Below are 110,457 nucleotides of genomic sequence, written 5' to 3'. Positions count from 1 at the left end.
CGTCCTTGCGCACATAGGGGCGGTCGAGGCGCTGCGTGCGCAGGCCGTCCCAGATGAAGCGGGTCTTGTCGGAAATCCACTCCTCGTTCACCGCCTCGTTGACGCGCGGCAGGATGCGCATCACCTCGCGGCCGCGGCTATCGACGCGGATCGCCGAACCGACGGCGTCCATCACGTCGATGGATTCGGTCTTGGTCAGCTCCCACGGCCGCGCCTGGAAGGCGAAGGGTTTCGAGGTCAGCGCGCCGACCGGGCAGAGGTCGATGACATTGCCCTGCAGCTCCGAGGTCATGGCGCTTTCGAGATAGGTGGTGATCTCGGCATCCTCGCCGCGGCCGATCAGGCCAAGCTCGGAAATGCCGGCAACTTCGGTGGTGAAGCGGACGCAGCGCGTGCAGTGGATGCAGCGGTTCATCACCGTCTTCACCAGCGGGCCGATATACTTGTCTTCGACCGCGCGCTTGTTCTCGTGATAGCGCGAGGAATCGACACCGAAGGCCATCGCCTGGTCCTGCAGGTCGCACTCACCACCCTGATCGCAGATCGGGCAATCCAGCGGATGGTTGATCAGCAGGAACTCCATCACGCCTTCGCGGGCCTTCTTGACCATCGGCGTGTTGGTGAAGATTTCCGGCACCTCGCCATTCGGGCCCGGGCGCAGGTCGCGCACGCCCATGGCGCAGGAGGCCTGCGGCTTGGGCGGCCCGCCCTTCACCTCGATCAGGCACATGCGGCAATTGCCGGCGATCGACAGCCGCTCATGGAAGCAGAAGCGCGGCACTTCCGCGCCCGCGTCCTCGGCCGCCTGCAGCAGCGTGTAGTGGTCGGGTACAGTGATCTCTTTCCCGTCGACCTTGAGCTTTGCCATCAATTGCCCCCGGCGGTCTTCGCCGTCTCATATGCCTGAAACAGATCGCTCAGCCTGATGCCATTGATCATCATGCCGGCGACTTCAGCGTTTTCTATCTTCACGTTGCTCATATTCACATTGCTGAAAGACGCGTTCGAGAGGTTCGCGTCGTCCACCAGGGCTGCCGACAGGTTGACGTTGTGAAACTGCGTGTTCGCCAGGTTCACATCGTCAAATCTGGAGTTGCTGACGATGGCATTGCGCACATCGAGAACTTCGCTCCTGTCGTGAACCTCCATGCCTGCCCCCTACCTCTTCGCCTTGGCGGCCAGCGTCAGTGCCGCCGCCTGGCGGGTCCACTCGTCGCGGCCGATGCGGCCCTTGAGCGACAAATAATCCTCGACCCAGGCGATCTCCTCCGGAGTCCATGCGGCGATCTGGGCAAAGGTCCAGATGCCAAGGCCGTTCAGCACTTTTTCGAGCTTCGGCCCGACGCCCGTTATCGCCTTGAGATCCGACGGCTTGGACGGGCGCGCAATGGTCTTGGGCTGCCTGAAATCCTCCGGCATCAACCCGGTCGTCGCGTCTTCGGCGACCGGATCCGCCTTCTCAGGCTCGGCATCGACGGTGCGGGCGGCAATATCGGTCACGTCCTGCGCGAAATTTTGCGCCTCGGCGATCAGGGTTTTGGTCGCCGCGCGCGCCTTGGTGGCGGGGGCGGTCTCCGAATAACGCTCGGCGCGCTGCTCGTAATCGTCGATCATCGGCTGGAAAATCCGCTGCGAAGCCTCGGCGGCACCCGACCATGCGCCGAGCCACACGCCAAAGGCGTGGTTGGCAAGGCCGAGGCCCAGCGCTGACATGGCGGCGGCACCCGCGACAGGATGCGCGAGAAGGTTGACGGCGCTGGCCATCTCCTTCGGCATCATCCTGGTCAAATCCTGGTTCATCTTCTCAAGCTGGTCCAAATTGGGCATCAAAGGGTTCGAATACGGCGCCATAGATATCTCCTGGTCGTTTCTTCGTCTGCCCCGCCCCGATATGTCAGTCCCGGGCTTGCGCCCGTATTTCAAATCTATTCCGCCGCCACCATCACCGGTTCGGCCCGGTGCGCGTTGCGCGAAAACTCGTCGATGCGCCGCTCCACCTCGCCGCGGAAATGCCGCATCAGGCCCTGGATCGGCCATGCCGCGGCGTCGCCCAGCGCGCAGATCGTATGGCCTTCCACCTGCTTGGTGACGTCGAGCAGCATGTCGATCTCGCGCTTCTGCGCCTCGCCGCGCACCAGCCGCTCCATCACCCGCCACATCCAGCCGGTGCCTTCGCGGCACGGCGTGCACTGGCCGCAGCTCTCGTGCTTGTAGAAATAGGACAGCCTGGCAATCGCCTTCACGATATCGGTCGACTTGTCCATGACGATGACAGCCGCCGTGCCGAGACCGGATTTGAGATCGCGCAGTGCGTCGAAATCCATCGGCGCATCGATGATCTGCTCGGCCGGCACCAATGGCACCGAAGCGCCGCCCGGAATGACCGCAAGCAGATTGTCCCAGCCGCCGCGAATGCCGCCGCAATGCGTCTCGATCAGCTCGCGGAACGGGATCGACATCGCCTCTTCGACGGTGCACGGATTGTTGACGTGGCCGGAGATGCAAAACAGCTTGGTGCCGACATTGTTGGGTCGGCCGAAGGACGAGAACCAGGCAGCACCCCGGCGCAAAATAGTCGGCGCCACCGCGATCGACTCGACATTGTTGACCGTTGTCGGACATCCGTACAAGCCGACATTGGCCGGGAATGGCGGCTTCAGCCTGGGCTGGCCCTTCTTGCCTTCGAGGCTTTCGAGCAGTGCGGTTTCCTCGCCGCAGATGTAGGCCCCGGCGCCGTGATGCATGTAGATGTCGAAATCGTAGCCGGACGTGTTGTTCTTGCCGATCAGCTTGGCCTCATAGGCTTCGTCGATGGCGCGCTGCAGCGCCTCGCGCTCGCGGATGAACTCGCCGCGAACATAGATGTAGGCGGCGACCGCGCCCATGGCGAAGCCGGCAATGAACGAGCCCTCGACCAGCGTGTGCGGATCGTTGCGAAGGATGTCGCGGTCTTTACAGGTGCCGGGCTCGGATTCGTCAGCGTTGACAACGAGATAGCTCGGCCGGCCATCGCTCTGCTTGGGCATGAACGACCATTTCAGCCCGGTCGGGAAGCCGGCGCCGCCACGGCCGCGCAGGCCGGACGCCTTCATCTCGTTGACGATCCACTCGCGCCCCTTGGCGATGATGCCGGGCGTGTTGTCCCAGGCGCCGCGCGCCATCGCGCCGGCCAGCGACTTGTCGAAGAGGCCGTAGATGTTGTTGAAGATGCGGTCTTTATCCTGAAGCATTTTTCGTCCCTCAGACCGGCTTCTTGCCGAAGACGCGGATGTATTCGGCGACACCGCCCTTGGCGAGCGCCTTGGCTTGGCCGACCCAGTCGTCGCGGTCGATTCGGCCATGGAAGGCGAGATAGCCGTCCACCCAGTCGCGCTCGGCCTTCTTCCACGAAGCGACCTGCGCGAAGGTGAAGATGCCCAGCGTGTGCAGGATGCCTTCGATCTTCGGGCCGACGCCCGAGATCAGCTTGAGATCGTCGACCGCAGCCGGCCTGTCGATGCCGGCCGGACGGTTCTTGTCCTCGAGCGACGGTTTTGCCGGCTTGGCGGCTGGAATCTTGACTTCCGGCGCCTTGAAGGCAGTCGCCGGCTCGGCTTTGTTCCTGGGGCCGCTACGCTGTTTCGAGACCTCCTCGACTTCCGGCGCAGCCAGATTGGCATTGGCAGCCGAATGCAGCGGTGCGGCAACGCTCGCTGCTTTTTCCACCTCGGGCGCGACCTTGACCGGCGATGGCGACTTTAGAGCCGGACTGGTCTCTGGAGCATCGGTCTTTGGCTTGCCGGCCTTGGACGGCGCAACCGGCGCTGCGGCCGGCGCCTGCGAAACCGTAGCGGCCGGCGCAACTGCGGCTGGCGCCGCCTGGGCAGCCTTGGTCGCCGCCTTGGCTTCCTTGTCGCGCGTCGCCTTGAGGATGGCCTTTTCGCTCTTCAGCGTCGTCAGACCGGGGGCCGGCTCTGAGCCGGTGCGGCCATTCTGCGGTCCCGTTGGAACCGTGGCACCCTTGCCAGCATCATAGAGATCGATGATTTCAGCCAGCCGTTCCGGCGTCAGATCCTCGAACGTGTCCTTGAACACCATGACCATCGGCGCGTTGACGCAGGCGCCGAGGCATTCGACCTCTTCCCACGACAGCGTGCCCTTGTCGTTGGTGTGGAACTGGTCGTGATGGATTTTGGAGCGGCACACATCCATCAGCGCTTCCGAGCCGCGCAGCATGCAGGGCGTGGTGCCGCAGACCTGGATATGCGCACGCGTACCAACCGGGTTCAGCTGGTACTGCGTGTAGAAGGTCGCGACCTCAAGCCCGCGGATGCGCGGCATGCCGAGCATGTCCGAAATCGTCTCGATCGCCGCCTTGGTGACCCAGCCTTCCTGCTCCTGCGCGATCATCAGCAAGGGAATGATTGCCGACTGCTCGCGGCCCTTGGGATATTTCTTGATCCATTGCTTGGCCACCGCCGCATTCGCCCGGTTGAAGGCGAAGGAGGCTGGCTGGACGCTGGCTTCTGCGAGACGGCGGACTGACATGGAGTTTCGCTTTTTATGTTTCTTACTGAGCTGATTGATAGGCGCGGTAGCAGTCCTCGGCCTGCCCCAATACGCATACGAACTCTTCATTCCCACGCTTTAGGCGGACAAACTCATCGTAACGGTCATTCCACCAGATACTTCCGCAGCGAGGCCGCAGCTGGCTAGGCACTTCAGCAACGAATATCTCATTTCGCTCGCAAGCTTCGCGCGGCGGACCGAGAACAAATATCCCATCGTCCAAGAGCCGATAGCCACCAATTTCACGTACCGTCAACAGATCGCCTTCGGCGACGAGCTCGAACCCTTCTCTGAGAAGATCGCTGGACGAAAGTCCGCGAGCGGCCGCTGCAGATGTCACTTCCGCAGAAGCGGCAAGACATGCCACTGCGAGAAACGCCTTTGATGACCGGCCCATACTCATCATCTTGCGGCGGCCTCCTTGCAGACCTTCGCCGTTCCGTCAAAACACTGGAATGTCGGCGAATTTGTCATGACAGGCGGGCAGACGCCGGACTGACCAACCAAGCGGGTAACAAGCCGCTGCAGCCCCGTTTTGCTGCTAGCGGCCTCCGATATTTCCGCCTTAGAGAAATTCGCACCAACCGGCGCAACGACGCCGCACTCGCATGTATCTCTCTTGAAATAGAACGCATCGACATCAGCAGATGCAGCTGTCGCACTTTCTTGCATACCAAGCGTGACATAGCTCAATTTGAAGTGCTGCTTCACAAGATCGGAAGCACTGACGGCTGCCTTGCACTCGAATGCATATGCGGGGTGCAGCGCGACAGCAGTAAAGATTAATACTGGACCCAAAAAGCGTATCACCGATCGACCTCACCAAAGACGATATCGAGTGAACCCAACACGGCGGTGACGTCGGCCAGCATGTGGCCGCGGCAGAGAAAATCCATGGCTTGCAGATGCGCGAAGCCGGGTGCGCGCAGCTTGCAGCGGTACGGCTTGTTGGAGCCGTCGGAGACGAGATAGACGCCGAACTCGCCCTTCGGCGCCTCGACGGCGGCATAGACCTCGCCGGCCGGCACGCGATAGCCTTCGGTGTAGAGCTTGAAGTGGTGGATCAGCGCTTCCATCGAGCGCTTCATCGCCTGACGCTTCGGCGGCACCACCTTGCCGTCGAGGTTTGACACCGGGCCGGTGCTTTCCTTGCCGAGCAAAAGGTCGACGCACTGGCGCATGATCTTGGCCGATTGACGCATCTCTTCCATGCGCACGAGATAACGGTCATAGCAGTCACCGTTCTTGCCGATCGGGATATCGAAATCCATCTCGGAATAGCATTCATAGGGCTGCGACTTACGCAGGTCCCATGCGGCACCCGAGCCGCGCACCATGACGCCGGAAAAGCCCCAGGCCCAGGCGTCGGCCAGCGACACCGTGCCGATATCGACATTGCGCTGCTTGAAGATGCGGTTGCCGGTGAGCAGTCTGTCGAGATCGTCGAGCGACTTCAGGAACGGGTCGATCCACTTGCCGATGTCTTCGACCAGTTTTTGCGGCAGGTCCTGGTGCACGCCGCCGGGACGGAAATAGGCCGCATGCATGCGCGAGCCCGAGGCCCGTTCGTAAAACACCATCAGCTTTTCACGTTCGACGAAGCCCCACAGCGGCGGCGTCAGCGCGCCGATATCAAGCGCCTGCGTCGTCACATTGAGGATGTGCGACATGATGCGGCCGATCTCGCAATAGAGCACGCGGATCAGCTGGCCGCGCTTCGGCACCTCGATGCCGAGCAGCCGCTCGGCGGCAAGCGCAAAAGCATGCTCCTGGTTCATCGGCGCGCAATAGTCGAGCCGGTCGAGATAGGGCACCGCCTGCAGATAGGTCTTGTGCTCGATCAACTTTTCGGTGCCGCGATGCAGCAAGCCGATATGCGGATCGACGCGGTCGACCACTTCGCCGTCCAACTCAAGCACCAACCTCAAAACACCATGCGCGGCAGGGTGTTGAGGTCCAAAGTTGATGTTAAAATTGCGGACGGAGGTTTCGGCCATTCTGGCGCCTCAATTCGTCTTGGCTTTTTCATCGCCCGGCAGGACGTAATCCGTCCCTTCCCATGGCGAGAGAAAATCGAAATTGCGGAATTCCTGCTTGAGCTCGACCGGCTCGTAGATGACGCGCTTGGCTTCGTCGTCGTAGCGGACTTCGACGAAACCGGTCAGCGGGAAGTCCTTGCGCAGCGGGTGGCCCTCGAAACCGTAATCGGTGAGGATGCGGCGCAGGTCGGGATGACCTGAGAACAGCACGCCATAGAGATCGTAGGTTTCGCGCTCGAACCAGTCGGCGCCGGGATAAACAGCGGTGAGCGACGGCACCAGCGTCTCTTCGTCGGCCTGCACCTTGATGCGGATGCGCAAATTCCGCTTCGGCGACAACAGATGATAGACGACGTCGAAGCGCTTGGCCCGCGACGGATAGTCAGCGCCGCAGACATCGATGATCGAGATGAACTGGCAGCCCGCATCGTCGCGCAGGAAGGTCGCCACGTCGATCAGGTCGCCGGGTTCGACGGAAATGCCGAGCTCGCCATAGGCCAGCACGGCGTCTTTGACACGGCCCGGCAGCTTTTCGCCGAGATAGGTCGACAGTTCGCTCAGGGATGCAGCCATGGGTCTACCGTTCGATCGTGCCGGTGCGGCGGATTTTCTTCTGCAACAGAAGAATGCCGTAGAGCAGCGCTTCGGCGCTCGGCGGGCAGCCGGGCACATAGATGTCGACCGGCACGATGCGGTCGCAGCCGCGCACCACCGAATAGGAATAGTGGTAATAGCCGCCGCCATTGGCGCACGAGCCCATCGAGATGACGTAGCGCGGCTCCGGCATCTGGTCGTAGACCTTGCGCAAAGCCGGCGCCATCTTGTTGGTCAGCGTTCCGGCGACGATCATGATGTCGGACTGGCGCGGAGACGCACGCGGCGCAACACCGAAACGCTCCGAATCGTAGCGCGGCATCGAGGTGTGGATCATCTCGACGGCGCAGCAGGCCAGACCGAAGGTCATGAACATCAGCGAACCGCTGCGTGCCCAGGTGATCAGCGCCTCGGTCGAGGTGACCAGAAAGCCCTTGTCGGCGAGTTCGTTGTTGATCTCGAGGAAGAACGGATCGTCAGAACCGACCGGACGACCGGTATTGGGGTCGATCAGGCCCTTGGGCTTAGGCGCGACGAGCGTACCGGAACTGTCGTTCAATCCCATTCCAGCGCTCCTTTTTTCCATTCATAGGCAAAGCCGATGGTCAGCACCGCCAAAAACACCATCATCGACCAGAAACCGAGCATGCCGATCTTCGAGAACGACACCGCCCAGGGAAACAGGAAGGCCACTTCCAGATCGAAGATGATGAACAGGATCGACACCAGATAGAAGCGGATGTCGAATTTCATGCGGGCATCGTCGAAAGAGTTGAAGCCGCACTCATAGGCGGAAAGCTTTTCCGGATCGGGATTGCGGTAAGCCACCAGGAACGGCGCGATGATAAGCGCCAGGCCGACGACCGCCGCCACGGCGATGAAGAGAACGATGGGCAGGTACGAACTGAGCAATGCGTTCATGCTGCGGCTTTCCGTTGGCGGCCAATCCACTTTGATTACAGCAACCAATCCTAATGCGGAAGCGTGACAGTTTAACCGCTGAACCGTTTTAGGTGCCTATGCTGCAACGCGGCGAGGGTTAGCGCAGGGCTTTCGGCGAAGCAAGTCAAACCTTGTTCAAAACGCAGTGCTGGACGGCAGGTCGGGAAAAACTGGTCCGATCCGCTCCTGTTTGATTTCCTTCACATTTTACTCCACTTTTGTCTCCTGACATGTCTCCCGCCACAAGCCTGCTAGCATCGCCGGAATCACCGGCTAAAAATACGGCAACAGGACCAGGGCAAAGGCATCTTGATGAAGGACAAAATATCGCTCGCCATGGCCAGGCGGATCGCCCTTGGCGCGCAGGGTTTTACCGACCCGCGGCCGGGCGGCACACCGGACCGCCGCCACTTCGCCCGGGTGCTTTCGCGCACCGGCCTGCTGCAGATCGATTCCGTCAGCGCCGTGGTGCGCGCTCACTATATGCCGCTCTACTCCCGCCTTGGTCCCTACCCGTTCGCTTTGCTCGACAATGCCGCCGTCACCCGCAAGCGCACCGTGTTCGAATACTGGGCGCATGAGGCCTCCTTCCTGCCCGTCGAGACCTGGCCGCTGATGCGCTGGCGCATGCAGCGCGCCGAGAGCGGCGATGAGATGTATCTGGGCCTCGCCAAATGGGGCCGCGAGCACGCCGCCTATATCGAGGAGATCTACCGCGCAGTGGCCGAGCGTGGCCCGATCGCCGCTTCCGCGCTGGAAGGCCAGAAGGGCTCGGGCGGCTGGTGGGGCTGGAGCCACGCCAAGCATGCCTTCGAATGGCTGTTCTGGGCCGGCCGCATCACCACGGCGCACCGGCGCGGCTTCGAGCGCTTCTACGACCTGCCCGAGCGCGTGCTGCCGCAGGCGATCCTCGATCTGCCGGTGCCGGCCGCCGAGGACGCGCACCGCGAATTGCTGCGCATTTCCGCCCGCGCCCATGGCATCGCGACGTCAGGTGACTTGCGCGACTATTTCCGCCTGTCGCCGGCCGACATGAAGGGCCGGCTGGAGGAACTGGTCGAGTCGGGCGAGCTTTTGCCGGTGCGCGTCGAAGGCTGGGACAAGCCGGCTTACCTCCATAAGGACGCCCGTCTTCCGCGAAAAATCGAAGCCCGCGCCCTGCTGGCGCCGTTCGATCCCGTCGTCTTCGAGCGGTCGCGCAGCGAGCGGCTGTTCGATTTCCATTACCGCATCGAGATCTACACTCCGGCCGACAAGCGTCAGTATGGCTACTACGTCCTGCCCTTCCTGCTCGGCGACCGGATCGTGGGGCGCGTTGACCTCAAGGCCGACCGCCCCGCCAGTGTGCTGCGCGTCCATGCCGCCTATGCCGAGCCCGGCGCCCCGCCTGAGACCGCCGCTCAACTCTTCGAGGAATTGAAGCAGATGCAGGGCTGGCTTGGCCTCGAACGCATCGAAGTGATGCCGGCCGGCGATTTGGGACAGCCTTTGGCCGACATTGCCATGTCGTAGCCGTGCGTTGACTTCCCCTACCCGAACCGCCTAAATCCGCTCCAGACGGTCCCCTGCCCGCAACGGCAAGGGCCAAGAGGGAATGCGGTGCGGGAAAAAATCCCAAATCCGCGGCTGTCCCCGCAACTGTAAGCGAAGAGCCAAGGCCGAATGCCACTGGGTGACACCGGGAAGGCGGCTAACCAAGGCGATGACTCGCGAGCCAGGAGACCTGCCGTCTGAAGAAAGAATCCGATCGCCCGGCGGGTTTCCGGGCAAGGAGCCCGGTTTTTGGACCAGAACAGCAGTTTTTCGGCTGGCACAGCGGACAATGCGTCCGGGGATAACGACGTCCTGGCCGGCGTGACCGTCATCGTCTGCGCCTCGTGCCGCGATGAAACGGGCTCCGACGCCCATCCGCGCGCCGGCGAATTGCTGGCTGAGGACACGCGCCGCGCCGCTGCCGGCGATATCCGGGTCCGCACCGCCGAATGTCTCGGCAATTGCAAGCGCCGTCTGAGCGCCGCGATCCTGCGCGATGGCTGCTGGAGCTATGTCTTCGGCGACCTGACCCCAACCAGCGGCGCCGATCTCGTCACCGGCGCCAAACTCTTCGCCACCTCGACCGACGGCCTCATTCCCTGGCGCGGCCGCCCCGATAGCCTCAAGCGCGGCCTCGTTGCCCGCATCCCGCCCCTCGACATGCTGAAGGACTGACCATGACTGCATCTGTATCCCGTGTACCCTGCACCGTCGTCACCGGCTTCCTCGGCGCCGGCAAGACGACGCTGGTCCGCCATCTCCTGGAAAACGCCGGCGGCAAGCGCATTGCCATCATCGTCAACGAGTTCGGCGACATCGGCATTGACGGGGAAATCCTGAAAGGCTGCGGCATCGACACCTGCCCCGAGGAAAACATCGTCGAACTGGCCAATGGCTGCATCTGCTGCACAGTCGCCGACGATTTCGTACCCGCTCTCGACAAGATCCTGGCCCTGACGCCCAGGGTCGACCACATCCTGATCGAGACCTCGGGCCTCGCGCTGCCCAAGCCGCTGGTCCAGGCGTTCCAGTGGCCGAGCGTGAAAAGCCGGGTGACCGTCGATGGCGTTATCGCCGTGGTCGACGGGCCGGCGCTGGCCGAAGGCCGCGTCGCCAACGACATGGACGCCTTGCAGGCACAGCGCGCTCAGGACGAGACGCTCGACCACGACGATCCCGTCGAAGAAGTCTTCGAGGACCAGATCGCCTGCGCCGACCTGATCATCCTGTCGAAAAGCGACCTGATGGATTCAGCCGGTTCGGCCCGCGCCAATGCCATCATCAATGAGCACTCAGCCCGCGCCGTGAAGATCGTGCCGACGGCGCATGGCAAGGTCGATCCTTCCGTTCTGCTCGGCCTCGGCCTCGCCGTCGAGGACGACATCGAGAACCGCAAGTCGCATCATGACGGCGCCTTCGACCACGAGCACGACGACTTCGACACCTTCATCGTCGACATCCCCTCGATCGCCAATCCGGACGAACTGGCGAAGCGCGTCGCCACCGTCGCCGAAGAAGAGAATGTGTTGCGTGTGAAGGGCTTCGTCGATGTCGGTGGCAAGCCGATGCGGCTTTTGCTGCAGGCCGTCGGCCCGCGCGTCAACCATTACTATGACCGCGCCTGGACGGCCGGGGACGACCGCCGCTCGCGCCTGGTCGTCATCGGACTGAAGGGACTGAACCGCCCGGCGATCGAGCGTATACTCGCTGGCTGAGGCAAAACACGAACCACGATGCACATCCTCACCACCACATCCGCTTCGCTCGACGATCTCGCCGAGCCTGTCGATCTCAGGCAGACGCCAGCGGATATCGTGGCCCTGTCCTTCACCGACAGCGACCTCGCCGGACTGGCTGCAGCATGGAAGGCTGATGCCGCCCGCCTGCCCTCGATGCGGCTGGCGGCGCTACGCGACCTGCGCCATCCCATGTCCGTCGACCTCTGGGTCGACAGCGTCGCCCGCCACGCCAAGGTGATTTTGGTGCGCATCCTCGGCGGCTACGACTGGTGGCGCTACGGCTGTGACCAGCTGGCCGCGACTGCCCGCGCGCACGGCATCAAACTGGCGCTGCTGCCCGGCGAAAGCCACGACGAGGATCTCAGGCTGATCGAAGCCTCGACGCTGCCGCGCGCGGAACTGGACGGCTTGCTCGGGTATTTCCGCGAGGGCGGGCCAGAGAATATGACGACGCTGATGCAGCGGCTGGCTGGGTTGGCCGGGGCAGATGTTGCGGCGGCTGAGCCGGTGAGCGTTCCGAAGGCCGGGTTTTATGAGCCGGGGCGCGGCGTCGTGGGCAAGTTGGATTTTGGCGATGTCGGCGTTCCTTCACACCCCCCTCTGTCCTACCGGACATCTCCCCCGCAAGGGGGGAGATCGGCCGTCACAAATGCCGGCCCCCTTCCTGCTCCTTTGAAGATCTCTGCAACGTTTGCGATTGGCGAAAACATCCGTGAGAGCTCAATCTCCCCCCTTGCGGGGGAGATGTCCGGCAGGACAGAGGGGGGTGGGCGGGAACGCGACGCCGACAACACCTACATCAACGCCCCCATCATCCCCATCCTCTTCTACCGTTCGATGCTGCTGGCTGCCGATGTCGCCCCAATCGACGCCCTTTTCGAAGCACTCCGCCAGCGCGGCATGCGCCCGGCTCCCATCTTCGTCTCCAGCCTGAAAGACCCGACCTCCTTCGCCTTCGTGGAAACCGCGCTGGCCTCCCTGAACCCCGCCGCCATCATCACCGCCACCGCCTTCGCTTCCGGCGCCGAACCCGGTGTCGAAACCCTGTTCGACCGCGCCGGCGTGCCGGTCTTCCAGGTCATCGTCGCCACCACCCGCCGCGACGTCTGGGACAAGAACCAGCGCGGCCTGGCACCCGCCGACCTTGCCATGCATGTCGTGCTGCCCGAACTCGACGGCCGCATCCTCGCCGGCGCGATTTCCTTCAAGGGCGAAAGCGAGACCGACCCCGCACTCGGCCACCGCGCCTTCGCCAACCGGCCGGAACCGGATCGCGTGGCGCAAGTGGCGGATAGGGTAGCGGCCTTTATCCGTTTGCAGGAGACGGCTCGCGCGGAGCGCAAGCTGGCGATCCTGATCCCGGACTATCCGAGTGCGCCCGGCCGCACCGGCTATGCCGTAGGCCTCGATGTGCCGTCGAGCGTGCTGGCCATGCTGCATGACCTGAAGGATCAGGGCTACGGTGTTGAAGGGATTCCACAAACGCCGCGTGCACTGCTGGATGCGTTGGAGCGCAGCAGTGATGGGCTGGGACTCACAGACTACCAGGACTTCTTGAAGGACCTGCCGGTTGAGGCAATTGCGAAAGTAGAAGCCGCTTGGGGAAAGGCCGAAGAGGCAGGTTTGCGCGAGGCGCCCCCCTCTGTCCTGCCGGACATCTCCCCCACAGGTGGGGAGATTAGCAGCTCAGCCGCCGGATTTCCTCCTGCGACGGTTGAGATTGGCGAAAGCGCCGATGACGGCTCAATCTCCCCCCACGTGGGGGAGATGTCCGGCAGGACAGAGGGGGGCGCGACAGAACGCCGGCCTTCGCGGCACGTTGGCCAAAAACAATTCCTCTTCCGCGCCGCCACCTTCGGCAACGTCACCGTCGCCCTCGCCCCCGACCGTGGCCGCTCGGCCGACCGCCGCGCCGACTACCACGACCCGACACTCCCGCCGCGCCACGACCTGATCGCCTTCGGCCTGTGGCTGCGCAAATCCCTCGGCATCCACGCCCTCATCCATGTCGGCGCCCACGGCACGCTGGAATGGCTGCCCGGCAAAACGGTGGCGCTGTCGCAAGCCTGCTTTCCCGAAATCGTAACCGGCTCCTTGCCCGTCATCTATCCCTTCATCGTCTCAAACCCCGGCGAGGCGGCACAGGCCAAGCGCCGCATTGCCGCCGTCACACTCGGCCATCTGCCGCCGCCGCTGACCGGCGCCGGCCTGGACGAAGAGCAGCACAAACTCGAGCGGCTGGTCGACGAGTACGCCCAGGCCGACGGCCTCGACCGCCGCCGTCGCGATCGTCTGGCCAAGCTGATCGTCGACACGGCGCAGAAGACTGGCCTTGCCTCCGAAGCAGGCGTAGCCAAAACCGACGCACCCGACGAAGCGCTGCGCCGCATCGATGCCTGGCTCTGCGACCTCAAGGACTTCGCCATCAAAGATGGCCTGCACATCTATGGCCGCGCGCCCGAGGACGAACCCGACGCAATGCGGCTGCAAAGCGCCGAGGCCGAAAAGGCATCGCTGCTCGCCGCGCTCGATGGTCGCCATGTCAAGGCCGGTCCGGCCGGCGCGCCCGCACGCGGCCGCGCCGACGTGCTGCCCACCGGCCGCAACCTCTTCACCTCCGACCCGCGCACCATGCCGACGCCGACCGCCTATGATCTCGGCAAAGCTGCGGCGGAAGAAGTGGTACGCGGCTACATGCAATCGCATGGCGACTGGCCGCGCTCGCTGGTCATCGATCTCTGGGGCTCGGCCTCGCTGCGCACCGGCGGCGAGGAAATCGCGCAAGGCCTGGCGCTGATGGGCTGCCGGCCGCAATGGGATTCTGCCACCGGCCGCATCACCGGCATCGAGGTGCTGCCGCCGGCCACCCTCAGCCGGCCGCGCGTCGATGTCACCTGGCGCATTTCAGGCCTGTTCCGCGACATGTTCCCAACCCAGATCGCGCTGATCGACGCCGCCGCCAACGCGGTCGCGGCCCGCGACGAAGACGATTCGGAAAACCCGCTCGCGGCCCGGACCCGCGCCGATGGCAGGATCAGCCCGCGCATCTTCGGCACCTCGCCCGGCACTTATGGGGCCGGCGTCGAGGATCTTTTGTCGAGCGGCGACTGGGGTGCGCGCGAAGAGATCGGCCGCGCCTATCTCGATGCGACATCGCATGCTTATGGCGGCGCCGAGGGCGAAGGCACTGCCTCGCCCGGCGCGTTCGAGACCCGCATCGCCGAGGCCGATCTTCTGGTCCACACCGGCGACGATCCCGGCCGCGATATCCTCGAAGGCTCTGCCGATGTCGCTTTCATCGGCGGCTTTTCGGCCGCACTTGCAGCACTGGGCAGAAACGCCGACGTCATCGTGCTCGACACCACGGACCCGCAAAAGCCAAAACCGCGATCGGTCGGCGAGGCAGTATCGCGGGTGGTGCGCGCCCGCGCCGTCAATGCCCGTTTCATCGCCGGCCAGATGCGGCACGGCCCGCGCGGCGCCTCCGAATTCGCCGAAACGGTCGACCGTCTCATCGGCTTTGCCGAAACCACCCACGCCATTTCAGGCGCACTGATCGAGGCCGTGCACGATGCCTATGTCGGCGATCCCCTGGTTCGCGCCTTCATCCTGCGCGAAAACCCGGCCGCCGCGAAAGTCATCGCCGAGCGCTTCCTGTCGGCGCGCCGGCGCGGGCTCTGGCATCCCTTGCGCAATTCGATCGACGACGATCTTGCCGCGCTGATCGCCGAGGCCGAGGCGCTAGGGGTCGCGGCATGAACGCCTTTTCAAGGCGCGGCGCTTGTCCGGCCCTGTCGGCGCCGATGGAGACCGGCGACGGCCTGCTGGTGCGGCTCAACCCGGTCGCTGGAGGATTGTCGCCGAAGCTTCTGATCGGACTCGCTGAATCCGCCTTAAAGCACGGCAACGGCATCATGGAAGTCACCGCGCGCGGTAGTTTGCAGATACGCGGGCTGACGGCGGACAGTGCTGCGCTGCTGGCAGCGGAGGTCGATGCGCTGGGCATTGCCGTGCGCACCGGCGTGCAGGTCGAGACCGGGCCACTGGCCGGTATTGATCCGCAGGAGATCGCCGATCCGCGGGCTCTGGCTGAGCGGATCGGGGCGGCGGTTGAAGAAGCTGGGCTCACGCCAAGGCTGGGGCCGAAGGTTTCGGTGGTTGTCGACAGCGGCGGGCAGCTGACGATGGATGCGGTGACGGCGGATGTCAGGCTGAAGGCGGTGCGAGCCGACGCTGGCGTCCTGTGGGCTGTATCTGTTGCGGGTGACAGCCAGAGCGTGAGGCCGCTCGCAACCGTCAACGAGGATGCAGCGCGCCATATCGCCGTTGCGGTGCTTCGCATGGTTGCCGAGAAAGGGCGTGAGGCGCATGCGAGGGATCTGTCGGAGCGGCATTTGGCCTCTCTCGCCGGTTGGCGTTCTGTCGCGCCCCCCTCTGTCCTGCCGGACATCTCCCCCACAAGGGGGGAGATTGTGCCGTCATCGCCGGTTTCGCCAATTTTCAACGTCGATAGTGAAGAGCCGGCAGCGAAGCTGCTAATCTCCCCCCTTGTGGGGGAGATGTCCGGCAGGACAGAGGGGGGCGCGAAGGAACTCCCACCTATCGGAACGTTTAACCTCGCCAACGACACCACCGCCCTCGGCATAGCCCTCCCCTATGGCAGCATGCCGGCCGACAAGCTCATTGCCCTCACCCAACACGCCCTCACCCTCGGCGCCACCGAAATCCGCCTCGCCCCCGGCCGTGCCCTGTTCTTCCTCGGCCAGCCCGCCGCCGCAAACCACCCCCTCCAGGCCACCGCCGCCGCCCTCGGCTTCGTCACCTCCCCCTCCGATCCGCGCACCCGCATCGCCGCCTGCCCCGGCACCCCGGCCTGCGCCTCCGGCCGCATCGCCACCCGCGACATCGCCGAGACAATCGCCGCCGAAAACGCCGATAGTCTCGACTTCACCCTGCACATTTCCGGTTGCGCCAAGGGCTGCGCGCATCCCGGCCCAGCCGCGCTAACAATCGTCGGCGGCGAAAACGGAGCCGGACTTGTCGTGAACGCGACGGCAAAGGCCCTTCCTGCGGGCTACAGGCCGGGCTATGACGCCGCGCGCGGCGTCAGTCGCGTCGCCGCGATGGTCCACAGCGCACGATATCAAGGCGAAACCGCCGCCCACTGCCTGACAAGGCTTGGGCCGGCGACAATCGCCGAGGCTTACCGACAGGCCCAAACTGAAAAACGGAAATGAGCATGGCCGCCTACGACTATATTCATGACGGCAACGCGATCTACGAGCGCTCCTTCGCCATCATCCGCGCCGAGGCCGACCTGTCGCGCTTCTCCGAGGCGGAAGCCGATGTCGCGATCCGCATGATCCATGCCTGCGGCCAGGTCGAAGCATCAAGCCATTTTGTCTTCTCCAGCGATTTCGTCGCCGCCGCCCGCACCGCCTTGGCGGCCGGTGCGCCGATCTTCTGCGATGCCGAAATGGTCTCGCATGGCGTCACCCGCGCCCGGCTGCCGGCAGGCAACGAGGTGATCTGCACGCTGCGCGACCCGCGCACGCACGACATTGCCAGGGAGATCGGCAACACCCGCTCGGCCGCCGCGATCGACTTGTGGGGTGAGCGCATGGCCGGTTCCGTAGTCGCCATCGGCAATGCGCCGACGGCGCTCTTCTACCTCCTGGAAAAGCTGCGCGATGGCGCGCCGAAGCCTGCTGCAATCATCGGCATGCCGGTCGGCTTCGTAGGTGCTGCCGAATCCAAGGATGCGCTGGCCGAGAATTCCTACGGCGTGCCCTACGCCATCGTGCGCGGCCGTCTCGGCGGCAGCGCCATGACCGCAGCCGCCCTCAATTCGCTGGCGAGGCCCGGCCTGTGAACGCGCTTCCAAAAGGCCGGCTCGTCGGCGTCGGCACCGGTCCCGGCGATCCCGAACTGCTGACGCTGAAGGCCGCCCGCGTCCTGGCCGAGGCCGACGTCGTGGCCTATTTCGCCAAGCGCGGCAACAACAGCAATGCCCGTGCCATCGTCGAGGCGCGCTTCCGGCCGGACATGCTGGAACTGCCGCTGCTCTATCCCGTCACCACCGAGATCGACAAGGATCACGACGACTACCGCTCGCAGATCACGGATTTCTACGAAGAGTCGGCCGAGCAAGTCGCTGAACACCTCGAAGCCGGCCGCATGGTCGCCGTGCTGTCCGAAGGCGATCCGCTGTTCTATGGCTCCTACATGCACCTGCATGTGCGCTTAGCCCATCGCTTCCCGACCGAAGTCATCCCCGGCGTCACCGCCATGTCGGGCTGCTGGTCGCAGACCGGTGTGCCGATCGTCCAGGGCGACGATGTGCTGACGGTACTGCCCGGCACGATGAGCGAGTTCGAACTGACACGCCGGCTGGCCGACACCGATGCCGCCGTCATCATGAAGGTCGGCCGCAACCTGCCCAAGATCAGGCGGGCGCTGGAAGCGACAGGCAAGCTCACCCGCGCCGTCTATGTCGAGCGCGGCACCATGGCCGGCAGCGTCTCCATGCGGCTCGCCGACAAGCTCGACGACAAGGCGCCGTATTTCGCCATCGTGCTGGTTGCCGGCTGGTCCGGCCGTCCCGGAGCCAAGCCATGAGCGGCCGTCTGACAGTCATCGGCCTCGGACCTGGCAATGCCGATCAGGTGACGCCGGAAGCCAGCCGCGCCGTGGCGCAAGCAAAATTCTTCTTTGGCTACAAGCCCTATCTCGACCGGCTGGAATTGCGCGCGGACCAGACCCGCGTCGCCTCCGACAATCGCGAGGAACTCGCCCGCTCGAAGGACGCGCTGACAAAAGCCGCCGAGGGCCATGACGTTGCCGTTGTCTCCGGTGGCGATCCCGGCGTGTTCGCCATGGCGGCCGCCGTTTGCGAGGCGATCGAGGCCGGTCCGGCCGAATGGCGCGCGGTCGATGTCACTGTGGTGCCCGGCATCACCGCCATGCTGGCGGTCGCCGCCCGCATCGGCGCCCCACTTGGCCATGATTTTTGCGCCATCTCGCTGTCCGACAATCTGAAGCCGTGGGACCTGATCGAACTGCGCCTGTTGGCGGCCGCCGGCGCTGGCTTCGTCATCGCGCTCTACAACCCGATCAGCAAGGCGCGCCCCTGGCAGCTCGGCCGCGCCTTCGAATGCCTTACCGCCATTCTGCCGGGCACCACGCCGGTGATTTTCGGCCGCGCCGCCGGCCGACCGGACGAGCGCATCGAGGTGTTTCTGCTGGCCGATGTCGAAGCCGAAAAGGCCGACATGGCGACCTGCATCATCATCGGCTCGCCGGAAACCCGGATCATCAAGCGCGGCGACAAGCCGGCGCTGGTCTACACGCCGCGCTCCGCTACAGGGTCGAGCAAATGATCGGCCAGCGCGGCGAGTTCATCGACGGTTTCGGCGCAGCGCACGTCCGGCAGGGACGGCCTGCGAACCATGACCACCTCGATGCCGAGCGCTCGCGCTGCAGCGATCTTGCCACAGGTCGCCTCGCCGCCGCTGTTCTTCGACACGACGACATCGATGCGATGGCTTTCGAGCAGCGCGCGTTCATCCGCCTCGCGGAACGGCCCGCGTGCCAGCAGGTAAGCCGCATCCGGCACCGCCAGTTTCGGCTCGACCGGATCGACGCTGCGGATGAGATAATGGTGCTGGGGCGCCACCTCGAAGGCCGCAACCTCTTGCCGACCGAGCGCCAGGAAGGCCCGGCGCGACGCCTCTCCAAGCCCTTGCACGGCATCGCCAACCGTATCCACCATCATCCAGCGGTCGCCGTCGACAGGCTCCCAGCCGGGACGGCGCAGCGCCAGGATCGGTACTCCGGTCAGGTGCGCGGCTCGCGCCGCATTGGCGGAGATTTGCGCGGCATAGGGATGCGTGGCGTCGATCAGAAGATCGGTGCGCGTCTCCCTGAGATAGGCGGCCAGCCCCTCGGCGCCGCCAAATCCGCCACTGCGCACCGGCACCCCTTGCGCGACCGGGCTTTCGGTGCGACCGGCCAGCGACAGAGTGAGCGACAGATCGGCGCGCGCGGCGAGTTTTCCTGCCAGGTGCCGGGCTTCGCTGGTGCCGCCAAGGATCAGAATGCGGTGGGTCATCATGCCTGCTAAGGGTCAGCGCGACGCCAAATGGCTCACCATCGTCGGCATCGGCGAGGACGGTTTAGCGGGTCTCGGCGACCAGGCCAAGCGGCTGATCGCCGGGGCGGAATTCGTCTTCGGCGGCAAGCGGCATCTGGCGCTGGTCGCTTCGCTCGCCAAGGGTGAGCAGCGCTCCTGGCCGGTGCCCTTCGATGCCGGCATGGCGGATGTGCTGGCGCTGACCGGCCGGCGCGTCTGCGTGCTCGCCTCCGGTGATCCGTTCTTCCATGGCGTCGGCGCTACGCTGGCCCGCAAGGTCAAGCCGGAGCAGATGCAGGTCATCCCCACTCCGTCGGCGATTTCGCTGGCCGCTGCGCGGCTCGGCTGGGCACTGCAGGACATCGAGACCATCTCGCTGCATGGAAGACCGCTCGACCTGATCCGGCCGCTGCTGCAGCCCAAGACCCGCATCCTGGCGCTGACATCGGACGGCGACGCCCCAGCAGCAATCGCGCGCCTCCTCACCGAGCTCGATTTCGGCGCCTCGCGGCTGACCGTTTTGGAAGCACTGGGCGGACCGAACGAGAAGCAACGCTCGGCTCGCGCCGATGCCTTCGATCTTAGAGATATCAATCCGCTCAACGTGCTGGCGCTCGAACTTGAATCGACACCGGAAGCCCGCATCCTGCCGCTGACCGTTGGCCGCGCCGACCATCTGTTCGAGCATGACGGCCAGATCACCAAGCACGACATCCGCGCCATCACGCTTGCAGCGTTGGCGCCGAGGCGTGGCGAATTGCTGTGGGACATCGGCGCCGGCTCCGGCTCCATCGGCGTCGAATGGATGCTCGCTCACCCCTCGATGCGCGCCATCGCCATCGAGGCCAACAGCGACCGCGCCGCCCGCATCGCCCGCAACGCGGCGCATTGCGGCGTTCCCGGTCTCGTGGTGGCGGAAGGGTCGGCACCCAAGGCGCTTACCGGGCTGGCCACGCCGGACGCGATCTTCATCGGCGGCGGCGGCAGTGTTTCAGGCGTCTTGAACGCCGCCATCAAGGCGTTGCGGTCCGGCGGACGTCTGGTCGCCAATGCGGTGACGCTGGAGATGGAAACGATGCTGCTTGCCCAACACACCAAGCGCGGCGGCGATCTCACCCGCGTCGCCATCGCGCGGGCTTCGCCGGTCGGTTCGATGCAGGCCTGGCGCCCGGCCATGCCGGTCACCCAATGGAGCTGGGTAAAGCCATGATGGTCGCGGGCATCGGCAGCCGGAAGGGCGTGAGCGTTGAAGACGTTCTGGCGGCCATCGAAACCGCGCTCGAAGCGCATGGGCTGGCGATGACGGCGCTGTCCGCACTGGCCACTGCCGCGCTCAAGAAGGATGAAAAAGCGATCTCTGCCGCTGGCCGCGCGCTCAACCTTCCGGTCATCATCGTCGATGACGCAGCGCTTCAGTCCGTCCCGTCGGGGATGCTCAGCAAATCCGATCTCTCGCAAGAACTCGCCGGCACGCCATCCGTCTCCGAGGCATCCGCCCTTGCCGTCGCCGGCGCCGGTGCAAAGCTGCTCGGCCCCCGCACAGTGCTCGGCCCTGTCACCTGCGCCATCGCCATCAGCGGAGATGCGCCATGACCGTTCATTTTATAGGCGCCGGTCCCGGGGCCGCCGACCTGATCACCCTGCGCGGTGCGCGGCTGCTGGCAAGCTGCCCGGTTTGCCTGCATGCCGGCTCGATCGTCGCGCCCGAATTGCTGCAGCACTGCGGGCCTGGCACAAAACTGATCGATACGGCGCCGATGTCGCTTGACGAGATCGAGGCTGAATATGTCGAAGCCCACAAGGCCGGCCACGATGTCGCCCGCCTCCATTCCGGCGACCTGTCGGTGTGGAGCGCGGTTGCCGAGCAGATCCGCCGGCTGGAAAAGCACGGCATCCCTTACACGCTGACGCCGGGCGTTCCCTCCTTCGCCGCCGCTGCGGCAGCGCTTCGCCGCGAACTCACCATTCCCGAAGTCGCGCAAAGCCTGGTGCTGACTCGCGTCTCCGGCCGAGCTTCCAAAATGCCGCCGGGCGAAACGCTGGCCGGCTTCGGCCGCACCGGCGCTACGCTGGCCATTCATCTCGCCATCCACGCCATCGACCGCGTCGTCGCCGAATTGATGCCGCATTATGGCGGCGATTGCCCGGTGGCGATCGTCTTTCGCGCCTCATGGCCGGACGAGCGCGTGCTGACCGGCACGTTGGCCACCATCGAGGCACAGCTCGCCGCCGATCCGATGGAGCGCACGGCGATCATCTTCGTCGGCCGCTCGCTGGCAGCGGAAGGTTTTGGCGAGAGTTCATTATACGACGCCAACTACCAGCGGCGTTTTCGCGGACGGGACGGATTGTGAGCGGCAAAAGCGAAAACCCCACGCTCGAACAGGCTTTGTCCCGCCTGAACTTCAAGCCGCGTGCGCTTGAGCCCGGCCATGTCTGGCTGGCTGGCGCCGGGCCCGGCGATCCCGGCTGCCTGACGCTGGAAGTGCTGGCGGCATTGGCCGAGGCCGATGCTGTGGTCTACGACGCGCTGGTCTCGCCTGACGTCGTCGCCGTTGCCGAAAATGCCGAACTGTTCTTTGCGGGAAAACGCGGCGGCAAACCGTCGATGAAGCAGGACGACATCACCGCTCTGCTGGTGCGGCTGGCGCGCGACGGCCGCCGCGTCATCAGGCTGAAGGGCGGCGATCCCTATATTTTCGGCCGTGGCGGCGAAGAGGCATTGGCGCTGGTGCGGGAAAACATCCCGTTCCGCGTCCTGCCCGGCCTGACATCGGGTTTAAGCGCGCTGGCCGCCACCGGCATTCCCGCCACCATGCGCGGCATCAACAAGGCGGTGATCTTGGCGACCGGACACGCCGCCGGCACCGATGACGATCTCGACTGGGCGGCAATCGCCCGCACTGGCCAGCCGGTGGTCATCTACATGGGCATGGCCAACCTGCCCACCATCGCCGCGTCGCTGCTCGAAGGCGGGCTGGCGCCATCGACACCGGCGGCGGTTATCGTTTCGGCGACGACGCCGCAGGAGCGGACAGTCGTCGCCACGCTCGCCACTATTTCCGAAGCGGCCGCCGCGGCGGGGCTCGCCTCGCCTGCGCTCATTGTCGTCGGCGGCATCGTCGCCATGCGCGCGGCACTGGCGGGCGATCAATGACCCGCGCCATCATTATCGGCGCGCCGCGTTCCGGCTCCGGCAAGACCAGCGTCACCATCGGCATACTGCGCGCGCTGGCCCGGCGCGGCATCAAGGTGCGTGGCGCCAAATCCGGCCCCGACTATATCGATCCCGGTTTTCACACCGCTGCGACCGGCCGCTCCGGCGTCAACCTCGACAGCTGGGCGATGTCGCCCGACCTGCTCAATGCCCTGGCCGGCAACGCCACCGAGGACGCCGACTTCATTTTCCTCGAAAGCGCCATGGGCCTGTTCGATGGCATCCCTGCCGGGCAAGGCCGCACCGGCTCGGCCGCCGATCTGGCGCGGCTCTACCATCTGCCGGTGCTGCTGGTGCTCGACGTCTCCGGCCAGTCGACGACGGCGGCGGCCGTCGCCAAGGGTTTCGCCACTTACGACCCCGATGTGCGCATGGCCGGCGTCGTGCTCAACCGTCTCGGCAGCGAGCGCCACCGCAAGCTGTGCAGCGAGGCCATCGAAGCGCTTGGCCTGCCAGTCGTCGGCAGCATATTGCGCGATCCCTCGCTCAACCTGCCGGAACGCCATCTCGGTCTCGTCCAGGCCGGCGAGTACGACGATCTGATGGCACATCTCGACCGTCTCGCCGACATGGTCGAAAAATCCCTCGACCTCGATGCCATCATGGCGCTGGCCGCGCCGTTTTCGCCAGCACAAGGCAGTTTCGGCGACGCCTTGCCGCCGCCCGGCCAGCGCATTGCGCTTGCTGAAGACGCCGCCTTCACCTTCCTCTATCCGCATGTCGCCGCGCACTGGCGCAAGGCGGGCGCGGAGATCGTGCCGTTCTCGCCGCTCGCCGACGAAGCACCGGCGCAGGACTGCGATGTCTGCTGGCTGCCTGGCGGCTATCCCGAGCTTCATCCCGGCCGTCTCGCCGCGGCAATGCATTTCCGCGCAGGCATGGCAACGTTTGCCGAGACCAAGCCCGTCCATGGCGAGTGCGGCGGCTTCATGGTACTGGGCGAAGCGCTGGAGGATGCGGCTGGCGAGACACACGCTATGCTCGGCCTGCTCGGCCATTCCACCAGCTTCGCCAAGCGCAAGATGAACCTCGGCTACCGCGAGGCGCGGCTGCGCGCCGCCTGTCCACTGGGGACGCAAGGCGCATTGATCCGCGGCCACGAATTCCACTATGCGCAGATGATTGCGACCGGCAATGACGAGCCGCTGGCCGACCTCGCCGACGGCCAGGGCAATCCGCTCGGCGCGTCCGGCTATCGGCGCGGCCATGTCAGCGGCACCTTCTTCCACGCCATTGCGAGGGGTGGATGAGCACAGTTCCCTCGCCCCGGCAGGCCCTCGACGACATCGCGCTCTGCCTCGTCTTCTTCACAAGGCTACCGTTGCCTGTGTTCGACTTTCGCGGCCGTAGCCTTGCCGATGCGATCTGGGCGGCACCCATCGCCGGCCTCGCGGTGGCGCTGGTTGGCGCCGTCGTCTACGCCATCGGGGTAAAGCTCGGCCTAGCCGCCGGTCCGGCGGCGGCCCTTGCGCTTGCCGCAACCCTGCTCTCCACCGGCTGCCTGCACGAGGACGGACTGTCGGATGTCGCCGACGGTTTTGGCGGCGGCAAGACGCGCGACAAAAAACTGGAGATCATGCGCGACAGCCGCATCGGCGCCTATGGCGCCGCAGCCCTTTGCCTGTCGCTGCTCATCCGCTGGAGCGCGCTGTCGCAACTGGCCAATCCGACCAGCGTTCTCTTCGCGCTCATTGCGGCCCATGCCGCCTCGCGCGGCCTGCTCGGAGCCTTCATGCATCTGGCGCCGCCGGCGCGCAGTGACGGCCTGTCTGCCGGCGCCGGCACTGTCTCAGCGCAAACCGCTATTCTCGGCGCCGCGCTCGGTGCGGTTGCGCTGCTGGCGCTGGGGCTAGGCGGCGCTTTCGCCGCGCTCATCCTGCTTGCCCTGGTGTTCAGCGCCCTACGCGCGCTCTGCCTCAACCAGATCGGCGGCCAGACCGGTGATACGATCGGCGCCCTGCAGCAAATCGGCGAGGTCACTGTTCTGCTCGTCGCTTCCGTTTCCCTCACCTGAATCACTTCTGGAGATCGTTCCCCCATGCCCTTCAAATCGCTTGATGAATTGCGCGCCGCCTGTCTCGACCTGCCCACCGGCAGCGATAGCGCGGCCAATGCCGTCGCCCGCCGCCAGGACACACTGACCAAGCCGCAAGGCAGCCTTGGCCGGCTCGAAACCATTGCCGCCTGGCTGGCGCGCTGGCAGGACCGCGACATGCCGAAGCTCGATCGCGTAAAAGTCTTCGTCTTCGCCGGCAACCATGGCGTGACAGCACAAGGCGTATCGGCCTTCCCCTCGGAAGTGACCGTGCAGATGGTGGCGAATTTCGCCGGCGGCGGCGCCGCCATCAACCAGCTTGCCCGCATCGCCGGCGCGGAACTCGACGTCATCCCGCTCGATCTCGACCATCCGACTGGCGACTTCACGCAGACAGCAGCAATGGACGAAAAGGCCTTCCTCGCCGCTGTCTCGGCCGGCTATCACGCGGTGACGAAAGACCTAGACCTCGTCTGCTTCGGCGAAATGGGCATCGGCAACACCACGCCGGCGGCCGCCATTTCGACGGCCCTGTTCGGCGGCGGTGCTGAAAAATGGACCGGGCGCGGCACCGGCGTCGATGATGCCGGCTTGAAGCGCAAGGTCACCGCCATCGAAGCCGGCCTCAAGCGCCATGCCGATGCGCTGTCCGATCCGCTGAAGATCGCCGCCGCCCTTGGCGGGCGCGAACTCGCCGCCATTTTTGGCGCCACGCTTGCCGCGCGCCGCAGCAATGTGCCGGTATTGCTCGACGGTTTCGTCTGCACCGCTGCCGCAGCACCCCTGGCAAGGCTGCACCCGTCTGGCCTCGCCCACACCATCGCCGCCCATGTCTCGGCCGAATCCGGCCACCGCCGCTTGCTCGAGGCGCTCGGCCTGCCGCCCCTGCTCGACCTCGGCATGCGGCTCGGCGAAGGCTCCGGCGCCTGCCTCGCCGTCAACATCGTCCGCTCGGCGCTGGAATGCCACACCAGCATGGCGAGTTTCGCTGAGGCTGGTGTGTCGGAGAAGTAGACCAGAGCGGCTTATGGGACCGCGTTGGTAGGAAGTATCTTTTATTCCTGAAAACTCTTCAGTAGAGTTGCAGGATGATGAAGCTCCGTCCGCTTGCTGCTGCTATAGCTATCGCCGCCGTTCTTGCTGGTGTGTATCGGCGTAGCGGATACACAACCTACGGACCGCTCGACACCGCTATCCTTGTTGTCTTTCTGGTATTTTTCTGGTGGCTGGTCAGCGATTTCTCCGGAAGAAAAGCCAGCGTCGAAGCCGACGGACGTCAGAGCGCGGATGGCGGGATTGCTTTTCGGTTCGGCAGATTTCTGCGCCGCGTTTTTCGGCGCGGCAATCGCGGTCTTTGAACCAGACGCGAACGGCTCACCTTGAGGTGAGTCGTTTCATTTCCCTCGTTCCAGGGTCTTTTCCACCAATTTTCTTGAAAATTTGGTGGGTGCGCACAGGATTGAACTGTGGACCCGCTGATTAAGAGTCAGCTGCTCTACCAACTGAGCTACGCACCCACTCGACCGGTAAAACCGGCGTTGGCGGGCATATAGCCGCCGACACCGGTCCTGTCCAGCCCTGCCGGAATCATTTCCCGACAAATCGCTGAACTGCCGCAGCGCTCACACGAACAGTCTGCCTTCCGCCACCTTGATGGCATGGCCGCCAATGCGCGCAGAGGCCAGTTTTCCGGCCTCGACAGTGAGTTCGAGGCGGATGCGCGATGGCCGGCCCATCTCCAGCCCCTGCTCGATCCATAGCTGCGAAATACCGTCGGTTGGCGCGTCGAAATGCATGATGGCGCCGGCAAAGGCCGCTGCCGCCGAACCGGTCGCCGGATCTTCGTAGGACGGCGTGCCCGGCACGATCATGCGGACGTGGAAGGCGCTGTCGTGGTTCACCGTCTGGCGGCAGTAGACATACGGGCTGGCGAAAGCCCATTCGCTCTTGCGCGGCGCCAGTTCCGACCAGGCCTGGTTGTCCAGCTTGATCCGGCCCGCCGCCTCGAGATTCGCGACCGGGATGGTGACGTAAGGCACGCCGGCGGACCAGAACGACACCAGGTGATTCTCAAAGCCGATTTCATGCGGCGCCAGGCCAAGGGCTGCGCCAATCGCTTGCGGATCGGCATCGAGCTCTAGCGGTTCCGGCAGCTTCGCCAGATCGAACTCGGCAAAGGTGGCGCCATCGTGCCGGCTGACGGCGCAGCGCACCGGGCCGATATTCTCCTCCAGCACGAAGATGCCGGCTTCGCCCTCGCCTGCCAGTTCGGCCAGCGCAATCGCCGCGCCGACGGTCGGGTGGCCGGCAAACGGCATTTCATAGTCGGGTGTGAAAATGCGGATGCGGTTGCGATGTTTTGGATTGTCCGGCGGCAGCACGAAGACGGATTCGGACAGGTTGAACTCGCGCGCAATGGCCTGCATGGCTGGCGTATCCAGCCCCTTGCTGTCCAGCACGACAGCCAGCGGATTGCCAGCCAGCCGTTCCGTCGTAAACACATCGTAGAGCAAGTAATTGCGCGTCTGCATCTTGGAAAACCTTCCGCCTCAATCCGAACATGGCCGAAATTTAATTTGATATTCGAACCAGCAAGCCTGATCTGTGCATCCATAGGGACATTACGCTTTCATAGGGGTCCAGCGTGGACCAGCTTGTCAATCTGCCAAAGACGGAATCGGATTCCGCCATCGAGGCGGCACTTGGGCTAGACCAGAACAGCGTGCGCAAGAAGCGCCGCCGCGGCTGGCTTTACGCGCTGCTGGCGCTGATCGCGGTTGCCGCTGCCCTCGCCGGCTACCAATGGTATGCCGGCTCTCCCGCCAAGATTGACTACACCACCACGCCGGCCACAATTGCCGACCTCACTGTCGCGGTGTCGGCGACCGGCACACTGCAGCCGCTCACCCAGGTCGACATATCGAGCGAGCTGTCCGGCATCATCCGTTCGGTCTCCGTCGAGGAGAACCAGCAGGTCAAGAAGGGCGACGTGTTGGCGACGCTCGACACGGTGAAGCTCGAAGTCCAGATCGAACGCGCCGAGGCCTCGGCCAAGGCCGCAGCCGCCAATGTCGAGGACGCCACGGTAACGCTGACCGAGAATGAGAAGGCGCTGGTGCGCGCCGCCGAACTGACCAAGCGCGGCATGGCCACCGACCAGTCGCTCGAGGCGGCGACCGCCACACGCGACCGTTCCAAGGCAGCGCTCGACAGTGCTGAGGCCAATCTCGCCATCGCCCAGGCCGACCTCAAGGCGCAGCAGACCGACCTTGCCAAGAGCACCATCTACGCGCCGATCGACGGTATTGTCTTGACGCGTTCGGTCGACCCCGGCCAGACGGTCGCCTCCTCGCTGCAGGCGCCGGTGCTGTTCATCATCGCCGCTGATCTCAGAAACATGGAACTGGTGGCGGCGGTCGACGAGGCCGATATCGGCGCTGTCAAATCAGGCCAGCATGCGCGCTTCACCGTCGATGCCTTTCCGGAGCGGCCGTTCGACGCCGAGATTCGCGACATCTCCTACGCCTCCGTCACCACCGACGGCGTCGTCACCTACAATGCGCGGTTGGAAGTCAACAACAACGAGTTGCTGCTGCGGCCCGGCATGACCGCCACCGTTTCGGTCGTTACCCGGCAGGCCAAGGGCGTGCTCACCGTGCCGTCCACCGCTTTCCGCTACCGGCCGGCGCAGCAGGCCGCCCGCGCCTGGAGCCTCAGCGACCTGTTTACCGGCCGCATGGGCCGTCCCGGCGGCGACCGCCGCCAGCAGGTGGCGGCGCCCACCGATGGCTCACGCACGCTCTACGTGCTGGAGAACGGCCGGCCGCATCCGGTCAACGTCAAGATCGGTTCCACCGACGGCGAACTAACCGAGATCACGTCCGGCCTCGACGAAGGCGCTCAGGTGATCACCGCCTCACAGCTGCGGAGCTGACGCCGTGGCCGCGGGCGCGACCCTCATCGGCTTCGACACGGTCTGGAAGAGCTATGGCCAGGGCGAAGCCAAGGTGCATGCACTGGCCGGCGTCGACCTCGCCATTCAGCGGGGCGAATTCGTTGCCATCATGGGTCCGTCGGGTTCGGGCAAGTCGACGGCCATGAACATCATCGGCTGCCTCGACACGCCGACCGCCGGAACCTATTCCTTTATGGGCATCGATGCGGGCCGGCTCGACCGCAACCGCCGCGCGCTGCTGCGCAATCTCTACATCGGCTTCGTCTTCCAGGGCTACAATCTGTTGCCGCGCACCACGGCGGCGGAAAATGTCGAGCTGCCGCTGATCTATCGCGGCGCGCCGGCCCGCGAGCGCCGCGACCGTGCCATGCAGGCGCTGGCCGAGGTCGGTCTTGTCGGGCGCGAGCACCATACGCCGGCCGAACTGTCCGGCGGCCAGCAGCAGCGCGTGGCGATCGCGCGCGCCATCGTCACCAGGCCGACGTTGCTCGTCGCCGACGAGCCGACCGGCAATCTCGATACCGCCCGCACGCATGAGATCATGGAGCTGCTGACGCGGCTGAACCAAGAGCTTGGCCTGACCATCGCCATGGTCACCCACGAAGCCGACGTCGCCGAATATGCCGAGCGCACCATCCGCTTCCTCGACGGCCATGTCGCCTCCGACACGGCCAGGCTGGAGGTGGCATTATGATCTGGGAAACCGTCCGCCTGTCGCTGCGCTCCATCCGCCGCAACGTGCTGCGCTCGTTCCTGACGCTGCTCGGCATCGTCATCGGCGTCGCCGCCGTCATCGCCATGCTGACCATCGGCTCCGGCACCACGGCCAAGGTCAAATCGGACATCGCCAAGCTCGGCAGCAATCTGCTCGTCGTCCGCCCTGGCCGCCCTGCAAGTACTGGCGGACCGGGAGGTCTCGACCAGGCGGTGCGGCCGCTGGCCGACAAGGATGTTGCAGCCCTCGTCGCGCATCTGACCGGAGCGCGCGCCATTGCGCCGGCTTCGCAGAAACAAGTCCGCGTCATCTTCGGCACCGAGAGCCTGACCTCGGGCGTCACCGGCACCGACAGCGCCTATCTCGACGCCCGCGACTGGAAGCTGGTGTCGGGCCGGCCGTTCAGCGATTCGGAGACGCGCTCCGGCACCGGCGTGTGCCTGATCGGCGAGACGGTGCGCCAGCAATTCTTCGGCGCCGGCGAGCCCGATGGCGAGATCATCCGCGTCAACCGCACCTCGTGCAAGATCATCGGCCTGCTCGAACCCAAGGGCTATACCGGCTTTGGCCAGGACCAGGACAATGTCGTGCTGATGCCGCTTGCCGCCTACCAGCGCCGCATCGCCGGCAACCGCGACATCGACAACATCTATGTCGCCGCCGACGACCGCACCCCGACCACTGAATTGCAGCCGCGCGTCGAGGACATTTTACGCGATACAAGGCGCATCACGCCCGACCGCGAAGACGATTTCTCGATCCGCGACATGACCCAGATCGCCGACGCCATGGCCAGCGCCACCACCACCATGACCGGCATGCTCGGCGCGGTCGCCGGCGTCAGCCTGCTGGTCGGCGGCATCGGCATCATGAACATCATGCTGGTGTCGGTCACCGAACGCACCCGCGAGATCGGCATCCGGCTCGCCATCGGCGCGCATGAAAAGCACATCCTCATCCAGTTCCTGGTCGAGGCGACGGTGCTGTCGCTGCTCGGCGGCATCATCGGCATCCTGATCGGCCTGGCGCTGGCCGGTCTCGCCTCGGCGACGCTGACCATACCCTTCGCGCCAAGCCCGGCCGTCATCCTGCTCGCCGTCGGTTTTTCCGCTTTGATCGGCATGGTGTTCGGCTTCTTCCCGGCACTGCGCGGCGCCAGGCTCGACCCGATCGACGCGCTGCGCCACGAATAAGCGCCAGATCAGCTACACCGCAACCAACCGCTATCCACAAGCATGGGTGCTTGCCGACACCGACAACACTGTCGTCGTCCGGTCTATGATGGTAGGGCAAAGCATCTCTGGTCGAGGAGTAGCAATGAGCAAGAAAGCACGGCTGATCCTGGCGATGGTGATCATCGAAGGCGCCCTTGCCGGCCTCTGGTGGTATCTCGCCCGCTACGGCATGGCCAATCCCGACCGCGTTACCGGCGATTTCCAGGCGGTCGTCGGCCAGACGATGGGGACCGCCATGGGTGGGCTGCTGGGTCTCGGCTTAATCCTGTTTGTCGTCGCCGCCCGCAATGACCGCAAGGCGGCGCAGCAAAAAGGGCAACGCTGAGCTACGCTTGAAGCCTGTCAGAACGGCAGCCGCGCATTCTCCTTCACCTCCTTCATGACGAAGAAGGTCCTTGTTTGCCGAACGCCCGGCAGCGCGATCAGTTTTTGCCCATGCAGCTTGTTGAAGTCCGCCATGTCGCGGACCCTGATCTTCAGGAGATAGTCGAAGTCGCCGGCCACGAGATTGCAGTCCAGCACTTCCTTGAGCTCGAGCACCGCCGCTTCGAAAGCGGCGAAGCTTTCCGGTGTCGAGCGGTCGAGTACGACGCCGACCATGACCAGCGCGCCAAGCCCGACCGCAGCAGGCGCGATCTCTGCCCTCACGCCGGTGATGTAGCCCTCCTCGAACAGGCGTTGCGTGCGCCGATGGCAGGTGGCGGCGCTGACATTGACGCGGGCCGCCAGCTCCGCATTGGTCAGCCGTCCCTCGGCCTGAAGGGCGCGCAGGATTTTCATGTCGATCCGGTCAAGAGCCTGTGTGGAAGATTCTTCCATTTCGATGATCCTTCATGGATGATCTGGGCAATCAGATCGCTGATTTGTGAAGCATGTAAAAATCCTTGACGCAAGTTCGAGAGCACCTTTCGCATAACTGCGCCTATCTTCAGCCGATCGAAAACGACCATGGCGGAGGCAGATCGATGTCACTTCTCGCAAAGTTCGAACGTTATCCCCTGACCTTCGGCACGACGCCGATCGAGCATCTGCCGCGGCTGAGCGCGGCGCTGGGCGGGAAAGTGCAGGTCTACGCCAAGCGCGACGATTGCAATTCCGGGCTCGCCATGGGCGGCAACAAATTGCGCAAGCTCGAATACATCGTGCCGGACGCCATTGCCTCCGGCGCCGACACATTGGTGTCGATCGGTGGCGTCCAGTCGAACCACACCCGCATGGTCGCCGCGACCGCCGCCAAGATCGGCATGAAGTGCGTGGTGATCCAGGAGAAGTGGGTGCCCCATTATGACGCGGTCTATGACCGGGTCGGCAACATCCTGCTGACGCGGCTGATGGGGGCCGACAGCCGGCTTGTCGATGACGGTTTCGACATCGGCATCCGCAAGAGTTGGGAAGACGCCATCCAGTCGGTGAAGGACGCCGGCGGCAAACCCTATCCGATTCCGGCCGGCGCCTCGGTGCACAAATTCGGCGGGCTGGGCTATGTCGGCTTTGCCGAAGAGGTGGCGAACCAGGAGGCCGAACTCGGCTTTACCTTCGACTACATCATCGTGTGCGTGGTCACCGGATCGACGCAGGCCGGCATGATCGTCGGCTTTGCCGCTCAAGGTCGCGCCGACCGCGTGATCGGCATCGACGCCTCGGGGACACTCGACCAGACCCGCGCGCAGGTCCGCCGCATCGTCGACGACACCGCCAACCTGGTCGGGCTCGGCCGCACTGTGCGCGACGACGAGATCGTCATCAACCCCGACTATGCCTATCCGGCCTATGGCGTTCCCTCGGACGAGACCAACGACGCGATCCGTTTGGCGGCCCGCACCGAGGCGATGATCACCGATCCGGTCTATGAGGGAAAGTCGATGCAGGGCCTGATCGATCTGACCCGCAAGGGCTTCTTTCCCGAGGGGTCAAAAATTCTCTACGCGCATCTTGGCGGCGCGCCGGCGATCAACGGCTACAGCTACTACTACAAGGACGACGGCGCCTCGACCCGGCCGCAACCGGCAGCAAGCTCAAAACCTCGGGAAAGCGAGTCGCAGGAGGCGCTGCCGCCGCTCTTTCCCTGACCGGTCAGGGGTCCTCGCCACCGTTGGCAAAATGCCATTCGACCAGCGGCTTCATATGCGGCGCCAGTCCCTCCGGCAGGTCTGCGGCATGGCGGATGATCACCGGTCCTTCGATCTCGGGATCGGCCTCGGTGGCGACGAAGGCCGAGATGCGCCGCGCAATCTCACTGGCCGGCTCATCGACGTGGTAGCGGCGGAAGAGAACCGTGCCGGTCGAAGTCGACAGCGCATGGTAGCGCCTGCCGCGCGCGGCGCCTGACAGGTCAAGCCCGGTCTCCTCGCGCACTTCGCGGATCATGTTGAAATCGACATCGACGCGGCCGTCGCGAAAATCGATCGGCTCGAACGAGCCGGCGGCGAAATAGACACTGCCGGCGCCGACCGTGTGCGAGCCCATGCGGATCGCCACCAGCGCATTGTCGCCGGCGACCAGCATGGCGTGGCCATAGGCATGCTCCGCGCCGGTCCCCTGACGGTTCTTGCGCCACAGCATGAAGGTCGAATACTTCACCGCGTGGCAGCGCCCGACGAGACGGTTGTCGCGCCAGGCGAGCGCCGAGAGCAAAACCACGGTGCCGTCGAACAGTGCCGGTTTGGCAGCGATTTCCCGGCGCCAGTTCTCCTCGATCGCCACCCGATTGTCGCGCTCGAACGGATGCGGGCCCGGGTCGAGCCGAACGTCGATCTCGTCGACCGGCAGGATGACGTTGCGCGGCAGGTCGAAACTCACGCTCAGGCCATGTCCAGGGTGATCGCCACCGGACAATGGTCCGACGCCTTCGGCCGGTCCCAGCCGGCGCGTGGAAAGCGTTCCACCGCCTGGCCGGCCGGAAAGATGGTGCGCCAGGGCTGGCCGTTGCGGATGATGTCGGGAACGGCGGTCGCATTCTTCGCCGCCAGCCCCTTCGACAGCAGGATGTAGTCGAGCTGGCACAGATGCCGCTCCTTCGGTCCGCGCGTGTGATAGAAACTCCAGCGGTCCATCTCCGGCCGGCGCTCGACGACATTCTCGCAAAATCCGCCTGATGTCAGCACATTGAGGCAGGACTGGCTCTCGTCGATGACCTGGAAGCGGTAGCCGTCGACGGCGTCGCCCTCGATCTTCACCCGCTGCCGGTAGTCGTTCATGTCGCCGCAAATCGCCCAGCGCTTGTCGGCGGCGTGATCCTTGCTGAAGCGCTCCTCGATGATGTGTCGTACCGCCTGCGCCTCGGCGATGCGCAGCGGCATCGTCGCTTCGCGCCCGTCGAGCCCGTTGCGCGGCGAGCCCATCGACTTGAAATGCACGAGATAAAGCGTCAGCGGCACGCCGCCGATCTTGATGTCGACCTCCAGACAGTCGCGGCGGAAGATACGTTCATTGGCCTGATGCCCGAGTTCGGCCAGTTCCGGCGTGAACAGCCCGAACTGCTCGAAGGTGACATAGGCATGGCTGGTCATGCGCACGAATTCGATCGGCTGGCCCTGCGCGGTCTCATTGCGCATCATCACGGCAACGTCGATGCCGCGCGAATCATTGCCGGCGGTGGTGTATTTCTGCCGGTAACCCTCGCCCACCATCTTGAAGAGATAGCCATATTCGAAGGCCTTCAGCGCCTCGATATTGTCGACCTCCTGCATGCAGATGATGTCGGCGCGCGTGGCAGCTATGGCGAGCGCCGTCAGCTGGCGCGTATCGTCGGACTGGGCGATGGCGCGTGCCTGCTCCAGCATCCTGTATTCGGCCTCGCTCTGGATGTCGAAAAGCGCCAGCGTGCGGTCTTCGTTGAGCTGGTTGCGGTAGCCGGAGAAATCGAACCTGTTCATCAGGTTTTCGACATTGAAGGTAGCGAGGCGCAGCGACATGGCCGTGACCTTTGCCTGCAAGCGGTGTCGAAAACAAGAGCCGCGCCCTTGCTCGTCACGGTTGATGGAACCTTTCTGTTCATCCTCCGTTCAGATGCAAAGTCCCATCAATAGGCTTCTTCCCTGGGGTATTCTGGGCGTGGGGCCTGTATCGCTTGGAGAGTGCAATGAACTCGCTCTTTTCTTCCACCGTCAAATCCGGGCTGATAGCGCTCGGTGTCCTCTCGGGTCTCACGGCGCCGTCCGCCGCCGGCCCGATCCTGCAGCCAAACCTGTCGGTGCCGTCAAGCACCGCCGCCCCGACGATCACGCCGGTCCGCGACGACTGGGCGGGCGGCAATGACCGCCGCTCCTTTAACGATTGGCAGTGGCGTCGCCACGACGGCCGTCGCTTTTCCCGGTCAGGCAACTGGAACAACGACAACTGGAATGGCGGCAACTGGGATGGCGGCGACAACTGGCGCTGGCGCCATCATCGCCATCGTCACGGTCGCGATTTTGATAGCGGCGCTGCCGCGGTTCTCGGCCTCGGCCTGGGTCTCGGTCTCGGCAGCATCTACAACAACGGCTACTATAATAACGGCTACTACAATGACGGCTACTATGTGCAGCCGGCGCCCCGCCGCTATTATCGTACGCAGCGTCTTTCCAGCGCCCACGTCCAGTGGTGCTACGACCGCTACCGGTCTTACCGGTCCTGGGACAACACGTTCCAGCCCTACAATGGCCCGCGCCAGCAATGCTGGTCGCCCTATAGCTGAACTATCAGCGACAATGCACAACGGCGCCGCCCATCGCGGCGCCGTTTCCATTTGGGGTTTCCATTTGGGAGAGAGGGCTGGAGTCGATCGCCGCTAACCATATGTTTATCGGCTCAGCCTATCCATGATACGGTTCCCTCATCTGACGATCGCGCCGATCCGGTCGCGAAGGACGTGCCGTCATGGCCGACGACGAATTGAGAAACAAACACCGGCAGCGCGTGCTGAAAGGCGCGACGATCCTGACCGGCCTGACCAATTCCGAGGTCAAATGCACGGTGCGCAACATGCATGCCGGTGGCGCCGAGTTGAAAGTGCCGATAGACGCGCGCGTGCCGGACGAGTTCCTGCTGTATGTGCCGGTCGACGGCATCGGCTACAAGGCCATCGTGCGCTGGCGCCGCGACGACCGCATCGGCGTCGAGTTCACCGGCACCGAGCCGAAGCCGCACTGGCACTATGGCTGACCGTCGATAAACCGACATGAAAAAGCCGGCGGATCGCTCCGCCGGCTCTGTTCGCGATCCTGAAATTGCGGATCAGTTTTTCGCCTTGTCGACCAGCTTGTTCTTCGAAATCCAAGGCATCATGGCGCGCAGCTTGGCGCCGACTTCCTCGATCTGGTGGCTGTCATTGTTGCGGCGGATGCCCTTGAAGCGCGACATGCCGGCGCGGTATTCCTGCATCCATTCCGAGGTGAACTTGCCGGTCTGGATGTCCTTGAGCACGCGCTTCATCTCGGCCTTGGTCTCGGCGGTGATGATGCGCGGACCCGAGACATATTCGCCCCATTCGGCGGTGTTCGAGATCGAGTAGTTCATGTTGGCGATGCCGCCTTCATAGATCAGGTCGACGATCAGCTTGACCTCGTGCAGGCACTCGAAATAGGCCATTTCCGGTGCGTAGCCGGCTTCCACCAGCGTCTCGAAACCGGCGCGGATCAGTTCGACCAGACCGCCGCACAGAACCACCTGCTCGCCGAACAGATCGGTTTCGCATTCCTCGCGGAAATTAGTCTCGATGATGCCCGAACGGCCGCCGCCGACGCCGCAGGCGTAGGACAGAGCGAGATCGAGCGCATTGCCCGAAGCGTCCTGGTTGACGGCGACCAGGCACGGCACGCCGCCACCCTTCTGGTATTCGCCGCGCACCGTGTGGCCGGGGCCTTTCGGCGCGATCATGACGACGTCAACCGAAGCCTTCGGCTCGATCAGGCCGAAATGCACGTTGAGGCCGTGCGCGAAGGCGATCGCCGCGCCATCGCGAATGTTCGGGGCGATCTCGTTCTTGTAGATGTCGGCCTGCAATTCGTCGGGCGTCGCCATCATCATCAGGTCGGCCCATTTGGCGGCGTCCGCCACGCTCATCACCTTGAGCCCGTCGGCCTCGACCTTCTTGGCGGTCGCCGAGCCGGCCTTGAGACCGATGGCGATCTCCTTGGCGCCGGAATCCTTGAGGTTGAGCGCATGCGCCCGGCCCTGGCTGCCATAGCCGATGATGGCGACCTTCTTGCCCTTGATCAGGTTGAGATCGGCGTCGCGATCGTAATAGACACGCATTTTGGTCTTCCTTCCCGTGTGTTGAAGATCAGAGGCCTTGCGGCCCGGTTTTTGCTCCGAAAAGAGCGAGAAACTGTTGCGTTGCCCGCACGGCATCGCCGTCGATCGCCGCTTCAGTCAATTCCAGCCGGTCGCCGAGCAGCAGGCGGATCTGCACGTCGCGGGCGACCAGCCCGAAAAAACTGCGGAACGCCGTTTCGGCATCCGCGAAATCGAGCAACCCGGCCTGCTTGCCGGCAAGCAGCACCGGCTTCAGCCGCCTGGCCAGCGCGAAGCGACCATTCTCCAGCACGATGGCGCCGAGATCGTCCTTTCCGGATCCGGCGTGGCCGACCGCGACCCGGTTCAGCGCGATCGACGTGTCGCTCGAAATCACCTTCAGCCAGTCCGAGGCGAAGCCTTCAAGGCTTGCCGTCAGCGAGGCAAGATCGAGTTTTTCGCCGTCGACCGGCACCACGCGCACTTTCGACGCCTGCCACTGCACCGTCGCCGTCAACAGCCCGTCACGGTCGCCGAACCATTTGTAGAGCGTTTCCTTGGAGCAACTGGCGCGGCGCGCCACCGCAGTCATGGTCAGATTGTCGCCCTCCTCGACCAGCAGTCGCAAGGCCGCGTCGAGAACGGCCTTCTGCCGCTCCGTCAGCGTCGCGCTGGTGTCGATGTCGGCGTTTGTCTGCAACACGGTCGTTCCTCGGCGGCAGGGTTAGCCAGCAATAACGGCAAGCCGTACCGTACGTTACGGTTCGCCGCTTCTATGCCGTATTGCTCTCAGCCTTGCAAGCCCTATCTCATCCTGGACGATCCGCTGCTGGACCGCCTACCGCACGGGGAACGAAGATGCTGGCCGGATTGCTTGCCTTGACGGTCGCCGCCGTGTTCTCCGGCGCCGCCATCTATGTCAGCGTCGCCGAGCAACCGGCGCGGCTCGGCCTCGACGATAAGGCACTGCTCAGGGAATGGCAGCCTTCCTACAAGCGCGGCGCGGCCATGCAAGCGTCGATCGCCATTGTCGCCTGCCTTCTCGGCCTGACCGCCTGGTGGCAGACCGGCGGTCTCGCCTTTCTGCTCGGTGCTGTGCTGATCATCCTGCCCTGGCCGTGGACGCTGATGGTGATGATGCCGACCAACAGGCTGCTGGTGGCGATGGACGCGAGCGCCGACAATCCGCAAGCCAGAGCCCTGATCGTCAAATGGGGCAGCCTGCACCTGGTGCGCGCCGGACTGGGTGTGCTGGCGACGCTGGCCTTTCTCTGGGGCAGCCATCCGGCCTGACAGCCAGAGGCCTGCAGCGCGGCTTGCTCAGTCGGTAGCCGGCGGCAGGCGCAGACGGCCGAGCAATGCCGACACCGTGCTCAACTCGTCCGCCGAGAGCTTGTCGCCGACCAGTTCAGAGATCGATTTGCCGTAGACCGCCCACATTCGCCGCCGCGTCTCACGGCCCTTGGCCGAAATGCGGATGGTCTGACCGCGGCCATCATCGGCCACCTTCAGCTTCTCGACCAGTCCGTCGGTCTCGAGCCGCGCCAGCAGCCGCGAGATGTTGTACTGCGCAAACAGCGTGCGCTCGGTCAGCTGGAACGGCCGCAGCCCGCCCTCGCCCGCCTCCGCAAGCTCGTGCAGCACGTCGTACCAGGCGAGCGGCGGCAAGCCGCTGTCCTTCAAAGCCTCTTCGGCCTGTTCGATGAGCTGGCGTGAAACCCGCATCAGGCGCGCCCATGCCTTGATGGCTTCGGGCGAAGGCGTGGCTTTCTCGGTCATGGCCGCATGCTAAGCGATAGATGCAATTGCATCAAGCTTGACGATTAATGCATCTGCATCTATATCCATGCAATCGCATCAATCGCCCGAGGAATTCCATGAAACACGAAATCTGCAAAGTCGCCGACGTCCCGCAGACGGGCAGCCTGATCGCGCCGTTCTTCGGCCGTGAGGTCCATGTCTGGCGCAGCGGCGAGCGCATCCGCGCCGCCGCCAATGTCTGTTTGCATTTCGGCGGGCCGCTAGACTGCAAGGACGGCAGGCTGGTCTGCCAATGGCACGGCGCTGCTTTCGATATGACATCAGGCGACCGGATCGAAGGTCCGGCGCCCAAAGCGTCGCGCCTGATGTTTTTGTCGACGCAGGTCGAAGACGGCGCGCTGAAGTACGTCTGGGGAGAATGACATGACCGACAGGCTCATTCTCGTCAGCCATCACCTGTGCCCGTACGTCCAGCGCGCGGCGATTTCGCTGGCCGAGAAAGGCGTGCCATTCGAGCGCGTCACCATCGACCTCGCCGACAAGCCGGACTGGTTCAAGGCGATCTCGCCGCTGGGCAAAGTGCCGCTGCTCATCACTCAGGCAAATCGCGAGGAGACGGTGATCTTCGAATCCGCCGTCATCCTCGAATTCCTGGAGGAGACGCAAGCCAATCCGCTTCACCCGGCCGACGCTTACGCCCGCGCCCGCCATCGCGCCTGGATCGAGTTCGGCTCGGCGACACTGAACGCCATCGGCCGCTTTTACAGTGCGTCGACGGAGGCAGCCTTCCTGGCTGAATCTGCCGCGCTGTCAGCGATGTTCGATCGCCTAGAAGACGAATTGGCCGATCAGGCCGGGCCGTGGTTCAACGGAGAGGGCTTCTGCCTCGTCGATGCCGTCTACGGCCCGGTCTTTCGCTATCTCGACGCCTTCGACCGGATCGGCAATTTCGGCATTCTGGACGGCAAGCCGCTGGTCCAGGCATGGCGCAAGGCGTTGAGCGAACGGCCGTCGATCAAGGACGCAGTGGCGACTGACTATCCGCAGCGCCTGCGTCAATTCCTGCGGGCGAAAAAGTCGTTTCTCTCGACCCTGATCCCGCCGGATGATCTCGCCAGTCTGCCTCCTCTAGCCCGATCCGCCTGAACGGATCGATCACCGTGCCAGCCACCATCGAGGCTAGCACGCGGGGCACGGGCGGGACCTTTGCGATGGTCGCCACCAACCTGTCGCGGAAAAAGGGCAGCATCGTGCCGTCGGACTGGTAGAACGGCGTCAGCGCCAGCGACAGCAACTGGAAGATCCGGACATGCCATCGCCGCGCCCGGGCGTAGGTTTCCAGCGCTGCTTCGACGTTGCCCGTCTGTGCCAAGGCATGGCTGAGTGCTGCCGCATCGAGCAGCGCCATGTTCGCGCCTTGCCCAAGCTGCGGGCTGGTCGAATGCGCGGCGTCGCCGATCACCGCCAGACGCCGGCCGGCCGGCCGCTTCATCGTATGATGGCCATAACGCGCCAGCGACAGCTGGTCGAAGCTGTCGATCTGGCTGGTGAACGCCTCGCACTCCGGCCACAACGCGACCAGCCTCGCCTTCCAGGCGTCGAGCCCTGCCGCGCGCACGCTGTCGACATCCGCCGGCTTCAGGCTCCAGAAGAACGCCGCCATCTTTTCCGCGCCCGGCTGCGGCCGGCCGATCGGCAGCACGCCGATCATCACGCTGGCTTTGTCGTAGCGCTGCAGCAGCGCATTTTCGTCGAACCCTTCGCGCCAGCCGAGCGACGCCCAGAAGGCCCCATAGGTAAGCGGCCTCGGCTCGGCCGGATCGTTCAGGCACTGGCGCAGCTTCGAGCGCGAGCCGCTGGCGTCGACAACGAGGTCGAACGGCCCTGCCCTTCGGCCATTATCGAAGACCAGGTGCGCCCGCTCGCCGACGTCCAGCGTCTCGATCTCGACACCGGTTTCGATGGCGATGTCTTGGCGCTGCGCGGCGCGGAACAACACGTTGAACAGCGCCGCCCGGTGCACCGCCAGGCCAAAGCGACCGCCGGGCTGCGCATCGTAGCGCACAGCGAGCACGGTGCGGCCAGTGCTCGCGTCCGCGCCATGCAAACGCTCGATGCGGCTGCCCAGCGCCAGAATGTCGTCGAGCAGGCCCAGATCGGCGAGCACGCTCAACCCGGTCGGCTGCAGGATGAGCCCCGAGCCGACGGGCTTGGGTTCCTCGAAGCGTTCGAAGATGGTGACGTTGTGCCCGGCGCGCTTGAGGTAAAGCGCCGTAGCCAGCCCCGCCGGGCCGGCGCCAGCAATGGCGATGTCGAAAGACTTTTCCATTGCCCGCCCAACCAATGGCCGGACAATCCTTCAGCGGCCCTGCCAAATCAAGCCATTGCGGCATGCGCCAAAATATCAGCCACCAGCGTCGAAGGCAGCCCGTGCCTCACGCACCGCATCGTGGTTGAGCTCGGCCCACAGGATCAATTGATGCAGGGCGCCGAACATCGAGCGTCCGAGATCGGTCAGGCTGTATTCGACGCTCGGCGGTTTGGTCGGGAACACTTCGCGATGCACATAGCCGTCGCGCTGCAGATCGTGGAGCGTCTGGGTGAGCATGCGCTGCGAGATATCAGGCACAAGCCGTCGCAATTCACCGAAGCGATAGGGCTGCTCGGCGAGCGCCGCCATCAGCAGCGAACTCCATTTACCGTTGAGGCCGTCAATGACATCGCGGACCGGGCAATTGGCAATGTTTCCGCCGTCGCTTGTGGCTCTGAACAGTTCGAGCTTGGTTCTCAGATTGATGATCTTGCTGTCCACGGCCGCTGGTTCCCTGACGGTGCCTACCTCCCGAAAAACTGCCTTCTTTACGGCTTGAGGTCAATTCCTATTTTAGTGCTGGTCTCTTTTTGAGACTACCAGAAGCACCCGCCATTCCGGCGCAATTTCAGGATCCCCCATGACCGCAACCCTTCTCGTCACTGGCGCTTCCGGCCAGCTCGGCCGCAGCGTCATCCGTCATCTGCTGGACACATCAAAGGTTCCCGCAAACCGCATCATCGCGACCACCCGCACACCCGCCAACCTCGCCGACCTCGCGGCGCGCGGCGTCGTCGTCAGAGCCGCTGACTTCAACGATCCGCAATCGCTTGCCAAGGCCTTCGCCGGCGCCGACCGGGCGCTCCTCATCTCGACCAACGAACTTGAGGTGCAGGGAAAGCGGCGCGAGCAGCAGCTCGCAGCGGTCGAGGCGGCCAGGCAGGCGGGCGTCGGCCACCTGCTCTACACTTCAATGCCCGATCCCGAGCCGGGTTCGCCGATCCATTTCGCGCCTGACCACTACGACACCGAACAATCGATCAAGGCGAGTGGCATCCCCTATACGATCTTCCGCAACTGCTGGTATGACGAGAACCTGTTCATGGCGTTGCCGCAGGTGCTGGCGTCGGGCCAATGGTATACGTCGGCTGGCGATGGCCGTATTTCCTATGGCACGCGTGACGACATGGCGGCGGCGATCGCCGCCGGGCTGGCCACCGACGACCATGAAAGCGCCACCTACACGCTGACCGGCCCCAAAGCCTATACGACCGCGGAGGTCGCGGCGCTCGTTACTGAAGTCACTGGCAAGCCCATCCAGGTCATCCAGCTTTCCGACGAGGCCTTGACCGAGGGCATGAAGGCAGCCGGCCTGCCTGAATCTTTCGCCAGGCTTCTGGTGTCCTTCGACGCCACCACGCGGCGTGGCGGTCTCGGCATGGTGACGGACGCCGTGGAAAAACTCTCCGGCCGCAAGTCGCTGCCGCTGAAGCAGTTTCTGGAGACGAACAAGGCGGCGCTGGCTGGATAGAACTACGCCGCAGTGCGAAACGGCAAAGGCTGTGCCTTCGGGCACGGCCTTTTCTGTCAGATCGCCACCTGCGTGCCGATCTCGACCACGCGCCCCGTCGGGATCTGGAAATATTCCGTCGCGTCGGCCGCCGTGCGGGCGAGCCCGATGAACAGCTTGTCCTGCCACACCGGCATGCCGGAATTGGGCGACGCCTTGAGCGAACGCCGTGACAGGAAGAACGACGTCGTCATGATGTCGAACTTCCAGCCCTGCTTGCGGCAGATCGCCAGCGCGCGCGGAATGTTGGGCTGTTCCATATAGCCGAAGGTCAGCGTCACCCGCATGAACAGCTCGTTGACCGTCTCCATCTTGACCCGCTCGCTGTCGGGTACCAGCGGCTGCGGTGCGGTTACCACCGAGAGAATGACGTTTTGCTCGTGCAGCACCTTGTAGTGCTTCAGGCTGTGCATCAGCGCGGTCGGCGCGCTTTGCGGATCGCTGGTCAGGAACACGGCGGTGCCGGACACCAACTGTGGTTTCTTCTTCAACAGATTGCCGGCGAGGAAATCGAGCGGGATTTCGTTGCGGCGGGTCTTGTCGAACAGATAGCGGCTGCCGCGCACCCACGTCCACATCGCCAAGACAATGGTGAAGGCCACAGCCAGCGAGGCCCAGCCACCTTCGAACACCTTAACGATGTTGGAGGCAAAGAAGCCGACATCGATGAACGTGAACACCGCCGTCATCGCCACCGCGACCCACAGCCGCCATTTCCAGATGCGCGTCATGACGACGAACAGCAGCACAGTCGTCACCAGCATGTTGCCGGTGACCGAGATGCCGTAGGCGGAGGCCAGCTTGCTCGATTCGCCGAAGCCGACCACCAAAAGCATCACCACCAGCGCCAGCAAAAGGTTGACGCGCGGCATGTAGATCTGGCCGGACTGCCGTTCCGACGTATGCAGGATTTCGAGGCGCGGCAGCATGTTGAGCTGCACCGCCTGCCGGGTCAGCGAGAAAGCGCCTGATATGACCGCCTGGCTGGCGATAACCGTCGCCGCCGTCGCCAGCACCACCATGGGGATCAGTGTCCAGCCTTCGTTCATCTCGAAGAACGGATGGCCGACCACGCCATTCTTGGCCAGCACGAAAGCGCCCTGCCCGGCATAGTTGAGCAGCAGGCAGGGGAACACGACCGCCAGCCAGGCGAGCACGATCGGCTTGCGGCCGAAATGGCCTAGATCGGCATAAAGCGCCTCGGCGCCGGTAACCGCGAGGAAGATGGCGCCGATGGTGACGAAGGCGACATCGGGCGAATTGATCAGGAAGGCGACGATGTAGTGCGGGCTGACCGCCCACAGGATTTCCGGGTCGGCGATGATGTGGTTCAGACCCGAAAGGCCGATTGCCAGGAACCAGACCGCGGTGATCGGCCCAAAGATCAGTGCCACACCGCCGGTACCAAAACGTTGCACCGAAAACAGGATCGCCAGGATAACCAGTGTCAACGGCACGACATAGGGCTGGAAGGTCGGCGTGACGACATTCATGCCCTCGACGGCCGACAGCACCGAGATCGCCGGCGTGATGACGGCATCGCCGAAGAACAGCGACGCGCCGACGATGCCGACGGCCAGGATGATCGCCGATCGCGTCGGAAAACTGCCACGCGCCAGCGCCATCAGCGACAGCACGCCGCCCTCGCCGCGGTTGTCGGCTCTGAGCACGAACATGATGTATTTGATGGTGACGATGATCGTCAGCGACCAGATGATCAGCGACAGCACGCCCAGAATATCGCCACGGTCGGCGACTTCGCCGCCGGACGACGCCACAAGCGCTTCGCGAAACGCATAGATCGGGCTGGTGCCGATGTCGCCATAGACCACGCCGAGCGCGCCCAGCATCAGCACCTTGGTGCTATGCTGTTCGATTTCGGGATGGCTCGATTGTTCGACGGGTTCTGCCTCACTACCAGTATTGGTAAGGGCCATGGACGACACTCCGATAAGCGCGCGGTGCTCTACGCTTGCTGCGATGCAATATCAAGAGCCCTCAAGTAATGGCTGATATGCGGTAATGCCAGCCGTCTGCTCTTTACCATCCGCATGCCCTAAGGAACCGTCCCACCGTGCCGGCCATGCCATACTCCAACGCATCGGCTGTCAACCCATGTCCGATAGACACTTCGGCCAATGCCGGGATGCGCTTGGCCAGACCCGGCAGATTGTTCACCACCAGATCGTGCCCGGCATTGACCTGGAGCCCGGCCGCGAGCGCGGCATCAGCGGTTTTTCCCAATCTTTCCAGTTCCTTCTGCGCCTTGGCGGAGTCGGAATGATAGCTGCCGTATGGCCCGGTATAGAGCTCGATCCGGTCGGCGCCGGTGTCGCGCGCGGCATTGACGCCGGCGGGATCCGGATCGGAAAACAGCGACACGCGAAAGCCCCCCTTTTTCAGGCGCTTGACGATGGGGTTGAGGAACGCCGCCTCGGCGGCAAAGTTCCAGCCATGGTCGGAGGTCGCCTGCGCCGGATCGTCGGGCACCAAGGTCACCTGTTCGGGCTGGTGCTTTTCCACAAGCGCCAGAAAATCCTCGGTCGGGTAACCCTCGATGTTGAATTCCGCCTTGGGGAACTCGTCGTCGATCAGCGCCCGGATCTCCGGCAGGTCGGAATGCCTGGTGTGGCGCTCGTCGGGCCGTGGATGCACCGTCAGCCCGTGCGCGCCGGCGGCAAGGGCAAGGCGGCCTAGCCCGGTGACGCTCGGCCATGGCAGGTCGCGGCGGTTGCGTAGCATGGCAATGGCGTTGAGGTTGACGGAAAGCTTGGCGGGCATGGCTTTGGGTCCGGTCAGGAGGCGTTTCGGAAGCTTCTATACTGCCTTTGATGGGAACAGACAGGGGCTTTCGGGTGTTCCAGTCATGACATCTGCTCGCAAGAGGGAGAACCAGCCGATGAATTTTCTCCAATCCGTGCCGGCGATCCGCCGTATTGAAACCGACCGCGACGACCTTTTCGCCATCGACGTCGTCGGCCATGTCTCGGCGGCGGACGGCGAAAATCTGTTTGGATTGCTGGAGGCTGCCTATGCGCTTCACCCGAGGATCGACGTGTTGGTGCGGTTGGTCGATCACGAAGGCGTCGACTGGACGGATGTTGCCGACGAGACGCTGAAACAGGGCACGGAGCACGCCCTGGAGCATATCGCCCGGTGCGCGACGATCGGCGAGCCGAACTGGATAGCGGATGCGCAAAGCTTCCTTCCGGCTTCATCACCCATCGAATTCAGGCACTTCAAGGCCGAGGATGAAACAGACGCTTGGGCGTGGCTGGGCGCGACGCCGCTCAGCCCTGCTACGCCAGCTGCTATCTAACGCCAGCTACCTGACGATCGTCAGTCGCTCGGCCGCGCGGGTGATAGCGGTGTAGAGCCAGCGCTGGCGGGTTTCCTTGAACGCCCAGCTCTCGTCGAACAGCACGACGTCGTTCCACTGCGAACCCTGCGCCTTGTGCACGGTCAGCGCGTAGCCATAGTCGAAATCGTCAAAGCGCTTCTTCTGCTGCCAGGGGATATCTGCGTCCGGATCCTCGAACGCCGACTTCAGCAGCTTGATCTTGGCGACGCCGCGGTCGGGATCGTCCTCTTCCGGCGAGACCAGCAGGTTGATTCCGGGCTTCACCGTCTCGCGCGACGAGGTCATCACCTTCCACAGCGAACCGTTGAGCAGGCCCTTGGCCGGGTCGTTGCGCAGGCAGACCAGCTTGTCGCCCGCCTGCGGATAATCCGCATTAAAGCCTTTCAGCTCGCGCAGGCGCTGGTTGTAGCGGCGGCGCGTGCGGTTGGTGCCGACCAGCACCTGGTCCGCCTTCAGCACCAGCTCCTGGGTGACGTCCTCCTTGCCGATGACCTGCGCGGTCCCATAGTCGCCGCGCATGAACTCGCGGCCCTCGCGCACGTCGAGCGCCAGCTGGATAATCGGATTGTCGCGCGCCTGGCGATGGATTTCGGTGAGCAGCACATCCGGCTCGTGCTCGGTAAAGAAGCCGCCGCCCGATATCGGCGGCAGCTGCGCCGGATCGCCAAGCACCAGGATCGGCGTGCCAAAACTCAGGAGGTCGCGGCCGAGCTGCTCGTCGACCATCGAGCATTCGTCGATGACGACCAGCTTGGCGCGCGAGATCGGGCTTTGCCGGTTGAGCGAGAAGGTCGGCGACATCGACGTCTTGCCGGTCACTTCGTCCGACACCGATTCCTCGCCTTTCGGCCGGTAGATCAGCGAGTGGATGGTGCGGGCATTGAGCGCGCCCTTCGAACGCAGCACCTGCGCGGCCTTGCCGGTGAAGGCCGCGAACTGCACCTGCCCATCGACATGTTCGGCGAAATAGCGAGCCAGCGTCGTCTTGCCGGTGCCGGCGTAGCCGAACAGCCGAAAAATCTGCGGCCGGCCCTCCTTGAGCCAGCGCGCCACCGCCTTCAACGCCTCATCCTGTTGGGGAGAGAATTCCATCAGCGCGAGAGACCGGATTCGCAAGGGAAAGACAAGGCCGTCACCGTCAATGCCGAAGATGGCGCCGCCGCCCCGCCTCCAGAGGTGCAAACTATCAGGCGCACATCGGAACGTAAAGGGAACAAACGAGCCCGTGAGCACAACCTACAGCCCGGGATCGTTCTCCAGCAGGATCGGCTTGCCGTGCGGCGTCGCATGGGCGGCGCGTTCCCAGGCAGCGGCGAGCGTGTCGACATCGCTCTTGCCGGCGACGCCCTTGGCCGCCAGCAGCGTTTCCAGCGCCGCCAGCCAGTGCTCGTAATAGTCATGCCCGTCGCTTGCGGCGCCCGGCTTCTTCACCTCGGCGGACAGCGCATCCGCCCATTCGCTCCACGAAAACAGGCCTTTGTCGTGCAGCGCCACCGTCATGGCGAAGGCTTCGGCCTGCCATGGCTCTGAAAACACCGGCTCGTCGATATCCGCCGGCAATGCGCCTTCATGCCGGCTCAAGATAGCTCTCCCAGGCATCGATCGAGACGCTCAGCGTCGGATCGGCGCCCTCGCCCCAGATTTCCGCGCCATTGAAGACCACGGTATAGACCCATTGCGGGTTCTCGCCCTGCCCATGCGCGTTGCTGTCGGGGAAGACAAAGCCGTCGCGCACAGCCTCGATCACACCCTGCTTGTTGCGCGCATAGCGCGGCAGCCGCGTATGACCGGTGGGACTAAAATTCTTCGTCCGCACGGGCTGGCCGGCCTTGAACCGTGCCGGTGTCGCAACCGGCCGATCGCAGGGGCCGCCCTTGGCCAGCACCGCCGGCACGCTTTCGGCCTTCAGCACCCTTTTGGGCGTCGCCGCCGGATCGACTGCCTTGCCGGCGGCGAGATCGCGCTCGCTGACAAAGCCATGGCGCTTCAACAGAACTTCCAACGCCTTGATCCAGATCTGATAGTAGCTCGACGAATAGTAGACGGCGGGATGCAGCGATTCGCGCGCATGCCTACTCTCATCGATGTTCCAGGCGCCCATGGCGCCGGCGGTCAGTGTCACGCCCAGCGCCCGCCTCTCCCATGCGGCATGGAAATAGGGCTCGTCCTTCTCCGGCGCGACCGGCCCGAACCCCATCTGCCCGCCGAGATCCTGCGGCCCGTTCATGCCGGTTCCCCCTTTATCCCGGGTTCTTTGGCCACCGCCGTGCCGATCATCGCATCGCGGCTGACCAGTTCGGCGAGCTGCTCCTCGCTCCAGCCGTCTGTGTTTTGCGGCCGCATCGGCACCACGAGATAGCGCAGCTCGGCGGTCGAATCCCAGACGCGGATCTTTTTGTCCGCCGGCAGTCTCAGGCCGAATTCCTCAAGCACGCCGCGCGGATCGATCACCGCCCGCGAGCGATAGGGCGGCGCCTTGTACCAGACCGGCGGCAGGCCGAGCACCGACCACGGATAGCAGGAGCACAGCGTGCAGACGACGAGGTTGTGCGTCTCGTCTGTGTTGAACACCGCCTGCATGTGCTCGCCCTGGCGGCCGGTATAGCTCAGCGATTCGATCGCCGCCGTCGCATCGCGCTTCAGCCAGTCGGCAAAGGCCGGATCGCTCCAGGCTTTTGCGACGACCCTGGCGCCGTTGCGCGGCCCGATCTTCGTCTCGTAGGTGTCGACGATGACGTCGATCGCCGCCGGATCGATCAGGCCTTTTTCCGTGAGGATGGTTTCCAGCGCGCGCACCCGCGCTGCAAACGGGTCGAGCTCGTTGTCGTGATCATGATCATGGGACATGACCTCAAATTACGATCGCCGATCTCCGGCCGCAAGCATGACGGCTTGGGCCAGAGGGCCAGATTACTCGGCGGCGGCCTTCTGCGGTTCGACGAGCCGGTCCTCAGGGTCGAACAGCGACCCCTGCCCGCCGCTCTCGACGGCATGCAACGCCGGCCTGTTCTTTTTCGAGGAGAAGAAGCTCATCAGCCAGCCTGAGAAGTTCTCGAAATAGACGTAGATCACCGGCGTGACGAACAGCGTCAGCGCCTGCGAAGCGAGCAACCCGCCGACGACGGCAACGCCGAGCGGCTGGCGCAGTTCAGCACTTGCGCCGGTGCCGAGCGCGATGGGGAACGTGCCCATCAGTGCCGCCAGCGTTGTCATCATGATCGGCCTGAACCGCATCAGGCAGGCCTTGTGGATGGACTCCGTGGCCGACATGCCTTCTCGTCGCAGCTCCAGCGCGACGTCGACCATCATGATGCCGTTCTTCTTGACGATGCCGATCAGCATCAGGATGCCGATCACCGCGATGACGGACAGGTCCATACCGGCAAAGCGCAGCGCCACCACCGCCCCCAGCACCGCCGAAGGCAGGCCGGTCAAGATGGTCAGCGGATGGATAAAACTCTCATAGAGGATGCCGAGCACGATATAGATGGTCAGGATGGCGCCGCCGATCAGCAGGCCCTGGTTGGCAAGCGAATCCTGGAAGGTTTTAGCCGTGCCGGCGAAGCTGGTCGAGATCGCCGTCGGCATGCCGATCTGCTCCTTCAGCGCGTCGATGCGGGACGTACTGTCGCCGAGCGCCACGCCTTGCGGCAGATTGTAGGAGATGGTCACCGCCGGAAGCTGGCCGAGCTGGTTGACCGTCAAAGCACCGGCCGTACGGTCGACGCGGGCAAAGGCGCCAAGCGGCACCAGGCTGCCGCTCGCCGTCCTCATCTGGATGGCGAGCATGCGCTCCGGCGACCATTCGATGTTGGGATCGAGCTCGGTGATAACCTCATAGCTGTCGGCCGAACCGAAGATCGTCGAAACCTGGTCGGTGCCGAATCCGCCATAGAGGGCGGAGCGCAGCGTGTCGGTGTCGATGCCCAGCTGGGCGGCCTTGTCGCGGTCAACCACCAGCGATGCCTGCAGGGCATTGTTCTGCAAGTCGCTGGTGACGTCGGTGAAGACAGTATGGTCGGCCGCCATCGCGTCATTCAGCTTCTGCGCCCAGATGTCGGTCTGGCCGGTATCCAGGCCCTGCACGACCAGCTGGTAGGCGCTGGCTGACGAGCGCGAACCGAGCCGCAGGTTCTGCACCGGCTGCATGTAGGTCTCGATACCCGCCACACCGGCCAGTTGTCGCCTTAGATCCGAAAGCACCTTCTCGATGTCGGGACGCTGGTCCTTGCCCTTGAGCTGGACGAAAAGCTGCCCCTGGTTGAGCGCATTGCTGCCGCTGCCTGCCGACCATGCCACATGATCGACAAAGGGCGAATGCGAGAAGACGCTGGCCACTTGCCCCTGCAGCTTCGACATGGCGTCGAACGAGATGTCCTGGCGGGCGATTGTCGTCACCGAGATCTGGCCGATATCCTCCTGCGGGAAGAAGCCATTCGGCGACACCTCGATCAGCCACACCGACCCTGCCGCGGTTCCGAGGAAGACGAGGAACACCAGGAAAGTGTGGCGCAGGCAGAAGCTGAGCAGCCGGTCATAGCCGCGGGTGACGAAGTCCTGCTTGTGGCCAGGGCCATGCTTGTCGCGGTCGGCCTTGGTCACGGACAGCAGCCGCGAGCACAGCATCGGCGTCAGCGTCAGCGACACGAACATCGAGGCCAGGATGGCGACCGTCACCACCACGGCGAACTCGTTGAAGATGCGCCCGATGACGCCGCCCATCAAAAGCACCGGGATGAACACCGCCACCAGCGAGATCGAGATCGAGATGATGGTGAAGCCGATCTCGCGCGCGCCCTTCAGCGATGCGTCGAAGGCCGACAGCCCATCCTCCTCCATGTGGCGGAAGATGTTTTCCAGCATGACGATGGCATCGTCGACGACGAGGCCGACGGCAAGCGTCAGGCCCATCAGCGATATGTTGTCGATGGAAAATCCGAACAGGAACATCGCGCCCAGCGTGGCAATCAGCGAGATCGGCACCGCCACGGCCGGGATGATGGTTGCCGTCACCCGGCGCAGGAAGACGAAGATCACCATCACCACCAAAGCGATGGTCAAGAGCAGCGTGAACTGCACATCGTCGACGGCCTGGCGGATCGAGGTCGAACGGTCATTGAGCAGCTTGATCTGGGCGGCGGCCGGCATCTGGTCCTGGAAGGACGGCAGCATCGCCTTGACCTTGTCGACGACGTCGACCGTGTTGGCGTCGGGCTGGCGCTGCACGGCCATGATGATCGCGCGGGTACCATCGTACCAGCTCGCCGTCGTCGTGGTCTGCACGGAATCGACGACGCGGGTCACCTCGCCCAGCCGCACCGGGTGGCCATCCTTGGTGGCGATGATGAGGTTGGAGAATCCGGCGGCGTTGGTGAGCTGCGTGTTGGCGGTGATGGTCAGCTGCTGCTTGTCGTTCTGTAAGACGCCGAGCGGCGTGTTGCTGTTGGCCGACGCGATCGCCGTCTGCAGCTGGTCGATCGAGATGCCGCGCGCGGCAAGCGCGGTCGGGTCGATCTGGATGCGCACCGCATATTTCTGCTGGCCGAAGATCGAGACCTGCGCGACGCCGTCGATGGTCGACAGCGACGGCGAGATGACGTTTTCGGCGAAGGCATCGAGATCGGTCAACGGAACCGTGTCGCTGACCAGCGACATCAAAAGGATCGGCGCATCGGCCGGATTGACCTTGCGGTAGCTCGGTGGCGACGTCATTTCCGGCGGCAGCGATTTCTGCGTACGCGCGATCGCCGCCTGCACGTCGGCGGCGGCCGCGTCGATGTCTCGGTTGAGCACGAACTGGATGGCGATCGAGGTCTGGCCAAGCGAGTTGGTGGTCGAGATCGAATCGATGCCGGCGATGGTGGCGAACTGCTTGATCAGCGGCGTCGCCACCGAGGTCGCCATGGTTTCAGGCGAAGCGCCGGGCAGCGACGCCGAGACGTTGACGACCGGAAATTCAGCACTTGGCAGTGCTGCAACAGGCAGGAACTTGTAGGCAAACAGCCCACCCAGCACGAGGGCGAACGACATCAGCAGCGTGGCGACGGGCCTGCGTATGCAGAATTCGGAGATCATTGGGCGGCCCCAGCAGCCTTGCCGGCTTCGGCCACCTTGGGCGCGGCCTGATCACCACCCGCCTTGCCCTCATGCACGGCGCCGCCGTCCTTCAGCCTGGTCTGGCCCTCGACGACCACCTTCTCGCCTGACTTGACGCCCTGGCTGACGGCGCTGTTTTCGCCTTCGGTCAGCGCCACCTGCACCGGCCGCATCTCGACCGTGTTGTCCGGCTTGACCACATAGACGAACGGCCCCTTCTGGCTGGGCTGCACCGCGACCGTCGGAACGGACGTCATCTGCGGCATGATGCCGGCGTCGAGCACGACATTCACGTATTGCCCGGGCCACAGCGACAGGTCGGCATTGGGTATGCTTGCCCGCGTGGCAATGGTGCCGGACGCGGTATCGACGCTGGAGTCGACGAAGTCGAGCGTGCCCTTGCCGATCGGCGTCGGGTCGCCGTCCTTGGTCAGCGTCACCGCGCCTTGCTGCGGGTTGGCCAGCGCCTTGTGCAGCAGCGCCAGATTGCTTTCCGGCAGGTTGAAGTTGACCTGCAGCGGATCGATCTGGGTGATCGTCACCAGCGGCGTCGCCGTGCTCGAGTTGCCGTTGCTGACGGTGACGAGATCGCCTACCGCGACGCTGACCGCGCCGAGCCTGCCGGTAATCGGCGCCGTGATCGTGGCAAAGCCGAGCTGGACATTGTCGGCATCGATGGTCGCCTTGTCGGCATCGACGGTCGCCGCGGCCGCCTTTTGCGCCGCCACCGCCTGGTCATAGGTCTGCTGCGTGCCCGCCTGCTTGGCGACGAGGTCCTTGGCGCGCTGGAGATCTGACACCGAGCTCGCCAGCATTGCCTGGTCCTTGGCGAGCGTCGCCTGGTCCTTGGCAAGCTGCGCCTTCAGCGCCCGGTCGTCGAGCGAGAACAGCAGGTCGCCGACCTTCACCATCTGGCCGTCCTTGACGTCGATCGACACGATCTGGCTCGACACCCGGGCGTTGATGTTGACCACGGCCGGAGACGAGACGAAGCCGATGGCGTAGCGGCGGATCGGGAAATCGGCGGTCGTTGCGGTGGCGGAAACGATCGAGGCCGAACGGGCGGCATTGCCACCGGCACCGGATTTGCCCCCAGCCTTGTCAGCCGAAGCCTTGTCCGGTCCAGCCGGCTTGTCCGCCGCCGCCGTCTGCTTGGCGCCCGGCAGCATCTGCTGCAGACTGCTCATCGCTGTCGGCGAAAAATAGACCCAGGCCGCGGCGACACAGGCCGCTGCCACCACTACCGCCAGAACGACTTTCCCGCGCATCGACTATAAGCCTTATGATCCGACACGCCGAACCCGGTGGTCTCATTCTACCGCAAATCATGGCCCCTTGCCGCGATTGTGCGGAAGTAGATAGGACACGCCTTTGTCGGAAAAGGGCCAAAACGCGGCATTACGAAGATTTAATGTGCACTGCACAATGAATGAGCAGCCGGCTCAAGGGTCGGAAAAGCAGCCAGGATGTGGTTGAGATTTCAGGCCAGATGCGTCTATTTCAGCATCGGCCAGAGCGTCGCCGCCAAGAGCACACCCATGGCGATGTTGAACCATTTCAGCCGCACCGGATCCGACAGGAAGCCGCGCAGCGCGGTGCCGAAACCGGCCCACACCGACACGCTCGGCAAGTTGACGATGGCGAAGGCGAGCGAGATCAGCGCCACCGACAGGAACGGGTGGTCGGCGTTGGTGTAGACAGCCATGGCGGTGATCGCCATCACCCATGCCTTGGGATTGACCCACTGGAATGCCGCCGCATCGATGAAGCGCATCGGCTTTGCCTCAACCTCGCCCTTTGCGCTGAGCGAGCGCGACATGGCGATCTTCCAGGCGAGGTAAAGCAGATAGGCGGCACCGGCGATCTTCAATCCGGTGTGCAGCGCTGGAAACGCCGTCAGCACGGCGCCGAGGCCGAAGCCGACGGCCAGCAACAGCACGAAGAAGCCGATGCTGATGCCGAGCATATGCGGAATGGTCCTGACGATACCGAAATTAACACCCGACGCCAGAAGCATGAGATTGTTCGGCCCCGGCGTGATCGAGGTCACGAAGGCGTAAACCAGCAGGGCAAGGAAGGCGTCGAGGGACATGACGGCTCGTAAAGGTCAGGAATACTGACTTAAATCGACCGGGCACCGGACGCAACTTCATTCGATTGGTCCAATACGCCCTGTCGTCGTCTGCCCCTGTCGCCAGCCTTGTCACGGCCGGCATAATCTACCTGCCGTGGGGCCGTGCCGACAACAGGCCGGGAGCGGCGGCCGTCTCTTGATGGCTAGCCATACGCCGCAGACCTTTGCGCTTCGGGGTGTTCCAGGGAAGCTTCACCCCATGCGCGAGACCCAGAGCGGCGAGGATGCGGATGAAGACCCAGCCGAGGTCGATCTGCCCGCGTTCGAGGCCGAGCCTGGCGGATTCGGGGAACGCGTGATGGTTGCCGTGAAAACTCTCGCCGAAGGTGACCAGGCCAAAACGCGGCAGATTGTAGCCCTGCACGGCGACACCCTCGACGCGCCATCCCTGCTGCCCGCTGCGATGCGCGAAATGTCCGATCAACCAGTGCCCGGTCAGCGATACCGAGACCCGCACCGCGATGCCCCAGACCACCCAGCTCCAGCCGCCAAGGGCAAAGAACAGGATCGCCCAAGGCAATTGCTGCAGCATCCATGTCCGCTCGACGAATTTGTAGAAGCGGTCGTTGCGGATCGACGGCTCGATGACGAAGTCGGGCGGATTGCGCAGCGCGACGGCGCAATGCATCTGCCAGAAAGCGTCGGTGAAGAATGGCCGGCGGTGGGCATGCAGATCGTGGCACGCCGTCTGGCGTTGCGCCCAGTCGCGTATGTCATGCGCATAGATCATGCCGAAGGGACCGGCCATGCCGACAAGCGTGCCGAGATAGACCAGCGCATGTTCGATCCAGATATGCACCTTGAACGAGCGATGGATGAGGAGGCGATGCATGCCAACCGAATGCCCGGCGCAGATCGACACCGCCGTCGTCACCACGAACAGGGCAAAGGCGCCCCAGCTGAATGTCAGCGGCCCGAACACCAGCGCAATCAGCGTCATCGCGCCAACCCAGATCGACTTGGCCGGCATCCAGACGACCTCGCCGTCTTCGGCGTCGCTTAGTGGCTGCGATATCATTCTGCCTGTGGATATGGTCTTCATCGGTACCCCTCCTCTGCAGGAAACATTTCCGAACCAAGAGCCTTGCCTTCCGGCGCGTCGGCCTTTATTTAGGCAGTAAGCTAATTATCTATTAGGCCGAATTAGGTATTTAGGCAATAGCCTAATTACCGGAGGCAAAATCGAGGCAAGCAGTGATCGAAGACAATGCAGCGGATGGTGAAACGGCTTCCGGCGGCAACGGCGCCATACAGCGCGTGTTCGAAGCGCTGTCGTCGCAGCCGAGGCGCAAGATCCTTGCCTATCTCGCGCACTCGTCGCTGACAGCGGGTGAGATCGCGGCACGCTTCGACATATCGAAGCCGTCGATCTCGCAGCATCTCAACATCCTGGAGACGGCCGGCCTCATCGCCAGGGAGCGGCAGGGACAATTCATCCGCTACTCGCTGGTCCAGAACAATCTGGTGAACACACTGAACGGCTTCGTTCAGGACGTCTGCCCGGTCTCGCGCCCGATCAAGCGGGAGAGCAAGGAGATGGCGAGCGGCAAGATCGACGCCAAGCCGACAAAGTCGTCGGACTGACGACTACATGCCTTGCGGCCCGCGGTTCAGCGCGGCCACGCCGGTGCGGCAGATCTCGACTAGGCCGAGCGGCTTCATGATGGCGATGAACTGGTCGATCTTGGTGCCCTTGCCGGTGATCTCGAAGATGAAGTGCTCGGTGTTGGCGTCGATGACGCTGGCGCGGAAGGCATCAGCCAGCCGCAGAGCCTCGACGCGGGCTTCGCCGGTGCCGGCCACCTTGACCAGCGCCAGCTCACGCTCCAGCGGCCGCTCCTGGCCGAACTCCTGCGAACGCACGGTGAGATCGACGACGCGATGCACCGGCACGATGCGCTCGAGCTGGTGCTTGATCTGCTCCAGCACATGCGGCGTGCCGCGCGTCACGATGGTGATGCGCGACAGATGCTTTTCGTGCTCGGTCTCGGAGACGGTCAGGCTCTCGATGTTGTAGCCACGGCCGGAAAACAGGCCGATGACCCGGGCTAGCACGCCGGGCTCGTTGTCGACCAGCACGGAGAGCGTGTGGTTCTCCGGCTTCTCGGTTTCCTTGGCGATGAAATAGGCGGAGCCGGTCGGTTGAAGCTGTGCGTTCATGACATGAATCTCGATTTCAGACTTTTGAGCTAATTCTCTGTTTGCGCACGGCTTCTTTCGACAAGCCCTGCCCCGGCTTGTCCTAGACCAGTTCCCTGCCCTTGGCGTCGATGGCGTTGGCCACGGCTTCGTCGGTCGCCTCGTCCGGCAGGAGCATTTCGTTATGCGCCTTGCCCGACGGGATCATCGGGAAGCAGTTGGCGAGCGTCGCCACGCGGCAGTCGAACAGCACCGGCTTGTCCACCGCGATCATCTCCTTGATCGCATCGTCCAGCTCATCCGGCTTCTCGCAGCGAATGCCGTGGCCGCCATAGGCCTCGGCCAGCTTGACGAAGTCCGGCATCGCCTCGGTGTAGGAATGCGACAGCCGGTTGCCGTGCAGAAGCTGCTGCCACTGCCGCACCATGCCCATATACTGGTTGTTGAGGATGAAGATCTTGATCGGCGCATTGTGCTGCACGGCAGCGCTCATCTCCTGCATCGTCATCTGCACCGAAGCGTCGCCGGCGATGTCGATGACCAGCGCATCGGGATGCGCGATCTGCACGCCGAGCGCCGCCGGCAGGCCGTAGCCCATCGTGCCCAGCCCGCCCGACGTCATCCAGCGGTTCGGCTTCTCGAAATGATAGTGCTGCGCCGCCCACATCTGGTGCTGGCCAACCTCCGTGGTGATGTAGGTGTCCATGTCCTTGGTCAGCGCATAGAGCCGCTGGATGGCGTATTGCGGCATGATCACGTCGTGGTTCATCTTGAAGGCGAGTGAATCGCGCGCGCGCCATTTGGCGATCTGCTCCCACCAGGGGTAGAGCGCCTTCTTGTCGGTCTTGGCGGACGCCCGCCACAGCCGCACCATGTCTTCCAGCACACGGCCGACATCGCCGATGATCGGCACATCGGTGTGGACGTTCTTGTTGATCGACGACGGATCGATGTCGATGTGGATCTTCTTCGAGTTCGGCGAGAACGCCGTCAGCCGCCCGGTGATACGGTCGTCGAAGCGCGCGCCGATGCAGATCATCACGTCGCAATCGTGCATCGCCATATTGGCTTCGTAGGTGCCGTGCATGCCCAGCATGCCCATCCAGTTCTTGCCCGAGGCCGGATAGGCGCCGAGCCCCATCAGCGTCGAGGTGATCGGGAAACCAGTGAGATCGACCAGTTCGCGCAGCAGATGGCTCGCCTCCGGGCCGGAATTGATGACGCCGCCGCCCGAATAGATGATCGGCTTTTTGGCGCCGGCCATCAGTTCGACTGCTGCCTTGATCTTCTCCAGGTCGCCCTGGACCTTCGGCTGGTAGCTGGTGCGCGGCGCCGTCTGCGGCGGCACATAGATGCCCTTGGCAAACTGCACGTCCTTCGGGATGTCGACCACCACTGGGCCGGGGCGGCCGGTGGTCGCGACATGGAAAGCCTCATGGATGGTGGCGGCGAGTTCGTTGACGTCCTTCACCAGCCAATTGTGCTTGGTGCAGGGGCGCGTGATGCCGACCGTGTCGCACTCCTGGAACGCATCCGAACCGATCAGCGAAGTCGGCACCTGCCCGGTCAGGCAGACCAGCGGGATCGAATCCATCAGCGCATCCTGCAGCGGCGTCACCGCATTGGTGGCGCCTGGGCCTGACGTCACCAGCATGACGCCGGCCTTGCCGGTCGAGCGCGCATAGCCTTCCGCCGCATGGCCGGCACCCTGCTCGTGGCGGACCAGAATGTGCTCGACCTCGTCCTGCTGGAAGATTTCGTCGTAGATCGGAAGCACCGCGCCGCCGGGATAGCCGAAGACATGCTTGACGCCATTGTCCTTCAGCGCCTGCACCACCATTTCGGCGCCCGTCATTTCACGCCGTTCGTTCTGTCCGTTGCTCATCGGTCTGGTCCCGTACTGTCGCCCCATGGGCGTTGCCATTTGGGTGTTATTGGTCGTTTAGTCGTGTTTTGGGCAATAAAAAAGGCCCCCGAGGGAGCCTGTGTGTTGCGCATGGGAGGTTTTCGCCCGGCGGTTACACCGCCTTGCCCACGCGCTTTCCTACGAGAATGAGTGCCTTTTTCATCGTGGCGGACAATAGAATTGCTTTTGCGCCGCTGTCAACGGGCAATGTGGGCGGCCGCATCGGGCTCAGATCCGCCCGCAGTATGCGGTTCGTTTAATTTCCCGCGAGAAGCAATTGGCGATGGCTCGGAGGAACTGGCCGGGAGCGCGTGCTCCCGGCATTTCCCCGGCCTGTGAGCCGTCACCGCGCATTGACCATCGAAGCGGAAGCACATGGCCGTTCCCTCTCGAGTGTGGATTTGCGATCAGGTGCGATTGGCGAAGTCGCGGACGACACGCTGCAGCAGCGGCACGTAGTCGCGAAAATTCCGCGTCTTCATGTTGGCGATCTTGCCGGCCTCGTCCCAGATGCGAACCCGCACCGCTTCCTCGTGGAACGGGTTCTTGCGGAACTCGGCCACCTCTTCGGCATTCATCGGCCCGCCCTGCAGCGACAGCGTGTGGACCGAGGCCTGCGACAGCTTGCCGAAATAGGTCGGGTCGGTGGCGCAGAGGTAGCGCTTGGCCGAGACATGCAGCCGCACACACTCGACGATGACAGGCGGAAAGAACGGCGCCAGCACCTCGCCACCGGCTTCGTCATGATGCTTGTCCTCGACATCGTCGGGCGAATAGGTGCCGAACTCGCTGGTGTAGTGGCCGATGTCGTGCAGCAGGGCGGCCGCGACCAGCACCTCCGGCGCGCCGTCCTTTTCGGCGAACCAGGCGCCCTGCAGCATGTGCTCCGACATGGTGACGGGTTCACCGAGATAGGATTCCGCCCCTCGGCGTTCGAAAATATCGGCGATGAACTCGACGATGTTGCCCGCGTTCAAATCCTGGCCGTTCATTCCGCGGCCTCCTTGAACGCGTGTTCGATCGCCGAAAGCGTCGACAACAGCCCGTCCTTGTCGGCGTAGCAACCCTGCAGCCAGCGCTTACCGGTGCCGGAAAATTGCTTGCGGGCATGCATGACGCGGGTGTTGTCGACGATGAAGGCCTGCCCTGCCTCGAGCTTGAAGGTCACTTCGAAGGACGGATCCTCGATCAGTTCGGCGAACCGGCGATAGGCGGCGTAGTAGGCCTCCATGTCGGCGAACGGTACATCGACGGTCGGCGCCAGCGAGCGGTTGTTGAAGCGGATGGAGATCAGCTCGCCATCCGGCCCGAGCTCGATCATCGGCCGCTTGGCCTGCAAACGCACACCCGACGAGCCGGCATATTCGAAACGCGCCGGGTATGAGCTCAACAGACGAAAACCTTCGGGGTTCTCGGCCTGCAAGGCGGCTGCCACCGCAAAACCGTCGACGACGCTCGATTCACCGCCCTCCACCGTATTTTCGATGCAGGACAGGATCTGCAGCGTCGGCACCGGATCGCGATAGGGATTGTCGGTGTGCGCCTGCAGGCCGAGATTGGTGTAGGCCAGGTTGGTCGGGTTGACCTCGGCGCGCACCTCGAACCAGCGGCCGTAGTTGGTCTCTCTGATATAGCCGAACAGATCGGACACTTTGACCAGCGCCCCGGATTCGGTCGGCAGGTCGTCCATCACCGCGAAGCCATAGGTTTTCACCGCCGACAGCCATTGCCCCAACACAGCGCGGTCGCGGCTGGCCGCGACATAGCCGGCGCGCGGCACCGAATTCTGCATCGTGGCCTTGGTCCATCGCACGGTGCCCTCGCCGGTCCAGCCGGGCTGGCGGGCGGCATCGCGATCATAGGCATTGGCGCTCAGCCAGGCCGCGGGGAAGCTGACGGTTTTCTGTTCCGGCACGAAGCTGATCTCGAGGGCGTCGCCCTTGATCGCGGCCGCGCCGATCCGCGTTTGCGCGGGAATGTCGAGAATGGTGATAAGCCGCTGGCCGTTGCCGGCGCTGCGCGTCTTGTCGTCGAGCGCATTGTCGCGCAGCCACATCGCATGAAAGCGGGTGCGCGTCCCGTCCTTCCAGCCGAGGTCGATTGTTCTTCCTTCGTCGCCGATCAGCGCGTGGGTAAGCATGGAGATCCGTTCCTGTCAGTTGCGCCCCACAGCCGGGTCCGTGGGCTTCAATTGCATGTTGGCGGGATAAGAGGCATAATTCAAATTATCGTTTTTCGGCCTATGGGCATAAATTTCTAATGGCTCAAACAACCCTGCCCTTGCCGCCGCTTGACTGGCTGCGCAGCTTCGAGGCGGCCGCGCGGCTGTCGAATTTCACCGCTGCCGCTGCCGAGCTCGGCCTGACCCAGGCGGCCGTAAGCCAGCACATCCGCTCGCTCGAAGAGCGGCTGAGGCATCCTTTGTTCATCCGCCTGGCGCGCGGTGTCGAACTGACGCCGGAGGCGGCGGCCTATCTGCCGCATTTGCAATCGGCCTTCGCCGTGATCGGCAACAGCACGCGTGAGCTGTTCGAACCGAGGACGATCCAGAGCGTGACGATACGATCGCCGATCTCCTTTGCCGTGCTGATGATCGCGCCGGTCCTGCCCGAAATGGCGACCAGCCTGCCGCACGTCCAATTGCAGATCGAGACCATCCATACGCCGGCAGATTATGGTGAGCGCTCCGGCATGCTCGATATCCGTTTCGGCAATGGCTCCTTCGCCGGACGGCAGGCTGATCGGCTCACCCGGGAAACATTGACGCCGATGGCGGCGCCACATCTCGCCAAGATGTCGGACTGGACGGAATTGCCGAAACTGACAGTCGTCGGTGCGCGCGAAATGTGGGGCGAATGGTTCGCCGCCGCACGCATGAAGCCCACCATCGGGCCGGCGCACAAATTCGACAGTTTCGTCGCCGCGCTCGAGGCGGCAAAGCACGGCGCCGGCATGGTACTGGGATCGCGTCCGCTCGCCGATGCGGCGCTGCGCGACGGATCGCTGGTGACCCTTTCCGAATTTGCGCTGTCGGGCGGCGCCGGGCACTATCTGACCGCCCCCTCCGGCGCGCATCTCAGCCGCGCCGAGGACGATGTCCAGCAATGGTTCGCTACGGTGTTCAGCCAGCGGATGGCAGATCGCTCGTAGCATTTGAGCCGGGCGCCGTCCGCACGGCGATTTCCCGATAAGCCCCTGAATACGCACCAAACTATTGGACGACGTGACGCGGCGCATGGTTTGCCGCGATACTGCGCGAAGCCGGACGTCAAGCTTCGGCAGGGTTCCGCTCGCTACAGGCGGCCAGGAAAAAATCGCGGAGGAAATTCAATGCTCGACAAGGCCCCCAACAAGAAGCTTTCCGACCTGCTCGATCGCTTCGGCGCGGCACTCACCGCCGGCGATGTCGACAAGGCCGTCGCCTGCTTCCAGGAGGACTGTTTTTGGCGCGATCTCGTCACCTTCACCTGGAACATCAAGACGATGGAGGGCCGCGATCAGGTGCGCGACATGCTGGTCAGCCAATTAGCCAAGACCAAACCGTCGAACTGGGCGATCGCCAAGGGCGAGGACGCCTCGGAAAACGACGGCGTGCTCGACGGCTGGATCAGCTTCGAGACGGCGGTGGCGCGCGGCTTCGGTCACATCAGGTTGAAGGACGGCAAGATCTGGACGCTGCTCACCACAATGGTCGAGCTCAAGGGCCATGAGGAGCCGGCCGGCTTCGACCGCCCGCTCGGCGCCAAGCACGGTCATGGCAAGAACCGCCCGACCTGGAAGGAAGAGCGCGAGAAGGAGGCCGCCGAGCTCGGCTTCAAGACACAGCCCTACACGCTCATCATCGGCGGCGGCCAGGGCGGCATCGCGCTCGGCGCGCGGCTCAGGCAACTCGGCGTGCCCACCATCATCGTCGAGAAGAACGAGCGTGCCGGCGACAGCTGGCGCAAGCGCTACAAGTCGCTCTGCCTGCATGACCCGGTCTGGTACGACCATCTGCCCTATATCGACTTTCCCAGGAACTGGCCGGTCTTCGCGCCCAAGGACAAGATCGGCGACTGGCTGGAAATGTACGCCAAGGTGATGGAGCTGAATTACTGGTCCTCGACCGAGGCCAAGAGCGCCGTCTATGACGACAAGAAGAAGGAATGGACGGTGGTCGTGCGCCGCGACGGCAAGGACATCACGCTGAAGCCGAAGCAGCTGGTGCTGGCCACGGGGCAATCCGGCAAGGCCAACATGCCGAGCTTCAAGGGCATGGACACATTCAAGGGCGACCAGCATCACTCCTCGAAGCACCCCGGCCCCGACGCCTACGCCGGCAGAAAAGCCGTCATCATCGGTTCCAACAACTCCGCCCATGACATCGCGGCCGCCCTTTGGGAGGCCGGCGCAGATGTCACCATGGTACAGCGCTCGACCACGCATATCGTCAAGTCGGACACGCTGATGGAGATCGGGCTGGGCTCGCTCTATTCGGAAAAGGCGGTTGCGAGCGGCATGACCACCGCCAAGGCAGACCTCGTCTTCGCCTCCCTGCCCTACAAGATCCTGCACGAGTTCCAGATCCCGGCCTATGCCGAGATGAAGAAGCGCGACGCCAGCTTCTACAAAGGCCTGGAGAAGGCCGGCTTCATGCTCGACTGGGGCGATGATAGCTCCGGCCTGTTCATGAAATATCTGAGGCGCGGCTCGGGCTACTACATCGACGTCGGCGCCTCCGACCTGATTATCGACGGCTCGATCAAATTGAAGAGCGGCGTCGAGGTGAAGGAGATCAAGGCGCATTCCGTTCTGCTCTCCGACGGATCCGAACTGCCGGCCGATCTTATCGTCTACGCCACCGGCTACGGTTCGATGAACGGCTGGGCAGCCGATTTGATCTCAAGGGACGTCGCAGACAAGGTCGGCAAGTGCTGGGGCCTCGGCTCGAACACCACCAAGGACCCAGGCCCTTGGGAAGGCGAACTGCGCAACATGTGGAAGCCGACGCAGCAGGAGGCACTCTGGTTCCACGGCGGCAATTTGCACCAGTCGCGCCACTATTCGCAGTTCCTGTCGCTGCAGCTGAAGGCGCGGATGGAAGGCATTGCGACGCCGGTCTACGCGCTGCAGCAAGCCCATCACAAGGGCTAGGCAGGACCACTCGCGGACTGGCCGATGCGCTTCCAGTAGATGAGCGTGCCGGTCAGTCCGCCATGCGGCTTCAACGCAAAGTCCGGTATTTCGCCGGCAAGCGTGAAGCCGAGTTTTTCGTAGAGGCCCGAAGCGCCTTCCTCGGTCGCGGTGTCCAGCACCAGCAGCGTGCGGCCTCTCTCGACGGCGAGGCCTTCGGCGGCGCGCATCAGCCGGCTCGCTATGCCCTTGCCGCGATGTGCGAGCCGGGTCATCAGCTTGGCGATCTCGGCCCGGTGCGGCTGGTTGACTGGAAAGTCGAGCAGCAAGGTCACGGTACCGACGAGAGCGTCTCCCTGCCAGGCGCCCAGCACCACTCGTTCACCCCTCTCCGCTGCCATCAGCGAGTTGTCCCAGAAGGTTTCCGCCGCTTGCCTGGATAGTGGATGCATGAAGCTGACGGAGCCGCCGGCCGCGACCGTCTCGATCAGCAGGTCGGCCAGCATGTCGCGTGTTTCCGCAGTCAGCGACCTGATTTCGATGGAACTCATGCTTGCACTATCCTTGCTGCCATCAATCCAGCCGCGCGACGCGGCGTCGTTTTCGTCCTGCCTTGATCGCGGCAATGCGATCGGCGTCCTTTGGCTGCAGATGCAGCCCACGCTCGAGGATCTCGAGTGTGTATTCCTCATAGGTCAGGCCCAGCTGCTCGGCCTTTTCCATGCGCATCAGCATCACATCGCGGCTCGGCGCCTTCCACGCCTTGGCGTGCGCTGCCTGCCAGGCGAGGAAGATGTATGGATCGCCCTTGCCCCAGGGCGGGCCTTTGTAGTCGTCGAGCGGCGGTCCGCCATTGTCGGAGCGCTTGGGACGTCTTGCCACGATTTCAGCCCCTGACCAGCGCAACCAGATAGTCGGCCGGCTGTGGCCCGACGGCATGGAACGTGCAGTCCAACGGCGCGCCGAGCGCCAGGCAGTCGCCGGGTGCGAGACTGTGCACGACATCGCCCTCGGTGAAGTCGAGCCGCCCGGAGATCAGCCACATCTGCTGCTTGATGAAGGCATAGGACGCTGCCGGAAAGCTCACTTTGGCGCCCGCCGGCAATTGCACCCGGATCAGTTCGAGCGGCATGTCGGAGACCGGCGACAGATGTCGCCTGACATAGCCCGTGCCGGGATCGCGCCACACCGGCTGATCGCCTTGGCGCAGCAGGCCGCCGCCTTGCTGCTCCGCCCGCGCAATGAGCGTCGACAGCGTCATGCCGAAGGCGGCGGCTATGCGCACCAGCAGGGCCGCGGTTGGGCTGGTCATGCCGCGCTCAATGGTGCTGAGCATGGCTTTCGAAACGCCTGAGCGGTCCGCCAGTTCCGCCAGCGACCAGTTTCGCAAGGTTCTTTCGGCGTGGATTCTTTTGCCGATCGTGGTGGATATGTCATTCGCTATATCGGTCATTCGTCCAATATATCGAAATTCTGAATTCGGGGAAGAGGCCGGTGGATCGAATTTTCGCTGACGGGTTAACCTCTGCTACACCATCCCGCCACACGCCACCTTAACCCCATTTGTGTAGGGTCGACGCTCCACGGAAATGGGATCGGACTGTATGTTTGTCGAGCGCGAAGCCTCCGTTGGAGAACCGACCTCGCAGGAGCGTCGCCGCGCCGAGCAGAACGACAAGCGCATTCTGGGCAACGTCGTGCAGTGTGACGGTGCACGCGCCACCATCAGTGCCTACGCCGACGATATCGAAGGCGCGGTCACCGGCCTGTGGACGGTCGGCAAGATGATTTCCATCAACCTCGGGACATCGCGCACGGTTGGCCTGGTCTATGAGATCGGCAAGTCGGATCGCGCCTGGAGCAATGAGGGGCAGAATCCGATCGAGGTCAGCGTGGAACTGATCGGCGAGGTGCGCGACGGCGCCGAGCCCGGCGACCGCCCGATCTTCGACCGCGGCATCACCACCTATCCGCATATCGGCGCAATTGCCCACCGCATCCGCAGCCGCGACCTGCGGGCGGTCTACGACCTTGCCGGGCGTCACTCGATCACCATCGGCACGCTGTCGCAGGATGAGGCGATCGACGCCAACATCGCCATCGACGACACGCTGGCGCGTCATTTCGCCATTGTCGGCACGACAGGCGTCGGCAAATCCACCGCCGTCTCGCTGCTCTTGCGCAAATCGATCGCCGCGCGGCCCGATCTGCGCATCCTCATCCTCGATCCGCACAATGAATTCGCGGCGTCGCTGCCTGAGTTCTGCGTCCGGGTCGATTCCAAGACGCTTGATCTGCCGTTCTGGATGTTCAGGCTGGAGGAGTTCGCAGAAGTGCTGTTTCGCGGCCGCGAGACGGTGCCGGAAGAAGTCGATGTCCTGCGCGATCTGATCCCCGCCGCCAAGAACCTCTATCGCAACCCGAATTCCGGCAGCTATGTGCGGCGCGGCAGCGATGCGCTGACTGCCGACACGCCGGTGCCCTACCGCATGGTCGATCTCATCAAGCAGATCGACGAGCGCATGGGCCTCCTGGAAAGCAAGAACGACCGCCCGACGCTGAAATCGCTGAAGACGCGCATCGAGTCCGCTGCGTCCGACCCGCGCTATCGCTTCATGTTCAATTCGCGATTGATCGAGGACACGATCCACGAGACGATCGGCAACATTTTCCGGGTGCCGCATCATGGCCGCCCGGTGACCTGCTTCGAGATGGCCGGCATGCCGTCCGAAGTGGTCAACTCCGTCTGCTCGGTGCTGGCACGGCTCGCCTTCGACCTTGCTCTGTGGAGCGACGGCCGGCTGAAACTTTTGCTGCTGTGCGAGGAAGCGCATCGCTACATGCCGGCCGATCCGCGGCTCGGCTTTGCGCCGACAAGGCATGCTTTGTCGCGCATCGCCAAGGAAGGCCGCAAATATGGCTGCTATCTCGGCGTCGTCACCCAGCGCCCGGGCGAGCTCGATCCGACCATCCTGTCGCAGTGCTCGACCTTCTTCGCCATGCGGCTGGCCAACGAGCAGGATCAGGCAATCATCCGCTCGGCGATCGCCGATTCTTCAGCCTCGACACTGGCCTTCCTGTCGTCGATGGGCCAGCGCGAAGCCATCGCCTTCGGTGAAGGCGTGGCGACGACCATGCGGCTGAAATTCGAAAAGCTGGCGGAGAACCTGATCCCCGGCACCGCCAAGCGAGAGCAGGACGAGTTCTCGCTGGATGGCAACGACGTCGATCTCGCGGCCATCGTCGAACGGCTGCGCAACGTGCCGAAAACGCAGCAGCAGATGGCCTTCGCCGAGGCGGTGGATTCCGGCCGCCAGGCCGGCGATCCAGATTACCGCAAGCCGGCCACCGCACCGCGCGTCCAGCCCGACGACGATTTCGACATGCGCTACGGCCTCAAGCCCGCCACCTTCGGCATGCGCTCGCAAAGCGACTGAGCTTCAGCGTAACGTCCTTCTACCGAACAAAAGCCGCGTCGGCGTCCAAGACCCGGCTTCGTTGGCCCGCTTGGGTAAATCCCGAAAGGGAATTCATCAGGTCGGATTGAATGGCGCGGCTTTCGAGAAGCCGGAGCGGAGCGGACATTTAGTCCGTGAGCACCGGCCTACGCCGGCCGTAGCCCTTAACTGTCGCAGGCACCTCACAAGTGCTTCGGCCGGCGAAGGCCGAAAGTCGAGAAAACCGCGTCAGGCAACCGGCCTCATGAATTCTTCTTCGGGATTTTAGGCGCAGACGCGGTTGCGGCCCTGCCTCTTCGCCTCATAGAGCTGGCGGTCGGCGCGGCGGTAAAATTCCTCGGCCGTTTCCTTGCGGTCCCACACAGCCAGGCCGACGCTGGTGGTAATCTTGAGGCGGACATTGCCCGACAGCACCGACATGTTGGCGATCGCCTTGCGGATGCGTTCGGCGAATTTCTGTAAGAGCTCGGCGTCCATGTTGGGCGTGACCACGGCAAACTCCTCGCCGCCGAGCCGCGCCACCACGTCATGATAGCGCGTCATGCCTTTGAGGCAATTGGCGACTGCCCTCAGCACCTCGTCGCCGACATCGTGGCCATGTGTGTCGTTGACCTGCTTGAAATGATCGAGGTCGAGGATCATCAGCCCGACAGGCTTCTCGATGCGGCGGAATTCTTCGAGATATTCCTTCAACGCATCGTCGAAATAGCGCCGGTTCTGCATGCCGGTGAGACCATCGGTCAGCGCCGCATGCTGCAATGTTTCCGAACGGGCACTGAGCGACACCGTCATCGCCCGCAGCTTGCCCTCTTCCGTCGCCTGGCTGCGGATCAGCGGGTAGATGAAGAATACGCCGAAGAAAAGCGCCGTCGCCAGAAGCACGCCGGTGATGAACAGCAGCCTGTTGAGGTAGACGATCCTCTCGATGCGGGAAGCCGTATCCATGTCGGCGGCAATGCCCTGCAAAAGACCATAGGCGTGAAGCGTCACCAGGCCTGCGGCGAGGATCACGAAAATAAAGACGAAAAATGCGGATTCCGCCTTGTGGAAACGCATCTGCTCCCCGTTGGAAAAGTACCCGCCTGATTTATGGCATGACGGCGCCTTACGGACTGTTAATCCAGACAACCGGAACGGGAATGTTCATTTCAGCTCCTGTTTCTGTAATTGCATTAGCAACAGGAAAATCAAAACGCTTTGTTCGGGTCGTCGCCGGGCTGCAATCTTAGCCATTCCGGGCCCAGCTGATGGCGAAACCACGTCGTTTGCCGTTTGGCATATTGCCGCGTCGCGGCCTTGCAGCGCTCGATGGCCTGGGGAAAGCTGATGTCATCAGCCATCGCGGCCGAGAGTTCGCGAACGCCGATCGCCTTCATCGCCGGCAAATCAGGATCGAGGCCAAGCGCCACAAGCCGTTTGACTTCATCGAGAGCGCCAAGATCGAGCATACGGTCGAACCGGCTCTCGATCCGCTCGACAAGGGCCGCGCGGTCGGGCTCGATGACGAAGAAACGAGCACTGTCGCGGTCGATCAGCGGCCGGCCGCGCGCCGCTTGCCATTCGAGAATGGAGCGGCCGGATGCGTCAAGCACCTCCAGCGCCCGCACGATGCGTTGGCCGTCGGTCGGCTTCAGCTGCATGGCAACCGCGGAATCCTCGTGCATCAGGATGCGGTGCAGCTTGGACGCGCCTTGTTCCTTCAACTCGTAACGCCAGCGGTCGCGCACCTGCTGCGGAATGTCGGGCATTTCCGAAATACCCTCGGCAAGCGCGCGAAAATAGAGCCCGGTGCCGCCGACGAAAATCACCCGACGTTCGAAGGGAGGGCCATCCGGGCGTCGGGCAAGCGTGCCGTCGTCGATCAGCCTCATCACGTCACGCAGCCAGGCGCCGGTGGAATAGGCGGTGGAGGGATGCACGTGACCGTAGAGAAAATGCGGCGCGCGGGCGAGTTCGGCAGCAGCCGGCCGCGCCGTCAGCACGTCGAGCACCGAATAGCCCTGCATGGAATCGGTGTTGACGATGACGCCGCCCTTGCGCTCGGCGAGATCGAGCGCCAGCGCCGACTTGCCGCTGGCGGTCGGCCCGGCTATCAGGATCGCGTTCTTCACGCGGCCCTCGCCGGCCTGCCCGCCCTCGCCTAGCTGCCTGGAAGTTTCGATGCCGCTCATTGCCACGCTTGTATCCCACCCCGTCAGCCGCACCGTCTCGGCCTCGCTTGCGAATATGGCCTCACGGTCGGTCGGCGCAAGCGCTGTTCACTGGCTGGGCGAAGGCATCGCGTGCGATCTGGTGCTCGCCGAAGGGGCTGAAGCCGCTGAGACGAGTGCTGCCTTGCGCGCCGCGCTCGGCTCCGAACCGGTCGACGTGATCGTCCAGCAGGCCGAAACACGCCGCAAGACAATACTGCTCGCTGACATGGATTCGACCATGATCGATCAGGAATGCATCGACGAACTGGCCGACGAGATCGGCGTCAAGGATCGCGTTGCCGCCATCACGGCGCGCTCGATGAATGGCGAGATCGCCTTTGAACCGGCACTGCGTGAACGCGTGGCGCTGCTGAAAGGCCTCGATACAGCCGTTGTTGACCGCATTATCGCCAACCGCCTGACACTGGCGTCGGGCGGCCGCGCTCTGGTGCAGACGATGCGGGCCAACGGCGCCTGGACGGCACTCGTCTCCGGCGGCTTCGACGTGTTCACCAACCGCATCGCCGACATGCTCGGCTTTCAGGAAAACCGCGCCAACCGCCTGATCGAGGAAAACGGGCGCTTTGCCGGCCTGGTCGCCGAGCCGATCCTCGGCCGCGCCGCCAAGGCCGATGCGCTGAAAGAGATTTCGGCCCGTCTCGGCCTGACTCCGGCCGACGCCATTGCCGTCGGCGACGGCGCCAACGACCTCGACATGATCCGGCTTGCCGGCACCGGTGTTGCGCTCCACGCCAAACCCACCGTCGCCGCCGAAGCCAAAGTCCGTATCGACCATGGCGATCTGACGGCGCTGCTTTATGTGCAGGGCTACCGGCAGGAGGAATTCGTCGTATGAAACCGATGCGCACCGAACGCCTGATCCTGCGCAATTGGGAAGAGCGCGACCGCGAGCTCTTCCATCGCATCAATTCCGACGAGCAGGTGATGGAATTCTTTCCGTTTCGCCGCGACCGCGCCGAGACGGATGCCAAGATGGACGAATTTCGGGGCTGGATCGCCGAGGACGGCTTTGGTTTTGCCGCCGCCGAGATTGCCGCGACGGGCGAATGCATTGGCTTTGTCGGCCTCTTGGAGACCGATCACGTGCCGTCCATGCCATCCGATACGATCGAGATCGGCTGGCGGCTGGCGCCGGAATTCTGGGGCAAGGGCTATGTCACCGAGGCCTCCGAAGCCTGGCTCGCCTTTGGCTTTGAAACGCTTGACCGCGAAGAGATCGTATCTTTCGCCGTCGCCGCCAACCGCCGCTCCACCGCCGTCATGGAACGCCTCGGCATGAGCCCCGACCCGTCCCGCGATTTCGACCACCCATCCATCCCTGACAGCCACCCGCATCTCAAGCGACATGTCCTGTACGCCCTATCGCGCAAGGACTGGCAGGCACGAAAAAGGGCGGCTCAGTAGCCGCCCTTTTCATTTCAAAATCAGATCGTTGCAGGCCTGGCCGGACTCAATCCATGCGGATCGTAACGAACCGCAATTCGCCGGTCTTCGACGCCAGCATCAGAAGCGCATTCTTGCGGCCCTGCTCCTTCAGCGCGCCGATCCTGTCCATGACGTCCTTCGGGGTCGCGACCGATTCCTGGGCGATCTCGGTGATCACCTCGCCGGCCTGGATGCCGCGCTCGGCGGCAGCCGAATCCTTGGTGACGTCGGTGATGACGACGCCGGAAACATCAGCCGCGATGCCGAACTTGGTCCGCGTCTCGTCATTGAGTTCACCAACGGTCATGCCGAGCACCGAAGCCGTCGAAACCGCGGGTGCCTTGTCGTCGCCCTTGTCTTCATCAGTGGTGCCGTCTTCGCCGCTGGCGAGCTTCTCGCCGTCCTCGAGCCGGCCGAGCGTCACCTTCACCGTCTGCTCAACGCCCTTGCGCACGATGATCACGTCGACCGCCTTGCCGACCGGGCTTTCCGCCACGACGCGCGGCAGGTCGCGCATTTCATGAATGTCCTTGCCGTCGAACTTGATGATGACGTCGCCGGCGAGAATTGTGCCATTGTCGACCGGTCCGCCCTTGATGACGCCGGCAACCAGCGCGCCCTTGGCGGTTGCCATGCCGAGGCTCTCGGCGATGTCGTCGGTCACCGGCTGGATGCGCACGCCGAGCCAGCCGCGGCGGGTTTCGCCGAACTGGCGCAGCTGGTCGACGACGCCCGAGGCGAGCTGCGAGGGGATGGAGAAGCCGATGCCGATCGAGCCGCCGGACGGCGAGATGATCGCCGTGTTGATGCCGATGACCTCGCCCAAGCTGTTGAACAGCGGACCGCCGGAATTGCCGCGGTTGATGGCGGCATCGGTCTGGATGAAGTCGTCATAGGGGCCGGAATTGATGTCGCGGTTGCGAGCCGAGACGATACCGACCGTCACCGTGCCGCCGAGCCCGAACGGATTGCCGATCGCCATCACCCAGTCGCCGACGCGCATCTTGTTGGAATCGCCGAACTTCACCGCCGTCAGCTTGTGGCCCTTCGGGTCGACCTTGAGCACCGCGACGTCGGTCTTGGTGTCGGTGCCGACCAGCGTCGCCTTGAGCGTCACGCCGTCGGAGAAATTCACCTCGATGTCATCGGCATCGGCAATCACATGGTTGTTGGTGACGACAATGCCTTGCTCGGCATCGACCACGAAACCGGAGCCCAGCGACTGTACCTTTTGCGAGCCGCCATCCTTGTCGCCGCCACGGTTCTTGAAGAAATCGTCGAAGAAGTCCTGGAACGGCGAGCCCTCCGGCAGTTGCGGCATCGGCACCGCGCCCGGACCTTCCGTGCCCTTCACGGTCTGCGAGGTCGAGATGTTCACCACTGCACCCAGCAGGCCTTCGGCGAGGTCGGCGACCGAAGCCGGTCCGTCCGCGGCCACCGTCGGCGTCACGAAAGCCGGAACGGCAAGCGCGCCGACCATAAGTGCCGCAGTACCTGCGATGAACGTCCGCCGCGCCGCGCGCAGAAGGGTGTTGGATGTCATCGAGAGCCTCCCGGTAATTGCTGAAAGAAAAAGCGCTTCGGCAAAACGCCGCGTCGCGTCATGTTGGCAAGAAATACGGCACATCTGCGGCTATGGCCACATCAGGAGGATAAATCCTCCGTTACACCTCACGTCGACGGCCCTCAGCCACGCACCAGCCAGACAATGCCGACGCCGATGGCAATCGCCGCCAGCCCGACGATGCGCAGCGCATTCTCCGGCATCGACAGCACTTCGCCGGCAAGGCGTTTGGCGAGACCGGGAAAACCGCCATAGACCAGGCCCTCGACGACGAGGACCAGGCCTATGGCCGCAAGGAAATCCTGCACCGCCCTACTTGGCGGGTGCAGGTTGCGCTGCCGGCGCGGCAGGTGCCGTCGCCGGGGCGGCAGGTGCCGCCGGCTTCGCGTCCGTGCCGTCGGGGTTGCGGAAGAAGCGGAAGAACTCCGAGTTCGGCGACAGCACCATCGTCGTCCCGGAGTTGTCCAGCGCCGTGCCATAGGCATTCATCGACCGGTAGAAGTCGAAGAAGGCCGGATCGCGTTTGTAGGCATCGGCGAAGGTCGCGCTGCGCTGGGCCTCGCCCTCACCGCGCAGGATTTCCGATTCCTTGCGCGCTTCGGCGACGATTTCCACCACTTCACGGTCGGCGCGTGCGGTGATGCGCTGCGCGGCCTCTTTGCCGCGCGCTCTCAGCCGTTCGGCCTCCGCCAAGCGTTCGGCCTTCATGCGGTCGAAGGTCTGCTGCGAAACCTCAGCCGTCAGGTCGGTCCGGCGGATGCGCACGTCCTCGATCTGCAGACCGAGCGACGTCGCGTCCGGCCGAAGCTGATCGCGAACTTCGCGCATCATCACGGCCCGCTCTTCCGAGAGCGCCGCTTCGAAGTCGCGCAGACCGTAGACACGGCGGAGCGCTGCATCGAGACGCGTCCTCAGTCGGGCTTCGGCCAGGGTGATCTGACCGGACACGGCGGAGCGGAACACGCGCGGATCCGAGATGCGGTAAGCGATGAAAGCGTCGACCTCGTAGAACTTGCCGCCCGAAACCTGGACGCGGATGTTATCGAGATCGAAGCGCAGCACCCTGTTTTCGATCAATTGCACGCTGTCGGCGTCGAAGAAGGCGAAAGGCGCCTTGAAATAGATGCCGGGTTCATTCTTGACATCGACGATCTCGCCGAACCGCAGCACGAGCGCCTGCTGGCGCGCGTTGACCACGAAGACCGAGGAGTAGAGCAGGAAAAGAAGCACGGCCGCGATGACGGCGAGGATGGAAAGACGATTAGCCATCACTGGGCTCCTCCGGTCGTGGCGCCAAGGGGCGCCGGCGCCTTCGGCTGCAGTGCCGGCAGCGGCAAATAGGGGACGACCCCTTGCCCATTGCCCTGTTCGACGATGACCTTGCTGGAGTCTTTCAGGACCTTCTCCATCGTTTCCAGATAGAGGCGCTTGCGCGTCACATCGGGGGCCTTGGCATATTCGTCATAGACCGAGATGAAGCGCTGCGCCTCGCCTTCGGCCTCCTGCACGACACGGTTCTTATAGGCCGCCGCGTCTTCACGGACCTGTGCGGCCTCACCGCGCGCCTGGCCGAGTTTCTGGTTGGAATACTGGTTGGCCTGTTCGACGAACTTGTCCTCGTCCTGTTCGGCGCGCTGCACTTCGTCGAACGCATCCGCCACTTCACGCGGCGGCGCCGCGTCCTCGATCGAAACCGCATTGACGTTCAGGCCGGCCTTGTAGCCGTCCAGCGTCGTCTGGATGATTTCACGCACCGACGCGGCGATGCCTTGGCGATCGTCGCGGAAAATGTCCTGGGCCGGTCGCCGGCCAACGGCTTCACGCATGGCACTTTCAGCGACCTGCTGCAGCATGCCTTCGGGATCGGAGACGTCGAACAGGTAGGCTCTTGGATCGGATACCTGGTAGGCCACCGAGAACTGGACGTTGACGATATTCTGGTCGCCGGTAAGCATCAGCCCGGAAGTGTTGCCGCTCGTCGCGCCGCCACCACCGATATCGACGAGCTGCTCGGCGATGTTGGCCGTCTCGACGGTTTCAACGGGCCACCAATGGAAATGCAGACCCGGCTGCGACAGCTCCGCCTTGGGCTTGCCGAAGCGCAACTCGACCGCAACCTCGTCCGGCTGCACGGTGTAGACCGCCTTGAATGCCCACAATACGACCAGTGCCGCTGCAATCAGCGCAAACACGGCCGGGCTGGCGCCGCCGCCACCAGGCAGCGCACGCCGCAGCCGGTCCTGGCCGCGGCGGATGATGTCTTCGAGATCGGGAGGTGATCCCTGCGGGCCGCTAGGCCCCTTTGGTCCCTGCCCCCAGGGTCCCTGATTGTTGCCGCCGCCGCCGCCCCATGGGCCGCCGCCACCGCCGCTCTTGTCGTTCCAGGGCATGAATGTCCTTTCGCTTGGAATTCCCTCAGCGCCGGCCTTGCGGCGCAAAATCCAGTTGTTCTTCTATAGGGACGCCGCGATGCGCTTTCAACGCGATCCGGCACCGCACCGTCCGATTTGGAGCGTTGCAGGCAGCAAATTCCAATAAGTCGCCTATGAATGCGGCCCATTGTCGAGCGGCAGGCACCAAATGGCAAAGAGCGGCTTCGCATCCGCGCGCATGGCATGAACGATGTCAGGTGGATTGTAGACCACCCCGCCGACCCCGGGTTCATGCCACGCCTCGGCTTTCTGCCGCCACTCACCCTGCGACAGGACAAGGTAAAGCTCTTCCGGCGGATGCCGATGATCTGGATAGCTCGTGTGCGGCGCCATGACCGAGACTCCGATCTCGATTGCACTGCTCGGGACGAAACCACCCGGACCGACAATGAAGGAATCGGCATAATTCTCGGCCAGCACCGCGGACTTGCGACGCTCGCTTTGATTGTTCCAGCTAAGATGCGGCTCAATCTCGCGCAGCGCGGCGGCGAGCCTGCCGAGATTGCCGCCGACCTTTTCAAGCTCGGCAAAGCATTCCGCGAGGTGACGACAAGCCGGCTGACGCTGGGGTTGCTCACCGCTCCCCTGCGGCGCCTCAAGCGCGGTGTTACCCAAAATCCGCCGGTGCGCGGCCGCGCGCGCCGGGTCATTTCCCATACGCGAGCGTATTTCTGTGCCGAGCAAATCCATGAAAGTGCCGAGCGGTGGATGCTTGTTGGCCGTCATGGAGATACCTGCGTCATGGGCCGGCTGCGCTCGTAAACCGTATAGCGCGTTGCGTGGCTGTCCTTTTCACCAGCCGGAAAATCCTGCGAACGGACAATTCGCCAGCTGGCTGGATCGATGTCAGGGAAATGCGCGTCGCCGTCGACCTCGGCCAGCACATGAGTGACATGCAGGCGGTCGGCGAGCGGCAGCGCCTGTGCATAGATTTCGCCGCCGCCGATGACACAGATCTCGTCGACGCCAACCATGCAACGCCCGCGCACCGTGGCCAGCTGGATTGCGGCTTCCAGCGAATTTGCCGTTTCAACGCCCTCGGCGCGCCATGCCTTGTCGCGGGTCACCACAATGTTCAATCTGCCCGGCAGCGGCCGGCCGATGCCTTCATAGGTCTTGCGGCCCATGACGACGGGCTTGCCCATCGTGTCGGCCTTGAAGCGCTTGAGATCGGTGGACAGCCGCCACGGCAGGCCGCCGTCGCGCCCGATCACGCCGTTCTCGGCGATGGCGACATAGATCGCGACGTCCATCAGTTGGCCTCCCCGGCGCCGTCATCCGACGGCACCAGCAGCAATATGTCGATGTTGTGCTCGGGATAGAAATCCTTCGCCGTCGTCTCGAAGGTCGTCGGCCCGACCTTTTTGACATTGTCGCCGCAGAACGAAATCAGCGCTTTCGGATTGCCCTTGTCGACGGTCAACTTGAACTTGCCGATGCTGCCGTTCGCCCAATTGCCGCCGGTGGTCAGGATATATTGAATGCGGTTCTCATAAGAATGCGGATAGCCGTCGGCCTTGGCGGCCTGGCGCACCGCATTCTCGAACGCGTCGTCCATGCAGAACCGGGTCTTGTAGCTTGTATATTGGCTGCTCTCGGAGAACTTGCCGTCATAGAAGAAGCTGACCGATGACGTGCCGCCGACGCTGGGCTTGTAGCGGTGCGAGACGTGGACATCCTTGTTGGCCGGAAATGTCGAGCGCCACCAATAGGTCGAGCGCAACTGCCACCACGGCGTATAGACCTTGTTCGCCTCAGTACCGTCGCTGCCCGTATCCTCGATGATGATGCCGCGGTTCTCCCAATCCTCGGCGACCGCTTTCGGCAGCTTGGCCAGGGCCGCCTTGGCCGCATCGCCGAACGGGTTGAACGGCACGTTCTGCGCCTTCAGATCGGCGCCGATATCGATGCCGACAGCGAACACTTTCTGCTCGAGCTGCGGCTTTGCCGGCACACCATCGATCGTCACCTCGAAGCCGAGGAAATTGTCGCTCTGATTTTCCGGGATGGCCGGCATTTCCTCCGGGTCACCTTCGATATCGGGCAGCGGGAAGGCGACGATGGCATCGACATCCTTGTCGGTGTTGTTGTGGAAGACATAGTCGACTGTCACTCTTTCCGGCGAGATGAACAGATCCTCGCTTTGCATCGCCACCGCATCGCTGCGTGACAGGATCAGGCCACCGGTGCCAAGTTCGGCGGTCGAATCGTTGGCCAGTGCGGGCGTGGCTGAAAGCGCCAGCGCTATAGTCAAAACATATCGCAACATCGAAGCCCCTCGCCAGGAATGCCGCGACCCTAGCCGTTTCAATGTGGCGTTTCAAAGCCCTTCCGTCTCCCTGCAGGACGCACAGTGTCTGGACACGCCAATCGGCGGTCTGGACTAACAGGTTTCGATCGGGCAGGAGTTCGCGTCATGCGCAAGCTTCTCGTCATCGGCATCGGCGCCGGCAATCCCGATCATATGACCGTGCAGGCCATAGAAGGGCTGAACCGGGCGGACGTCCTGTTTATTCCAGACAAGGGCGCCAAGAAGAACGACCTTGCCGAACTCCGCCGCCAGATCTGCGACCGCTTCGTCAGCAACCCGAAGTCACGCCGCGTCGAGTTCGATGTGCCGGTGCGCGCCGAGCCGGCGCCATCCTACCGCTCGACCGTCGACGACTGGCATGAGGCAATCGCCGAAATCTATGAAGGCCTGATCCGCGACGAACTTGCCGAGGACGGCTGCGGCGCTTTCCTGATCTGGGGCGACCCTTCGCTCTATGACAGCGCGCTGCGCATCCTGGGGCGGGTGCGGCTCAGAGGCAATGTCGGGTTCGAGCTGGAGGTCATCCCTGGCATCACCGCGGTCCAGGCGCTCGCCGCCAGCCACAAGATGGCGCTGAACCGTATCGGCGACCCCGTGCTGATCACCACCGGCCGCCGCCTGACCGAGCAAGGCATGCCGCAAAATGCCGGCAGCGCGGTGGTCATGCTCGACGGCAAATGCGCCTTCAACACGCTGGCCGACAAGGATCTGATCATCCACTGGGGCGCCTATCTCGGCACGCCGGACGAGATTGTTATCTCGGGCCGCCTCGGCGAGGTCGGCGCGGAGATTGAGAGGGTCCGCGAAGAAGCGCGGAAGAAAAAGGGCTGGATCATGGATACTTACCTGCTGCGCAGGCCGGCTGAGCCTGAGGAATAGCGGTGAGATTCAAGAACCGATAAGGCTTCACGGTCGAGTTTCTTCACACCCTCCTCTGTCCTGCCGGACATCTCCCCCGCAAGGGGGGAGATCGGCAACTTCTACCTCGGCTCCCCATCTTTCAACGTTGGCGGTTAGCGAAAACACTTGCGACATCCAATCTCCCCCCTTGCGGGGGAGATGTCCGGCAGGACAGAGGGGGGTGGGACGGAGTGCAACTTGGCGGATGCAGGACTTCACCCAGCATCAATCTCGGCCTGCAGTGCCGCCATATGCGTGGCGGCCGCTGCCGCCGCAGCGCGCTCGATGGCGCGAAAACGGCTGACCACCGCCAGTCCGACGGAGGTCAGCTGCGCGCCGCCGCCTTTCCTGCCCCCAGTCTGCGCCGCGACCAGCGGCTTGCCGAACACACGGTTCATATCCTCGACCAGATCCCAGGCGTGCTTGTAGGACATCTCCATGCCGCGCGCGGCGGCCGAGATCGAGCCAAAGGTGGCGATCTGTTCGAGCAATTCGATCTTGCCCGGACCTATGCGCCCGTCCGGATCGAGATTTATCCGCAGGCTCAGCGACGGCATCTCTTGTCCTCCACGGTCACACTAGCCCCTCTCGATCCATAGCGCTATTCCAAAACGATATAGCGGCTATCAGCCATCCGCTTCGGCCGGCAGCCCGGCGCCGGTGTTGGCGCGGTCGAAACTCACCGTCTTGATCACCGCGAACACCTTGCCGCCGAGATGAAGTTTCAGCCCCTGCCTGGATTGTTCGGTGATGCGGGCAAGTACGGTTGCGCCATTGCAGTCGATGCCGATCTCGACCGTTGGCCCCTCGCCCGAGCTGATCGCGACGATGATGCCCGGCAGGATGTTGAGCGCGCTGAGCCCCATCGGCTGTTCGGTGGCGATCATCACGTCGCGGGCGCGGATGCGGATGCGCACCGGCGCACCGGTCGCGACAGCCAGCCGCGGCACCCGGATTTCGCCCGCCGCCGAGCCGAGCACGGTCATACCAAAAGCCTCGTCATGGCGCAGCACCTTGGTGTCGAGCACCGCACCACCTTCGCCGCGCTCTTCCGCCGGCAGCAGGTCGAGCCGTTGCATGATCGCGCCGGTCGGACCGGAAGCCGCGACCTTGCCTTGCGCCATCACCACCACGTCGCTCGCCAGCCGCGCCACTTCGGCGACGGAATGGCTGACATACACGATGGGCAACTTGGTCTCGTCGCGCAGCCTTTCGATATAGGGCAGGATCTCGGCCTTGCGCGCATCGTCGAGCGAGGCCAGCGGCTCGTCCATCAAAAGCAGCTTCGGGCTGGCAAGCAGCGCCCGGCCGATCGCCACGCGCTGCTTCTCGCCGCCCGACAGCTTTGCTGGCCGCCGTTCCAGCAGTGGACCGATGCCGAGCAATTCGACGACGGCGTCCATCTCGGCATAGCGTTCCGCCGGCGGCGTGAACCAGCGGCCATACCGCAGATTGCCGGCCACGCTCATATGCGGAAACAGCCGCGCATCCTGGAACACCATGCCGATCCGGCGCTTGTGCTTTGGCACGAAGATGCCGGCACTGGTGTCGACCAACACCCCGCCATCGACCGCGATGCGACCCCTGTCCGGCCGGATCAGGCCGGCGATCATGTTGATCAGCGTCGTCTTGCCGGAGCCCGAGGGGCCGAACAGCGCCGTCAACCGTCCAGCGCTTTCGAAACGCGCGTCGATGGCGAAATCGCCGAGCCGATGGCTGATGTCGACCAGCACGCTCATTCGATGTCCATCCGCCGGCCGACGCGCCGCGCCAGCACCTCCGAGGCGACCAGCGCGGCCATCGAGATGATGATCGAGATCAGCGTCAGCCTGAGCGCCCCGTCATCGCCGCCCGGCACCTGCGTGAAGGTATAGATCGCCGAAGGCAGCGTCTGCGTCTCGTTGGGGATGTTGGAGACAAAGGTGATGGTGGCGCCGAACTCGCCCATTGCCTTGGCGAAGGACAGGATGGAGCCGGCGATCAGCCCCGGCAGGATCAGCGGCAGCGTGATGGTCGCGAAGACCCCGAGCGGATTGGCGCCGAGCGTTCCCGCCGCCGCCTCCATCTTGCGGTCGACGGCCTCGATCGACAGCCGGATCGCCCGCACCATCAAGGGGAAGCCCATGATGCCGCAGGCAAGTGCGGCACCGGTCCAGCGAAACGAGAAGACGATGCCGAAATGCTCGGCGAGGAATGCGCCGGCCGGCCCGCGCCGGCCGAAGGTGAGCAGCAAGAGATAACCGGTCACCACCGGTGGCAGGATCAGCGGCAGGTGCACCACACCGTTGAGCAGTGTCTTGCCCCAGAATTTGCCGCGCGCAAGCAAGAGCGCGATCGCGATGCCCGGTGGCAGGCTGAAAAGCATTGCCACCGTCGCCACCTTGATCGACAGCCGGACCGCATTCCATTCGTCGGGAGTGAGGTCCAGCAGCCAGTTCATGCGACAGGCGTTACCTTAATTGCTCGGCGCGAGCACAGTGAAACCCTGATCCTTGAACAATTCCGCCGCCTTGGCGGACTGCAGGCACTTCAGGAAAGCCGGCGTATCCTTGTCCTTCGAATCGACGGTCTGGGCAACGGGGTAGATGATCGGCGGGTGCGAATCCTCCGGGAAGGTGCCGACCACCTTAACGTTCTTGTCGGCATGCGCGTCGGTGGCATAGACGATGCCTAGCGCCGCTTCGCCTGTCGAAACCAGCTTCAATGCCGCGCGCACATTCTCGGCCTGCGCCACCTTGCCTTCGACCGACGACCAGACGCCGAGCGATTCAAGGGCGGCCTTGCCGTACTTGCCGGCCGGCACCGCCTTGAAGTCGCCCATGGCGAGCCTGCCGTCGCCGACCAGCTTGGCGAGATCGAAGCCTTTCTCGATCTTGGTCTCGACCTTGGAATCCTTCGGCGCCACCAGAACGATCTGGTTGCCGAGCAGCTTCACCTCGGTGTCCGGCTTGGTCAGCTTCTTGTCGGAAAGATATTTCATCCAGTCGAGATCGGCCGAGATGAAGACGTCGGCGGGAGCCCCACCCTCGATCTGCTTGGCCAGTGCCGAGCTCGCGGCGTAGGACACGGTCGCGGCCTCGCCGACATCGGCTTCGCAGGCCTTGTTGACGGCATCGAGCCCGTCCTTGAGGCTGGCGGCAGCAAACACGATCAACTTGTCGTCTGCGTGAGCCGCCGGCACCGCGGCCATCAACGCTGCAGCAAAGCCGCCAATCGCGATCGCCCTCAATCCAAAACCTGTGTGCCTCAACATGAAACTCTCCCTGGGTTTGAAATCCGCTCGGCTCGACGCCTGTCGATCGATATATCCGGATGAATATAACAAGGGAAGGCCGCATCCGTCGAAAGCGTCTGTCCGGCATCGATTGTTCTGGTTATGACGGGCGGACAAACTTTGGAAAGGAAGTCCCATGAAAATCAGCGCCCGCAACATCCTCAAGGGAACGATCGTCGAGATCGTCAAAGGCGCCACCACCTCGCATGTCCGCATCGATGTCGGCGGCTCCGTCGTCACCGCCTCGATCACCAACGATGCCGTCGCCGATCTCAAGCTCGAAAAGGGCAAGCAGGCCTATGCCGTGATCAAGGCGTCAGACGTCATGGTCGGCATCGACTGATGGCAGGCTAGTGAGGATCAGACCGCGATCGGCGCCTTGATCGACGCATCGGCAAAATAGTTTTCCAGCCGGAAATCCTCGAAGCGGAAGGCGAACAGGTCCTTCACCTCCGGGTTGATCCACAGCGTCGGCAGCGCCTTGGGCGTGCGCCGCAATTGCTCGCGCGCCTGCTCGACATGGTTGGAGTAGAGATGCGCATCGCCGAGCGTATGGACAAAATCGCCAGGCTTCAGCCCGGTGACCTGCGCCACCATCAAGATTAGCAGCGCGTAGGAAGCGATGTTGAAGGGCACGCCGAGGAAGATGTCGGCCGAACGCTGGTAGAGCTGGCAGGAGAGCTTGCCTTCCGAGACGTAGAACTGGAACAGGCAATGGCACGGCGGCAGCGCCATGGCTTCCACTTCGGCCGGATTCCACGCCGAAACGATCAGCCGGCGCGAATTCGGATTCTTGCGTATCTCCTTGAGAAGATTGGCAATCTGGTCGATCGACCCGCCATGACCATCCGGCCAGGAGCGCCATTGCTTGCCGTAGACCGGACCGAGGTCGCCATTCTCGTCGGCCCACTCGTCCCAGATCGAAACGCCATGATCTCTAAGGTATTTGATGTTGGTGTCGCCGGCCAGGAACCACAGGAGTTCATGGATGATCGACTTCAGATGCAGCTTCTTGGTTGTGGTGACCGGAAAGCCGCGGCTGAGATCGAAGCGCATCTGGTAGCCGAACACCCCACGCGTGCCGGTGCCGGTGCGGTCGCCACGATCGGCGCCGTTGTCCAGCACATGCTGCAAAAGGTCGAGATATTGGCGCATCGGCTTCGCCTCGATTCGGGGTTGCCGGCATCATAGCCGACTGGCCGCCGGCCGAACACAGCAAAGCGAGAATGCTTCGGGGATATCGCCCGGCAACCGGCGCGCAAACCGCGCCGGCGTCCACTGTTCAGCCGGCGTGGCCGATCAGAGCGAGCCGAGCTTGCCCAGATCCTTGGCGACCAGATAGTAGAAAGTCACGCGGCTCTTGGTGTTGTCGGCGGCCATTGCCTTGCAGGTCTTTTCGATCGATGCATCCGCCTTGGCGCCGTCGGCGATGCCGAGCTTCTTGGCGACCCAGTTGGCCTTGACGCGATCGAGTTCCTTGGGGTCGGTGCAGGATACCAGCGAGGAATCGCGGTTGCGCAGCGCAATGCCCAGATGCTTCACAATCTTGGCAACCACATCGGCATTCGCGCCGGCATCGTATTTCTTCACATCCGCAAGATAGTCGGCCATCAGACTTCCCCTGTCGGCGCCACGGATCCGGTCGATGAGGGCTGTGGCGCGCTACGCAACCTGTGCGCTAGGTCGATACTCCTCACCGGCACAAAGCTTCGGTTGAGACCGCGTCCAAGTCAACCCTCGGCCTCACAGTTTGGTACGGCTAAGAAGTGCCATTGCGGCCTTTCATTTTGTGCGGCCGCCCCCTATATTCGTTTTGTCGGCTTGACCGACTATGGCGATAAATGGGCGATGTAATAAGCCGTTCGGACCCGGGGGCGGTACCCGGCGCCTCCACCAAAAGCCGCTTTCACGACAAAGCGGTTCTTGCTGGGGGCGAAATAGGATCGACGAAGGTGTAAAGATCGTACTTTTGCCCGGCATGGTACCACCGTCATCGGGCTAAACCTGTAGTTGCAAATGACAACTATGCGGAAGCACGTCTCGCCGCGTAAGCGGTGCGATAGCTTCAAATCAAGCCCTAGAGGTTCGCACTTCTAGGCGGGGTTCGGAGGTACCTGGCAACAGAAACCTCCACTTCTCCCCCTCCTGCAATATGTTGCATGTTGCACCCGCAAGCGCCGGGCAGGCCTTCAAACAGCCATGCCGCGAAGCGGCTGCGGTTCATTCTGGCCGAAGCCGACTGTCCGGGCATGAAAAAGGCCGGGACAAACCCGGCCTTTTCGTCGATTGCATTTGGCTTACTCCGCCGGCGCTTCGATCGGTTCGCGCGAGCGGCCGAGCGTCAGCTTGGCCAGCGTGAACGAGATCACGGCGCAGAGCGTGATGCCGGCCACCATCGGCAGCGGCGTGCCGTCGAAGAAGATGCCGGCGACACCCATGGCCAGCGCACCGATGGCGAAATGCAGCGTGCCCATCAGCGCCGAGGCAGTGCCGGCGATCTCACCATGCTCTTCCATGGCCAGCACCGACGTCGTCGGGATGACCAGGCCGAGGAAGCCGTAGCCGATGAAGAGCAGCACCGCCATCACGTCGAGCCGGTCAACGCCGGACGCCATGACAGCGAACAGCACCACCATGGTCGTGGCGTAGCCGGTCACGGCCACCCAGACGACGCGCTTCAGCCCAAACCGTTCCGACAGCAGTCCCGTCAGCTGCGACATGCCGATGAAGGCCACCGCATTGATCGAGAAGAACACGCTGTAGACCGAAGGCGACAGCCCGTAATGGTCGATCAGGATGAAGGACGAGCTCGACAGATAGACGAAGAAGCTAGCAATGCCGAAGCCGGCGATCGCCACCAGGCCAAGGAAATTGCGGTCACCCATCAGGAAGCGATAGCCGGCAAGTGCGGTTCCGAAGGAGGAACCGACGCGTTCTTCCGCCGGCCGCGTCTCCTTGAGCGAGGTCGCCAAAAGAATGGTCGCCAGCAGCGCCGCGCCCGTCACCGTCCAGAACACGGCGCGCCAGCCGAAATTCTCGATGATCTGGCTGCCGGTCAGCGGCGCCAGGATCGGCGACACCGAAAACACCAGCATCAACAGCGACATCAGCTTGGCGGCTTCCGTGCCAGTGTGCAGGTCGCGCACAATGGCGCGCGGCACCGCCATGCCGGCGCTGGCGCCGAGGCCCTGCAGGAAGCGGAAAGCGATCAGCCATTCGATAGTCGGCGCCATGGCCGAACCGATGCCGCCGACCATGAACAAGGCAAGCCCGCCATAAAGCGGCAGCTTGCGGCCGACCATGTCGGAGATCGGCCCGACGACGATCTGGCCGAAGCCCATCGACAGAAAGAAGATCAGCAGGCTCATCTGCACGGCGGCGGTGCCGGCATGCAAATCCTGGCCGATCGACGGCAGCGCCGGCAGATACATATCGATGGCGAAGGGGCCGATGGCGGACAACAAGCCGAGCACGACCGCGATGCGGAGGAATTTGGGACTCATGATAAAGGCTTCTTTCGAATCTGGTTGCCGCCGGCGAGCGGCGTCTAACCCTAGGACGTTCCATCCCTTGAAATTCCGACTCCAGAGCGAATTGAGCCGCCTCTCCGGAATGAAATCTCTCTTTCTTATGTCCACAAAATTAGACACTCTTGTCTAATTCGTCAATCACCTCTATATAGATTTTGATGAAGCTTGCCGTTTCTCCTGACATTTTCCCGCCACGTGGCCACGAGGCCAAGCGTATGTCGATCATCGATGCGGCGGCTTCGGTCTTTTGCCGCGAGGGCTTCGCCGGCGCCAATATCGACCTGATCGCGATGGAGGCCGGCGTCTCGCGCCAGACCATCTACAATCACCACCGCGACAAGGAGAAGCTCTTCATGGCCGTGGTGCGCGATCTGACCGAGCGCTGCAATGCCGGCATCTTCGCCACCTTTGCCAGCTTCCCCGACCAGCCCAGGGAACTCGAAGCCGATTTGATCGGCTTTGCCGTGCGCATGAACCAGAACTGCATCTGCAATCGTGATGGACGCTTCCTGCGCAAGCTGATCCAGACCGAGGGCGAGCGCTATCCCGAACTGTTTGCCGAATGGCGCGACCAGGGTCCGGGCCGGACCTGGCCGGCACTTGCCGCCCGTTTTGCCCGCCTCGCCCATGCCGGCCACCTCGCGATCGATGACCCCGACGTCGCCGCGCGCCAGTTCCTGGCCCTGGCAAATGCCGAACTGCAGACCACCTTCATGCTCGGCGGCATGCCGTCGGAGGATGAAGTGCTGCAGTCGGCGACGCACGGCGTGCGCACCTTCCTGCGCGCCTTCGGCAAGCGCAGGTCCGCGGCAGCGGTGGAAAAGCAGGCCCTGCTGGCCAGCGCCTGATCGAACCGAGCGATCAAATCGTCAGTGATAGGCTTCGCTTCGGCGTGCCTGCGATCTATATCCGGTTTACGCCGCCCTCAAGCTTGATTACAGCTATGCGGACGATTCAACGGAACCCGACCAGCACATGGCCGACGACCACATCCGCTACGACATTCTGGCCCAGGAGGCGTTGCGCGGCGTCATGCGCAAGGTCCTGGCCGAAGTCGCGCGCACCGGCCTTCCCGGCAATCATCATTTCTTCATCACCTTCCTGACCGGCGCCCCGGGCGTGCGCGTCTCGTCCAGGCTGCGCGAGCGCTATCCCGAACAGATGACCATCGTCATCCAGTTCCAGTATTGGGACCTCAAGGTGACTGACACCGGCTTCGAGGTCGGGCTGTCCTTCTCCGATGTGCCGGAGAAGCTCGAAATCCCGTTCTCGGCCGTGCGTGGCTTCTACGACCCGTCGGTCAATTTCGAACTCGAATTCGACGTCAAGACCGACATTCCCTCGGAAGACGAAACGCCGGCACAGCCGGCTCCCGAGCCCTTGGCCATCGTCTCCGAGAAAAAGCCGAAGGCCGAGAAGAAGGCCGCCGCGGCCGAAGCCGAGAAGAAGCCGGCCGTGGCCGATGCCGCCGCCGGCAAGGGCGCCGACGTCGTGTCGCTCGACGCCTTCCGCAAGAAGTAGCGGGACGGACAGCGCGACATGGGCGAAATCGTAAATCTTCGCCAGGTCCGTAAGCAAAAGGCGCGCACCGAAAAGGAAAAGCTCGCCGGCGAGAACCGCGCTCTGCACGGTCGCTCCAAAGCCGAAAAGGACCGCGACCGGCAAACGTCGGACAAAGCTGAAAAATTCGTCGCCGGCCATCGCCGCGAGCGCTCCGAAGATAAAGACAAGCCATGAGCGGTCTCCGGTGAGCCCGGTCGAAAAGCGCTCGGTGACGATCCGCGGCCACCACACCAGCTATTCGCTCGAAAAACCCTTTTACGACGATCTCGTCACCATTGCAGCGGCACGAAAGCTGACGCTCGCGGCCCTTGTCGCCGAAATCGACGAGACACGGCCCCGCGATGCCAATCTGTCCTCGGCGCTCCGGCTCTACGTGCTGGACTGGGCGAAGCGCCGCGCGGTCTGATCAGTTTTTAATTGCCCAGTGACTTCAGCAGATTGTCGACCGAGAACGGGTTTGCCTTGGGCTTCGGCGGCGCCGGGGCCGAACCGTCATTGACGCCGGGAAGCGAGCGGTCGACCTTCGGCGCTTGCTCCTGGGCCTTGCGTTCGGCGTCGAGCCTGGCCTTTTCCTGCGAAGCAATCCGCATCGCCTGTTCAGCCTTCTTGCGCTCGTCTTCGGCCTTGGCGGCATCTTCCGCAGCCTGCTGCTCGGCCTGCGCCTTCGCGTCCGCATCTGCCTTGGCCTTGGCGTCGGCTTCCGCCTGTGCTTTCGCATCGGCCTCGGCCTTTGCTTCGGCATCTGCTTTGGCCTTGGCATCCGCTTCGGCCTGCGCCTTCGCATCGGCCTCAGCTTTCGCCTTGGCGTCGGCCTCGGCTTTCAGCCGCGCCGCTTCCTCCTGCTTGCGCAATTCCTCGGCCGCGTTGTCGCGTTCGGTCTGCAGGGCGGCGTAGTAGCGCACTTCGCGCCGCAGCCGCTGCTTCTCGAGCAGTGCGGCCTGCATCGCTTCGACCCGCTGCTGCTCTTTTTCCAGTGCGCGCTGGGTCAGGAACTGCGCCAATGGCTCGCTGTCGAACTGCTTCTTCATCGCGCCGAACGGCCCGTCGACGCTGAAGTTGACGGAAGGATCCGACCCGACCAGCGCCTCGTCGCCGGGCTTGTAGCTGATTGCCCCCTTGGCGGCGACGGTGCTGGTGTTAAGATCCGCCGCAATGTCGGCGGACAGCGTCGCCATCTGGTTTTCGAGCTTGACGGGCGGCGCCCGCAGCGTGCCGCCAGCAACCGTGAAGGCGATGTCGGTGTCGCCGGCGGCAAAACTGCCGTCGCCAGCAATCTGCGGCGCAAAACCCGCGGTCTTGGCTGTGTCGATGTCGCGTCCGATCGCGTCGGCCTTGGCAATCAAGGCGCCAAAGGCATCAGGGTTGACGCCGGCAATGGTCAGCCCGTTCAGCGCCGCGGTGCCGGAGCCGGAGAGTGCGGCAATCATCGCGTCGACCGATTTGCCGCTGGTCGACAGTCCAGTCGAGAAATCGCCGCTGCCGCTCAAGCCGGCATTGGGCAGCACGGTCGCCAGATCGGCGCCGGCAAGTCTCATCTGACCCGAGAACAGCCCGGTGCCGTCGGTGTTCTTCAACTCGAACAGCCCGGCGAGCGAGCCGCCGAGCAGCTTAGCCTTCAGGTCCGAAACGCGGATGCCTTCCTCGTCGAGTTTCAGCGATAGCGTCGCGTCATAGGCCGTTGCCATTGGCCCGGCGGCAAGGGTGGCCGTCGTCAAATCGAGGTCGGCGCTGAACGGCAGGCTGGATTTCTGGCTGAATGGCTCCGTCGGCCAGCTCCCATCGCTGGTAAGGAACGACTGGTCGCCGAACAGCGCCACCGCTATCGGATCGAGATCGAGCTCGTCCAGCACCAGCGCACCCGAGAGATGCGGCAGGCCCTGCTTCGCATCGATGTTGACGTCGCCCGACACCGCCGCTTCGTTGATGGATCCGCTGAGGCCGCTTAGCACCAGCAGGCCATTGCCGAAATCGGCATCCGCGCTGAGCGAGGTCGAGGTGCCCGTCCCCATGCCCGGCAGGCCGACGCCGGTCGTCATCAGCCAAGGCTCGATGTCGGAGGCGTCGAGGCCGATCTTGCCTTTGACGGTGGCGCCTTGCGGCGTGTCCGCAACCGTGCCGTCGAACGTCGCCTTGAAATCATCGGCAGCGAGGTTGAAGCTTGTCGCCAGGCCGCCGCCAAGCGTGCCTTTAGCCGAAATATCGGTGCTTGCCTGACCCAGCATGCCGAGCGGCAGCGCCGGCAAACCGTAGAGCGCCAGCAGCGCCGTGGCGTCGGGGTTTTTGGCGTTGAAGGTCAGCGTCACCGGCGCCTCGAGCAGCTGGCCGACGGCCCCTTTGCCCGACAGCGACGCCGAAAAGGACGAGCCGCCGGCCTTGCCCTGCCCGCTCACCGCCAGCCCTGTCGTGCCGTCGCCATTATCGGCGGCACTTGCCACCAGATCGACACGGGCGTCCTGGAACAGTTCGGGATAGGCAGCAGTGCGGCTTGCCAGCCCCTTCAGCAAATCACTGTCGGGATAGTGTTGCGCGGCAATGTCGATCAGCGGCTTCAGATCGACGGCGACCACCGAGGCGTCGAGCTTGCCGGTCGGGCTTGCCGGGAAATCCTTGATCCGGCCGGTGGCGCTGATCGAGGCGCCAGCAAGGCCGCCAATCGACAGCCGGTCGATTTCGAGCAGGCCATCGCGCAGCCTGAGCGCGGTATCGACCGTGTCGGCGGTCAGCCCACCGGCGCTGACAGGCCCGGCCTTAATCTGGAAATCGAGGTCGCGGTCGGAAAAGCGGTTGGCGCCCTTGTCGCTGACGAAGATCGAGGCGAAGGCCGTCAGCCCGTCGACATCGAGCTCGCCGCCCGTGAGCCGCATCAACACCGACGGCCTGGCGTCGTCGGGCTGGCTGGAATCGATGCGGCCGGAAAACTTTGCCTTGCCGAGGATCAGTTCGAGATCGCTGAACGCCTGGCGCTTTTCCGAGAGATCGACCTTGGCCTTGAAGCCGGCGGCAGGCAGGCGGCGGATCGCCTCGTCGACATCTTTCGACAGCCATGCGGCAAAACCGGAAGGTTGCGCCACCGCTAAAAGCAGCGAGCCGCTGAAACCGAAATGATCCTCGACGCTGAGCATGCCGCTGGCTTCCAGCGTGGTGCGCCCGGGCAAGGTCGCGGCCATCGACTTCACCGACCAGCCGCCCTCGACCGGCTCGGCCGAGAGATGCACGTCGCGCACGGTGGTGTCGCCGGCTACGACCGCCGGCAGCTTGACCTCGACGATGCCGGGTATGGTCGGCTTCGGCAGGTCGAGAAGCGCCTGCTCAATTCCGGCAATGCGCTGATCCAGTGTCAGGCCGGCGCCCTTCTCCGCACCCACCGCCTCGTCTAGTTGCACCTGCGCGCCATTGGCTTCGATGGCGAAGCTCGGCTTCAGGCCGAGATCGACCGAAGCCTTGCCGTCGGCGGTGTAGGGATTGTCGAGCGGCCCGGTCTCGAAGCGGAATTCGTCGACACCGAGCTTCTGATGGTCGAGCGAGAACTTGCCGTTCAGCCGAAACCCGGGATCGGGCTTGCCGGCGCTGACCTTGCTCGTATTGACCTCAACAACCTCGCCATCGGTGCCGCGCAGCGCGACCGAACCTTTGTCGTTCTTGTCATTTCCGGAAATCTTGAACTGGCCGGAGTAGACGGCAGCCCCGTTGACGATGCCGGCATTGCCGTCGGTCTCGACGACCAGCGGATAGGCATCGGGATCGACCTTGAGCCGGAGCCGCATCTGGCCATTGCCCTCGGCCTTGCCGGTCGAGGCGGCAACGGTCGAGCGCAGGCCATCGAGCCGCAACGTGCCGTCCATGCGCCACGGGCCAGCCAGCGACTTGGCCGAGATGGTCGAATTGATCTCTGAAATCAGATGGCTGCGCCCGCCCGCAGCGTGGCGGAGCGCAATCTCGCCGTCCGTCACCGTCAGCTTCTCTATCGAGATTTGGTTGACATCGAAAGGCGAGGACGGCCGCATCGCCCAGTCGACAGTGCCGTCATCGGCGATGTCGATCGTCGCCTTCGGATGCACCAGCCGCATGTCGAAGATCAGCACTTCGCCGCGCAGGAACGGCGCCAGCTCCGCATCCATCGAAAACGTCTCGACGGTCATTGCCGGCTGGCCAGCTGGACCACCGGCGACGGTGACATTGGAGAAGGTGACCGACGGGAACGGCAACAGCCTTGCCGTCGCATCGCCCTGCACCGTCACCTTGCGGCCGAGAATGGCGCTCGCCTCGCGCTCAAACTCGGCGCGGTAGCCCGTCCAGTCGATAAAATACGGCACTACCAGCGCCGCAAGCAGCACCAGCACGAACAAGCCACCGAAGATCACGAACAGGCGTGCGAGCATCAGCTCCGAACGGGTTGATTGAAAGTCAGCCGCACTCTACCCGCATCAGCGTGTCGATAAAGAGGCAATTTCCTTGGCGCTGCACGCCTTAGGCTGCAATCTTCATCCAGACCGTCCACACCAAAGAAGCTCAGCGCGCGTCGCGCTTTGCCTGCGCCACCTTGGCCGCTTGCCGCTGCCGGCCGCGCTCCGCCGGCCGAACCAGATCCGGGGGCCGCTGATTGGCCACCGACCGCATGCCCTTGTGGGCGGTGCGCGCGTTGAAATCCGGCCCGTTCGCCGCGGCGTCCTGCTTCCTGGCCAGTGCGTTGCGGGCATTCGTGACCAACGAGACCCGCGCTGCCAGTTGGCGGCGGCGTTCGGCCTCGCCGTTCAGTCGCCGCATGGCCATCGCCAGAACCTCGAGCTTGAGCCGTGAGCCTCCATCGGCTTTCGAAGCCGCCGCCCCTTTCGGAGCGCCTTTGCCGCGTATCTCGCGGCGGCGCCGATGTGCCTCGGTCTGTGCCTTGTTGCGCCGATCCCGCAGCAGCTTGACCAGATTGCCAAGTTCGCTGTCGGCAAGTTCCTGAACCGCCGGGTGATGCGACTTCTCGACCAGACCCTGTTCATCGGCGCTCAGCGCCCGCGCCTCTTCCTTGCGTGACATCGCCATGGCATCGTTCCTCCCTTTGGTGAAGCCCGTCGCTTCCCGACCTTCCCGGGCCGAAGTCTGCGTCCAAACGGCGGCCCGATCAAGGCGTGGGATGGCCGACGCTCTTTCGTTATCCCGCCATGGCCCTTCGGCGATATTCGTTCAGCAGCACCACCATCTCCTCGGGCGACAATGTCCAGCCCTGGGGTAATGCGGCTTCGGCGCCTAGGCTTTTGGTGACGCTGCGCATGACGGAGCTTTTCTTGACCCCCGGTGCGAAATTGTACCCGATCATATCGCCGATTCTGCACCGACGATGGACGACATGGAAGCCTTCGATATCCTTCCAGGGGACCAGCTTCGGCGATCGAACAAGACCGCCGCCGAGACTGAAACCTTGTTCGTTCAGCACCAGAATCTGCGGGCGCACAAGCTGCCAGGCAAACACCAACACGCCCAGCCCGAAAAAGGCCATGCACCACCAAAGGCCGGCGGTGTCGCCGTCCTTGGAGACATGGATCACGAAAGCGCAGCTCAGGACAAAGAAGAGGCTGGCCGACAGCAACAACAGTGTCTTGCCGCGCGATGCGCTTATAACCAGGGGCTCAATAGTCTCAGTCCCGTATCGCATTGCCGCTCCTCACATTTCGGCTACGCAGGTAATATCTTGCCCGGGTTCATGATGTCTTGCGGGTCGAGCGCTTTTTTGATGGAACGCATGATGTCGACGCCATGGCCGAGTTCATGGCGCAGGAAGCCGATCTTGCCCTGGCCGATGCCGTGTTCGCCGGTACAGGTGCCGTCCATGGCGATCGCCCGCATGTTGAGCCGCGAGACGAATTTCTCCGCCAGTGCGATCTCCTTGGGGTCGTTGACATCCATCAGCACCAGCACGTGGAAATTGCCGTCGCCGGCATGGCCCACGATCGGCGCCACCAGGCCCATCTCGGCAATGTCGGCCTCGGTTTCGGCAACGCATTCGGCGAGCCGTGAGATCGGCACGCAGACATCGGTCGACAGGCCCTTGGTGCCGGGCCGCAGCGTCAGTGACGCCCAATAGGCGTCATGCCGCGCCTTCCACAGCTTCGTCCGCTCCTCGGCGACGCTGGTCCACAGGAATGGTCCGCCGCCATTGTCCTCGGCGATCACACCGAAGGTTTCGGCCTGCTCGGCAACGCCGGCATCGCTGCCATGGAACTCGACGAACAGGCACGGGCTCTCTGGATAGTCGAGCTTCGAATAGTTCTTCATCGCCCGCATCTGCAGCGCGTTGACCAGTTCGATGCGCGCCACCGGAATTCCCATCTGGATGGTCGCAATGACAGCGTTGCAGGCCGCCTCGAGGCTCGGAAACGGGCAGACGCCGCCGGAGATCGCCTGCGGAATGCCTTGTAGCTTCAAAGTCAGCGACGTGATGATGCCGAGCGTGCCTTCCGAGCCGACCAGAAGCCGCGTCAGGTCGTAACCGGCCGAGCTCTTCTTGGCGCGCTTGCCGGTCGTCACCGTCTCGCCATCGGCCATGACGGCCGTCAACGACAGCACGTTCTCGCGCATCGTGCCGTAACGCACCGCATTGGTGCCCGACGCCCTGGTTGCCGCCATGCCGCCCAGTGAAGCATTGGCGCCAGGGTCGATCGGGAAGAACAGGCCGGTGTCGCGCAAATGCCGGTTGAGGTCCTCCCGCGTCACACCAGGCTCGACCGTGCAGTCGAGATCCTCAGGGTTGACCGCAAGAATCCGGTTCATGCGTGAGGTATCGACCGAGATGCCGCCGCCAGGCGCGTTGGTGTGGCCCTCCAGCGAGGAGCCGACGCCGAAGGCGATGACAGGCACGCGGTGCGTGGCGCAGGCGCGTACGATCTCCTGCACCTCGACCGTCGTCTCCGGGAAGGCGACACCATCGGGCGCCTGCGTCGGAATATAGGTCGTGGTGTGCGCATGCTGCGAGCGGATCGCCTCGCCGGTCTGGAAGCGCTCGCCGAGCTGTTGCTTGAGGATACCGAGCACGGCGGTGATGCCCTCCTCGTTGCGTTCGACCGGATTGAGGTCGCTCAGAGCCATGAATTCCTCCGCGAATGGACCAGCGTCCATGCTTGTTATGCGATTATGGATGCGTAGTCTTGCCGGCCACGCCCTGTCCAGCACCAGAACTTTGTCCAGCACCAGAACAAGGAAGTTTCCATGCCCATCCCCGCCCCCTTCGTTTCCAAACCGATGGACATCGAGAAGGACTGGATCGACTATAACGGCCACCTCAACATGGCCTACTACAACGTGCTGTTCGACCGCTGTTCGGACGAAGCTTTCGAGGCGATGGGTATGGGGCTGGACTATGTCAAAGAGCGGCGCCTGACCATCTACACGGCCGAGGTCCATGTCTGCTACGTCCAGGAGCTGCATCTCGAACACAAGGTCGTCGTCTCGTTCCAGCTGATCGATCACGACGACAAGCGGCTCAGGGCCTACCAGGAAATCCGCCATGTCGACGGCTGGCTCGCCGCCACCTCGGAAACCTTGTCGCTGCATGTCGACATGTCCGGGCCGAAAGTCGCGCCCTTCCCCGCCGACGTGCAAGCCAAGGTGGAAGCCATGCGCGCCGCCCACTCTGCACTGCCGATGCCCGAACGCGCCGGCCGTTCGATCGGTATTCGCCGCAAGACCGCTTGAAGCCCTCCGGCGCCCGCGTTAACCTTACCAAGGTTTTAACGTGAACAAGCCATTTGAGCCATTGAACGACTCAGCAGACCGTTTGAGAACGGGGTTGATCCGAGTTGCGATGCAGGCGGCGGGCACAGGCGGTTCGAGGAACGTGCATGAAAACCGACATCAAGGTCGAAGTGGACAGGCTGGCTGCCGATCCGCGTATCACCGACTATGATTTCTGGCGCTCGTTGAAGAACGTCAACAACGAGATCTTCCACATCGCCAACAACAACGAGCCTATCCCCTTCGACATGATCCGCTGGCGCGCCATCCTGAAGCAGGCGCGCATGAAACGCGGCCACGCCTGACGTCGGCCTGCACCGCCCTCATTGCCCGCCGGGCGTTGACTGGTCGACTAAGCCAGCTTCTCCTTCAGGAAAGCGATCGTCCGGCCCCAGGCGAGATCGGCGGCCTTCTTGTCGTAGCGCGCGGCTGATGTGTCGTTGTTGAAGGCGTGATTGACGCCGTCATAGACATAGACCGTGTATTCGACATGGGCGGCGTCGAGCGCTTTTTTGTAGGCATCGATGCCGGCGTCGATGCGCTCGTCGAGCCCGGCATAATGCAACAGCAGCGCCGCCTTGATCTTCGCCGCATCCTCGGCCTTCGGCTGCATGCCGTAATAGGCAACGCCGGCCGCGAGATCGGGGGCGTTGACGGCCAGCGTGTTGACCGTGCCGCCGCCCCAGCAGAAGCCGACCGCGCCGACCTTGCCATTGCCGTCCTTCTCGCCCTTGAGATAGGCGATGGTCGCCAGGCCATCGGCGGTGACCTGGCTGGCATCGAGCTTGGTGAACATGTCGCGCGCCTTGTCTTCGTCAGCGGGCGTGCCGCCGAGTGGCGACAGGAAATCCGGCGCCAGCGCCACGAACCCTTCCAGCGCCACGCGCCGTGCGATGTCCCTGATGTGCGGGTTGAGGCCCCTGTTCTCGTGCACCACGATGACGGTGCCGAGCTTGCCGGACTGATCCGCAGGCTTCGCCAGATAGCCCTTCATCTCGCCGCTGCTGCCGGGATAGGTGATATCCTGCGCTTTCACGCGTGGATCGTTGTCGGCAACGATTGCCGCCTGCGCCGAATTGGCCGCCAGCAGCGGTACGATCGCGGCAGCGGCAGCGCCCGAACCGGCAAGCCTGGTCAGCTGCTCCATGAAGCGGCGGCGGTCGAGCGTCAGATGCGTGTATTCGTCATAGGCGTCGATCATCGCCTGGGTGATGGCAGGAGTCATGATGGCAGGTTTGGCGGCTTCGGCGGTGGGTTTCGTCATGACGTGCTCCTCACTAGGAGATGACCTTTGCAGGTCACTCCGAGATAACCTCACGGTCACTCCGGGATGACCTTGCGGTCACTCCGGGATGACCTTGCGGGTCAAGATAGGGTGCAGGCTCGCACGGTCCAGTCACGGATCAGTGACGCTACCGTCGTCAGGCCGTGCAGTTGGCACAACTCAGCTGCAATAACCGCGCGGCCATCACATTTTGGTCATTTCAGAGAATGTTGATGGTGCCGCCACAATATGAGGTGAAGCTGACTGTGGGTTCGCCTGTCGCGGCGAGCCTGACGAAAAGGAACAACGCCATGACCTTGTCCACTCCGATCCTTGTAAGCGCACTCGTCCTTGCGGGCGCGGCCTTGCTGGCCTTGCGCACGGCCGCATCGGAAGCCGCCAAGCGGATGGTGAAGGTCCGGGTCGACCGGCGCGGTTCCAAGACCCGATAACCGAGCGCAGGACCGAGGGGAAATACCATGGACGCCCGGAGCATCGTGAACACCGTCGCTGAGAAAGCCGGCCTCGATCAGGCCGTAACGGAAAAGGTCGTCGGCACCATCTTCTCGGTTCTCGAGCATGAAGCCGAAGGCACCGCTGCCTCGTCATTCTTCGCCAAGATACCGGGCGCCGATGCGCTGGCGCAGAAATATGATGTCATGGCGGCAGCGCCGGCTGGTGGCGGTGGATTCCTGTCGTCGCTGCAGGGTGCTCTTGGCGGCGTGCTCGGCGAAAAGACAGGCGCGCTGATCAACGGCGTTGCAGCGCTTAAAGCATCCGGGCTCGACATGGCGCAGATCCAGAAGGCCGGCGCAACGCTGATCCAGCAGGCAGAAGCCGCCGCAGGGCCGGAGCTGACCAACGAAGTGCTGGGCTCGGTGCCCAGCCTTAAAGGCCATCTCGGGCTCTGATCGCGCCTTCCCTCTACAGACATGATCCAGCGCAGTGTGGCGCTTTTTGACCGATCGGTCGGTGTCAAGGCTGCCCGGCCGATACAGTCCTGCGGGCGCCTCGAAGCATCAGAAATATCGATATTATTGTGCTTTCGAAATTATTCTACACTTTCTGGAAACCATGCATCGAGACGCGCAAGCGCCGGCGAATGCAATTAACCACCTATTAGAAGTTGAACCCCAGGGTTGGGTTTATCGGCAACCGCGTTTTGGGGGCGGCTGCCTTCTCGCCTTTGTCAACCCCCCCGCTCGAACTGGGCATGTCAGCCGTTCACGGATGGCACCGGGCGGCGGATTGATCGAGGCGGAAGGCGCGGCACCTCCGCCAAAAGCGAAGAAGGCGTCACGATCATGATGCGCGTCATCTCCTGTGTGACAATGGAGCACAACCTTTGGCTGGTGCTTGTCGCGGCGCTGGTCTGCAGCGCCGGCTCATGGGCGACGATCAGGCTTTTCCTGCGTGCCAACGAAGCCTCCGGCCTGCAACAGATAGGCTGGCATTTCCTGACCTCGGTCTGTGCGGGATCTTCGATCTGGTGCACGCATTTCGTCGCCATGCTGGCCTACGATCCAGGTGCGCCCGTCGCCTTCGATCCGGTGTTGACGATCGCCTCGCTGTTCATCGCCATGGCGGGCACCGCCGCCGGCTTCATCGCCGCAACGGCCCGTGCTCCAGGCATTGCCCCCTCCGTCGGCGGCATCATCGTCGGGCTGGCCATCTCCGGCATGCACTACACCGGCATGGCCGCCTACCATGTCGACGGCCTGGTCGAATGGGACATGACCTATCTCGTCGTCTCGATCGTGCTGTCGGCGGTCTTTGCCTGCCTGGCGATCAACGTCGCATTGAACGAGCGCTTATCCGGCCACAAATACTGGGCCGCGACGATCCTGGTGATGGCCATCGTCAGCCTGCATTTCACCGCCATGGCGGCGGTCAAAGTGACACCGCTGGCCCTGCGCGGCGACTACACCGATCCTGCTGCCTTGCGGGCCATGGCGCTTGGCGTTGCCGTGGCCGGATTGATCATTATCGGCACCGGTCTCGCCAGCTATCTGATCGATGATCGCACGCGCTCCGACGCCTTTCGGCGCCTGCACCATCTGGCGATGAACGATGCGCTCACCGGCCTGCCGAACCGGGCCAACTTCAACGACTATCTCGACCGCGAGATCGACCGCGCAAAGGAGCTCGGTTGCAAGGTGGCGATCGTCGGCATCGATCTCGACCGTTTCAAGGAAATCAACGACCTCTGGGGCCACGGCGCCGGCGACGTGGCCCTGAAGACCCTGGCGGAACGCATGAGTGCGTTGCTGCAGGAGGGCGAATTCGTGGCGCGTCTGGGCGGCGATGAGTTTGCCGGCATCAAACGCATGAAAGGCCAGTCGGACCTCGTGGACTTCGTGTCGCGGCTGGAGGCAGCGCTGTCTGCTCCGCTCAGGATCGCCGACTTCGAAACCGCAACCGGTGCCAGCCTCGGGGTCGCGATCTATCCCAATGACGCGCTCAACAGGGAAGCGCTCGTCAACAATGCCGACCTGGCAATGTATCGCGCCAAGGCCAACGTGACGCGGACCGTCTGTTTTTACGAACAGGCCATGGACGAGGCCGTCCGTGCCAACCGCACGCTGGCCAACGATCTGCGCGACGCGGTGGAAAACGGACAACTCGATCTGCACTATCAGGTGCAAACCTCGGTCCTGACCGGTGACGTCAGAGGCTATGAGGCGCTGCTGCGCTGGAAGCACCCGACACGCGGCAATATTCCGCCGCTCGAATTCATTCCGCTGGCCGAGGAAAACGGTCTCATTTTGCCGGTCGGCGAATGGGTTCTGCGCACCGCATGCAGGGAGGCTGCCTCGTGGGAGCATCCATACAAGGTGGCGGTCAATCTCTCCCCGGTCCAGTTCGCGCATGCGGACCTGCCGAAACTCATTCATGAAATCCTGATCGAGACGGGGCTGCGGCCAAGCCGGTTGGAACTGGAAATCACCGAATCCACCATCATCGCCGACAAGAACCGCACCCTGAACATATTGCGGCGGATCAAGGCGCTGGGCGTCACCATTGCCATCGACGATTTCGGCACCGGCTATTCATCCCTGGAAACACTGCGCGCCTTTCCGTTCGACAAGATCAAGCTCGATCGGTCGTTCATGTCAGAGGTCGAGACGAGTCCACAGGCCAAGGCCATCATCCGCGCGGTACTGGCACTTGGCCAGAGCCTCGACATCCCGGTTCTGGCCGAAGGCGTCGAGACGCATAACCAGTTGTCGATCCTGCGCGCCGAAGGCTGCAACGAAGCGCAAGGTTTTCTTCTCGGCCGGCCGGCGCCTTTCTGCGAACTTTTCGCGCTGGCGCATGGCGACCATGCCGCCTTTGCGATCAGGATGGTGCCTGTCGAACTGTCGCCTGGTCAGGCCGTCGCCTGACGTCCTGCGCCCACAATTACTTCGGCAGCGTATACGCCATCACATAGTCGCCCGGCTTGGTGCCGACCGAGCCGTGGCCGCCGGCGACGATGACCACGAACTGGCGGCCATCGGCGACCGTGTAGGTCATCGGTGTCGACTGCCCGCCGGCCGGCAGCCTCGCCTGCCAGAGCTGCTTGCCTGACGTCACGTCATAGGCGCGGATATAGTCGTCCACCGCCGCGCCCAGGAAGGCGACGCCGCCAGCGGTGATCATCGGCCCGCCAATGCCGGGCACGCCGACTTTCAGCGGCAAGGGCAACGGCGTCATGTCGTAGATGGTGCCGTTGCGGTGCTTGTAGGCAATCTTGCCGGTCCGCAGATCCGCTCCCGCGACATAGCCCCATGGCGGCGCCTGGCAAGGGATGCCGAGCGGCGACAGGAACGGTCCCATCACCACCGCGTAAGGCGCGCCCTCATTGCGGTTCAACCCCTGCTCGCTGCCCTTGGTGTTGTCGCCCGGCGGCGGCACGTCCGCGCGTGGCACAAGCTTGGAGGTGAAGGCGAGATAGGTCGGCATGCCGAACATCACCTGGCGAACCGGATCGACGGCGACGCCGCCCCAGTTGAAGACGCCGAAATTGCCGGGATAGATCAGCGAACCCTGCACCGAAGGCGGGGTGTAGCGGCCTTCATAGCGCAGCTTCTTCAGTTCGATGCGACAGGCCAGCTGGTCGAACATGGTGATGCCCCACATGTCGGCGCCGGTCAGCGGCTTCGGATTGAAGGACAGATCCGATTCCGGCTGCGTCGGCGAAGTGTGGTCGCCTTCGATGGCGCCGCCAGGTGCTGGCACTTCCTTGACCGGAATGATCGGTTCGCCGCTGCGCCGGTCGAGCACATAGAGGTCGCCCTGCTTGGTCGGCCCGACCAGTCCCGGCACAACGCCGGCAGCGGTGGTGATGTCGACCAGCGTCGGCTGCGCCGGCACGTCCATGTCCCAGAGGTCGTGATGCACGGTCTGCCGCACCCAGCGCAATTGCCCGGTGGCAAGATCGAGCGCGGTGATCGACGAGGAAAACTTCTCGACATTGGCGCTGCGCCCGGCGCCGAGCTGGTCCGGCGTCTGGTTGCCGAGCGGCACATAGAGCAGGCCGAGCTTCTCGTCGGCGCTCGACGTCGACCACATGTTGGGCGAGTTGGCGGTGTAGGTCTGGCCTGCCGGCAAGGGCGTCGTCTGGTCCGGATTGCCGGAATCCCAGTTCCACACCAGGGCGCCGGTGTCGACATCGAAGGCGCGGATGACGCCGGACGGCTCCTGCGTCGAATAATTGTCGTTGACCGCGCCGCCGACGATGATTTTGCCGCCGACGATCAGCGGCGCCGAGGTCGAATAATAGTAGCCCGACTTCGGGTATGGCATGTTGGTCAGCAGGTTGAGCGTGCCGGCTTCGGCGAAGGACGGGCAGACCTGGCCGTTGGCGGCATCAAGCGCGATCAGGCGCGCATCCGAGGTCGGCAGATAGACCCGCGTCGCACAGGGCTGGCTCGCCGCAATCTTGGCATCGGCATAATAGGATACGCCGCGGCAAGTCTGGTGTTGGCGGTCCTTGTCGAGCTTGACCTTGGGATCAAAGCGCCACTTCTCCTTGCCGGTCGCGGCATCGATGGCGATGGCGAAATTATGCGGCGTGCAGATGTAGAGCGCATCGCCGATCTTTAGTGGCGTCACCTGGTAGGTGGTCTCGCCGATGTCGTCCGGACCCTTGACGTCGCCGGTCTGGTAGGTCCAGGCCGGCTGCAATTTGGCGACGTTGTCAGGCGTGATCTGATCGAGCGGCGAATAGCGCTGGCCATAGGGCGTGCGGCCATAGAAGTGCCATTCGCCGGGAGGCACATTGCCGCCGAGATCGGCCGTCGGCGTCACCTTGTCGGCGCTGAGGTCGCCGGCAATGTCCTTGGGATCGGCGGTCATCGAATAGCCGGCGACCGCGAGCGATGCGAGCACCGCCAGAATGAGCGGCGCGCGCGCATCGGGGCCGGTCAGTCCTCGCCTTGCCCATGGCGTCAGCAGCCACAGCGCCAGAAGCACGATGACGCCGCCGCGCGGGCCCAGTTCCCACCAGTCGAAGCCGATTTCCCACACCGCCCAGGCCAGCGTGCCGATCACGATCGCCGCGTAAAGCCACAGCGCCGTCGACTTGCGCCGGAAGAGCAGCCAGGCGGTGATCAGGAAGGCGAGACCGGTGATGACATAGTACCAGCTGCCGCCCAGCATCACGAGCCGGATGCCGCCGCCGCCAAGTGCCAGGCCGATGAGGAACAGGATGAGGGAGGTGAGGACGACAGCCAAGACGATACTCCTTCGACTGATGCGCGTTCCGCGACGCGGCCATGGGCAGCCGGCATCCCGTCCCTGCCCCCGAAGGTACAACTTTCTCCCGCCCGCCGTGCCTGTCAAGCAAGGCTGACCGCACAGGTTGAGAACAAACCTTGCTTTTGCCCTCTCGCGTCAGCTTAGCGCTGCAGCACATCCATGAGATTTTGACCGGTGGCACGCTGGACATGCGCAACGACCATCTCGGTCGGCACCTGGGCGATCGGCCTCTATGTCTGCACCCTGCATTTTCCAGCACTCGACCTCATCCACCATGATCCATGCGCGGCGCGAGATGCCTTCCATGTCGCCGACAAGATCGGCGAGCGGATGCGGGCTGCAGCCAAGTAGGCCGGCCGAGAGGTTTTGCACAGGCCACCGGGCGCCGGGGCGATAATATTCGCACGGCGCCCGGGAATCTGGCTTCCAAACCGGAACAAAACGTAGACACTTCTGGTCTTTCGCCGCCGAATCACTACATTCGGTGCGATGTCCGGCTTTTCGGAAGACATGCCCTTTTTTGACGAACCCAATGCGCGGCCCGCGGCCCCGTCGGGCATAGCCGCGCGCGCCATGGCCGCCCGCAGCGGCCACAACAGTGCGCCCGATTATCTCAGTGGCCTCAACCCGGAGCAGCGGCTGGCGGTCGAAACCACCGAAGGCCCGGTCCTGGTGCTGGCCGGCGCCGGCACCGGCAAGACGCGGGTGCTGACCACCCGCATCGCCCACATCCTCGCCACCGGCAGGGCCTTCCCGTCGCAGATCCTTGCGGTGACCTTCACCAACAAGGCCGCGCGCGAGATGAAGCAGCGAATCGGCCATCTGGTCGGTGAGGCGGTCGAGGGCATGCCCTGGCTCGGCACCTTCCACTCGATCGGCGTCAAGCTGTTGCGTCGTCATGCCGAACTGGCCGGGCTGAAATCCGATTTCACCATCCTCGACACCGACGATGTCGTGCGGCTGATCAAGCAGCTGATCCAGGCCGAGGGCCTCGACGACAAGCGCTGGCCGGCCAAGCAGTTCGCGCAGATGATCGACGGCTGGAAGAACAAGGGCCTCGGTCCCGCTGACATTCCCGAAGGCGATGCCCGCAGCTTCGCCAACGGCAAGGGCCGCGAGCTCTACAAGGCCTATCAGGAACGGCTGCAGACGCTGAACGCCTGCGACTTCGGCGACCTTTTGTGCCACCCGATCCGCATCTTCCGCGCCAATCCGGACGTGCTCAAGGAATACCACAAACGCTTCAAATACATCCTCGTCGACGAATACCAGGACACCAACACCGCGCAATACATGTGGCTGCGCTTGCTGGCGCAAAGACCAAGCGGGTCACAATCGCCAAGTGGGCCACAACCGCCAAGAAGTGGCGCTCCAGGTGGCCGCGTTCCAAATCCTAGCCCGTCGTCCAGGACTCCTGATCGAACTGAGGCGGGCAGCTACAAACCTGCGGCGCCAAAAGATGATCCTTCGGAAGAAGGTAACTACGTTAGACCAAACACCTCCTACGGCTGGGATGTTCCGGCCGAAGGCCGCAAGCCCGACCGGGCGTCCGAGCCGTTGCGAGGCCCGCGCGGAGGGCCCGCGCCGGCAGGCGCGGAACAGCCCGTGAGCGAAAACAAAGTAAACATCTGCTGCGTCGGCGACGACGACCAGTCCATCTATGGCTGGCGCGGCGCCGAGGTCGACAATATCCTGCGTTTCGACAAGGATTTTCCGGGCGCCACGATCATCCGGCTGGAGCGCAATTACCGCTCGACCGCGCACATCCTCGGCACCGCCTCGCACCTCATCGCCCACAATGAGGGCCGTTTCGGCAAGACGTTGTTCACCGAGAAGGTCGCCGAGGACGACGAGAAGGTGCATGTCCACGCCGCCTGGGATTCCGAGGAGGAGGCGCGCGCCGTCGGCGAGACCATCGAGACCTACCAGCGCGCCAAGCATAAGCTCAACGACATGGCCATTCTTGTCCGCGCTTCCTTCCAGATGCGCGAGTTCGAAGACCGCTTCGTCACGCTCGGCCTCAACTACCGCGTCATTGGCGGCCCGCGTTTCTACGAGCGCATGGAAATCCGCGATGCGCTGGCCTTCTTCCGCGTCGTCGCGCAAGGCGCCGACGATCTCGCCTTCGAGCGCATCGTCAATGTGCCCAAGCGCGGTCTGGGCGAAGCCACCATCCGCCAAATCCACGACACGGCGCGCGCGTTGCGCATCCCGATGCTGGAGGCAGCCGCCAAGCTCGCAGAAAGCGACGAGCTGAAGCCGAAGCCACGCGCCGCTCTGCGCGAAGTGGCGGCCAATTTCGAGCGCTGGCAGAAGGCGCTGGAAACCACGCCGCACACCGAACTCGCCGAGACCATTCTGGAGGAGAGCGGCTACACCGACATGTGGAAGAACGACCGCTCGGTCGAAGCGCCGGGACGGCTGGAGAATCTGAAAGAGCTGATCCGCTCGATGGAGGAGTATGAATCGCTGCGCTCCTTCCTCGAACATGTCGCCCTGGTCATGGACGCCGAGCAGAACGCCGAGCTGGATGCGGTCAACATTATGACCCTGCATTCGGCCAAGGGCCTCGAATTCGAGACCGTGTTTCTCCCCGGCTGGGAGGAAGGCCTGTTCCCGCACCAGCGCGCGCTGGATGAAGGCGGCCGCTCCGGCCTGGAGGAAGAGCGCCGCCTCGCCTATGTCGGCCTGACCCGTGCCAAGAAGAACCTGCATTTGTGGTTCGTCTCCAACCGCCGCATCCATGGCCTGTGGCAGTCGACCATCCCGTCGCGTTTTCTGGACGAACTGCCGGAAGCCCATGTCGAGGTCGCCGAAAGCGGCAACAGCTATGGCGGCTATGGCAATTCCTATGGCGGCGGTTCGTTCGCCTCGGGCCGTGGCGGCCAGGGCGCAGGACGGCAGAACCCCTATGGCGCCTCGCGCTTCGACAATGTCGGCGCGGAAAAATCCGGCGCCTTCTCCAACACCTATGCGACGCCCGGCTGGCAGCGTGCGCAGGCCAACCGCACGGAGGCGACCGACCGCAACTGGGGCTCGCGCTCCGGCCACCAGGTCGAGCGCATCGGCTATGGCGAGACCGACAGTGGCTACGGCGCCGGCCGAACCTCGGTCAAAGGCCGCACCATCGACGGCGAACTGGTCGCCAAATCCGTCGCCGACACGCCGTCGCCCTTCAGCGTCGGCGACCGCGTCTTCCACCAGAAATTCGGTAACGGCAACATTTCCAACATCGAAGGCAACAAGCTGACCATCGACTTCGACAAGGCTGGCCAGAAACGCGTGCTCGACGGGTTCGTCGCGGCGGTGTGAGTAGCTCTAAGCCTAGCCCTCACCTGTACCTTGCCTGGTTCCACTTATGGCCGAGCAGCGACAGGATGATGATCAGGCCGTTGAAGAACTGCACGTAGAAGCCGCTCAATCCCGCCGCCACGACGCCGGTCTGGATGAACGACACGGTGACCGCGCCGATCGCTCCACCGGCAACCGTGCCGATGCCGCCCCAGGTCGGCGTGCCGCCGACGAACACAGAGGCCAGCACCGGCAGAAGATAGCCGTCGCCCGCCGTCGGCCACCAGGTGAAGTTGATCATCACCGAAAACGTGCCGGCGATCGCCGCGCCGATGCCGACGAAGACGAACACTTTCACCCGCACGCGCTTGACGTCGATGCCCATCTGCTGGGCGCTGTCGGGATTGTCGCCGACCACCCTCACCTGCGCGCCGAAGCGGTGGCGGTTGTAGAGCATTGCCGACAAAACGACGAAGGCGAGAGCCCAGAAGATCTGCACCGGGATGCCCCACACCTGACTGGAGAAGATGGCATAGGCCCAGCTGTCGCTAAGACCGCTCAGCGCCGTCGACTTGCCTTCGTTGATGATCTGGATCAGGCCGCGCAGCAGGAAATTCATGCCGAGCGTGGCGATCAGCGACGACAGCCCGCCATAGACGACCAGCGATCCGACGAGAAAGCCGAGCAGCGTGCCGGTGACGATTGCAGCGGCAATGCCGAGGAACGGATCGTAGCCGGCCTGCACCACCAGCGCGAACACCCAGGAGGCAAAGCCCATCGTCGCCGGAAATGACAGGTCGATCTCGCCGCAAGTGACGACGAAGACCAGCGGTACCACCACGAACAGCGCAACGGGGAGCGTCGTCAGCACGGAACTGTAGAGATACCAGGTGGTGAACACCTTCGGGTTGGCAATCATGAACGCCGCCATCATGACGATGAACACGGCGAGCGTGCCGAGGGCTGCGCGGTTGTCGAGGACGAAGCCGCGCAGCCAGTGATCGGACGGGTGTTTCCACTCGGTGCGGGCTGCCCCGCCGCCAAGCGGGCTCTGCAGATCGGGTTCCATGGTCTTGCTCATCGCGCTGCCCTCTCATCGGCCTCGTGCAGTCCGGGCAATCCGCCGGGATGCGCGACGTCTTCCATGAAGTTGATCAGCTCTTCGGCCGACTTGACCTGACTGCGGTCGGCGGTCAGCGCCACCTTGCCGCGGTCAATCACCACGAAGCGGTCGGCAATGTCGAAGACGTGGTGGATGTTGTGGCCGATGAACAGGATCGAGCGGCCGCTCGCCCGCACCTGGCGCACGAAATGAAAGACCTTGGCGGTCTCGGTCAGCGACAACGCCGTCGTCGGCTCGTCGAGGATGATCAGCTCGGCCTGCTTGTAGATGGCGCGCGCTATCGCCACGCCCTGGCGTTCGCCGCCGGACAGCTGGCCGACGATTGAGTGCGGCGTGAACACTTTCGAGGTGAAGCCGATCTCGCGCATCAGCCGGCTCGCTTCCTCGATTTCCTTGTTGACCTTCAGAAAGCCCATGAAGCCGGTGAGTTCGCGGCCCATGAATATGTTGCGCACGATGGTCTGCTGAACCGCCAGCGCCCGGTCCTGGAACACCGTCTCGATGCCGGCGTCGCGCGAGCGCGCCGCACTCCAGCCGGTCACCGGCTTGCCGCGCACGAGGATCTCGCCGCTGGTCGGCTTGACCACGCCGGACAGGATCTTGATCAGCGTCGACTTGCCGGCGCCATTGTCGCCGATGAGGCCAACCACCTCGCCGCGGTCGACGCTGAGGTTGACCCCGCCCAGCGCATAGACCTGGCCGTAGGATTTGCTGATGTCGCGCAGTTCGATGATGCGTTCGGCCATGGCGATCCTCGCTTGATTGTCGCTTGCCGGCATTCTCGCCAGCGGTCCTGTCGGCCGGGCCTAGGCCCGGCCGACAGCTTGGGAGGTCAGCGCAGCGCCTGCTTGGCGAGCTCGGCGACGATCTCGTAATTCTGCGGCGTGACGAAGCCGGCGCCGGTGTCGACATTCATCGGCGCCAGCCCCAGCACCACCTGCTGGCAAAGGCTGAGGATCGGCAGATAGCCCTGCAGGAACGGCTGCTGGTCGGCCGTCAGCTGCACCCAGCCGCCCTTGAACGCCTCGACGATCTGCGGGCTGGTGTCGAAGCCGAAATTGAAGATGTCACCGGGCTTCCTGCCCGCCGCCTGCATGTAGGTGGCGACATTGCCGAGCATCTGGCCACCGGGATAACCGACCGCCTTGACGTCTGGATTGTTGAGCAGTGCCGCGGTGATCACCGGGATCGCAAGATTGGGATCGGACGCCCATTCGCCGCTCGGCGGCGACGACAGCTGGATCACCTCGACGCCGGCTTCCTTGAGTGCGGCCACCGTGCCGCGCTCGCGTGCGCCGCGGGCCTCGTTCTCGAACGGCCCGATCATGATTGCCTTGTCGCCGGCCTTGAGCTTGCCGAGCTTGAACGCCTCGGCGCCGAGCGCGCGGCCCTGCTGTTCCTGCTGGGCGCCGACATAGCCGCCGCCGAACGCTTCCACCACTTTCGGCACCGGCACGTTCTGGTACATCATCTTGATGCCGTCCTTGTGCGCCTGTTCGGCCAGCGGCATGATCGCGGCGTCGCCGGGATGGCCCATCATGGCGATGCCGTTGGGCTTCACGGCGACGGCTTCGCGCAATTGCTGCACCATCTTCTCGACGTCCCACTGCGAGAAGATGTAGTCGACCTTCGGCCCGAGATCGGCCGCCGCCTGCTTGGCGCCATTATAGACGATGGTGCCGAAAGCGTCGCCCTCGGCGCCGCCGACGAAGAAGCGGATGTGGACATCCTTGCACCATTGGGCGTCGAGCGCCTGTGCAGGCAAAGTGGAGATGGCGGCGCAGAGCGCGGTGGCGGCGGCCACGACGGTCGAGCGCAGAAGTGTCGTTCTCATTGCGATGCTCATGCACGTTCCTCCCTTTTGTCCTCGGTGAGCCGAGGGGTTTTCGTCATTCGCTTTCAGCAAGTACTCAACGATTAGGCCGGCTCCTCCCGCCGGCCGCCGTCACGCCGGATTCGGCAGATAGGTCGCACCTCCCCGGCATTGCTTGAGATATTCCAGCCCGCGCACCTGACCTGTGATTTCGAGGTCGCCGCGATAGACCGGGTCGTGCCAGCCCTCGATGTCGATGGCGCCCTTGTAGCCGGCCAGCCGCAATTCGCTGATCACCCGCGTCCAGTCGCTGTCGCCAAAACCCGGCGTGCGCATCTGCACGAAGGGCAGCTTGCCGAACACGCCGTGTTCGCGGATCACATCCCAGCGCACCGTCGCGTCCTTGCCGTGGACGTGGAAGATGCGCGGCGCCCATTTGCGGATCTGCGGCATTGGATCGATGAGATAGACCAGCTGATGGCAGGGCTCCCATTCCAGCCCGAGATTGTCGTCGGGCAATTCATTGAACATCAGCTCCCAGGCATCGGGATTGTGGGCGATGTTCCAGTCGCCGGCGGCCCAATTGCCGTCCATGGCGCAGTTCTCGAAAGCGATGCGCACGCCCTTGTCGGCGGCGCGTTTGGCCAGCGGCCCCCACACCTCGCGGAAGCGCGGCAGGCTGTCGGTCAGCTTCTTGCCTCGCAGGCGGCCGGTGAAGCCGCTGACCATCGAGGCGCCGAACAGATGCGCGTTGTCGATCACTGTTTCCCAGGCGGCGAGCACGCCGCGATCGACCTCGCCATCCTCCAGCGGATTGCCGAACACGCCGATCGAGGACACGGCGACATCGGCATCGCCGATCGCCTCGCGAATCTCACCGGCCAGCCGCGGCAAATCCTTGCCGCCCAGCGTTTGCCAGAAGAAGGGCTGGATGCTCTCGAAGCCGAGCGGCAGGATCTGCTTGATGTAAGCCGCCGGGTCGTCGAGATTGGCCCGCACCATGGTGCCGATGCGGATGTCGAGAAGCGGGTTTGGCGTCATGATGCTTCCTCTGCAATGGCGACGCGCCGGCCGGTCTCGGCGCTTTCGATGGCGCCGAAAACCATGGCCAGGCTTTTGATGTTGTCGGCGCCGCGCGTCTCCGGCTCGGTGCCGGTCTCTATGGCGTGGATGAAATCCCTGATGATGCCGAGATGGCCGCCGACGCGGTCGGTCGGGTCGAGCGGCGGCATGGCGATTGCCTGCGTTTTGTCGAAAATCCCATCGCGGCCCGGCATCACCATTTCCGCCTTCAGCGCATCATGGCCATCCCAGGTCAGGCTGCCGCGCTCGGCGACGATGCGCCAGCTGCCTTCCCAGCTGGTGCGGAACCCGTCGGCACACCAGGAACCGGCATAGGTGAAGACCTTGCCGCCACCGAGATCGAAGACGGCGCTGGCCGACGACCCCTGCCGGTACCAGGAATTGGCCGGCTCCCATTCCTGGCAATAGACGCCGGCGGGCTCCCCACCGACCATGTAGCGGGCGGCGTCGAAAGTGTGGATCGCCATGTCGAGCAGCAGCACATGCGCCATCTCCTCGCGAAAGCCGCCGAAATGCGGCGCGACGAAGAAATCGGCGTGAATGCTGGTCGGCTTGCCGATGGCGCCGGAGTCGAGAAACCGCCTTATGCGCCGGACATTGGCGACATAGCGGCGGTTCTGCACGACGGCATGGACGCGTCCGGCACGGCGCGCCGCCTCGACGATGGCGCGGGCATTTTCCGGGGTGTCGGCCAGCGGCTTTTCCGTCAGCAGATGGCAATTGTGGGCAAAGGCGGCAAAGGCGACGTCACGCCGGGCGGCGGGAACCACAACATCGAACACCGCATCCGGCCTGGTCTGGTCGAGCACTGCCTTGAGGCTGGTGCCGATGACGACGCCGTCGAGCCCGTATTCGCGCGCCCTCGCCTTCGCCCGCTCGGCGTCGAGATCGACAAGGCCGACAATGGCGAGCCCGTCGATCTGCCTCGCGGCATCGAGCCAGGCCTTGCTCATTGCACCACAGCCGACGAGAACGGCATTCATCATCCGGCATTCCTCCCGTCCGGTCCCTCCAGACCGAATGTCACGGCATCCACGGCATCACCGTAAACGTTTTCCCGTAAACGTTTACGAGAACACACCCGATGGCGTAGAATGTCAATCGGCTGCCAGCAAAAATCATCCCGAAGCCTTGGCCTGAGCGGCAGCCGGTGCTAGCCAAGGCAGGGGGAGAACTGACCTTGGCGTCCAGCATCCATGACCTTGCGCGTCACCTGAACATTTCGATCGGCACCGTCTCGCGGGCGCTGAACGGTCGTGCCGACGTCAATGCCGACACCCGCCAGCGCGTGCTCGCCGCCGCCAAGCAGCTGAACTATTCCCCGAACCAGTCGGGCCGAAGTCTCAGGCAAGGCGCCACCCATTCGATCGCCTTCATGCTGCAACCGCATCCCGGCGACCAGCAATATGGCGAACCGTTCTTCATCCCGTTCCTGACCGGTCTGCAGGCGCGGCTCGCCGAGTATGACTTGGATCTGATGGTCGTCATGGGTGAGCCCGGCCAATATCAGCAGGAGAGGCTGCGCCGCGTGGTTGAGACGCGCCGGGCCGACGCGGTCGTGTTGGCCAATACACGGCGGGAAGACGATCGGATCGACTATCTCAGCAAGACCGGCTTTCCGTTCGCCACACTTGGCCGAAGTCAATCCGGCGGCGACACCTATCCTTCGCTCGATATCGATTTCGAGAGGGCGGGTGATGAAGCCGTCGACCGGCTGGTCGCGCGCGGCCACCGCCGCATTGCCGCCATCCGCCCTTCGCTTGATCTCAACTTCGGCTACCTGTTCCTAGACGGCTACCGCAAGGCGCTGGAGCGGCACGGCATCGAAGTCGACTCCGGCCTGATCGCCGACGGCTTCATCAACGAGGCCGGAGGCTACCAGGTGACGCCGCGCGTGATGCTCTCCAAGGACCGGCCCACAGCCATCATCTTCAACAATGACGCAATGGCGCTCGGCGGCTGCAAGGCACTCGCCGAGATGGGCATCAGGCCCGGCCACGACATCGCGGTGATCGTCATCGTCGACACGCCGCTTTGCCGCTACTTTTCGCCGGCGCTGACCGCCTTCCGTCCGTCGCTGGAGCCCATGGGCCGGCGGCTGGCCGAAATGCTGCTGGCCTCGCTCCCCGCCTTCGCCGGCCCCGAAGGCACGCGCATCATCCGCGAAGTCTGGCCGCTGGAGCTGATCGCCCGCGACAGCGATTGATCCGCCGCCGGACGTAGGTCGGTCGGCTTCAATCCGCCTTCTTCTCGCCCCTCTCGCCGGCCTTGACGATGTCGCCGGTGGTGAACAGGATTTCCTTCAGTTCCGCCCGCCAGTCCTTCTTCTGACGCAGCAGGAATTCGAGATCCATGCCGAAATGCTTGAACTCCTCGCCTTGCGCGTTCTTCATGATCGCCTTGGCCTGCGGGTCCTTCTCCACCGACATGCGCTGTTCATACCAGCTGATCGCCTCCGCCTCCTCGATC

Annotated in this window: 113 protein-coding genes, 1 tRNA gene, 1 other RNA gene, 1 pseudogene and 1 riboswitch (2 of these 117 running past the window's edge); of the genes and pseudogenes, 49 read left to right on the top strand and 67 right to left on the bottom strand. The window is 63.8% G+C overall.

Features of this window, described 5'->3' with window-relative positions; all coding sequences use genetic code 11:
• The 11 genes from nuoG to AC1D1B_RS21180 all read right to left on the bottom strand — a co-directional run.
• Positions 1–868, bottom strand: the start of a protein-coding gene (gene nuoG / locus AC1D1B_RS21230) for an NADH-quinone oxidoreductase subunit NuoG (protein ID WP_477334378.1). The gene continues 1,214 nt to the left of window position 1, outside the view; only the first 868 of its 2,082 coding nucleotides appear in the window; the start codon lies at positions 866–868; the stop codon falls past the left edge of the window.
• Positions 868–1,149 carry a pentapeptide repeat-containing protein gene (locus AC1D1B_RS21225; protein WP_477334377.1) on the bottom strand — a complete coding sequence of 94 codons (282 nt, stop codon included), beginning with the start codon at positions 1,147–1,149 and terminating at the stop codon, positions 868–870. Before AC1D1B_RS21225 ends, nuoG begins: the two co-directional genes overlap by 1 nt.
• A 9-nt stretch (positions 1,150–1,158) precedes the next feature.
• Positions 1,159–1,851, bottom strand: coding sequence for an NADH-ubiquinone dehydrogenase (locus AC1D1B_RS21220; RefSeq protein WP_477334376.1), 693 nt, complete (start codon positions 1,849–1,851; stop codon positions 1,159–1,161).
• A gap of 74 nt (positions 1,852–1,925) precedes the next feature.
• The gene (nuoF, locus tag AC1D1B_RS21215) at positions 1,926–3,230 is read right to left on the bottom strand and encodes an NADH-quinone oxidoreductase subunit NuoF (RefSeq protein ID WP_477261523.1); all 1,305 of its coding nucleotides are present in this window, start codon (positions 3,228–3,230) and stop codon (positions 1,926–1,928) included.
• 10 nt (positions 3,231–3,240) lie between these two features.
• Positions 3,241–4,527 (bottom strand): NADH-quinone oxidoreductase subunit E, encoded by a 1,287-nt coding sequence (locus AC1D1B_RS21210; protein ID WP_477334375.1) that lies wholly within the window; start codon positions 4,525–4,527, stop codon positions 3,241–3,243.
• Positions 4,528–4,549: 22 nt separating this feature from the next.
• Positions 4,550–4,954, bottom strand: coding sequence for a hypothetical protein (locus AC1D1B_RS21205; protein ID WP_477334374.1), 405 nt, complete (start codon positions 4,952–4,954; stop codon positions 4,550–4,552).
• Complete coding sequence (locus tag AC1D1B_RS21200) at positions 4,951–5,358, bottom strand: hypothetical protein (protein WP_477334373.1); 408 nt, start codon at positions 5,356–5,358, stop codon at positions 4,951–4,953. Before AC1D1B_RS21200 ends, AC1D1B_RS21205 begins: the two co-directional genes overlap by 4 nt.
• Positions 5,355–6,545 carry an NADH-quinone oxidoreductase subunit D gene (locus tag AC1D1B_RS21195; protein ID WP_477334372.1) on the bottom strand — a complete coding sequence of 397 codons (1,191 nt, stop codon included), beginning with the start codon at positions 6,543–6,545 and terminating at the stop codon, positions 5,355–5,357. Before AC1D1B_RS21195 ends, AC1D1B_RS21200 begins: the two co-directional genes overlap by 4 nt.
• A gap of 9 nt (positions 6,546–6,554) precedes the next feature.
• Positions 6,555–7,160, bottom strand: a complete 606-nt coding sequence (locus tag AC1D1B_RS21190) for an NADH-quinone oxidoreductase subunit C (RefSeq protein WP_477334371.1) — start codon at positions 7,158–7,160, stop codon at positions 6,555–6,557.
• Between the two features lie 4 nt (positions 7,161–7,164).
• Positions 7,165–7,746, bottom strand: coding sequence for a NuoB/complex I 20 kDa subunit family protein (locus AC1D1B_RS21185; protein WP_023670824.1), 582 nt, complete (start codon positions 7,744–7,746; stop codon positions 7,165–7,167).
• A complete protein-coding gene (locus AC1D1B_RS21180) occupies positions 7,737–8,102 on the bottom strand; it encodes an NADH-quinone oxidoreductase subunit A (RefSeq protein WP_112394699.1) in 366 nt (121 codons plus the stop codon). The genes AC1D1B_RS21185 and AC1D1B_RS21180 overlap by 10 nt, the downstream gene beginning before the upstream one ends.
• Before the next feature lie 333 nt (positions 8,103–8,435).
• Between AC1D1B_RS21180 and AC1D1B_RS21175 the strand changes: the two genes are divergently transcribed.
• The 8 genes from AC1D1B_RS21175 to AC1D1B_RS21140 all read left to right on the top strand — a co-directional run bounded on the left by AC1D1B_RS21175 (position 8,436) and on the right by AC1D1B_RS21140 (position 18,774).
• On the top strand, positions 8,436–9,635 hold the full coding sequence (locus AC1D1B_RS21175) for a winged helix-turn-helix domain-containing protein (protein WP_477334370.1): 1,200 nt from the start codon (positions 8,436–8,438) through the stop codon (positions 9,633–9,635).
• A gap of 29 nt (positions 9,636–9,664) precedes the next feature.
• Positions 9,665–9,868, top strand: a riboswitch (cobalamin riboswitch).
• 37 nt (positions 9,869–9,905) lie between these two features.
• Positions 9,906–10,331 (top strand): DUF1636 family protein, encoded by a 426-nt coding sequence (locus tag AC1D1B_RS21170; RefSeq protein ID WP_477334369.1) that lies wholly within the window; start codon positions 9,906–9,908, stop codon positions 10,329–10,331.
• Between the two features lie 2 nt (positions 10,332–10,333).
• Positions 10,334–11,371, top strand: coding sequence for a cobalamin biosynthesis protein CobW (gene cobW, locus AC1D1B_RS21165; protein ID WP_477334368.1), 1,038 nt, complete (start codon positions 10,334–10,336; stop codon positions 11,369–11,371).
• Between the two features lie 18 nt (positions 11,372–11,389).
• Positions 11,390–15,154 (top strand): cobaltochelatase subunit CobN, encoded by a 3,765-nt coding sequence (locus tag AC1D1B_RS21160; RefSeq protein ID WP_477334367.1) that lies wholly within the window; start codon positions 11,390–11,392, stop codon positions 15,152–15,154.
• Positions 15,151–16,632, top strand: a complete 1,482-nt coding sequence (gene cobG / locus AC1D1B_RS21155) for a precorrin-3B synthase (RefSeq protein WP_477334366.1) — start codon at positions 15,151–15,153, stop codon at positions 16,630–16,632. Before AC1D1B_RS21160 ends, cobG begins: the two co-directional genes overlap by 4 nt.
• A 2-nt stretch (positions 16,633–16,634) precedes the next feature.
• On the top strand, positions 16,635–17,267 hold the full coding sequence (locus tag AC1D1B_RS21150) for a precorrin-8X methylmutase (protein ID WP_477334365.1): 633 nt from the start codon (positions 16,635–16,637) through the stop codon (positions 17,265–17,267).
• Positions 17,264–18,013, top strand: coding sequence for a precorrin-2 C(20)-methyltransferase (locus AC1D1B_RS21145; protein ID WP_477334364.1), 750 nt, complete (start codon positions 17,264–17,266; stop codon positions 18,011–18,013). The genes AC1D1B_RS21150 and AC1D1B_RS21145 overlap by 4 nt, the downstream gene beginning before the upstream one ends.
• On the top strand, positions 18,010–18,774 hold the full coding sequence (locus AC1D1B_RS21140) for a precorrin-3B C(17)-methyltransferase (RefSeq protein ID WP_477334363.1): 765 nt from the start codon (positions 18,010–18,012) through the stop codon (positions 18,772–18,774). Before AC1D1B_RS21145 ends, AC1D1B_RS21140 begins: the two co-directional genes overlap by 4 nt.
• On the opposite strand, the gene AC1D1B_RS21135 is transcribed toward AC1D1B_RS21140, so the two are convergent.
• Positions 18,738–19,505, bottom strand: coding sequence for a cobalt-precorrin-6A reductase (locus AC1D1B_RS21135; protein ID WP_477334362.1), 768 nt, complete (start codon positions 19,503–19,505; stop codon positions 18,738–18,740). The two genes, AC1D1B_RS21140 and AC1D1B_RS21135, sit on opposite strands and share 37 nt — an antisense overlap.
• Position 19,506: 1 nt before the next feature.
• On the opposite strand from AC1D1B_RS21135, the gene cbiE reads away from it, so the two are divergent.
• From cbiE to AC1D1B_RS21095, 8 genes are all read left to right on the top strand, one after another.
• On the top strand, positions 19,507–20,736 hold the full coding sequence (gene cbiE, locus AC1D1B_RS21130; RefSeq protein WP_477334361.1) for a precorrin-6y C5,15-methyltransferase (decarboxylating) subunit CbiE: 1,230 nt from the start codon (positions 19,507–19,509) through the stop codon (positions 20,734–20,736).
• The gene (locus tag AC1D1B_RS21125) at positions 20,733–21,119 is read left to right on the top strand and encodes a cobalamin biosynthesis protein (protein ID WP_477334360.1); all 387 of its coding nucleotides are present in this window, start codon (positions 20,733–20,735) and stop codon (positions 21,117–21,119) included. Before cbiE ends, AC1D1B_RS21125 begins: the two co-directional genes overlap by 4 nt.
• On the top strand, positions 21,116–21,880 hold the full coding sequence (gene cobM / locus AC1D1B_RS21120) for a precorrin-4 C(11)-methyltransferase (protein WP_477334359.1): 765 nt from the start codon (positions 21,116–21,118) through the stop codon (positions 21,878–21,880). The genes AC1D1B_RS21125 and cobM overlap by 4 nt, the downstream gene beginning before the upstream one ends.
• Entirely contained in the window at positions 21,877–22,683 is an 807-nt protein-coding gene (gene cobA / locus AC1D1B_RS21115; protein WP_477334358.1) for a uroporphyrinogen-III C-methyltransferase, read from the top strand. Before cobM ends, cobA begins: the two co-directional genes overlap by 4 nt.
• The gene (locus AC1D1B_RS21110; protein WP_477334357.1) at positions 22,680–23,993 is read left to right on the top strand and encodes a cobyrinate a,c-diamide synthase; all 1,314 of its coding nucleotides are present in this window, start codon (positions 22,680–22,682) and stop codon (positions 23,991–23,993) included. Before cobA ends, AC1D1B_RS21110 begins: the two co-directional genes overlap by 4 nt.
• A complete protein-coding gene (gene cobS, locus AC1D1B_RS21105; RefSeq protein WP_477334356.1) occupies positions 23,990–24,757 on the top strand; it encodes an adenosylcobinamide-GDP ribazoletransferase in 768 nt (255 codons plus the stop codon). The genes AC1D1B_RS21110 and cobS overlap by 4 nt, the downstream gene beginning before the upstream one ends.
• A 24-nt stretch (positions 24,758–24,781) precedes the next feature.
• Positions 24,782–25,792, top strand: coding sequence for a nicotinate-nucleotide--dimethylbenzimidazole phosphoribosyltransferase (gene cobT / locus AC1D1B_RS21100; protein ID WP_477334355.1), 1,011 nt, complete (start codon positions 24,782–24,784; stop codon positions 25,790–25,792).
• 74 nt (positions 25,793–25,866) lie between these two features.
• Positions 25,867–26,136: a hypothetical protein gene (locus AC1D1B_RS21095; RefSeq protein ID WP_477261564.1), complete on the top strand. Its 270-nt coding sequence runs from the start codon at positions 25,867–25,869 to the stop codon at positions 26,134–26,136.
• Positions 26,137–26,219: 83 nt separating this feature from the next.
• On the opposite strand, the gene AC1D1B_RS21090 is transcribed toward AC1D1B_RS21095, so the two are convergent.
• Positions 26,220–26,295: transfer RNA gene (locus tag AC1D1B_RS21090), tRNA-Lys, on the bottom strand.
• A 105-nt stretch (positions 26,296–26,400) separates the two neighbouring features.
• Positions 26,401–27,309, bottom strand: coding sequence for a PhzF family phenazine biosynthesis protein (locus tag AC1D1B_RS21085; protein WP_477334354.1), 909 nt, complete (start codon positions 27,307–27,309; stop codon positions 26,401–26,403).
• 113 nt (positions 27,310–27,422) lie between these two features.
• Here AC1D1B_RS21085 and AC1D1B_RS21080 point away from each other — a divergent pair, with 113 nt between their 5' ends.
• The 4 genes from AC1D1B_RS21080 to AC1D1B_RS21065 all read left to right on the top strand — a co-directional run bounded on the left by AC1D1B_RS21080 (position 27,423) and on the right by AC1D1B_RS21065 (position 31,008).
• Positions 27,423–28,712, top strand: coding sequence for an efflux RND transporter periplasmic adaptor subunit (locus AC1D1B_RS21080; RefSeq protein WP_477334353.1), 1,290 nt, complete (start codon positions 27,423–27,425; stop codon positions 28,710–28,712).
• Between the two features lie 4 nt (positions 28,713–28,716).
• A complete protein-coding gene (locus AC1D1B_RS21075) occupies positions 28,717–29,427 on the top strand; it encodes an ABC transporter ATP-binding protein (RefSeq protein ID WP_477334352.1) in 711 nt (236 codons plus the stop codon).
• Positions 29,424–30,641 carry an ABC transporter permease gene (locus AC1D1B_RS21070; RefSeq protein ID WP_477334351.1) on the top strand — a complete coding sequence of 406 codons (1,218 nt, stop codon included), beginning with the start codon at positions 29,424–29,426 and terminating at the stop codon, positions 30,639–30,641. The genes AC1D1B_RS21075 and AC1D1B_RS21070 overlap by 4 nt, the downstream gene beginning before the upstream one ends.
• Before the next feature lie 124 nt (positions 30,642–30,765).
• Positions 30,766–31,008, top strand: a complete 243-nt coding sequence (locus AC1D1B_RS21065; protein ID WP_477334350.1) for a hypothetical protein — start codon at positions 30,766–30,768, stop codon at positions 31,006–31,008.
• A gap of 17 nt (positions 31,009–31,025) precedes the next feature.
• Here the strand turns inward: AC1D1B_RS21065 and AC1D1B_RS21060 are convergent, their stop codons facing one another.
• Positions 31,026–31,502 (bottom strand): Lrp/AsnC family transcriptional regulator, encoded by a 477-nt coding sequence (locus AC1D1B_RS21060; protein ID WP_477334349.1) that lies wholly within the window; start codon positions 31,500–31,502, stop codon positions 31,026–31,028.
• Positions 31,503–31,648: 146 nt separating this feature from the next.
• Between AC1D1B_RS21060 and AC1D1B_RS21055 the strand changes: the two genes are divergently transcribed.
• Positions 31,649–32,752, top strand: a complete 1,104-nt coding sequence (locus tag AC1D1B_RS21055; protein WP_477334348.1) for a 1-aminocyclopropane-1-carboxylate deaminase — start codon at positions 31,649–31,651, stop codon at positions 32,750–32,752.
• Positions 32,753–32,756: 4 nt separating this feature from the next.
• Here the strand turns inward: AC1D1B_RS21055 and AC1D1B_RS21050 are convergent, their stop codons facing one another.
• Both AC1D1B_RS21050 and AC1D1B_RS21045 read right to left on the bottom strand, forming a co-directional pair.
• Complete coding sequence (locus tag AC1D1B_RS21050; RefSeq protein ID WP_477334347.1) at positions 32,757–33,482, bottom strand: NUDIX hydrolase; 726 nt, start codon at positions 33,480–33,482, stop codon at positions 32,757–32,759.
• Between the two features lie 2 nt (positions 33,483–33,484).
• Positions 33,485–34,597 carry an endonuclease/exonuclease/phosphatase family protein gene (locus AC1D1B_RS21045; protein WP_477334346.1) on the bottom strand — a complete coding sequence of 371 codons (1,113 nt, stop codon included), beginning with the start codon at positions 34,595–34,597 and terminating at the stop codon, positions 33,485–33,487.
• A 167-nt stretch (positions 34,598–34,764) separates the two neighbouring features.
• Between AC1D1B_RS21045 and AC1D1B_RS21040 the strand changes: the two genes are divergently transcribed.
• Entirely contained in the window at positions 34,765–35,358 is a 594-nt protein-coding gene (locus tag AC1D1B_RS21040; RefSeq protein WP_477334345.1) for a BA14K family protein, read from the top strand.
• Between the two features lie 182 nt (positions 35,359–35,540).
• Positions 35,541–35,825 carry a PilZ domain-containing protein gene (locus tag AC1D1B_RS21035; protein ID WP_477334344.1) on the top strand — a complete coding sequence of 95 codons (285 nt, stop codon included), beginning with the start codon at positions 35,541–35,543 and terminating at the stop codon, positions 35,823–35,825.
• Positions 35,826–35,897: 72 nt separating this feature from the next.
• Here the strand turns inward: AC1D1B_RS21035 and ilvC are convergent, their stop codons facing one another.
• Together ilvC and AC1D1B_RS21025 are read right to left on the bottom strand one after the other, a co-directional pair.
• Positions 35,898–36,917: a ketol-acid reductoisomerase gene (gene ilvC, locus AC1D1B_RS21030; RefSeq protein WP_112394672.1), complete on the bottom strand. Its 1,020-nt coding sequence runs from the start codon at positions 36,915–36,917 to the stop codon at positions 35,898–35,900.
• Between the two features lie 28 nt (positions 36,918–36,945).
• Positions 36,946–37,596, bottom strand: a complete 651-nt coding sequence (locus tag AC1D1B_RS21025) for a TetR/AcrR family transcriptional regulator (RefSeq protein WP_477334868.1) — start codon at positions 37,594–37,596, stop codon at positions 36,946–36,948.
• Between the two features lie 161 nt (positions 37,597–37,757).
• Between AC1D1B_RS21025 and AC1D1B_RS21020 the strand changes: the two genes are divergently transcribed.
• Entirely contained in the window at positions 37,758–38,189 is a 432-nt protein-coding gene (locus AC1D1B_RS21020; RefSeq protein ID WP_477334866.1) for an anthrone oxygenase family protein, read from the top strand.
• 27 nt (positions 38,190–38,216) lie between these two features.
• Here AC1D1B_RS21020 and AC1D1B_RS21015 read toward each other — a convergent pair whose 3' ends face one another.
• The gene (locus tag AC1D1B_RS21015) at positions 38,217–38,675 is read right to left on the bottom strand and encodes a MarR family winged helix-turn-helix transcriptional regulator (protein WP_477334343.1); all 459 of its coding nucleotides are present in this window, start codon (positions 38,673–38,675) and stop codon (positions 38,217–38,219) included.
• 98 nt (positions 38,676–38,773) lie between these two features.
• Between AC1D1B_RS21015 and AC1D1B_RS21010 the strand changes: the two genes are divergently transcribed.
• Entirely contained in the window at positions 38,774–39,079 is a 306-nt protein-coding gene (locus AC1D1B_RS21010; protein ID WP_477334342.1) for a Rieske (2Fe-2S) protein, read from the top strand.
• Between the two features lies 1 nt (position 39,080).
• Positions 39,081–39,803, top strand: a complete 723-nt coding sequence (locus AC1D1B_RS21005; protein ID WP_477334341.1) for a glutathione S-transferase family protein — start codon at positions 39,081–39,083, stop codon at positions 39,801–39,803.
• Here AC1D1B_RS21005 and AC1D1B_RS21000 read toward each other — a convergent pair.
• Both AC1D1B_RS21000 and AC1D1B_RS20995 read right to left on the bottom strand, forming a co-directional pair.
• A pseudogene (locus AC1D1B_RS21000) lies at positions 39,757–40,986 on the bottom strand (FAD-dependent oxidoreductase); the annotation flags it as partial. The gene AC1D1B_RS21005 and the pseudogene AC1D1B_RS21000 sit on opposite strands and share 47 nt — an antisense overlap.
• A 75-nt stretch (positions 40,987–41,061) precedes the next feature.
• The gene (locus AC1D1B_RS20995) at positions 41,062–41,469 is read right to left on the bottom strand and encodes a winged helix-turn-helix transcriptional regulator (RefSeq protein ID WP_477334340.1); all 408 of its coding nucleotides are present in this window, start codon (positions 41,467–41,469) and stop codon (positions 41,062–41,064) included.
• A 139-nt stretch (positions 41,470–41,608) separates the two neighbouring features.
• Here AC1D1B_RS20995 and AC1D1B_RS20990 point away from each other — a divergent pair, with 139 nt between their 5' ends.
• On the top strand, positions 41,609–42,499 hold the full coding sequence (locus tag AC1D1B_RS20990; protein ID WP_477334339.1) for an SDR family oxidoreductase: 891 nt from the start codon (positions 41,609–41,611) through the stop codon (positions 42,497–42,499).
• Positions 42,500–42,555: 56 nt separating this feature from the next.
• Here AC1D1B_RS20990 and AC1D1B_RS20985 read toward each other — a convergent pair whose 3' ends face one another.
• Both AC1D1B_RS20985 and AC1D1B_RS20980 read right to left on the bottom strand, forming a co-directional pair.
• Entirely contained in the window at positions 42,556–44,475 is a 1,920-nt protein-coding gene (locus tag AC1D1B_RS20985; protein WP_477334338.1) for a potassium transporter Kup, read from the bottom strand.
• 103 nt (positions 44,476–44,578) lie between these two features.
• Positions 44,579–45,319, bottom strand: a complete 741-nt coding sequence (locus AC1D1B_RS20980) for a pyridoxine 5'-phosphate synthase (protein WP_477334337.1) — start codon at positions 45,317–45,319, stop codon at positions 44,579–44,581.
• On the opposite strand from AC1D1B_RS20980, the gene AC1D1B_RS20975 reads away from it, so the two are divergent.
• A complete protein-coding gene (locus AC1D1B_RS20975; protein ID WP_477334336.1) occupies positions 45,318–45,857 on the top strand; it encodes a SpoIIAA family protein in 540 nt (179 codons plus the stop codon). The two genes, AC1D1B_RS20980 and AC1D1B_RS20975, sit on opposite strands and share 2 nt — an antisense overlap.
• Positions 45,858–45,863: 6 nt before the next feature.
• Here AC1D1B_RS20975 and AC1D1B_RS20970 read toward each other — a convergent pair whose 3' ends face one another.
• The 8 genes from AC1D1B_RS20970 to AC1D1B_RS20935 all read right to left on the bottom strand — a co-directional run bounded on the left by AC1D1B_RS20970 (position 45,864) and on the right by AC1D1B_RS20935 (position 55,171).
• On the bottom strand, positions 45,864–46,991 hold the full coding sequence (locus AC1D1B_RS20970; protein WP_477334335.1) for an ATP-dependent DNA helicase: 1,128 nt from the start codon (positions 46,989–46,991) through the stop codon (positions 45,864–45,866).
• A 144-nt stretch (positions 46,992–47,135) separates the two neighbouring features.
• Positions 47,136–47,480: a nitrile hydratase accessory protein gene (locus tag AC1D1B_RS20965; protein ID WP_477334334.1), complete on the bottom strand. Its 345-nt coding sequence runs from the start codon at positions 47,478–47,480 to the stop codon at positions 47,136–47,138.
• Entirely contained in the window at positions 47,467–48,126 is a 660-nt protein-coding gene (gene nthB, locus AC1D1B_RS20960; protein ID WP_477334333.1) for a nitrile hydratase subunit beta, read from the bottom strand. The genes AC1D1B_RS20965 and nthB overlap by 14 nt, the downstream gene beginning before the upstream one ends.
• Complete coding sequence (nthA, locus tag AC1D1B_RS20955) at positions 48,123–48,746, bottom strand: nitrile hydratase subunit alpha (RefSeq protein ID WP_477334332.1); 624 nt, start codon at positions 48,744–48,746, stop codon at positions 48,123–48,125. The genes nthB and nthA overlap by 4 nt, the downstream gene beginning before the upstream one ends.
• A 63-nt stretch (positions 48,747–48,809) precedes the next feature.
• Positions 48,810–51,974, bottom strand: coding sequence for an efflux RND transporter permease subunit (locus AC1D1B_RS20950; protein WP_477334331.1), 3,165 nt, complete (start codon positions 51,972–51,974; stop codon positions 48,810–48,812).
• Entirely contained in the window at positions 51,971–53,263 is a 1,293-nt protein-coding gene (locus AC1D1B_RS20945) for an efflux RND transporter periplasmic adaptor subunit (RefSeq protein WP_477334330.1), read from the bottom strand. The genes AC1D1B_RS20950 and AC1D1B_RS20945 overlap by 4 nt, the downstream gene beginning before the upstream one ends.
• A 227-nt stretch (positions 53,264–53,490) precedes the next feature.
• The gene (locus AC1D1B_RS20940) at positions 53,491–54,087 is read right to left on the bottom strand and encodes a LysE family translocator (protein WP_477334329.1); all 597 of its coding nucleotides are present in this window, start codon (positions 54,085–54,087) and stop codon (positions 53,491–53,493) included.
• A 127-nt stretch (positions 54,088–54,214) separates the two neighbouring features.
• Positions 54,215–55,171 (bottom strand): acyl-CoA desaturase, encoded by a 957-nt coding sequence (locus AC1D1B_RS20935; protein WP_477334328.1) that lies wholly within the window; start codon positions 55,169–55,171, stop codon positions 54,215–54,217.
• Positions 55,172–55,323: 152 nt separating this feature from the next.
• On the opposite strand from AC1D1B_RS20935, the gene AC1D1B_RS20930 reads away from it, so the two are divergent.
• Positions 55,324–55,713, top strand: coding sequence for a metalloregulator ArsR/SmtB family transcription factor (locus AC1D1B_RS20930; protein WP_477334327.1), 390 nt, complete (start codon positions 55,324–55,326; stop codon positions 55,711–55,713).
• A 3-nt stretch (positions 55,714–55,716) separates the two neighbouring features.
• On the opposite strand, the gene ilvN is transcribed toward AC1D1B_RS20930, so the two are convergent.
• The 4 genes from ilvN to tmpA all read right to left on the bottom strand — a co-directional run bounded on the left by ilvN (position 55,717) and on the right by tmpA (position 60,314).
• Complete coding sequence (gene ilvN, locus AC1D1B_RS20925) at positions 55,717–56,289, bottom strand: acetolactate synthase small subunit (protein ID WP_477334326.1); 573 nt, start codon at positions 56,287–56,289, stop codon at positions 55,717–55,719.
• Between the two features lie 82 nt (positions 56,290–56,371).
• On the bottom strand, positions 56,372–58,153 hold the full coding sequence (locus AC1D1B_RS20920; protein ID WP_477334325.1) for an acetolactate synthase 3 large subunit: 1,782 nt from the start codon (positions 58,151–58,153) through the stop codon (positions 56,372–56,374).
• A gap of 428 nt (positions 58,154–58,581) precedes the next feature.
• Complete coding sequence (gene tmpB, locus AC1D1B_RS20915) at positions 58,582–59,166, bottom strand: (R)-1-hydroxy-2-trimethylaminoethylphosphonate oxygenase (RefSeq protein ID WP_477334324.1); 585 nt, start codon at positions 59,164–59,166, stop codon at positions 58,582–58,584.
• A complete protein-coding gene (tmpA, locus tag AC1D1B_RS20910) occupies positions 59,163–60,314 on the bottom strand; it encodes a 2-trimethylaminoethylphosphonate dioxygenase (RefSeq protein WP_477334323.1) in 1,152 nt (383 codons plus the stop codon). Before tmpA ends, tmpB begins: the two co-directional genes overlap by 4 nt.
• 119 nt (positions 60,315–60,433) lie before the next feature.
• Here tmpA and AC1D1B_RS20905 point away from each other — a divergent pair, with 119 nt between their 5' ends.
• Positions 60,434–61,324 carry a LysR family transcriptional regulator gene (locus AC1D1B_RS20905; protein ID WP_477334322.1) on the top strand — a complete coding sequence of 297 codons (891 nt, stop codon included), beginning with the start codon at positions 60,434–60,436 and terminating at the stop codon, positions 61,322–61,324.
• A 180-nt stretch (positions 61,325–61,504) separates the two neighbouring features.
• Positions 61,505–63,307 carry an NAD(P)/FAD-dependent oxidoreductase gene (locus tag AC1D1B_RS20900; protein WP_477334321.1) on the top strand — a complete coding sequence of 601 codons (1,803 nt, stop codon included), beginning with the start codon at positions 61,505–61,507 and terminating at the stop codon, positions 63,305–63,307.
• On the opposite strand, the gene AC1D1B_RS20895 is transcribed toward AC1D1B_RS20900, so the two are convergent.
• Genes AC1D1B_RS20895 through AC1D1B_RS20885 form a run of 3 tightly spaced genes read right to left on the bottom strand, consistent with a single transcriptional unit; the run spans position 63,304 to position 64,739 of the window.
• On the bottom strand, positions 63,304–63,837 hold the full coding sequence (locus AC1D1B_RS20895) for an N-acetyltransferase family protein (RefSeq protein ID WP_477334320.1): 534 nt from the start codon (positions 63,835–63,837) through the stop codon (positions 63,304–63,306). The two genes, AC1D1B_RS20900 and AC1D1B_RS20895, sit on opposite strands and share 4 nt — an antisense overlap.
• Positions 63,838–63,859: 22 nt before the next feature.
• Positions 63,860–64,168 (bottom strand): hypothetical protein, encoded by a 309-nt coding sequence (locus AC1D1B_RS20890; protein ID WP_477334319.1) that lies wholly within the window; start codon positions 64,166–64,168, stop codon positions 63,860–63,862.
• A gap of 4 nt (positions 64,169–64,172) precedes the next feature.
• Positions 64,173–64,739, bottom strand: a complete 567-nt coding sequence (locus tag AC1D1B_RS20885; RefSeq protein WP_477334318.1) for a helix-turn-helix domain-containing protein — start codon at positions 64,737–64,739, stop codon at positions 64,173–64,175.
• A 151-nt stretch (positions 64,740–64,890) separates the two neighbouring features.
• Here AC1D1B_RS20885 and AC1D1B_RS20880 point away from each other — a divergent pair, with 151 nt between their 5' ends.
• A complete protein-coding gene (locus AC1D1B_RS20880) occupies positions 64,891–66,723 on the top strand; it encodes an ATP-binding protein (protein ID WP_477334317.1) in 1,833 nt (610 codons plus the stop codon).
• A gap of 285 nt (positions 66,724–67,008) precedes the next feature.
• Here AC1D1B_RS20880 and AC1D1B_RS20875 read toward each other — a convergent pair whose 3' ends face one another.
• Positions 67,009–67,800, bottom strand: a complete 792-nt coding sequence (locus AC1D1B_RS20875; protein WP_477334316.1) for a GGDEF domain-containing protein — start codon at positions 67,798–67,800, stop codon at positions 67,009–67,011.
• 131 nt (positions 67,801–67,931) lie between these two features.
• Positions 67,932–68,915 carry a tRNA (adenosine(37)-N6)-dimethylallyltransferase MiaA gene (gene miaA / locus AC1D1B_RS20870; protein WP_477334315.1) on the bottom strand — a complete coding sequence of 328 codons (984 nt, stop codon included), beginning with the start codon at positions 68,913–68,915 and terminating at the stop codon, positions 67,932–67,934.
• On the opposite strand from miaA, the gene serB reads away from it, so the two are divergent.
• Positions 68,905–69,792, top strand: coding sequence for a phosphoserine phosphatase SerB (gene serB / locus AC1D1B_RS20865; protein WP_477334314.1), 888 nt, complete (start codon positions 68,905–68,907; stop codon positions 69,790–69,792). The two genes, miaA and serB, sit on opposite strands and share 11 nt — an antisense overlap.
• Positions 69,789–70,361, top strand: coding sequence for a GNAT family N-acetyltransferase (locus AC1D1B_RS20860; RefSeq protein ID WP_477334313.1), 573 nt, complete (start codon positions 69,789–69,791; stop codon positions 70,359–70,361). The genes serB and AC1D1B_RS20860 overlap by 4 nt, the downstream gene beginning before the upstream one ends.
• A gap of 46 nt (positions 70,362–70,407) precedes the next feature.
• Here AC1D1B_RS20860 and AC1D1B_RS20855 read toward each other — a convergent pair whose 3' ends face one another.
• The 7 genes from AC1D1B_RS20855 to AC1D1B_RS20825 form a co-directional block, all read right to left on the bottom strand.
• Positions 70,408–71,925 (bottom strand): DegQ family serine endoprotease, encoded by a 1,518-nt coding sequence (locus AC1D1B_RS20855; RefSeq protein WP_477334312.1) that lies wholly within the window; start codon positions 71,923–71,925, stop codon positions 70,408–70,410.
• Between the two features lie 143 nt (positions 71,926–72,068).
• Positions 72,069–72,254, bottom strand: coding sequence for a DUF2065 domain-containing protein (locus AC1D1B_RS20850; protein ID WP_112560446.1), 186 nt, complete (start codon positions 72,252–72,254; stop codon positions 72,069–72,071).
• Between the two features lie 4 nt (positions 72,255–72,258).
• A complete protein-coding gene (gene hflC, locus AC1D1B_RS20845; protein WP_477334311.1) occupies positions 72,259–73,215 on the bottom strand; it encodes a protease modulator HflC in 957 nt (318 codons plus the stop codon).
• Complete coding sequence (hflK, locus tag AC1D1B_RS20840; RefSeq protein WP_477334310.1) at positions 73,215–74,336, bottom strand: FtsH protease activity modulator HflK; 1,122 nt, start codon at positions 74,334–74,336, stop codon at positions 73,215–73,217. The genes hflC and hflK overlap by 1 nt, the downstream gene beginning before the upstream one ends.
• Positions 74,337–74,489: 153 nt before the next feature.
• Positions 74,490–75,104, bottom strand: coding sequence for a dimethylsulfonioproprionate lyase family protein (locus AC1D1B_RS20835; RefSeq protein WP_477334309.1), 615 nt, complete (start codon positions 75,102–75,104; stop codon positions 74,490–74,492).
• The gene (locus AC1D1B_RS20830; protein ID WP_477334308.1) at positions 75,101–75,631 is read right to left on the bottom strand and encodes a dihydrofolate reductase; all 531 of its coding nucleotides are present in this window, start codon (positions 75,629–75,631) and stop codon (positions 75,101–75,103) included. The genes AC1D1B_RS20835 and AC1D1B_RS20830 overlap by 4 nt, the downstream gene beginning before the upstream one ends.
• Entirely contained in the window at positions 75,631–76,647 is a 1,017-nt protein-coding gene (locus tag AC1D1B_RS20825) for a DUF4424 domain-containing protein (RefSeq protein WP_477334307.1), read from the bottom strand. The genes AC1D1B_RS20830 and AC1D1B_RS20825 overlap by 1 nt, the downstream gene beginning before the upstream one ends.
• A gap of 147 nt (positions 76,648–76,794) precedes the next feature.
• Here AC1D1B_RS20825 and cobF point away from each other — a divergent pair, with 147 nt between their 5' ends.
• Positions 76,795–77,568, top strand: a complete 774-nt coding sequence (gene cobF, locus AC1D1B_RS20820; protein ID WP_477334306.1) for a precorrin-6A synthase (deacetylating) — start codon at positions 76,795–76,797, stop codon at positions 77,566–77,568.
• A gap of 236 nt (positions 77,569–77,804) precedes the next feature.
• On the opposite strand, the gene AC1D1B_RS20815 is transcribed toward cobF, so the two are convergent.
• From AC1D1B_RS20815 to modA, 4 genes are all read right to left on the bottom strand, one after another.
• Positions 77,805–78,146, bottom strand: a complete 342-nt coding sequence (locus AC1D1B_RS20815; RefSeq protein WP_203278662.1) for a winged helix-turn-helix domain-containing protein — start codon at positions 78,144–78,146, stop codon at positions 77,805–77,807.
• 69 nt (positions 78,147–78,215) lie between these two features.
• Positions 78,216–79,328: a molybdenum ABC transporter ATP-binding protein gene (gene modC / locus AC1D1B_RS20810; RefSeq protein WP_477334305.1), complete on the bottom strand. Its 1,113-nt coding sequence runs from the start codon at positions 79,326–79,328 to the stop codon at positions 78,216–78,218.
• Positions 79,325–80,029, bottom strand: a complete 705-nt coding sequence (gene modB / locus AC1D1B_RS20805) for a molybdate ABC transporter permease subunit (protein ID WP_477334304.1) — start codon at positions 80,027–80,029, stop codon at positions 79,325–79,327. Before modB ends, modC begins: the two co-directional genes overlap by 4 nt.
• 15 nt (positions 80,030–80,044) lie before the next feature.
• Positions 80,045–80,842 (bottom strand): molybdate ABC transporter substrate-binding protein, encoded by a 798-nt coding sequence (gene modA, locus AC1D1B_RS20800; protein ID WP_477334303.1) that lies wholly within the window; start codon positions 80,840–80,842, stop codon positions 80,045–80,047.
• Positions 80,843–80,999: 157 nt separating this feature from the next.
• Here modA and AC1D1B_RS20795 point away from each other — a divergent pair, with 157 nt between their 5' ends.
• Entirely contained in the window at positions 81,000–81,206 is a 207-nt protein-coding gene (locus AC1D1B_RS20795) for a TOBE domain-containing protein (RefSeq protein ID WP_477334302.1), read from the top strand.
• A gap of 17 nt (positions 81,207–81,223) precedes the next feature.
• Here AC1D1B_RS20795 and AC1D1B_RS20790 read toward each other — a convergent pair whose 3' ends face one another.
• Positions 81,224–82,018: a thymidylate synthase gene (locus AC1D1B_RS20790; RefSeq protein ID WP_477334301.1), complete on the bottom strand. Its 795-nt coding sequence runs from the start codon at positions 82,016–82,018 to the stop codon at positions 81,224–81,226.
• Between the two features lie 144 nt (positions 82,019–82,162).
• Entirely contained in the window at positions 82,163–82,474 is a 312-nt protein-coding gene (locus AC1D1B_RS20785; RefSeq protein WP_477334300.1) for a DUF2853 family protein, read from the bottom strand.
• A gap of 165 nt (positions 82,475–82,639) precedes the next feature.
• On the opposite strand from AC1D1B_RS20785, the gene ssrA reads away from it, so the two are divergent.
• Positions 82,640–82,998: a transfer-messenger RNA gene (gene ssrA, locus AC1D1B_RS20780) on the top strand.
• Positions 82,999–83,160: 162 nt separating this feature from the next.
• Here ssrA and AC1D1B_RS20775 read toward each other — a convergent pair.
• Positions 83,161–84,366 carry a multidrug effflux MFS transporter gene (locus tag AC1D1B_RS20775; RefSeq protein ID WP_477334299.1) on the bottom strand — a complete coding sequence of 402 codons (1,206 nt, stop codon included), beginning with the start codon at positions 84,364–84,366 and terminating at the stop codon, positions 83,161–83,163.
• A 185-nt stretch (positions 84,367–84,551) separates the two neighbouring features.
• On the opposite strand from AC1D1B_RS20775, the gene AC1D1B_RS20770 reads away from it, so the two are divergent.
• From AC1D1B_RS20770 to AC1D1B_RS20755, 4 genes are all read left to right on the top strand, one after another.
• Positions 84,552–85,241 carry a TetR/AcrR family transcriptional regulator gene (locus AC1D1B_RS20770; RefSeq protein ID WP_477261680.1) on the top strand — a complete coding sequence of 230 codons (690 nt, stop codon included), beginning with the start codon at positions 84,552–84,554 and terminating at the stop codon, positions 85,239–85,241.
• Between the two features lie 127 nt (positions 85,242–85,368).
• Entirely contained in the window at positions 85,369–85,914 is a 546-nt protein-coding gene (locus tag AC1D1B_RS20765; protein WP_181055804.1) for an SspB family protein, read from the top strand.
• Between the two features lie 18 nt (positions 85,915–85,932).
• A complete protein-coding gene (locus AC1D1B_RS20760; protein WP_477334298.1) occupies positions 85,933–86,130 on the top strand; it encodes a DUF4169 family protein in 198 nt (65 codons plus the stop codon).
• A 10-nt stretch (positions 86,131–86,140) separates the two neighbouring features.
• Complete coding sequence (locus AC1D1B_RS20755) at positions 86,141–86,362, top strand: ribbon-helix-helix domain-containing protein (protein ID WP_477334297.1); 222 nt, start codon at positions 86,141–86,143, stop codon at positions 86,360–86,362.
• 7 nt (positions 86,363–86,369) lie between these two features.
• Here the strand turns inward: AC1D1B_RS20755 and AC1D1B_RS20750 are convergent, their stop codons facing one another.
• The 4 genes from AC1D1B_RS20750 to AC1D1B_RS20735 form a co-directional block, all read right to left on the bottom strand.
• Positions 86,370–90,335: an AsmA family protein gene (locus tag AC1D1B_RS20750; RefSeq protein ID WP_477334296.1), complete on the bottom strand. Its 3,966-nt coding sequence runs from the start codon at positions 90,333–90,335 to the stop codon at positions 86,370–86,372.
• A gap of 130 nt (positions 90,336–90,465) precedes the next feature.
• Entirely contained in the window at positions 90,466–90,987 is a 522-nt protein-coding gene (locus AC1D1B_RS20745; RefSeq protein WP_477334295.1) for a hypothetical protein, read from the bottom strand.
• Positions 90,988–91,096: 109 nt separating this feature from the next.
• The gene (locus tag AC1D1B_RS20740; protein WP_477334294.1) at positions 91,097–91,597 is read right to left on the bottom strand and encodes an STM3941 family protein; all 501 of its coding nucleotides are present in this window, start codon (positions 91,595–91,597) and stop codon (positions 91,097–91,099) included.
• Between the two features lie 20 nt (positions 91,598–91,617).
• Positions 91,618–93,027 (bottom strand): FAD-binding oxidoreductase, encoded by a 1,410-nt coding sequence (locus AC1D1B_RS20735; protein ID WP_477334293.1) that lies wholly within the window; start codon positions 93,025–93,027, stop codon positions 91,618–91,620.
• Positions 93,028–93,147: 120 nt separating this feature from the next.
• Between AC1D1B_RS20735 and AC1D1B_RS20730 the strand changes: the two genes are divergently transcribed.
• A complete protein-coding gene (locus AC1D1B_RS20730; protein WP_181055797.1) occupies positions 93,148–93,633 on the top strand; it encodes a thioesterase family protein in 486 nt (161 codons plus the stop codon).
• 146 nt (positions 93,634–93,779) lie between these two features.
• Positions 93,780–93,977, top strand: coding sequence for a hypothetical protein (locus AC1D1B_RS20725; protein ID WP_013531006.1), 198 nt, complete (start codon positions 93,780–93,782; stop codon positions 93,975–93,977).
• Positions 93,978–94,024: 47 nt separating this feature from the next.
• On the opposite strand, the gene AC1D1B_RS20720 is transcribed toward AC1D1B_RS20725, so the two are convergent.
• Positions 94,025–94,936 (bottom strand): dienelactone hydrolase family protein, encoded by a 912-nt coding sequence (locus AC1D1B_RS20720; RefSeq protein WP_477334292.1) that lies wholly within the window; start codon positions 94,934–94,936, stop codon positions 94,025–94,027.
• A 233-nt stretch (positions 94,937–95,169) separates the two neighbouring features.
• Between AC1D1B_RS20720 and AC1D1B_RS20715 the strand changes: the two genes are divergently transcribed.
• From AC1D1B_RS20715 to AC1D1B_RS20705, 3 genes are all read left to right on the top strand, one after another.
• Complete coding sequence (locus AC1D1B_RS20715; RefSeq protein ID WP_477334291.1) at positions 95,170–95,388, top strand: hypothetical protein; 219 nt, start codon at positions 95,170–95,172, stop codon at positions 95,386–95,388.
• A gap of 27 nt (positions 95,389–95,415) precedes the next feature.
• Positions 95,416–95,847 (top strand): hypothetical protein, encoded by a 432-nt coding sequence (locus tag AC1D1B_RS20710; RefSeq protein WP_477334290.1) that lies wholly within the window; start codon positions 95,416–95,418, stop codon positions 95,845–95,847.
• Between the two features lie 393 nt (positions 95,848–96,240).
• Positions 96,241–98,322, top strand: coding sequence for a putative bifunctional diguanylate cyclase/phosphodiesterase (locus tag AC1D1B_RS20705; protein WP_477334289.1), 2,082 nt, complete (start codon positions 96,241–96,243; stop codon positions 98,320–98,322).
• A gap of 16 nt (positions 98,323–98,338) precedes the next feature.
• On the opposite strand, the gene AC1D1B_RS20700 is transcribed toward AC1D1B_RS20705, so the two are convergent.
• Complete coding sequence (locus AC1D1B_RS20700) at positions 98,339–100,654, bottom strand: glucose/quinate/shikimate family membrane-bound PQQ-dependent dehydrogenase (protein ID WP_477334288.1); 2,316 nt, start codon at positions 100,652–100,654, stop codon at positions 98,339–98,341.
• A gap of 198 nt (positions 100,655–100,852) precedes the next feature.
• Between AC1D1B_RS20700 and AC1D1B_RS20695 the strand changes: the two genes are divergently transcribed.
• Together AC1D1B_RS20695 and AC1D1B_RS20690 are read left to right on the top strand one after the other, a co-directional pair.
• Complete coding sequence (locus AC1D1B_RS20695) at positions 100,853–101,029, top strand: hypothetical protein (RefSeq protein WP_477334287.1); 177 nt, start codon at positions 100,853–100,855, stop codon at positions 101,027–101,029.
• Between the two features lie 138 nt (positions 101,030–101,167).
• Positions 101,168–103,990, top strand: a complete 2,823-nt coding sequence (locus tag AC1D1B_RS20690; RefSeq protein ID WP_477334286.1) for a UvrD-helicase domain-containing protein — start codon at positions 101,168–101,170, stop codon at positions 103,988–103,990.
• 19 nt (positions 103,991–104,009) lie between these two features.
• Here AC1D1B_RS20690 and AC1D1B_RS20685 read toward each other — a convergent pair whose 3' ends face one another.
• The 5 genes from AC1D1B_RS20685 to AC1D1B_RS20665 all read right to left on the bottom strand — a co-directional run bounded on the left by AC1D1B_RS20685 (position 104,010) and on the right by AC1D1B_RS20665 (position 108,974).
• Positions 104,010–105,050 (bottom strand): ABC transporter permease, encoded by a 1,041-nt coding sequence (locus AC1D1B_RS20685; protein ID WP_477334285.1) that lies wholly within the window; start codon positions 105,048–105,050, stop codon positions 104,010–104,012.
• Positions 105,047–105,838, bottom strand: a complete 792-nt coding sequence (locus AC1D1B_RS20680) for an ATP-binding cassette domain-containing protein (RefSeq protein WP_477261718.1) — start codon at positions 105,836–105,838, stop codon at positions 105,047–105,049. Before AC1D1B_RS20680 ends, AC1D1B_RS20685 begins: the two co-directional genes overlap by 4 nt.
• Before the next feature lie 86 nt (positions 105,839–105,924).
• On the bottom strand, positions 105,925–106,938 hold the full coding sequence (locus tag AC1D1B_RS20675) for a substrate-binding domain-containing protein (RefSeq protein WP_477334284.1): 1,014 nt from the start codon (positions 106,936–106,938) through the stop codon (positions 105,925–105,927).
• A gap of 99 nt (positions 106,939–107,037) precedes the next feature.
• On the bottom strand, positions 107,038–107,946 hold the full coding sequence (locus AC1D1B_RS20670; RefSeq protein WP_477334283.1) for a sugar phosphate isomerase/epimerase family protein: 909 nt from the start codon (positions 107,944–107,946) through the stop codon (positions 107,038–107,040).
• Positions 107,943–108,974, bottom strand: coding sequence for a Gfo/Idh/MocA family protein (locus AC1D1B_RS20665; RefSeq protein WP_477334282.1), 1,032 nt, complete (start codon positions 108,972–108,974; stop codon positions 107,943–107,945). Before AC1D1B_RS20665 ends, AC1D1B_RS20670 begins: the two co-directional genes overlap by 4 nt.
• A 194-nt stretch (positions 108,975–109,168) precedes the next feature.
• Here AC1D1B_RS20665 and AC1D1B_RS20660 point away from each other — a divergent pair, with 194 nt between their 5' ends.
• Positions 109,169–110,194 carry a LacI family DNA-binding transcriptional regulator gene (locus tag AC1D1B_RS20660; protein ID WP_477334281.1) on the top strand — a complete coding sequence of 342 codons (1,026 nt, stop codon included), beginning with the start codon at positions 109,169–109,171 and terminating at the stop codon, positions 110,192–110,194.
• 28 nt (positions 110,195–110,222) lie between these two features.
• Here the strand turns inward: AC1D1B_RS20660 and AC1D1B_RS20655 are convergent, their stop codons facing one another.
• Positions 110,223–110,457, bottom strand: the 3' portion of a protein-coding gene (locus tag AC1D1B_RS20655; protein WP_477334280.1) for a ferritin family protein. 80 nt of this gene lie beyond the right edge of the window; only the last 235 of its 315 coding nucleotides appear in the window; the start codon falls outside the window, past its right edge; it ends in the stop codon at positions 110,223–110,225.

Source organism: Mesorhizobium sp. P2_C5_2 (assembly GCF_056404535.1).
The sequence above is the reverse complement of the archived record's forward strand: the minus strand, read 5'-3'. Positions and strand labels throughout refer to the sequence as shown.

Excerpts from the sequence above, each read along its gene's own strand:
- AC1D1B_RS20775 (WP_477334299.1), bottom strand. The coding sequence starts at position 84,366 with ATGAGTCCCAAATTCCTCCGCATCGCGGTCGTGCTCGGCTTGTTGTCC.
- AC1D1B_RS21205 (WP_477334374.1), bottom strand. The coding sequence starts at position 4,954 with ATGATGAGTATGGGCCGGTCATCAAAGGCGTTTCTCGCAGTGGCATGT.
- AC1D1B_RS21070 (WP_477334351.1), top strand. The coding sequence starts at position 29,424 with ATGATCTGGGAAACCGTCCGCCTGTCGCTGCGCTCCATCCGCCGCAAC.
- AC1D1B_RS20740 (WP_477334294.1), bottom strand. The coding sequence starts at position 91,597 with ATGCGATACGGGACTGAGACTATTGAGCCCCTGGTTATAAGCGCATCG.
- AC1D1B_RS20905 (WP_477334322.1), top strand. The coding sequence starts at position 60,434 with ATGGCTCAAACAACCCTGCCCTTGCCGCCGCTTGACTGGCTGCGCAGC.
- nuoF (WP_477261523.1), bottom strand. The coding sequence starts at position 3,230 with ATGCTTCAGGATAAAGACCGCATCTTCAACAACATCTACGGCCTCTTC.
- cobT (WP_477334355.1), top strand. The coding sequence starts at position 24,782 with ATGCCCTTCAAATCGCTTGATGAATTGCGCGCCGCCTGTCTCGACCTG.
- cobW (WP_477334368.1), top strand. The coding sequence starts at position 10,334 with ATGACTGCATCTGTATCCCGTGTACCCTGCACCGTCGTCACCGGCTTC.
- AC1D1B_RS20920 (WP_477334325.1), bottom strand. The coding sequence starts at position 58,153 with ATGAGCAACGGACAGAACGAACGGCGTGAAATGACGGGCGCCGAAATG.
- AC1D1B_RS20975 (WP_477334336.1), top strand. The coding sequence starts at position 45,318 with ATGGCTTTGGGTCCGGTCAGGAGGCGTTTCGGAAGCTTCTATACTGCC.
- modB (WP_477334304.1), bottom strand. The coding sequence starts at position 80,029 with ATGAACTGGCTGCTGGACCTCACTCCCGACGAATGGAATGCGGTCCGG.
- serB (WP_477334314.1), top strand. The coding sequence starts at position 68,905 with ATGCCGCTCATTGCCACGCTTGTATCCCACCCCGTCAGCCGCACCGTC.
- AC1D1B_RS21175 (WP_477334370.1), top strand. The coding sequence starts at position 8,436 with ATGAAGGACAAAATATCGCTCGCCATGGCCAGGCGGATCGCCCTTGGC.
- AC1D1B_RS21095 (WP_477261564.1), top strand. The coding sequence starts at position 25,867 with ATGATGAAGCTCCGTCCGCTTGCTGCTGCTATAGCTATCGCCGCCGTT.
- AC1D1B_RS21110 (WP_477334357.1), top strand. The coding sequence starts at position 22,680 with ATGACCCGCGCCATCATTATCGGCGCGCCGCGTTCCGGCTCCGGCAAG.
- AC1D1B_RS20685 (WP_477334285.1), bottom strand. The coding sequence starts at position 105,050 with ATGAGCAAGACCATGGAACCCGATCTGCAGAGCCCGCTTGGCGGCGGG.
- AC1D1B_RS20940 (WP_477334329.1), bottom strand. The coding sequence starts at position 54,087 with ATGTCCCTCGACGCCTTCCTTGCCCTGCTGGTTTACGCCTTCGTGACC.
- tmpB (WP_477334324.1), bottom strand. The coding sequence starts at position 59,166 with ATGAACGGCCAGGATTTGAACGCGGGCAACATCGTCGAGTTCATCGCC.
- AC1D1B_RS21010 (WP_477334342.1), top strand. The coding sequence starts at position 38,774 with ATGAAACACGAAATCTGCAAAGTCGCCGACGTCCCGCAGACGGGCAGC.
- AC1D1B_RS20990 (WP_477334339.1), top strand. The coding sequence starts at position 41,609 with ATGACCGCAACCCTTCTCGTCACTGGCGCTTCCGGCCAGCTCGGCCGC.
- AC1D1B_RS20825 (WP_477334307.1), bottom strand. The coding sequence starts at position 76,647 with ATGTTGCGATATGTTTTGACTATAGCGCTGGCGCTTTCAGCCACGCCC.
- AC1D1B_RS20900 (WP_477334321.1), top strand. The coding sequence starts at position 61,505 with ATGCTCGACAAGGCCCCCAACAAGAAGCTTTCCGACCTGCTCGATCGC.
- AC1D1B_RS20835 (WP_477334309.1), bottom strand. The coding sequence starts at position 75,104 with ATGACGGCCAACAAGCATCCACCGCTCGGCACTTTCATGGATTTGCTC.
- AC1D1B_RS20875 (WP_477334316.1), bottom strand. The coding sequence starts at position 67,800 with ATGCGTTTCCACAAGGCGGAATCCGCATTTTTCGTCTTTATTTTCGTG.
- AC1D1B_RS21035 (WP_477334344.1), top strand. The coding sequence starts at position 35,541 with ATGGCCGACGACGAATTGAGAAACAAACACCGGCAGCGCGTGCTGAAA.
- hflC (WP_477334311.1), bottom strand. The coding sequence starts at position 73,215 with ATGGCTAATCGTCTTTCCATCCTCGCCGTCATCGCGGCCGTGCTTCTT.
- AC1D1B_RS20770 (WP_477261680.1), top strand. The coding sequence starts at position 84,552 with ATGAAGCTTGCCGTTTCTCCTGACATTTTCCCGCCACGTGGCCACGAG.
- miaA (WP_477334315.1), bottom strand. The coding sequence starts at position 68,915 with ATGAGCGGCATCGAAACTTCCAGGCAGCTAGGCGAGGGCGGGCAGGCC.
- AC1D1B_RS20765 (WP_181055804.1), top strand. The coding sequence starts at position 85,369 with ATGGCCGACGACCACATCCGCTACGACATTCTGGCCCAGGAGGCGTTG.
- AC1D1B_RS20970 (WP_477334335.1), bottom strand. The coding sequence starts at position 46,991 with ATGGAATTCTCTCCCCAACAGGATGAGGCGTTGAAGGCGGTGGCGCGC.
- AC1D1B_RS20945 (WP_477334330.1), bottom strand. The coding sequence starts at position 53,263 with ATGCGCGGGAAAGTCGTTCTGGCGGTAGTGGTGGCAGCGGCCTGTGTC.
- AC1D1B_RS20790 (WP_477334301.1), bottom strand. The coding sequence starts at position 82,018 with ATGCGCCAATATCTCGACCTTTTGCAGCATGTGCTGGACAACGGCGCC.
- AC1D1B_RS20855 (WP_477334312.1), bottom strand. The coding sequence starts at position 71,925 with ATGACATCCAACACCCTTCTGCGCGCGGCGCGGCGGACGTTCATCGCA.
- cobM (WP_477334359.1), top strand. The coding sequence starts at position 21,116 with ATGACCGTTCATTTTATAGGCGCCGGTCCCGGGGCCGCCGACCTGATC.
- nthB (WP_477334333.1), bottom strand. The coding sequence starts at position 48,126 with ATGAACGGGCCGCAGGATCTCGGCGGGCAGATGGGGTTCGGGCCGGTC.
- AC1D1B_RS20750 (WP_477334296.1), bottom strand. The coding sequence starts at position 90,335 with ATGCTCGCACGCCTGTTCGTGATCTTCGGTGGCTTGTTCGTGCTGGTG.
- AC1D1B_RS20950 (WP_477334331.1), bottom strand. The coding sequence starts at position 51,974 with ATGATCTCCGAATTCTGCATACGCAGGCCCGTCGCCACGCTGCTGATG.
- cobF (WP_477334306.1), top strand. The coding sequence starts at position 76,795 with ATGCGCAAGCTTCTCGTCATCGGCATCGGCGCCGGCAATCCCGATCAT.
- AC1D1B_RS21015 (WP_477334343.1), bottom strand. The coding sequence starts at position 38,675 with ATGACCGAGAAAGCCACGCCTTCGCCCGAAGCCATCAAGGCATGGGCG.
- AC1D1B_RS20665 (WP_477334282.1), bottom strand. The coding sequence starts at position 108,974 with ATGATGAATGCCGTTCTCGTCGGCTGTGGTGCAATGAGCAAGGCCTGG.
- modC (WP_477334305.1), bottom strand. The coding sequence starts at position 79,328 with ATGAGCGTGCTGGTCGACATCAGCCATCGGCTCGGCGATTTCGCCATC.
- nthA (WP_477334332.1), bottom strand. The coding sequence starts at position 48,746 with ATGTCCCATGATCATGATCACGACAACGAGCTCGACCCGTTTGCAGCG.
- AC1D1B_RS21210 (WP_477334375.1), bottom strand. The coding sequence starts at position 4,527 with ATGTCAGTCCGCCGTCTCGCAGAAGCCAGCGTCCAGCCAGCCTCCTTC.
- AC1D1B_RS21180 (WP_112394699.1), bottom strand. The coding sequence starts at position 8,102 with ATGAACGCATTGCTCAGTTCGTACCTGCCCATCGTTCTCTTCATCGCC.
- AC1D1B_RS20675 (WP_477334284.1), bottom strand. The coding sequence starts at position 106,938 with ATGAGCATCGCAATGAGAACGACACTTCTGCGCTCGACCGTCGTGGCC.
- AC1D1B_RS20860 (WP_477334313.1), top strand. The coding sequence starts at position 69,789 with ATGAAACCGATGCGCACCGAACGCCTGATCCTGCGCAATTGGGAAGAG.
- AC1D1B_RS20745 (WP_477334295.1), bottom strand. The coding sequence starts at position 90,987 with ATGGCGATGTCACGCAAGGAAGAGGCGCGGGCGCTGAGCGCCGATGAA.
- AC1D1B_RS20895 (WP_477334320.1), bottom strand. The coding sequence starts at position 63,837 with ATGAGTTCCATCGAAATCAGGTCGCTGACTGCGGAAACACGCGACATG.
- cobS (WP_477334356.1), top strand. The coding sequence starts at position 23,990 with ATGAGCACAGTTCCCTCGCCCCGGCAGGCCCTCGACGACATCGCGCTC.
- AC1D1B_RS21135 (WP_477334362.1), bottom strand. The coding sequence starts at position 19,505 with ATGACCCACCGCATTCTGATCCTTGGCGGCACCAGCGAAGCCCGGCAC.
- AC1D1B_RS21060 (WP_477334349.1), bottom strand. The coding sequence starts at position 31,502 with ATGGAAGAATCTTCCACACAGGCTCTTGACCGGATCGACATGAAAATC.
- AC1D1B_RS21065 (WP_477334350.1), top strand. The coding sequence starts at position 30,766 with ATGAGCAAGAAAGCACGGCTGATCCTGGCGATGGTGATCATCGAAGGC.
- AC1D1B_RS20720 (WP_477334292.1), bottom strand. The coding sequence starts at position 94,936 with ATGACGAAACCCACCGCCGAAGCCGCCAAACCTGCCATCATGACTCCT.
- AC1D1B_RS21005 (WP_477334341.1), top strand. The coding sequence starts at position 39,081 with ATGACCGACAGGCTCATTCTCGTCAGCCATCACCTGTGCCCGTACGTC.
- AC1D1B_RS20815 (WP_203278662.1), bottom strand. The coding sequence starts at position 78,146 with ATGCCGTCGCTGAGCCTGCGGATAAATCTCGATCCGGACGGGCGCATA.
- AC1D1B_RS21225 (WP_477334377.1), bottom strand. The coding sequence starts at position 1,149 with ATGGAGGTTCACGACAGGAGCGAAGTTCTCGATGTGCGCAATGCCATC.
- AC1D1B_RS20935 (WP_477334328.1), bottom strand. The coding sequence starts at position 55,171 with ATGAAGACCATATCCACAGGCAGAATGATATCGCAGCCACTAAGCGAC.
- AC1D1B_RS21045 (WP_477334346.1), bottom strand. The coding sequence starts at position 34,597 with ATGTCGCTGCGCCTCGCTACCTTCAATGTCGAAAACCTGATGAACAGG.
- AC1D1B_RS20710 (WP_477334290.1), top strand. The coding sequence starts at position 95,416 with ATGGACGCCCGGAGCATCGTGAACACCGTCGCTGAGAAAGCCGGCCTC.
- ilvC (WP_112394672.1), bottom strand. The coding sequence starts at position 36,917 with ATGCGTGTCTATTACGATCGCGACGCCGATCTCAACCTGATCAAGGGC.
- AC1D1B_RS20725 (WP_013531006.1), top strand. The coding sequence starts at position 93,780 with ATGAAAACCGACATCAAGGTCGAAGTGGACAGGCTGGCTGCCGATCCG.
- AC1D1B_RS21150 (WP_477334365.1), top strand. The coding sequence starts at position 16,635 with ATGGCCGCCTACGACTATATTCATGACGGCAACGCGATCTACGAGCGC.
- AC1D1B_RS21040 (WP_477334345.1), top strand. The coding sequence starts at position 34,765 with ATGAACTCGCTCTTTTCTTCCACCGTCAAATCCGGGCTGATAGCGCTC.
- AC1D1B_RS20760 (WP_477334298.1), top strand. The coding sequence starts at position 85,933 with ATGGGCGAAATCGTAAATCTTCGCCAGGTCCGTAAGCAAAAGGCGCGC.
- AC1D1B_RS21185 (WP_023670824.1), bottom strand. The coding sequence starts at position 7,746 with ATGGGATTGAACGACAGTTCCGGTACGCTCGTCGCGCCTAAGCCCAAG.
- AC1D1B_RS21160 (WP_477334367.1), top strand. The coding sequence starts at position 11,390 with ATGCACATCCTCACCACCACATCCGCTTCGCTCGACGATCTCGCCGAG.
- cobG (WP_477334366.1), top strand. The coding sequence starts at position 15,151 with ATGAACGCCTTTTCAAGGCGCGGCGCTTGTCCGGCCCTGTCGGCGCCG.
- AC1D1B_RS20985 (WP_477334338.1), bottom strand. The coding sequence starts at position 44,475 with ATGGCCCTTACCAATACTGGTAGTGAGGCAGAACCCGTCGAACAATCG.
- AC1D1B_RS20785 (WP_477334300.1), bottom strand. The coding sequence starts at position 82,474 with ATGGCCGACTATCTTGCGGATGTGAAGAAATACGATGCCGGCGCGAAT.
- AC1D1B_RS20830 (WP_477334308.1), bottom strand. The coding sequence starts at position 75,631 with ATGGACGTCGCGATCTATGTCGCCATCGCCGAGAACGGCGTGATCGGG.
- AC1D1B_RS21085 (WP_477334354.1), bottom strand. The coding sequence starts at position 27,309 with ATGCAGACGCGCAATTACTTGCTCTACGATGTGTTTACGACGGAACGG.
- cbiE (WP_477334361.1), top strand. The coding sequence starts at position 19,507 with ATGCCTGCTAAGGGTCAGCGCGACGCCAAATGGCTCACCATCGTCGGC.
- AC1D1B_RS20680 (WP_477261718.1), bottom strand. The coding sequence starts at position 105,838 with ATGGCCGAACGCATCATCGAACTGCGCGACATCAGCAAATCCTACGGC.
- AC1D1B_RS20730 (WP_181055797.1), top strand. The coding sequence starts at position 93,148 with ATGCCCATCCCCGCCCCCTTCGTTTCCAAACCGATGGACATCGAGAAG.
- AC1D1B_RS20670 (WP_477334283.1), bottom strand. The coding sequence starts at position 107,946 with ATGACGCCAAACCCGCTTCTCGACATCCGCATCGGCACCATGGTGCGG.
- AC1D1B_RS21220 (WP_477334376.1), bottom strand. The coding sequence starts at position 1,851 with ATGGCGCCGTATTCGAACCCTTTGATGCCCAATTTGGACCAGCTTGAG.
- AC1D1B_RS21055 (WP_477334348.1), top strand. The coding sequence starts at position 31,649 with ATGTCACTTCTCGCAAAGTTCGAACGTTATCCCCTGACCTTCGGCACG.
- hflK (WP_477334310.1), bottom strand. The coding sequence starts at position 74,336 with ATGCCCTGGAACGACAAGAGCGGCGGTGGCGGCGGCCCATGGGGCGGC.
- AC1D1B_RS20980 (WP_477334337.1), bottom strand. The coding sequence starts at position 45,319 with ATGCCCGCCAAGCTTTCCGTCAACCTCAACGCCATTGCCATGCTACGC.
- AC1D1B_RS20715 (WP_477334291.1), top strand. The coding sequence starts at position 95,170 with ATGGTGCCGCCACAATATGAGGTGAAGCTGACTGTGGGTTCGCCTGTC.
- AC1D1B_RS20795 (WP_477334302.1), top strand. The coding sequence starts at position 81,000 with ATGAAAATCAGCGCCCGCAACATCCTCAAGGGAACGATCGTCGAGATC.
- AC1D1B_RS20880 (WP_477334317.1), top strand. The coding sequence starts at position 64,891 with ATGTTTGTCGAGCGCGAAGCCTCCGTTGGAGAACCGACCTCGCAGGAG.
- AC1D1B_RS20690 (WP_477334286.1), top strand. The coding sequence starts at position 101,168 with ATGTCCGGCTTTTCGGAAGACATGCCCTTTTTTGACGAACCCAATGCG.
- AC1D1B_RS21125 (WP_477334360.1), top strand. The coding sequence starts at position 20,733 with ATGATGGTCGCGGGCATCGGCAGCCGGAAGGGCGTGAGCGTTGAAGAC.
- AC1D1B_RS21140 (WP_477334363.1), top strand. The coding sequence starts at position 18,010 with ATGAGCGGCCGTCTGACAGTCATCGGCCTCGGACCTGGCAATGCCGAT.
- AC1D1B_RS20705 (WP_477334289.1), top strand. The coding sequence starts at position 96,241 with ATGATGCGCGTCATCTCCTGTGTGACAATGGAGCACAACCTTTGGCTG.
- modA (WP_477334303.1), bottom strand. The coding sequence starts at position 80,842 with ATGTTGAGGCACACAGGTTTTGGATTGAGGGCGATCGCGATTGGCGGC.
- AC1D1B_RS20885 (WP_477334318.1), bottom strand. The coding sequence starts at position 64,739 with ATGACCGATATAGCGAATGACATATCCACCACGATCGGCAAAAGAATC.
- AC1D1B_RS21190 (WP_477334371.1), bottom strand. The coding sequence starts at position 7,160 with ATGGCTGCATCCCTGAGCGAACTGTCGACCTATCTCGGCGAAAAGCTG.
- tmpA (WP_477334323.1), bottom strand. The coding sequence starts at position 60,314 with ATGCTTACCCACGCGCTGATCGGCGACGAAGGAAGAACAATCGACCTC.
- ilvN (WP_477334326.1), bottom strand. The coding sequence starts at position 56,289 with ATGAACGCACAGCTTCAACCGACCGGCTCCGCCTATTTCATCGCCAAG.
- AC1D1B_RS20735 (WP_477334293.1), bottom strand. The coding sequence starts at position 93,027 with ATGGCTCTGAGCGACCTCAATCCGGTCGAACGCAACGAGGAGGGCATC.
- AC1D1B_RS21195 (WP_477334372.1), bottom strand. The coding sequence starts at position 6,545 with ATGGCCGAAACCTCCGTCCGCAATTTTAACATCAACTTTGGACCTCAA.